We start from the raw sequence: 108,715 nt of genomic DNA on the forward strand, positions 1-108,715 counted from the left end.
CCACGCTCACCACCAGGCGCAGGTTGGCCGCCACCATCCGCTCCTTGGCCCGCTGACCACTGCGCAGGCGCTTCTTGAGCTGCTGGGGGGTGATGCCTGCAGCTTCAGCCAGTTGATCGTCGCTGGGGTCCTCACCGCCGGCGCGCAGGCGCAGCTCTTCGCGCTGCTCTTCGATCGCCATCAGCTCCTGCACCTGGCGGCCCAGGGTGATCTCCTGCTCATGGCTCAGCAACGGCACGCGGCCGATGTCCCGCAGATAGGAGCGCACCAAATCGGTACCGCCGGCGAGGGCAGCGGCATCGCGCTCGGAACGGATCACCGGAAGCGAGGGCATGCAGCGAAGGGTTTACGAAACTCAGGTGTTTCGTAAACCTATCACCTTTTTCCTGGCCAGAATGCGAATCAGCAAGGCCCTAGCGATGCCCGAAGAGCGGCTGCAGAAGCTGATCGCCGCTGCCGGACTGGGTTCCCGCCGCCACGCCGAAACCCTGTTGCGTGCCGGCCGGGTGAGCGTGAACGGGCGCACCGCGCAATTGGGAGAGCGAGCGGATCCGGAGCGTGATGCCATCTGCCTCGATGGCCGCCCCTTGGCCAAGGCTCAGCCGCCGCTGGTGCTGCTGCTCAACAAACCAGCTGGGGTGATGTGCAGCTGCCATGACCCCGAGGGCAGGCCGATCGTGCTCGATCTGCTGCCGCCCGATCTGGCCAGCGGCCAGGGGCTTCACCCGGTAGGGCGCCTCGACTTCCACAGCCGCGGTGCCCTGCTGCTCAGCAACAACGGAGCCCTGACCCTGCAGCTCACCCACCCGCGCTTCCAGCACAGCAAGACCTATCGCATCTGGGTGCGCGGCCAGCCCAGCCAGGCGCTGCTCGATCAATGGGCCCGAGGCGTTCCCCTCGATGGCCAGCCCAGCCAGCCTGTGACCCTGCGACGCCTCGATCAACAGCGCGATGCCACTGCGCTCGAACTGGTGATGCATGAGGGTCGCAACCGCCAGATCCGGCGCACCGCGGAGCTCCTGGGCCATCCGGTGCTCGATCTGCAACGGGTGGCGATTGGATCGATCGCACTGGGTGAGCTGCCGGAGGGTCGCTGGCGGCGCCTGGATCCCCAAGAATGGCCAGACCCACACCACCGGCCTTAATGCCCAGGCTTGCCCCGCGCCTGTCCAGCCTTGGCCGCTTGTTCCGGCGTGGCGGCGGCCAGCGGGCCGGAGATCAGAGCGACGGGCTTCCCCAGGAAGATCCACTGCTGGCTGTGGGCCGGCGGCTGCGCCAGGAGCGGGAGGCCCGGGGGCTCAATCTGCGTCAACTCGCGCTGGAAACGCGCATCAGCACCCCCGTGCTGGAAGCCCTGGAGCGGGGCTGGCGTGATCGGCTGCCGGAAGGGGCCTACCTGCGCACAATGCTGCCCCTGATCGAGCAGCACCTGACCCTGCCCCCTGGCAGCCTCGATGTGGCGCTGCCGCCGCAGAGCCAACAGCACGGCCCCCGCGGCCAGAACGGTGGCCTACTCAAACGCTTCACGCCCGGCTCAATCGATGTGTTCAGCACCTGGCAGGGGGGGCTGCTCTACGGCGGGATCTGCCTGGGGTTGATCTACGCGCTGAACCTGCAGCAACGCCAACTGGCCGCGACGAATCTGCTGAGCCTCAGGCCCATCGCCCCGCTGCCGGCCGCCGAACAACGCAAACCCGCGGCCCCTGGCACCACCCTGCTGGGCGCCTTTCCAGAGCTGCGGCCGCTGCAGCAGGCCAGCCGCGGGGTGGGGCGCGACGCCCTGAACCAACTCCAGCAAGCTGGAACCTCCCAACCGAGGCTGGGTGTGCTGGAGCTGAACCTCAGCCAGGCCAGCACCATCAACCTGCGCAGCGACAGCGGCCAGCGCTCCCAGCTCAACGGCGCCAAGGGCCTGTTGGTGTGGCAGCTCGAACCGCCGCTGGAGCTCAGCGTCTACCCCACCCCGAAGGCGGCTGAGGTGCTCTGGAACGGCACCGCCCTACCGGCTGTGGACAAACAGCCCGGGCAGTACCGCCTGCCGCTCCCGCAGCGGGAGATCAACGCTGGTGGCGCTGCGCCAACTCCCCAAACCCCTTGAGCGGGCCTCGGATGGCCTCCAGCCCACCACTGAACCGCCACTGCCAGTTGCCCTCGCTGGTGCCCGGGGTGTTGAAACGCGCCTCATCGCCGAGCTCCAACAGATCCTGCAGCGGCACCACAGCCCAATCGGCCTGACTGGCCAAGGCCAACTCCAGCAATTGCCAACCCGGTGCCTGCACCGGGCCGAGCTGTTGCTCCACCTGATGACGCTGGTCACCACTGAGCTGACGCCACCAGCCGATGCAGGTGGCGTTGTCGTGGGTGCCGGTGTACACGCACCAGTTGCGGCCCTTGTAATTGGCCGGCAGGTAGGGATTCTCAGGATCGCCATCAAAGGCGAACTGAAGGATCTTCATGCCCGGCAGGCCATAGCGATCGCGCAGCGCTTCCACGGCGGGGGTGATCACACCCAGATCTTCCGCAATCAGCGGCAGGTGCTGGCCGCGGTAGCGGCGGCTCAAGCGGCGCAGCAGGCTGCCGCCCGGGGACGGACGCCAGCTTCCGTGCTCCGCCGTGCGATCCCCGCCCGGCACACACCAGGCGGCTTCCAAGGCCCGGAAGTGATCAAGGCGCAGCAGATCCACCAGAGTCAGCTGACGCTCCAGGCGTCTGAGCCACCAGCGAAAGCGCGTGAGCCGATGCAGCGGCCAGCGATAGACCGGGGTTCCCCACAGCTGGCCTGTGGCGGAAAAGTAGTCGGGCGGAACACCGCTCTGCTGGCTCAAGCTGCCGTCGGCAGCGGCGGAGAACAGCCGCCGGTGGCTCCACACATCGGCACTGTCGTGGGCGACATAGAAGGGCACATCGCCGATCACCTGAATGCCCCGCCGGCGGGCGTGATCCAGCAGCCCCTGCCACTGCTCCTGGAGCTGCCATTGCACCAGCGCCTCCTGCAGGAGCATGGCCTGCTCCTCGCGATCCAAGGCCTGCAGGGCAGAGCGCTGGCGGCGCGCCAGCGGCCCCGGCCACTGCCACCAGGGCTGGGCGTTGAAGCGGCGGCGGAGCACCCAGAAGCGGCAGTGATCCACCAACCAGGCCCTCTGCTGGTCGCGCCAAGTGGCGAAACGCTCCTTGAGCTCGGCGGTCCAGTGGGGGTAACGCCGCAACAGGGCGGATGCCAGCAGATCTGCGCGCTGATCAGCGCCCGCCAGATCCAACACCCCTGGATCACCACCCTGGGGTAAGGCCTCGAGATCAGCAGGTTCCAGCAGCCCAGCCACCACCAGCTGCTCGCCATCGAGGAGCCAACCATTCAGCGCAAAGCTGCTGGGGGAGCTGTACGGCGATCCAAGGGAATCGGGCGGCGCCAGGGGAAGCAGCTGCCACACCTTGATGCCGTGATCCGCCAGCAGATCGAGCCACTGGTGCGCCGTTGCCCCCAAGGTGCCGCACACCGGTGAGCCCGGCAGGGCGGTGGGATGCAGCAGAACGCCGGCGCGTCGCATCAATCCGGGAGCCGGTAGCGGCTGATGATCCGGCGCGCGAAGGCCGGGATCTGCTCCTCCACCTTGTCAGGGTGATTGCGGCGAAGCCACAAGGCGTTGCGGGTGAAGTGGGAATCGATCGAGAAGCGGCCGTATTCCAGACCCTTCGGGCCGAAGCGCTCCACAAACACGCCGATCAGATTGGCCACCCAGATCGGCAACTTCACAGCTTTGTCGTAGGCCTCGATGCCCTGCTGCACAGCGGCCTGGCGCTGGCCGCTACTGCTCACAGGTGCCACATCCAGTTCCGTTTCCACCAAATCGAGCAGCTGCTGACCCTTCGGGTTGCGCACCGTGAGCCACTGGCGGCCGAAGCTGGCGCCCATGTAGCCCACCACCAGATCGGCGCCGGCATTGGTGTAGTCGAAGCAGCTCAGGCAGCTGGGGGCAAACACGTTTTTGAGCTTGGGGGTGTCGAGCCCGAAGAACGGCACCGTTTCTTCGCGGCCATCGCTGTGGCGGAAGTGGATGCGGAAATCCTGCATGAACTCGTAGTGCACCACCGTGTCCGGTGAGCTCACGGTGCTCTCGAGGAAGGTCTGGAGCCCCTGGCGGGAAACGTTGTCTACGCAGGGCAGACCCAGCACGAACAGCTCATCCAGGGGCAGGGTGGGCTGCACGGCCCGCAGGGCCTGGATCTGGCACCCCACACCAATCGCCAGCAAGCGCCTGATCCCGCTGCCGGGGAGCTGCTCCAGCACCTCAAGGTTGGGCGAGAGGGTGGGCTTGTTCACCCGAGCGCTGAGCACCTCCTCGGGGGTGCGGGCCAGGCGCGGCACCGGGGTGAAGCGATCGTCGTCGCTCTGGCCCACGCACAGCACGGCATCCACCAGGCCGGATTCCAGGGCGCGCACACCAATGCGGCTCACGATCCCGGTCCACTGGGCGCCGTCGATCGGCTGCTGCAGGCGGGCGGTGAGCATGCGCTGCTGCACACCGAAGTAGAGCTCGTCCTCATTGTCGAGATCGCGGCTGCGGCCGTGAGCGGCCGTTTCCATCGCCTCGAAGCGCTGATTGAGGAAAGCGCAGCTGTCCTTCACATAGGCCACCCAGCGGCTATCGCACAGCCCGCACTGACTGCAGAGATCTTTGGCGGGATACGTGCTGCCCTTCGCCAGGGGCTTGGCGCGCTCGTGCGGGGGGGTAGCGGCGGAAGTCAACGGAGCCGGCCGAAGCGTGGTGTCTGGCTGCACAACCTATCGAGCACGCCAGGGCGGCAGGGCAGCAAACCGGCGTAGCTCGGTCAAAGTGGAGCGATTGTTGATGGCTTGTCCGCTTTGGCTCCCGCCCAGCCACGCCCGCAGCGCCGCACACGCGAGCGGGCTGCCCTTCGCCTGCTGGCCGCCGGTCTGGGCCTGGCGAGCAGCCTGGCGCTGCTGGGGGTGATCTGGCCGGAAAGCGATCGCAGCGCGCGCGATCAGGGGCCGCCCAGCGCCGCTGATCTGGCCGAACCTCCCAGCCGTGCCATCAGCGTGCTGCTGATCGGATCCGACGCCGATCAGCTGGATGCAGGCACCGCCACCACACCCGCCAACAGCGATGCTCTGCTGCTGGTGCAGGTGAACCCGGAAGGGCCGCTGCAGCTGCTCAGCCTGCCGGTGGAAGCCGCCGTGCAGCTACCGGGCGACAAGCAGCCCGTGGCCTTGGGAAGCCTCTACAAACGGGGCGGGCCGGCACTGGTGGCCGGTGCTGCAGCGCAGCTGGTGGGGCTGCCCCAGGCACAACCGGATCGTTATGTGGTGCTGCCCAGGGCCGCGTTGCGCGACCTGGTGGATGGCATCGGGCGGGTGGAGCTCTCGCCCGACCGAAGCATGGGCTACACCGACAAGACCCAGAAGTACACGATTCGGCTGGAAGGCGGCCTGCAGGTGATGGATGGTCAGCAGGTGGAGCAGCTGCTGCGCTTCCGCGATGAGGCCGATGGAGAGGAGCGGCGACGCGACCGGCAACAGATGGCGGTGGAAAGCGTGTTGCGCCAGATGGCCCAACGCCAACAGCTGCAGCAGCTGCCCGATCTGCTCCAGCAGCTGCAGGGGCAGGTGGAAACCAACCTCACCCGCAGCGAGGCGTTGAGTCTGCTGGCCGTGGCCCTTCGCCCCGGCGAGCGGCTGGAGTTCCGCACCCTGCCCCTGCAGCCGCCGCTGCAGCCGAACAGGCCGCTCAGGGCGTTGGATGCGCGGGCTCAGCGGCCCTGGCCGAACTGAGTTGCCAACGGGCCAACACATGCAGGCGCAGCGCTTGAGCGGCCTCCTCCTCCAGGCTGCCGGCAAGCGGCATCTCAGCCGGTAACCAACCCAACCAGGGGAGGCCGTCCACGCGCCGCCGCTCTGGCGCCCAGGGCCCACCCTGCTGCACCAAACCCACTAGAGGCACCCCGGTTGCTGCCAGCAAGGCGGTGTAAGCACGCGCCAAACCAGATTCCGTTTGTACTGCCGGCAGCTGCAGCAACACGGGCTGACGCCAGGCCCCGAGAGCTTCACTCCAGCAGCCGGGCTGCGCCAGCTCAGCGCCGGGATCGAGACCCAAGGGCAGCAACCAGCCCTGGGATTCGGCGGCGAGCTGGGCCATGGCCTCTTGGGGATTGGCCTGCCGATCTGCAGCACAGGCGAGTGGCCGCAGGCCGAGCAAGGTCGCCAGGCGCGCCCCATCACCAGGGCTGACGCCTCCTGGAGCCAGCAGCACCAGGCCGGCGGAAGGCCATGGGGGCCGGCGGATCTCGGCGCTGATGGAGGGCTCTGTCATTGATCGGGCGCGGCCAGGGATCCGGGTGGCTTCTACGATCGGGGTTCCACCGTTCGCGCCAGCGGCCGCCGTGACCAGTTTCCTGACCGCAGAACGGGTCGATCAGGCGCACGTGGGCCACGACACACGGCGGCTGCGGTTATTCAGTGGGACGGCCAATCAGGCCCTGGCCCGGGAGATTGGGGCGTATCTCGGCGTGCCGGATGGCCCGCGCGTGATCAAGCGCTTCGCCGACGGTGAGCTCTATATCCAGATCCAGGAATCGATCCGCGGCTGCGACGTGTTCCTGATCCAGCCCACCTGCGCTCCGGTGAACGATCACCTGATGGAGCTGCTGGTGATGGTGGATGCTTGCAAGCGGGCCTCCGCCCGGCAGATCACCGCCGTGATCCCCTACTACGGGTACGCGCGCGCCGACCGCAAAACCGCCGGGCGTGAATCAATCACCGCCAAGCTCGTGGCCAACCTGCTCACCGTGTCGGGCGTCGACCGGGTGCTGGCGATGGATCTGCACTCCGCCCAGATCCAGGGCTACTTCGATATCCCCTGCGATCACATCTACGGCTCACCGGTGCTGGTGGATTACCTGGCCGGCCGCGACTTCGGTGATGTGGTGGTGGTCTCACCCGATGTGGGCGGGGTGGCCAGAGCCCGCGCTTTCGCCAAGCAAATGAAGGACGCCCCTCTGGCGATCATCGACAAACGCCGCTCCGGGCACAACGTGGCGGAAAGCCTCACCGTGATCGGCGATGTGGCCGGCAAGACGGCGATCCTGATCGACGACATGATCGACACCGGGGGCACCATCTGCGCCGGGGCTCGCCTGCTGCGCGAGAACGGCGCCACCCGCGTGCTGGCCTGCGCCACCCACCCGGTGTTCTCAGGGCCTGCAATCGAACGGCTCTCAGCGCCAGGACTGTTTGAGGAGGTGATCGTGACCAACTCGATCCCCCTCTCCGACGATCGCCGCTTCCCGCAGTTGCAGGTGCTCTCGGTGGCCAACATGCTGGGCGAAGCCATCTGGCGCATCCACGACGAAAGCTCCGTGAGCTCGATGTTCCGTTGAGCAAAGGGCGCCGCAGGCACTGGATCGCCGCTGCACTGCTCAGCCTGCTGCCGGCAACGGCCTGGGCGGACTCGCGCAGGGTGGGGGTGTGGCTCACCAACAGCCCCAGCCCCCTCTACTACCAGCCCCAGCGGATCGAGCGGGCCGTTGGGGAACTGGCCGAGGCCGGCTTCAACACGCTCTATCCCAACGTGTGGAGCCGCGGCACCACCTTTCACCGCAGCCGCTGGGCCCCAATCGAACCAGCGCTGGTGCAGTCGGGTGCCCGCCACGATCCCATCTGCCTGATGACGAGTGCCGCCCACCGCCGCGGCCTGCGGGTGATTCCCTGGTTTGAGTACGGCCTGATGGAACCCGCCGAGGCGGAGGTGGTGCGCCAACACCCCGAGTGGGTGCTGCAGAAACGCGATGGCAGCAGCGCCGTGAGCATGCACGGCAAACAGATGGTGTGGCTCAACCCCGCCCACCCCGGGGTGCGCGAGCGCTTCCTCGGCCTGATCGGCGAAATCGTGCAGCGCTGCAAGGTGGATGGCATCCAGCTCGACGATCACTTCGCCTGGCCTGTGGAGCTGGGCTACGACCCCTACACCCGCGCCCTGTATGCGCGGGAGAACGGCGTTCAGCCCCCCGACAACCACACCGACCGCACCTGGATGGTGTGGCGGCGCAAACAACTGAGCAGCCTGCTGCGGGAGCTGCGCGCCACGCTCAAGCGCAGCGGGCAGGGCAGCCCTTATGTGAGCCTTTCACCCGGCCCGTTTCGCTTTGCCTACAACCACTGGCTGCAGGATTGGGAGCTCTGGGCCCTGGGCGGCCTGATCGATGAGCTGGTGGTGCAGAACTACTCGTACTCCGTGAAGGGGTACGAACGCGATCTGCAGCAACCGGCGCTGGTGAAAGCGAGTAGCTGGGGCATCCCCGTTGAGATCGGCGTCCTCTCTGGCTTCGGTGGCCGCACCACACCACTGCCCACCTTGAGCGAAAAGGTGCGGCTGGCCGCCGAACGCGGCCACGGCGTGATCTATTTCTATTGGGAGGGCTTATGGGGCCAATACGCCGGCCCGGAAGGAGGCGAGGCCCGCAAGCAGGGCCTGGGCCGCCTGCATCAGAGCCTGTTCAGCGCACCGCTCTCCCCCCTGGGCAGCCGCCGTTAGGCCTGCCCCAGGCACTGGCCCACCACCTCACGGGTGTTGGTGGAGAGGGCAGCTGAAGCCAACTGCTCTAGCGCTTCACGCATTCGGGCGCTGCGCTCAGACCCATAGCTCTGCCAGCGGCTGAACAGCTTGGCCATGCGCGAGGCCGTGATCGGGTTGCGTTGATCGAGTTGCGCGATCTGCTCAGCCATGAAGCGATAGCCGCGGCCATCAGGGGCATGGAACTGCGCCACGTTGCCGGCGAAGCCGCCCAGCACAGCCCGAATCGAGTTGGGAGCGGCTGGATCGAAGCGCGGATGCTCCAGCAACGCCTGCACCCGTGCCACACCGTCGCCGAACGGGGCTGACGCCTCGAGCGCAAACCAAGCATCCAGGATCACGGGCTTGTCCTGCCAGCGCTCGTGAAAGGCCGCCATCGCCGCCGTGCGCTCGGGTGTGTCATGGCACTGCAGGGCCCGCAGCCCAGCCCGGGCCAACGTCATCGAGGGGCCGCCCACCGCCGCAGCCGCCTCCGCGCGCACGCCCACATCGCCGGCTGCCACCCGCCAGCTCCAGGCCGTGGCCGTGAGGTCGCGGTCGCCGACACCATCGGGCCAGGCCAGCAGCCACTGGGGCCGGCAGCGCTCGAGGGTGTGCTCCAGGGGCTCGGCGAGCTCAGTGCCGAAGCGCTGCTGCAGATCGAGCAGGGCCTGAAACAGCGCCGGCGGATTGGAGCAACCAGCCGATGCCACGGCCGCATCCTCCAGCTCGGGCAGGCCGGGCAGGGCCAGCAGCATGCTGCGGTTGGAATCGCACAGGCCCACCTCCGCCAGGATCCGATCAAAAGCGGCCACCAGGCCTTCCTCCAACTCATCGTTGGGAGATCCGGCAGCCCGCTCCAGCACCGCTTGGCGCAGCAGCACCTGGCCGGCATCCCAACGGGCGAAAGGATCGCTGTCGCAGGCGAGCAGGTGCAGCAGTTCGTTGGTGCCGCGCTGCAGCTCCAACTTCACCGGTGCCGAGAAGCCGCGCAGCAGCGACAGCGCCGGCGGATGGCTGTGGGGCTCCAGACCCTCCAGGCAGATCTGCTGCTCGGGCTGATCAATCACCAGCAGCCGGCTGCCATCGCCCCAGGCGTGGGTGAGTGACGACGCATGGGCCTGTGCCTCGCTTTCACCTTGCAAACGCACCGGCAGCGGTTCGCCCGCTTGGCCCACCAGCCCCAACACCAATGGGATCACCAGCGGCTGCTTCTCGGGCTGCCCCGGGGTGGGCGGCGTGCCCTGGCGCACCTGCAGGCGCAGGCTGCCCTGCTCGGCATTCCAATGGCGCTCGATCTGCAGCCATGGGGTGCCGGCCTGGCTGTACCAGTGGCGGAACTGAGCAAAATCAAAGTGAGGCAGCGCGGCGCCCTGCGCCCAGGCCTGCTCAGCCGCATCCTGCATGGCCTGCACGAAATCGTTGCAGGTGGCGGCGGTGCCGTCGTGACGGCTCACATAGAGCGCCATGCCGCGCATGAACGTCTCTTCACCGAGGAGGGTGTGGAGCACGCGGATCACTTCGGATCCCTTTTCGTAAATCGTGGTGGTGTAGAAGTTGTCGATTGCCTGGTAGTGATCAGGCTGTATCGGATGTGCGGTTGGACCGGCATCTTCGCGGAACTGCGTGTTGCGCAGGAGCGATACATCCTCGATCCGCTTCACCGCTGCCGAATGCAGATCGGAGGTGAAGCTGGCATCCCGAAACACCGTGAGCCCTTCCTTGAGCGAGAGCTGAAACCAATCGCGGCAGGTGATGCGGTTGCCGGTCCAGTTGTGAAAATACTCATGACCGATCACACTTTCGATGCGCTCGAGCTCGGCATCGGTGGCGGTAGCCGCATCGGCTAGCACCAGCTTGGAGTTGAAGATATTGAGACTCTTGTTCTCCATCGCGCCCATGTTGAAATGGCGCACCGCCACGATGTTGAATTCATCGAGGTCGTATTCGAGGCCGTAGCGCTGCTCATCCCAGAGCATCGAGCGCTTCAGGGAGGCCATCGCATGGGCGGTGAAGGGCGCATCGCCAGGCTCCACATGCAGGCGCAGCTGCACCGTTCGGCCGCTGCGGGTGGTGAACTGATCACGCACCTCCTCCAGCTGCCCCGCCACCAGGGCGAACAGATAGGAGGGCTTGGGGAAGGGGTCATCCCACACCGCGTAATGGCGCCCTTCCGGCAAATCACCGGTTTCGAGGCAGTTGCCGTTGGAGAGCAGCACGGGGCAGCTGGCCTGATCCGCCTCGATGCGCACCCGAAAGCGGCTGAGCAGATCGGGGCGATCGGGATGGAAGGTGATGCGGCGGAAGCCCACCGCCTCGCACTGGGTGGTGAACATGCCACCACTCACGTAGAGCCCCTCCAGGCTGGTGTTGCGCTCGGGGTGAATGCGCACACGGCTGCGCAAGCAAAATGGCCCGGCCGGGGGCTGATGCAACACCAGGCGCGTGGGCTCCAGCGTGTAGGCCTCCGCAGCCAGCGGAGCGCCATTCAGCGCGAGCTCGAGCAGCTCCAGCTCCACGCCCTGCAACTCGAGGGGGCCGGGCTCCGCAGCGGGATTGGGCTCGAACTGAAACTCGGCCTCCACCAGAGCCTGATCGGCAAACAGCTCAACCCGAAGGCTGGTGTGGGCGATCAGACAGGGAGCTGGCCGGTAGTCGGCGAGGCGAACAGTGGCCATGGGAGCAGCGTTGGTCTCAGAACTACTTCTTGGCGGGTGCCGGCTTGGCGGCAGGGGAGGTACTGCGGTTCTTCAGCACCTCCTCCACCTTCTTGCGCACATCGGCAGGCACCTCATCCGGACAGACTTCCACCGCTCCCAGCACAGCGGAGTTGATGGCGCCTTTGCGCAACTCATCAATAGTGAGGGGCTTGGGGCCCACCTGGGCGATAGCACCCTCGTGCTGGCCCTGGATCACCTGGGCGATGGTTTCGCCGGCTACGGCCACAGCCTTATCGAACTCGATACCTGCGGCCCGGGCGATGCACACATTCAGGGCGCCGATGCGAGTGTAGAGGCTCATGTCGGCCTCAGATGCCGGCGCCGCGACGGCCGCCATCGGGGCCAGCGTGAGGACCAGGGGAAGCAGGACGAGAGCGAGGCGACTGGCGGAGGAGCGCACGCGGGATGAGCAATGTGGCCTAATCCTGCTGCAGAAACCGCCGATCGCCATCAGGCATCGGCTGGCAGGGGAGGCCCTGGCGGCTCGAGCCGTATCTCGTGATGCATCTCCGCCAGCTCGAGATTGCCGTCGCGCCAGGAATAAATGGAACGAGCACGGAAGCGATCCTGATCCACCAGGCGGATGTGCTCGAGGATGTCCCACTCCTGATAATGCGACTCGAACACCAGTTCGTGCTCATCAGCCTGGCGGATCTGGCTCTTGGTGGGGGAGCCGCAGAGGTAGCCGCGGCTGCGGCGCAGCTGATGGCCGCACAGTGAGGCATCCATCACCCCTTCGCGCACGTAGCGGGGTTTGATCTCAAAGAAGTCGTATTCCTTCTCGGGCCACCAGGTGAAGCGATAGCGAGGTTCCGATTCCGCCTGATCTTCGAAGGTCTGCACCCGCAGCAGCATATCGACGCGCAACACCTCGTCGTCGGGGAAGAAATACTGACGCCGCGAACGCCACAACCCGAGATTGCGGTTGAACCAGCGCCGCAGGGTGGTGTCCAATTGAATGCGGCTACCGCGAACGGCCGGTGGCTGGGATGCCACGGGATGCACACGTGTCACGAGTTCACGTGGATGCGCCACGGCATTCCTCAGGGCAACGTCTCATCACAGTCGTCATAGCGGGGCTGGCATGCCCTGCCAAACCTCATAAGGTGAAACCACAATTTCTGCAGATTCAGCGCGCAGGTGCCCGCCGCAGGGGACAAGACCCCCGACGAGCTTCAACCCAGCCGCTTCCCCGTCAGCGCCACGTCCCAGCCGCAGCAGCGTGGGGACGTCCGCAGGGGAGCAGGCCTTGCCCTGCAATCCCATTTCGATGCAGATGGCCCGCAACGGCGCCATCTGAAACTGCTGCTGGTGGCCGCACCGCACCACCGGGCCACCCCCGACCTGCGGGGCCTGGTTGCCTTCCTCGAAAACCAGGATTTCGGCTTCGACGTCACCCTGGAGATCGCCGATCCCGCCGAACGGCCTGAGCTGCTCGAGCTGCATCGGCTGGTGGCGACCCCGGCTCTGATCAAGCTCGATCCGACCCCCAAGCAGGTGTTCGCCGGCAACACCCTGCTGCAACAACTGCGCAACTGGCTGCCGCGCTGGCAGCAGTTGGAGGTGGTGAGCGGGCTGGGCATCAGCCTGCGGCCCGCGGAAAGCGATGGCAGCCGCACGCAGCGAGAGCTGCAGCTGGAGGACCAACTGCTGGTACTGCGCCAGGAGAACGAAACGCTGATCGAGCGACTGGGGGTGCAGGAGCGGCTGCTGCGGATGGTGGCGCACGAGCTGCGCACACCGCTTACGGCCTCAAAGCTGGCGTTGCAGAGCCTCAACCTCGGCCAGATCGATCAAACCCGCTTCCGCGATGTGCTCGGCCGGCGCCTCGACGACATCGAACAGCTCTCCAAAGACCTGCTGGAGGTGGGCACCACCCGCTGGGAAGCGCTGTTCAACCCCCAGCGCCTGGCCCTGGGCCCCGTGGCGGCCGAAGCGATCCTGGAACTGGAAAAGCTGTGGGTGGGCCGCGGCCTCGAGCTGATCACCGACATCCCCACCGATCTGCCGGATGTGTACGCCGATCAGCGGCGCATGCGCCAAGTGCTGCTCAACCTGCTGGAGAACGCCTTCAAGTTCACCCCCGATGGCGGCCAGGTGAACCTCACGATCCTGCACCGCACCAGCCAGTGGCTGCAGGTGAGCGTGTGCGACTCGGGGCCCGGCATCCCACGCGATGAGCAGGAGCGCATCTTTCTCGAACGGGTGCGGCTGCCGCAGACCTCCTCCAACACCTCAGGCTTCGGCGTGGGCCTCTCGGTGTGCCGGCGCATCACCGAAGTGCACGGGGGCCGGATCTGGGTGGTGTCGGAGCCCGACGAGGGTGCCTGCTTCCACTTCACGGTGCCGGTTTGGGACGGCCAAAGCGCCAGCTGATTGACGAAGGGCACCTCTGACCCGTAACTTCATCCCATCGGAAGCGCGGCTGAAAAGCCAGGCAGCGCAAGGGCATCACCCAAACGTTGATCCCAGCACCGAGTCCTAGCCCCCATCGTCTAGAGGCCTAGGACACCTCCCTTTCACGGAGGCGACAGGGGTTCGAATCCCCTTGGGGGTATCCAAGCAAAAACGGCCGCAAGGCCGTTTTTTTGTGCCTTCAAGAGCGGCGCAACCGGAAAGCCGGCAGGGGCGCTTCAGGTTGGTCGAATCCGGTCAGACCGCAGCGTCCAGGGTGGCAGCACGACGCTGGGCTTCCCGCTGCACGGCCCGCAGGTTGGCAGCCAGGTCTTCGCGCAGGCGTTGTTCGATCAGCCCGATGGGCATGCCCACACAGCCCTGCACCGTGAGTTCGTAGAGCAGGGTGGTGGCGCCAGCTTCAGCACCGATCTGCCAGGTGCCCTCGAAGCGGCGGAAATCACCTTTAGCCATCACAAAGGAAAGGCGCCGCTCCTCCGCGTGTTCGGTGAGCTCGAGTTGAACCCGAGCCTTGAAGCGCATCCCCATGAAGGTTTGGGCACCCTCCTGCTCCAGGCCGACCACGTTGGCCCGGCGCCAGAGCAGCCGAGAGGTCTCCAGGTTGGGGATGAAGCGGCTGAGGCTGTCGTAATCGGTGAGCACCGCCCAGATCCACTGGGGGTCGAGATCCAGCCGCAGGCGAACAGCCAATCGACGCGTTCCCCCAGGGAGGCGCTCCATCTCCTGCTGGATGGTGTCGAGCGCGCAGACCTCTGCAAAGGCCTCGGCCCGCGACGGGTCTGCGTCTGTGGAGGGAGCCGTGAGCTGCGACGAGAGCAAACCGGCTAGATCATGCTTTTGGCGCCATAACTTAACGCCTTCGAGCGGATGCAGGCAGATTCCCTATGATCTCGCGCGACATCAGGGCTCAAGAGATTCATGCGTGTCTCGACCGCAACATCCAGCTGCAGCGACTCGCGCGTGTTCACCGTGGTGGTGCAGGGTTACGGACTGACCCAGCAGCGCAACGCTGAGCGCACCATCACGGTGCCTTTCTCACGGCTTCAGGCCCTGATGCAGTCGATCAGCAAGCTGGGAGGCAAGGTGATCTCGGTCACCGCCGCATCCGAAGCGCCTGCCACCGCAGCTCCCGCAGCCAGCCCTGACCCTGCTGCCGCCAAGAAGGCCACCCCGGCCAAAGCCCCCGCCAAACCCGCTGCTGCTGCCGTGCATCACGCCGACGTTCCCGTCAATCTCTACAAGCCGAAGAACCCCTTCATCGGCACCGTCACCGAGAACTACAGCCTCCTGGCTGAAGGAGCCATCGGCCGGGTGAACCACATCACCTTCGACCTCAGCGGTGGCGACCCCCACCTCAACTACGTGGAAGGCCAGTCGATCGGCATCATTCCCGACGGAGAGGATGCCAACGGCAAGCCCCACAAGCTGCGCCTCTATTCGATCGCCAGCACCCGCCACGGCGACAACATGGCCGGCAACACCGTGTCGCTCTGCGTGCGCCAGCTGCAGTACGACAAGGAGGGCGAGACCATCAACGGCGTGTGCTCCACCTTCCTCTGCGACATCGAACCCGGCGCCAAGGTGAAGATCACCGGCCCCGTTGGCAAGGAGATGCTCCTTCCTGCCGACGAGGACGCCAACGTGATCATGCTGGCCACCGGAACCGGCATTGCGCCGATGCGCACCTACCTGCGCCGCATGTTCGAGCCGGCTGAGCGCGAGAAGAACGGCTGGCACTTCAAGGGCAAGGCCTGGCTGTTCATGGGTGCTCCCACCACCGCCAACCTGCTCTACGACGCCGACTTCGAGCACTACCAGAGCCAGTTCCCCGAGAACTTCCGCTACACCAAGGCGATCAGCCGCGAGCAGCAGAACGCCAAGGGCGGCCGGATGTACATCCAGGACCGCGTCAGCGAGAACGCCGAGGAGATCTTCTCCTGGATCGAAAACCCCAAGACCCACGTGTACATGTGCGGTCTGCGTGGCATGGAGCCCGGCATCGACGAAGCGATGACTGCCGCTGCCGCCGCCAAAGGCCTGGATTGGTCCGAGCTGCGCCCCCAACTCAAGAAGGCCGAGCGCTGGCACGTGGAAACCTATTGAGCTCCCGGTCCGCTCAGGTCTCCAGCCCGCCGCAAGGCGGGCTTTTTTGTTGCCATCCCATGCGGCAACGCTCTGGCCTCGTTAAACCTGGATCACGCACACGTTGCCCATGGCCGCCACCCAGACCAATCCCCTGCGCGTTGGCCTGCGCCAGGAGCGGGTGATCTCCCCGCAGTGCCTGGTGATCTTCGGAGCCAGCGGCGACCTCACCCACCGGAAGCTGATCCCGGCGCTGTTTGAGCTGTTCCGGCAGCGACGGCTACCCACCGAGTTTTCGGTGCTGGGCTGCGCGCGCCGTCCCTGGAGCGACGACGACTTCCGGAACCGCATGGCCGAAGCCATGGCCGATGAGGTGAAGCAGCACCAAAGCGCCTGGCAGCAGTTCGCTGCCTGCCTGTTCTACGAACCGGTCGACCTCCAGCAGGACGATGACGTGGTGCGCCTCGGCACGCGCCTGGAGGCCCTCGACCGGCAGCGCGCCACCCGCGGCAATCGCACCTTTTATCTCTCGGTGTCACCGGCGTTCTATGGCAGCGGCTGCCGCGCCCTGGCCAACGCTGGGCTTCTCAAGGATCCCGCCCGCAGCCGCGTGGTGATCGAGAAGCCCTTCGGCACCGACTACAGCAGCGCCCAATCGCTCAACAGGGTGGTGCAGAGCTGCGGCCAGGAGTCGCAGATCTTCCGCATCGACCACTACCTGGGCAAAGAGACGGTGCAGAACATCCTGGTGCTGCGCTTCGCCAACGCCATTTTCGAGCCGATCTGGAACCGCAACTACATCGCCAACGTGCAGATCACGGCGGCGGAAACCGTGGGGGTGGAAGAGCGAGCCGGCTACTACGAAACCAGTGGCGCCCTGCGGGACATGGTGCAGAACCACCTCACGCAGATGCTGGCGCTCACGGCGATGGAGACCCCGGGCCATTTCGATCCGGAATCGATCCGCAGCGAGAAGGCCAAGGTGCTGCAGGCCGCCCGCCTGGCCAACGAGGACGAACCCTGGAAGTGCTGCGTGCGCGGCCAGTACAGCCGCGGCGGTAACCCGGCGAATCCGATGGCGGGCTATCGGGAGGAGCCGGGGGTGAATCCCGAGAGCACCACCGAAACCTATGTAGCGATGAAGCTGTTCATCGACAACTGGCGCTGGCAGGGGGTGCCCTTCTACCTGCGCACCGGCAAGCGCCTGCCCAAGCGCCTCTCCGAAGTGGTGCTCACCTTCCGCAAGGCGCCGGTACAGCTGTTCGATGCCGCGGGCGGTACACCCACCGCCAATCAGCTGGTGCTGCGCATCCAGCCCGATGAAGGTGCCGGGTTCGTGTTCGACGTGAAAGCCCCCGGCTCCGGCATGCGCAGCCGGCCGGTGGACATGCACTTCAGCTACGACGAAAGCTTCGGCGAACCCTCGGATGAGGGCTATGTGCGCCTGCTGGCCGACGCGATGCTCGGCGATCCCACCCTGTTCACCCGCAGCGATGAAGTGGAAGCGGCTTGGCGGCTCTACACCCCACTACTGGAGCTGATCGAGGACGCGCCGCAGCAACTGCCGGTGTACCCCTACGAGGCCCGTACCTGGGGTCCCGGCGCCGCCGACAACCTGCTGGCCGAGGACGGCCTGATGTGGCGTCGCCCCTAATCGCTCCCTGACCGTTTCCCAACCGCCTTCGCTGCCGCAATCGCCATGGCTCCCCAGCTCACCCTGCAGGCCCCGCTCCAGCTCCCCCCCAATGAGGTGCCGGCCTATCTCAACCGACTCTGGAGCGACCACCTCAGGGAGTCCAGCGGCGCTGCCACCTTCACGCTGGTGGTGTGGGAACCCTCCTGGCTACAGCAACAGCTGATTCGAACCGGCCGCATCGATGGGCCCATCACGGGCCTGCTCAACGACCAGCTGCTGGATGCCGCACGCCAGGCGATTGGGGCACTGGGGCTCGCGGCCAGCACGGCACCCACAGCACCCGAACTGGCGTGGGCCCTAGGGCAGCAGCCAGGCAGCCATGAGGCTGAAGACCTGCGCGGCCAATTTGTGGATCGCGCCATCAGCGCCCACCAGCCCCGCCGGCTGATCACGCTGGCGCCCACCCTCGCCGGCGATCAGCATCTGGAATCCACGGTGGCGGCCTACTGCCCGCTGCCGGAAGAGCGCGGCATCAATGCCGACGCCTGCGGTGATGTGGTGGTGCTGCGGGGTGGCATGGGAGCCATGCAGCAGGGCTTGGCGATGCTGCAGGAGCTGATCCCAGACGATCTGCCCTGCTGGGTGTGGTGGAACGGCACGATGGACGAATCCCCGGAGCTGCTGGAAGCGCTGGCGGTGCCACCGCGGCGGTTGGTGGTGGACAGCTCCATCGGCGAACCGCGCCGCTGCCTGGATCTGCTGGTGCAGCGGATCGAGCGGGGCCAGGCGGTGAACGACCTCAACTGGCTGCGGCTGCGCACCTGGCGTGAATCGCTGGCGATGGTGTTCGACCCCCCCAGCCGCCAAAGCGCCCTCGAGCAGGTGGTGCAGCTCGACATCGACGTGGAGGGTCAACACCCGGTGAAGGGCCTGATGCTGGCGGCCTGGATCGCCGATCGGCTCGGCTGGCACCTGCTGAACAGCTACTGGATTGATGGCGGAGCCGGCGAGGGGCGCGGCATCGGCGCTGAGTTTCAGCGCAAAGACGGCCAAAGCGTGCAGTTCCGCTTGATGCCTGTGCCGGTGGGGGTGAGCAAGATGCACCCCGGTGCCCTCGTGGGCTTGCGGCTGATCTGCGCTCCGCCGCAGCGTTCGCCGCTCTGCGTGATCCTCTGCTCCGAATCGGGAGGTTGCATGCGCCTGGAGGCTGGCGGTGTGGCATCGATGGAGCTGGCCGAGGAGGTGGTGCCCCTGCCCAACGAAAGCGAAGAGATGGAGATGGCCCGGCTGCTCGGGGGCGGGCACGACAGCACCAACCCACTGCTGGCCACCGCCGCGGCCCTGGCTGCCAAGCTGCTGCCCAACTAACGGCCACCATGCCCTGCCTGATCGCCGCCCCGGCCAGCGGCAGCGGCAAAACCCTGGTGAGCCTGGCGCTCACTGCGCTGGCCCGGCGCCGCGGCCACAGCATCCAAACCTTCAAGGTGGGGCCCGACTACCTCGATCCCCAGCTGCTCACGGCGGCCAGCTGCCGGCCCTGCCGCAACCTTGATCCACTGCTCTGCGGTGAGGCCTGGGTGCAGGGCAGCTTCCAGCAGCACGGCAGCGCCGCCGAGCTGAGCCTGGTGGAAGGTGTGATGGGCCTGTTCGATGGCCGCGGCGCCAGCAGTGAGGGCAGCTCAGCCCATGTGGCCCAACTGCTTGAACTGCCCGTGGTGCTGGTGGTGGAAGCGAGCCGCCAGGCGGGATCGGTGGCCGCGCTGGTGCGGGGCTTTCGCGACCACCAGCGCGGCCTGCAGCTGGCCGGGGTTGTACTCAATGGTGTGGGCAGCGAGCGCCACCACGCTCTGCTGGCTGAAGCGCTGAGCTCCATTGCCATGCCGCTGCTCGGGGCCCTGCCCCGCCACGACAGCCTTGATCTGCCATCGCGGCACCTGGGCCTGCTGCCGGCCCACGAGCTGGCCGATCTGGAACAACGGCTTGGAGCCTGGGCGGATCTGGCCGAACGGCACCTGAAGCTGGATCAGCTCTGGCCGCTGCTGCAGGCCCCCAAGCCCAAGCCAGGCCAAGGCTCCCAACCCAACACCGCCGAGCCAGCCAGCGCCGCCCGCGGCCCGGTGCGCATCGCCATCGCCAGCGATGCCGCCTTCCACTTCCGCTATCCCGAAGCGAGTGAACTGCTGGCGCAGCAAGGGGTGGAGGTGCAGCACTGGTCGCCCCTGGCGGATCAAGCGCTGCCCGAGGGCTGTCAGGCGCTGGTGTTACCGGGTGGATACCCGGAGCTGCATGCGGCACAACTGGCCGCCAGCCAGCGCAGCCTGCAGGAATTGCGGCGGGCCCAGCAGCAGGGCCTACCGATCTACGCCGAATGCGGCGGACTGCTGCTGCTCGGCCAGGAGCTCACCGACCAGCAGGGCAACGCCCACGCCATGGCTGGCCTGCTGCCGTTCCGGGCCGAGCGGGGGCAGCTCAGCCTCGGCTACCGCTGCGCCACCGCCTTGCGCAGCGGCCTGGTGCTGCAATGCGGCGAACAGGTGAGCGGCCATGAATTTCACCGCTGGCAGCTGAACACCAGCCCTGACAAAGCCGATCAGCTGTGGCAGCTTGAGGGCTGGGGCTGCCCGCCACGCCCCGAGGGCTGGAGCACCGCCACCCTCCATGCCAGTTGGCTGCACCTGCACTGGGGCGGCTGCGGCTTCATCCCGCAGCGGCTGGCCGCAGCAGCCCAGCGAACGGCTCCCCTGCTGCCCCATTGATCGCCCGCCCTGATGGCCAACCCCGAACTCTGGCTGCTGCGGCATGGGGCCACCGAATGGGCCCTCAACGGCCGCCACACCGGCCGCACGGATGTTCCGCTGCTGCCCCAAGGCGAAGCCGAAGCCAGGGCCCTTGCCCCCCTGCTGGCGCAGCACGCGTTTGACGCGGTGTATTGCAGCCCCCTGCAACGGGCCCGGCGCACCTGCGAGCTGGCTGGTCTGGGCGGCCAGGCGCAGCTCGAACCCGATCTGCGCGAGTGGGACTACGGCCGCTATGAAGGCATCACCACCGCCGAGATCCGCCAGAGCGTTCCCGGCTGGACGGTCTTCAGCCATCCCTGCCCAGAGGGCGAGAGCCTTGCGCAGGTGCAGACGCGCTGCGAAGCCCTGATCGCGCGCCTGGTGCAGCAGCACCCGGGCGGCCGCGTGGCGCTGTTCGCCCATGGCCACATCCTGCGCAGCCTGGCGGGGTGCTGGCTGGGGCTCGGGGCGGCCGGCGGTGCCCTGTTGGTGCTGGGCACCGGCAGCTTTTGCGTGCTGGGCAGCGAGCGGGAGCAACGGGCCCTGCTGCGCTGGAACGCTCCGGTTCCGCACCCATAGCCAGAGGGCCGATGCCGTGCCAGCTTGTGAACAAGCTGTAGGGCAATGGCAGCAGTGAGCAAAAACAAGGAATCGGCGGCCAAGCGCAGCACGCCTCGCCAGGTGGAATCGCGGGCACCGGGCTGGCTGATCGCGGATGCCTACACACCGGGCCGCAGTGGCCGCAGCGTGCGCCAGCGCGAGTGGCTGGAGGTGGAACGGCCCGATCCCTCAGCGCAGCACCGCCTGGAGCGCTGGCAGCTGATCGTGCGCGGCCGGGTGCAGGGCGTGGGCTATCGCGCCGCCTGCTGCCAGAAGGCGCGTGAGCTGGATGTGAACGGCTGGGTGCGCAACCGGCCCGATGGTTCGGTGGAGGTGCAGGCGGAGGGGGCGCTGCACCAACTCACCGAGCTGCGCCTCTGGTGCGAACGGGGGCCCCAGGGAGCCGGCGTGCACAGCGTGAGCCATAGCCAACTGGCCCCAAGCAGGGAAGACTGGTTCGAAATTCGACGCTGAACCAGCCGCGATGACGAACGGGACCCTGTGGGCCGAACTGCTGGCCTACGGCAGTGGCATTGCCATCAGTCCGATCCATATCGGCTTGCTGCTGCTGCTCCTCCTGGGCCCCCAGCCGCTCCGCCGCGGTGGGTTGTTCGTGCTCAGTTGGGTGGGCACCGTGACCCTGATGGTGGTGCTGCTGCTCACCGTGGGGCATGGCCTGCTGCTCACCATGGAAAAAGGCAGCAGCCACCGCACCGGACTGGATCTGCTGGCCGCTGGCGCACTGCTGGCGCTGGGCCTCAAGGAACTGTTGGAGCGCAAGGAGGAGGGGCAGGATCCCCCCGCCTGGACCCGCCAACTGGATCGCTTCTGCGCCATGCCCCTACCGCTGCTGCTCGGAGCCAGCTGCGCGATTGAGGTGATCAGCCCGGATGATCTGTTTCTGTTCGCCAAGGCGGCTTCAGCGCTGTTGGCCTCAGGCCTGAGCCGTGTTCAGGAGGTGCTTTACACCGCCGGATTCACCATCGCGGCCAGCCTGGCGCTGCTGCTGCCCTTCGGGGCGGTGCTGGTGGGGCGCGATCGGGTGGTGCCGCTGCTCGAGAAGGGCAAGCAGGTGCTGTTCGCCCGGGGCGATCTGCTGGTGGGGGGGCTCAGCCTGGTGCTGGCGGGCTACCTCGGCTGGCAGGGCATTGAGGGGCTGCAGCTCAGCTGAGCTCAACGGCCCTGCTCGAGCCATTCGCGCCAGCGCTGCTGCTCCTCGACGGCAGCGCTGCCAAGACGACCATCCGCCACCAGCCAAACCGCCTGACTGGCCCGGCTCACGGCCACATACACCAGCTGGCGGCGCAGCACCACATCGCTGGGCCAGAACACATCCCCCGCCACAAACACCTCGCCAAAGGTGCTCCCCTGGCTGCGGTGCACCGTGAGCACGGCGGCTGGCCCAAGAGAAGCGAAGGCATCGCGCACCAGGAAATAGCGGCGCCAGAGAGCACGCCCAGCCTGTTTACCGGCATCGCGGGCCTGCTGACGCAGCTGACGCATCAGGGCGTCCAGCTCCGCGCGAGCGTTGCTGCCGGCCGGCGGCAACAGCCGCAAGGTGAGCCGGGCTTCGCCTGCCTCCACCTCGGCGCTGAGGGTGTCGATCACAGGAACGGTGAAGCCATCAGCGCTGCTGATGCCGAAATCCGCCAGATCGCAGCGCTCTGGCGTTACATCACGCACCACCAGCTCGCGGTTGGAACCCAAGAGCATGTCGGGCTCTTCCGCCGCCTCTTCACCGGCGCGGCAGGCCGGCGCCATCACCGCCGCCCGGGTGATCAGCACCTCACCCGGCAACACCGGCAACTGATCGGCCATCTCGCCATGGATCGCCCGGCGGGCGATCGGCACCAGCTGCTCCAGGGCGCGGTTGGTGTAGCAGAGGATGCGGGCGTGATCGGGATTGTCGAGCTCGGCGCCACGGCGCAGGGCGGCCTGGGCAGCAGCGAGCCAATCGCTGCGCGCGAGGGCCGCCACCTGGCCGTGGTCGTCGCACACCGGCGCCAGAGGCGGGGGCTGGCGGCAGGGGAGCTGCCCGTTGCGCAAGCCCGTGGCCAGCTGGAGCACAGGACCCTGATGGCGCACTACCTCCGTGAGCTCAGCGGCCGCCGATCGGCCCATGCCAAACACGGGGCTGGTGGGTTCACCCACCGGCGGCAGTTGGGCCGGATCACCCACGAACACCAGGCGGGTGCGGAAGGGATGGGCGCAGCGCAGGGCGATCTCCAGCAGGGTGCTGTCGACCATCGAGGCCTCATCCACCAGCACCAGGCCGAGGTTCTCCAGCGACGCAGCCGTTTGCTCGGTTTCCTCGCAGCGCTCCAGATCCCCCTGGCGCTTGAGCTTCAGCCGGAGCAGCCTGTGAATCGTGCTCGGATACCAGGTGGGCTGCAGGCCGGCCCAAGCCAACTGCTGCCGCAACACGCCCACGGCCTTGTGGGTGGGGGCCACCACGGTCCAACACAACCCCAACGCCTCCACCTGCTGAAGCAGATGGCGCGAGAGGTAGGTCTTGCCGGTGCCGGCATAGCCGCTGAGCACAAACGGCGTGCCGTCGTAGGGAGCCTTCAGCCAGGCCGCGAACGCCGCGGCAGCCGCAGCCTGGCCAGCCGTGAGGGCCTCAGTCAATCGCCAACCAGCCCCAGTGCTGCGCCAGCACCAGCGGCGATCCCACCCACACCAGGCCAGGCAAGGCCACCAGCGGCCCGATCAAGCTGCCCACCAACACCTCCAAGCGGGTGTGGCCGAGGTTTTCCTTCAGGGGCTTGAGCTCCGGCGCCTCATCTGGATGCAATTCCCAGAGGCCATCGGGCAGACCATTCACCCGCTGGGCCGTGATCCCGGCCGCCCTGCGCACACCGGCAGCGTCGTAGAGCACCACAAAACACATCGTGGCCGCCAGGGCAAAGACGGGGGAATCAAACCCCTGCTGCCAGCCGAGGGCGGCGGCGGTGCCGGTGAGCAAAGCCGAATGGCTCGAGGGCATGCCCCCGGTTTCCACCAGCACCTTGGGATTCCAGCGGCGGTGCACCACCAGCTCGATCAACAGCTTGGAGAGCTGAGCGCTGCCGCACGCCGCCAGGCCCCACCAGAGCGCGCCATTGTCGAGGATCCCGAGCATGGGCGCGCTCATCGGTCGCGGCTCGTGATGTAGTCGGCCAGAGCCAGCAGCGGTGCGGCCTTGCCGCCGGCGCTCCAGGGCTCGAGGGCCGCCTTGGCCTCCGCCACCAGAGCATCGGCCCGCTGGCGCGATTCCTCCAAGCCCAGCAGCTTTGGATAGGTGGTTTTGTCGGCCGTGAGGTCCTTGCCGGCGGTCTTGCCGAGCACCTCACTGCTGGCGGTCACATCGAGGATGTCGTCGATGATCTGGAAGGCCAGGCCGATGCCGCGGGCGTAGGTGCGCAGCGCCTCCAGCAGAGCATCCTGTGCACCGGCGATCAGGGCACCGGTGAGCACGCAAGCCCGCAGCAGGGCACCGGTCTTGTGCAGGTGGATGTACTCGAGCGTTTCGAGGTCCACGTCTTTGCCCTCGCACTCCAGATCCACCACCTGACCACCGACCAGGCCGGGGGCACCGGAGGCCAGGCTGAGTTCACCCACCACCTTGAGCAGCTGCTCGGCCGGCACGCCGGGGCTGCGCAGGGCCACCATCTCGAAGGCCCGGGTCAGCAGAGCATCACCCGCAAGGATGGCGTTGGCCTCGCCGTACACCTTGTGGTTGGTGGGCCTGCCGCGGCGCAGATCGTCGTTGTCCATGGCGGGGAGATCGTCATGGATCAGCGACATGGTGTGGATCATCTCCAGTGCCACCGCCGTGGGCATGGCCAGGGCGCTATCACCACCGGCCAACTCGCAGGCCGCCAGGCAGAGGATCGGCCGCAGCCGTTTGCCGCCGGCGAGCAGGGAGTAGCGCATCGACTCCCGCAGGCTCTCGGGCCGTTCCGGGCCCAGGGACCCATCCAGGGCGGCTTCCACCTGCAGCCGCGCCGTTTCCAGGTAGGCAGCAAAGTCGAAGCCGGCGGCCTCGGCGGCAGAACTGTTGCCGGTGCTGGTGACGGCCGCGGTCATGGGGGCTGGGCCTGGGGCCATCGCTGCCGCGGATTCTCTCAGGCCAGGGCCGAAGACGCTTGAGCCGAGCCGCTTATGGCAACAGATCGGCCAACGGTTGATCGAGGCTGCAGCGTTGGCACCAGCTGGCCACGGTGTTCACCAGCAGGAGGGTTACGGTCATCGGGCCCACACCGCCGGGCACGGGGCTGATGGCACTGGCGATCGGCTCAACCTCCTCAAAGCGCACATCGCCGCAGAGGCGCGCCTTCCCGCTCGCCTCACCATCAAGGCGGTGGATGCCCACATCCACCACCACCGCACCGGGCTTCACATGTTCGGCGCCGATCATCCGCGGCTTGCCGGCCGCCACCACCAGCACATCCGCCTGCCGGGTGAGCTCCGCCAGATCGTGGGTGCGCGAGTGGCCGATGCTCACGGTGGCGTTGGCGGACTGAAGCATCAGCGCCATCGGCTGGCCCACCAGGATGCTGCGGCCCACCACCACGGCCCGCTTACCGGCCAGGTCCACACCGGCAGCCGCCAGCAGCGCCATCACCCCGGCGGGGGTGCAGCTGCGGGGGCCAGGCTCACCCTTGAGCAAACGCCCCAGATTGAGGGTGTGCAGACCATCGGCATCCTTCTCTGGATCGATGGCTGCCAGAAGTGGCCGCTCATCCAGCCCAGCCGGCAGGGGGAGCTGCAGGAGGATGCCGTCGACGGCAGGATCGGCGTTGAGGCGCTGGATCGTGCTCAGCACTTCGGCGGCCGGGGTGTTGGCCGGCAGGTGGGCGCCGAGGTTGGTGATGCCGATGCGGCTGCAGGCCTTTTCTTTGTTGGCCACGTACACGCCACTGGCGGGGTCATCACCCACCCGCAGCACGGCCAGACCCGGCGGGCGCCCGGCGCGCTCGAGGCGTTCGGCCACCACGGCCTGCAACCGCTCTTCGATCGTTGCCGCCAACTGGCGGCCATCCAGACGCGTGGCCATGGACCGTGAGCACCTGACACTGCCATCAGCATGCAACGGCATCGCTAGCGTGGACACTTCAATGCCTCTTCAGTGAGCGGCACGGGTCCCGGCCATCGCCCCTGGCGAACCCTGATGCGGCTCCGGCGCGGGCTGTTGCGGCTGGAGCTGCCGCGACAGGCGCTCACGCCCTGGCGCCGCCGCGATGGCCTGGTGGTGCTGATCATTGCCCTGCTCGTGGCCCTGCTCTCCAGCTGGCCGTGGCTGGTGGAGCCCAGCCTGCGGCCGGGGGTCCCCGCCCCCTTCACTGTGCGCGCCCCCAAGGCAGCCACCGTGGTGGATTCCGATGCGCTGGAGCAACGGCGCTCCCAGCTCGGGCCACGCACCCATGTGCAGGTGGTGGATCCGCGCATCAACCGCGAACTGGAGCAGCGCCTGGAGCGGCAACTTCAGGCGATCCAGCGCCTGGCGAGCACCAACCAGGAACAGGTGGCTCCCCTTGATCTGAGCCCCGAGGAGCGCGACTGGCTGGCGGCCCAATCGCCAGCGGTGCTGAGGGCCTGGGAGGACGATCTGCGCCAGGCCCAGCGGCGGATGCTGCAGCAGGGTCTGGTGAGCAGCGTGGCCCACCGCCAACTGGAGCAAGCAGCCCAGCTGCAACTCGAAAACCTCAGCGAACCGGGGCGCAGCCTGGGCGGCCGGGTGGTGGCGAGCTCGCTGCAAGGCCGCAGCAACCTGCGCATCGATGCCACCCTCAGCCAACGGCTGATCGAAGACCTGCTCACCCAACAGGGCATCCCCACGATCAAGGTGCGCGAAGGCGAGCTGATCACCCGCCAAGGCGAACCCATCAGCAATCAGTCGTATGCGGTGCTCGATTACTTCGGGCTGGTGAACCGCCGGCCGTTGATCGGCGCCTGGCTGCTGCATGCCTGCGAAGCGCTGGCGGCCTGCGCTGTGTTGGTGCTGGTACTGCGCCAGAACCGCGCCAGCCTGGAGCCACGCCAAGCGCTCCTGGCCTTGGGGCTCTTGCTGCTCGTGCAGGGCTTCAAACTCTGGCTGGGGTCTGCCGCGAGCCCCCTGGCGCTGCTGGTGCCAGCCACCTTGCTACTGGCCCAGGGGCTGGGCACCACGGCAGGACTGGCCTGGGTGGCCATCGCCTCACTGCTCTGGCCGCTGCCCCTGGCCCCCTTCAACGACCAGCGCATCCTGGTGGCAGCGGGCGTTGCTGCCGCCACAGCGGTGTTGGCCGGACGGCAGCGCAGCCGTGCGCAGCTGCTGCAGTTGGCTCTGTTGATTCCCGTGGGGGCGCTGGTGGCCGAATGGCTGCTGCTGCAACTGGCAGTGGCCAGCGGCGAGGGGGATGGGCGACTGCCCGTGGGTGCTGATCTCCCCGGTGAGGCGGTGCTGCTGGGCGGGCTGTTGCTGGGGGTGCTGTTGATCAGCCCCTTGGTGGAGAGCTTCTTTGATCTGCTCACCCGGGCACGGCTGCTGGAGCTGGCCGATCTGGAGCGGCCGCTGCTGCGCAGGCTGTCCTGCGAAGCCCCCGGCACGTTTGAGCACACCTTGATGATCTGCGGCCTGGCGGAGGAGGGGGGCCGGGCGATCCAGGCCGACACCGATCTCATCCGCACCGGGGCGCTGTATCACGACGTGGGCAAACTGCACGGCCCGCAATGGTTCATCGAAAACCAGATGGGCACGGATAACCCCCACGACAAGCTCGATGACCCGCAACTGAGCGCCGGCATCCTCCAGGCCCACGTGGATGAGGGGCTCAAACTCGCCCGCCGCTATCGCCTGCCCCGCCCCCTGGCCGACTTCATCCCCGAGCATCAGGGCACGCTGAAGATGGGTTATTTCCTCCACGAGGCCCGCCGGCGCGACCCGAACATCCGCGAAGCCGATTACCGCTACCGCGGACCGATCCCTCGCAGCCGCGAAACGGCGGTGCTGATGCTGGCCGATGGCTGTGAAGCCGCGCTGCGCTCGCTGCCGCCCGACACCAGCGAACAGGAGGCCCGCTCCATGGTGCGGCGCATCGTGGAGGCCCGCTGGCGTGATGGCCAGCTGCTCGACAGCGGCCTGAGCCTGGCCGAACTGGAGCTGCTGGTGCGGGCCTTCGTGCGGGTGTGGCGCCGGATGCGCCATCGTCGAATCCCTTATCCGATTCCAGCCCGGAAGGGTTACAGCGCCTGATGCCCGCCAGCTCACACCAGACCAACCGCTGGCAGCACGCCTGGTACCCCGTGGCCTTCCTGAGGGATCTCGATCCCACCCGGCCCACGCCGTTCACCCTGATGGGTCACGACCTGGTGCTCTGGTTCGAGCGCAGCAGCGGCGAATGGCGGGCCCTGGCCGATGTTTGCCCCCACCGATTGGTGCCACTCTCCGATGGCCGCCTCAACGCAGCCGGTGAGCTGGAGTGCCCTTATCACGGCTGGACGTTCAACGGCGAGGGGCGCTGCACAGCCATCCCCCAGGCCGCAGACGGCAGCAGCCTTGGCGCCCGCAGCCACTGCCGCAACTACGCCACCGCCACAGGCCAGGGGCTGCTGTTTGTGTTCAGTGGTGATCCAGCGGAAGCCCCATCCCAGCCCCTGCCGCTGGTGCCCTTGATCGAGGAGCCCGGCTGGGTGGTGCAGGACACCTTCCGCGACCTGCCGATGGATGCGCTCACCCTGCTGGAGAACGTGCTGGATGTGAGCCATGTGCCATTCACCCACCACGCCACGGTTGGGCGGCGTGAGAACGCCGGGCCGGTGGAGCTGGAGCTCACCAGCTTCGGCCCAGAAGGCTTCACTGGCCTGTGGCAGGAGGGCCCGAGGCGGGGAAAACTCGGCAGCCAGTTCACCACCTACGCCGCCCCATCACTGATGTGGCACGACCTCACCGCCAAAGGCTTCGCGCGCATCCTCACCGTGGTGTACGCCACTCCGATCCGCCGGGGTGAATGCCGCCTGTTCGCCCGTTTCCCCTTCCAGTTCAACTCCCCCTGGCCGGCGCGCCTACTGGGCCTGCGGCCCCAGTGGCTGCAGCATCTGGGCAACCACGTGGTGCTGGAAGACGACCAACTGTTTCTGCACTGGCAGGAGCGGGTGCTGGAGCAGCGCGGCGGCAGCGAGGAGGCGATTCGCAGCTTTCACCTCCCCACCAGCGCCGATCTCTACGTCCGCGCCCTGCACGACTGGGTGAATCGCTACGGATCTGAGCCGTTCCCAGGCGAACACCTACCGCCTCGCCAGACACGGCACGCCTTGATGGAGCGCTACGAAGCCCACACGCTCCACTGCCGGAGCTGCCGCGGGGCCGATCGTCGCCTGCGGCAACTGCAGCCGCTCTGCTGGGCTGCGGCAGCCATCGCCGCCGTGGCCAGCGCCTGGCTCGGGCCTGGGCTCTGGGGTGTGGTTGCACTGCTGATGGCTGTGGCCGCCGCCGCCGCCGGGCTGCGCATCGCCACCTGGCTGAAACTGCTGCGTTACGGCAGCGGCCTACCGCCACGCAACCGCTGATCCGCCTGGCGCTCAGCCCACCAGGCGCGCCACTTGCGATCGAGGATCAAGCCTGCCGCCACCAGCGTGATGGCATTGGCAACGATCAAGGGCCCGTCGCCGGTGAGCAAGCCGTACACGCCCCACAGGGCAATGCCGGCGGTGAACAGGGCATAAAGGCGCAACGAGATGCCCCGGGTATCGCCGGTGCGCAGGGTTTTGATCGCCTGCGGGATGAAGCTGAGCGTGGTGAGGCTGGCAGCCACATAGCCCAGGGCGGCGATGGCTGGTGGATGGGCGCTCATGGGCTGGGGAGCTCAAAGGGTGTGGGAGCCGTGAACTGAAGGGGCTGGCCGCTGCTGGGGTGCGCAAAGCCAAGGCGGCTTGCATGCAGATGCAGCCGCTGGATCGGTGCCGCCAGCGAAGCCTTGGCATCCGGCCCGTACAACGGGTCTCCCAGGATCGGATGGCGGATGGCCTGCAGGTGCACCCGCAGCTGATGGGAGCGCCCCGTGAGCGGCTCGAGCTCCAGCCGGCTGCAACCGCTACTTTGGTCCAGCAACCGCCAGCGCGTGGCGCAGCCTTTACCGGCAGGATCCACCCCGTAGAGCGGAGGGCGGTGCTGGCGTTTCGCGATCGGCAGCTCGATCAGCCCTTCGGCCTGCTCGGGCACCCCATCCACATCAGCCACATAGCGCTTGTGCACCCGGCGTTCCGCGAACAAGCGACTGAGAGCGCGATGCAGCTCTGGGGTGAAGGCCACCAGGATCAACCCGGAGGTATCGCGATCGAGGCGATGCACCAGCTGGCCTGAGGGCCACTGGCGCTGCACGCGGCTGATCAGGGAGTCGGCAAGCTCCGGCCCCAAACCCGGCTGGCAGAGCAAGCCGTGGGGCTTGTTGAGCACCAGCAGATCGGGGCTGTGGTGCACGATCCAGGCCGGATCCAGCCCATCCGTCATCACCGGCAGCGCTGCATTGGCCGTGGCGACCTGATACCGCCACACTGACAGCAATCGCCCCGGCCCGATGGCTCTGGATCGCTTCAAGCAGGCCCTGGCCGCGCTCCTGGATCAGGCCCCCAGCGATCCACTGGAGCGGGACGAATACTTCGAGCTTCACACCCTGCCCACTGGCGGCGGCAGCGGCTTTGAGGTGGTGATCTGCGATGAAGAGAACGAGATCTTCGCTGTGATCTACACCGATCGCCTGTTCGATGAAGGGGAAGCCGGCCAGGACGAGGTGGAGGCTCTGGTGCCCACCTTCCTGGAGGAGGCCTTCGGCCTCAAGCCCGATGAATGGGAAGCCACAGAACCCTTTGATCTGGGTTGGCGCAGCCGCGAATACCTGTGGTTTATGGAGTTCCGCGTGCCGGGGCTCACACCCACCTGCACGTTCGACTAACGCTCCAGCTGCAGCACCTGCAGCTCCTGGCGAGGGCAACTGATCAGCAACAGCGCGCCTGGGCCCTCCGGCCAGGGCAAACCGGTGGCACGGCGCAGGGCTCCGCGCTCGATCAAGGCCATGCCGCAGGTTTCCACCAGCACCACCGGCAGGCTGCTGTCACTGCCGCGCATCGCTTGCAAATCGAGGGCCTGTTGCACCGCTCGAGTGCTGCGCTCAAGACCGAGCCGCTCCACCAGCTCTCCCCAGAGGTGATTCACGGGGGTGCAACCCGCCAGATCCAGATCGCGCACGTCCATCACTGCCCCTGCCGCAGCACCCCAGCTTGCCCTCTCAATCGCGATGCACCTGCACGAAATGGGGCGCAAACAACAGCACCCGCTCCCCCAGGCGCTCCTGTTGCGCATCAAGGGCAAAGGCACCACCAGCCATGAAATCAGCAGCGCGCTGCATCTGATCCGCCGGCAGGCTGGAGAGATTGAGCAACACCGTGGCGTGATCCCGCAGGGCCATCACCGCCTCCTGCACCCCCTCCAGGCTGGTGGGCTGGATCAGCATCACCTCCGCTCCCCAGACCTGGGGGTTCGGTGCAGCGTCTGGGAAGAAGGGATCCATCCCCGCAGCGTGGCGGCTCCACCGCTGAAGCGCCAGAGGCGCCGGGCCACTCAGGGCTGATCAGGCGCAAACCGCTCGAGCATGTCTTGGGTGGGATGGATCGTTTCGAGCTCGTCTTCGTTGTCGAGAAAGGCTTCGAAGGAGGTGTAGCGGCGAATGCAGGGCGGCGCCTGATCGGCATCCGCAAACACCTGCTCCCAGCTCAGCTCCTTGGGCTTGATCTCCTGAAAATTGAGCAACGCTTCCTCCAGATCGCCGGCATCGCCAACGCCCTCGCCCTGCCAGATCAATTCATAGAAGGTCATCACCAACGGTGCGCTTCACACCAGCTGAGCATGACGCAGCTGTGAAGTAACAACGCATCACAGCCACCAGACAGGTTCAACCCTCTCCCTAGCGTTCGTGCAGCGCAACGGCTTTGCACATGAGCATCGGCGAAGTGTTCCTGGAGAGCCTCTCCACCGGCGTGATCACTAACGAAGAAATCGCCTGGGTCACCAGCATGCAAGCCCAGTTCAATCGGGCTGAAGCGGCGGTCGCACTGAAACTGGGACGGCTGCTTGACAACGGCGCCATCCAGATCGGCTGCCGCCTGCTGCAGGCCTGAACCCGCAACAGGCCTCAGATCAACTCGGGATGGGCTGGATCACCCTTAAACGGCCCCTGAACCGCTGGGGTGATCCAACCGCCGTAAAAACCACCGGGCTGCGGCTCCACCCGTTCACCATCCACCCAGCAACCATCCATCAGGCCTGGATAGAGCGCATACCAACCCGCCAGCGGTGCAAAAGCCGCGGTGGGGTTGGCGTAGCTCCACACCGCCCGCTCCAGCCGCCGATCGCCCACCACCACGGTGAAGTAGTTGGCCACACCTTTCCACTCGCAGAAACTGCGGCCGGCTGCCGGTTCCAGCAGCTCAAGCTGCATGGCCTCCGGTGGCAGGTAGTAGGTGGGTGGGTGAAAGGTTTCCAGCACCCTCAGGCTGCGGCGGGTCTGGGCCAGCAGCTCCCCCAGAGCTCGCACCTCGATCAGCTGCTCACTCGCCACCAGGGCCGGGGGGCGCGGATAGTCCGCCACCCGTTCAGGCATCAGGGCCATGGGATCAACCGGGAATGAAGCTGCGCAGGCGGCGCGCCTCCTCACCGGCTCGGCGCTGCAGCTCCGCATCGCTGAGATGCTCCTCTTCCCGCAGCTGCGCCTCGATCACGTCGTGCTCGCTCACAGCGAAGCCTTCGGCCTGGGCAATCTGCAGAAGCTCCTCCAGATCCAGGGGCTGCTGCAGACGCTCCGCCAGATGGGGCTGCTCGCGTGCGTGGGTGAGGAAAGCGTCGAGCTGTTCGAGCGACACAGAAAGGCCTGAACTGAAGCTGGTCTAGCCAAAAGCCTCGCCAAGGGAGGCGGCGCATTCCAAACTTGACGAATCCGAAGCCGGTCCATGAGCCCCAGCGCCAGCTCCAGCAGCCCGCAAGCCCCCTTACCCACCTGGATGCGCCGCACCGGTGCCGGCCTCACCGCCTTGGTGGCCGTGCTGTTCGTGGTGCTGCTGCTGCAGGTGCGGCAACAGGGTGAACGCATCCAGACCCTGCAAGACAAGCTGCAGACCCTGGAGAACGACAAGGATCTCGATCGCACCAATGCCCTGGAGGAGCAGGTGCGCTCCACCGCTGAGCGCCTGCAAAACCTCGAAGGTCTGGAGCAGACCGTGCAGAGCCTGAGGAGTGAACAGGCCAGCCTGCGAGCCCAGCTGCGCAGCCAGGAGCGCGAGCCCCAGTTCCCCCTCGACAACGGCGTGGATCTCAATGGCCGCACCAGCAAACCCAAGCCGGGCCGCCTGCCCGCCTTGCCGCCGCTGCCCAGCGGTCAGGAATGAAACAACCTGCAGCCGCCCGCCGGCTGGAGCAGGTGCAGCAGCCGGTGATTCCTGTGATGGGGGAACTGATTCGTCAGACCCCCGGCACGCTTTCGCTGGGCCAGGGAATGGTGAGCTGGGGGCCACCAGAGCAGGTGCACCAGGCCGTGGCTGCGGCGCTGCAGCAGCACGATCCAGGCCTCGATCGCTACGGCCCTGTGGCCGGATCCGAGGCGCTGCGTGAAGCACTGGGGTTGTGGCTGCAGCGCGAACAGGGCTTGGACCTGTGCCAGAGCGCGGTGCTGATCACCGCCGGCAGCAATATGGCGTTCAACGCTGTGGTGCAGGTGCTCTGCGACCCCGGCGATGAGCTGATCCTGCCGGTTCCTTACTACTTCAACCACGAGATGGCGATCCGCCTGGCGGGCGCTACGCCCGTTGCGGTGGAGGCCGGCGTGGTGCCGGATTCGGAACGCCTTGCGGCGGCGATCACGCCGCGCACCCGCGCCATCGTGACCATCTCCCCCAACAACCCCAGTGGCGCCGTGTTCCCGCGGGATGTGCTGGCGGCGATCAACCGCCTCTGCGCCGAGCGCGGACTGCTGCACATCAGCGATGAGGCCTACGCGCTGTTCAGCTACGGGGGTGAATCGGTGTGGAGCCCTGGCCGTGGGGCAGGCAGCGGCAGCCACACGATCACGCTTGGATCACTGTCGAAAAGCCATGGCATGGCGGGCTGGCGCATCGGCTGGGCGGTGGTGCCGCAGAGCCTGATGGCCGAACTGGCCAAGGTGCAGGACACAATCCTGATCCACCCACCACAACTCAACCAGCAAGCCGCCCTCGGAGCGCTGGCCGCCGGCGCTGATTGGTGCCGCGGCCAGATTCACGGCCTCGCCGGACGGCGCCAACAGGTTCTCGATGCCCTCAGCCAGCCGGCTGCCCCGTGGCGCCTCCTGGCCCAGCCCGATGGCGCCTTCTATGCCTTGCTGCAGCTTGAGAGCTCCCTCAGCAGCGATCAGGCGATGGAGCAGCTGATCCGCCAGCACCGGGTGGCGCTGGTGAGCGGCAGCAGCTTCGGGCTGAGCGGCTGCTGCCTGCGGCTCAGCTACGGAATGCTCGGGTCTGCAGAGCTCAGCGAAGCCCTGAAGCGCCTGGTGGCAGGCCTGTGGAGCCTGAGCGGAAGCTGAGCTCTGGGCGTTGAGGTGTGCGGTGCTCCGGCTTCAGCCGAAGCCGCCTGGTTTCTCGCGCCCCAATGACAGCGACACGTTGCCGCGCATAGCGGCGGGAGCTGGAGGGGCACCAGGTTGTTGGGGCACCGCCACCACGTTGAACGCCAGCGACCAGCGCTCCCCCTCGCCGCGGAAAGGCGCCACTGAGTGGGGCTGCCAAGCCGGAAAAACATAGAACTCACCAGGCACCGGCAGCACGTATTTGGCCATGCCGGTGCGGAAGCTCTGGATGTGCCACTCCTCCGGGCCGTGGAAACAGAGCTGCCCATCGAAGCTGTCGTTCACGATCTGGGGCGGCACCTGCAGGAAGATCACCCCCGAGAAACTGCCGCCATGGGTGTGGGTGGGGTTGTAGTCGCCGGCGCGCTGCACGTTGAGCCACACATCGATCATCTGCAGCCGGTAACGGCCGGGGGTCCAGGGGCCACGGCCATTGGGTGGCTGTTGATCGATCACATGGCGAATCCAGCGCTCGCAAGCGGGGATCAGCACCGAGGCACACAGCTCGGCCACCGCCGGATACTGGGGCCCCAGCTCCCGCTGCAGCGCCAGCTGCCCGGCCAATTTGGCGGCGGCATCGGGGGTGGAGCCGGGGTCGGCCAACACCTGCTGAGCCAACTGCTGCAGCGCCTCGAGCAAGCGCGGCTCCAGGGTTCCCTTCAGCAGATAGCGAGGAAAGAGGCTGAGCACCTCCATGCTGGTGGAGGCATTGGCGTCATTCGGCTGGGCCATGCGCGATGGAGCGGGCGGTGGCGGCAGCTTCAGCCTTTCACGGCATCGCCGCTGGCGCTGGGCAGGATGTACCGCTGCAAGCCGATGAACAAGGCCAGCACCGGCAGGATTGACACCACTGCGCCGGCGGCAACGAGGCGCCAATCGAGCGAGAAACTGCTGGCCAGTTGCTGCAAGCCCAGGGGCAGGGTGTAGAGATTCGGGTCGTCGAGGATCACCAGCGGCCAGAGGAAATCACTCCAGGTGCCGATGAACACGAACATCGCCAGGGTGATCAGATCGGCTCGGGCCGCCGGGATCATCACGTTCCACCATTCCCCCAGGGGGGTGCAGCCATCGATGCGCGCCGCCTCTTCCAGCTCCACCGGCACGCCGGCAAAGCTCTGGCGCAGCAGAAAGATGCCGAAGGCGGTGGCGGCCTGGGGAATGATCAGCGCCCAGAGGGTGTTGCGCAGCCCCAGCTGCACCATCAGCAGATAGAGCGGGATCATCACCACCTGGAAGGGGATCAGGATCGTGGCCACCACCAGAGCCAGCACCAGGCCGCGCCCGGCGAAGCGCATCCGCGCCAGCGGGTAGGCCGCCAGCGAGCAGAACAGCAGGTTGGCCAGCACCGCCAGGCCGCTCACGATGGCGCTGTTGCGGATGTAGCCGAGCATCGGGTTGTCGGCGAACAACCGTTGATAGGCCTCGAGGCTGGGCTGGCTGGGCAGCAGCGCCGGCGGCGTGGTGAAGATGTTTTCGGCCGGGCCCTTGAGGGAGGTGCTCACCAGCCAGAACAGGGGCACCAGCATCGCTACGGCGATGAGCAGCAGCAGTGCCAACTGCAGCCCACTGGCCAGCAGGCTGCGGGGGCGACCACTCGCGGGTTGAGCCATCAGAGGCGCGGACGCTCCGCCGGGGCGAGATCACCTACCGGCAGAGGAGCCTTCTGGGGGTGCAACGGCGAGCGTTGGGTGCCAGCCACCAAGCGATTCAGCGCATTCACAAACGCCTGCGCCGCGGCCACCACGATGTCGGTGTCGGCGGCATGGCCGGAATACAGAACGCCATCAGCCCGCAGGCGGATCGTCACCTCACCCATGGCATCGATGCCCTCAGTAACCGACTTCACCGAAAACTCCACCAGCTCATTCGGCACCCGTGCCAGCTGATTGAGGGCCTGGCACACCGCATCCACAGGGCCAGTGCCGATGGCGGCTTCGGTGAGCTCAGCACCATCACCGTTCACCAAGGTGACCGTGGCGGTGGGCTGCAGGTTGGTGCCGGTGCTCACCTGCACCAGCTTGAGGCTGTAGCGCGCTTCATCCTGCTGCTGCACCTGCTCGCTCACGATCGCTTCGAGATCGCGATCACTGATCTCACGCTTGCGATCGGCCAGCTCCTTGAAGCGGGCGAAGGCGTCGTCGAGGTCGTCGCGCTCGAGGGTGTAGCCGAGTTCCTCGAGGCGAGCGCGGAAGGCGCTGCGGCCGCTTAGCTTGCCGAGGGAAATGCGGTTATCGGCCAGGCCGATGGTGCGCGCATCGATGATTTCGTAGGTGAGGCGGTTCTTCAGCACGCCGTCCTGGTGGATGCCGCTCTCATGGGCGAAGGCATTCGCGCCCACGATCGCCTTGTTCGGCTGCACCGCCATGCCGGTGAGATTGCTCACCAGGCGTGAGGTTTTGTAGATCTCCTCGGTGCGCACCCCCGTCAGGGGCTCGGTGCTGTCTGCAGGGCGACCCAGGAAGGGGTTGTAGTAGCTGCGGCGCACGTGCAGCGCCATCACCAGCTCCTCGAGGGAGGCGTTACCGGCGCGTTCGCCGATGCCATTGATCGTGCACTCGAGCTGGCGGGCGCCGTTCTTCACCGCCTCGAGGAAGTTGGCGACAGCCAGGCCCAGATCGTTATGGCCGTGCACGGAGATCACGGCCTGATCGATGTTGGGCACATGGCGGTTGATGCCATCGATCAGGGCACCAAATTCCGTTGGGGTGGCATAACCCACCGTGTCGGGAATGTTGATCGTGGTGGCGCCAGCGGCAATGGCGGCCTCGATCACCTGATACATGAACTCCGGATCGGAGCGGCCGGCGTCCTCGCAGGAGAACTCCACGTCGTCGACGAGGGAGCGGGCATAGGCCACCATCTCGCCGGCGATCTGCAGCACCTCGGCGCGGCTCTTGCGCAGCTTGTGCTCCAGATGGATGTCGCTGGTGGCGATGAAGGTGTGGATGCGCTTGTTCACCGCCGGAGCGACGGCCTCGGCGCAGGCCTTGATGTCGCCCTTGGCCGCCCTGGCCAAACCGCAGATCACCGGACCATCAGCCGTGCCCACCGTGGCGGCAATGCGCTGCACGGCATTGAAATCGCCAGGGCTGGCAAAGGGGAAACCGGCCTCGATGATGTCGACGCCCAGGCGAGCCAGCTGCTGCGCGATCGCCAGCTTTTCCTCCAGGTTGAGGCTGGCGCCAGGGGACTGCTCCCCATCGCGCAGGGTGGTATCGAAAATCAATACCCGGCCGGGATCGCGGGCCATGACGGCTACAAGTCGGAATGGTTATGAGTTAGCCCCATCCTAGGGGTGCGGCCTCAGCTGCGACCAACGCTGGCCAGCGGTGCCTCGTTTTTCTCCAGCTGCGGCCTCAGCTCGGCCAGATCCACAAAACGATCCGCCGCATTGCGCAGTTCACGGGGCACCATGCCGTCGGTGCTGATCAGCACCACCTTCACCCCCTTGATCCGCAGCACCTCCACCAGCCGCTCCAGATCGCGGCTGCCGCTGAGCAGCCACACTTCATCAATGCGATGGGCCACCGACAACAAATCGATGGCGATCTCGACATCGAGATTGGCGCGAGCGAACTGGCGCTGATCGGCATCCCCGCCAAATTCCCGCAGGGGCTTGGTCCGCACCGTGAACCCCAGGCTGGTGAGCGCATCGCGGAAGGGGCGTTGATCGGTGGGGTCCTTCAGGCCCGTGTACCAGAAGGCCGAGCCAATCTCCACACCCGCCGTGGCTGTGGCATGGGCCAGCAGCCGGCGGGGGTCGAAAAACCAGCCCAGCTTCTGCTGCACGTAGAACATGCTGTGGCCGTCGACCGCCAGAGCCAGCTGCATCGCTGCCGAATCACTGGCTTGAGCCTAAAAGCAGCGCGTAAAGTCGCCCCACTCTGAGCTGGGACCTTGGCCACCGGCGCACTGGCCACGGAGACCACCACCCACGGCGAACTCGCCCTGGTGTTGCACGCTCATCTGCCCTACGTGCACTCCAGCGAACCGGGTTCGCTGGAGGAAGACTGGTATTTCCAGGCGCTGCTGGAGTGCTATCTGCCCCTGCTGGACGTGCTGGAAACGGCCGCCGCCGATCCAGCCCAGCACCCCCGGCTGAGCATGGGCCTCTCGCCCACGCTGCTCTCATTGCTGAGCAGCCGCACCCTGAGCGAGCGGTTCGGCCCCTGGCTGGCGGTGCGCCAGGAACTGCTGCTCCAGGCCCCGGCCGGCTTTGAAGCCGCCGCCGCCGATCTCGCCCAGCAACTGAGCAGCGCCTCAGCCGCATGGCACCGCTGCAACGGCAACCTGCTGCCGCGCTTCCAGCGGTTGCAGCAGGCGGGGGTGCTGGATCTCCTCACCTGCGCCGCCACCCACGGCTACCTGCCGCTGTTGCGGGATTCCCCCGAAGCGGTGCGAGCGCAACTGCTCACGGCCGTGCGCGAACACCAACGGCTGCTGGGAGTGCGGCCCCAGGGCATCTGGCTGCCGGAATGCGCCTACTACGAAGGCCTCGATCGCCTACTGGTGAGCTGCGGCCTGCGCTACGCCATCCTCGACGCCCACGGCCTGCTGCACGGCCAGCCCAGGCCTCGCTACGGGGTGTATGCCCCCATCTGCACTCCAGCGGGGATGGCCTTCTTCGGGCGTGATAGCGAATCCACCCTGCCGGTGTGGAGCGCCCGTGATGGTTACCCCGGCGATGCCAGCTACCGGGAATTCCACCGCGATCTGGGCTGGGATCTCCCCGAGGTCGAACTCGAACAGCGCGGCATTGGCTGCCGCCGGCCGCTTGGTCTGAAGCTGCACCGGGTGAGCAGCCGCGACTGCGGCCTCGATGCCAAGCAGGCCTATGAGCCAGCCGCCGCCCATGCCAGTGCTCAGCGCGATGCAGCTCACTTCCTGCAAGGTCGCGCCCGGCACCTGCAGCAGCTGCAGACCGCCATGGAGCGTCCGCCCCTGCTGGTGGCCCCCTTCGATGCCGAACTGTTCGGGCATTGGTGGTTTGAAGGCCCGCGCTTTCTGGCGGAGCTGTTCCGCCAGGCACCCGCCAGCGGCGTGGGGCTCACCACCCTCCGCGACACCCTCAGCCGCGGCGACAGCCTGCAGCTCTGCCAGCCCTCCCCCTCGAGCTGGGGCCAGGGCGGCTACCACAACTACTGGCTCAACGACAGCAACGCCTGGGTGATTCCGGAGTGGAACCGAGCCTCGCGGGCCATGGTGGCCCGGGTGAGCCGCGGCGTGGGCAGCGAACAGGCGCGGGAGCTGCTCAACCAGGCGGGCCGCGAACTGCTGCTGGCCCAGAGCTCCGACTGGAGCTTCATCCTGCGGGCGGGCACCACCACCGAACTGGCGCGCGAGCGGATCGAGCGGCATCTGGGCCGCTTCTGGCGGCTACTGGGGGCCATCGATGGCGAGGTGGAACTACCCGATGGCTGGCTGGAAGCCGTCCGCGCCGAAGATGCGCTCTTCCCGCTGATCAACGCCGCAGACTGGGCGCAGATCCCAGCTGCTGCACCCTGACCTCCACCGCCGCGCTCGGCCCTCACCAGCAACTGGAGCTACTGGCTCGGGCTCTGCCCGCTGAGCAGCAATTCGAAGCGAGCCTGCAACAGCGCCAACTCAGCGCGCCCCGCCGCAGCGCCCTGCGGGTGTTGCAACTCAACCTGGGCAAGCTCTGCAACATGCGCTGCAGCCACTGCCACGTGGATGCGGGCCCCCATCAGGGGCAGACCCTGATGCCTGATGGCGTAGTGGAGGAGTGCATCGCGGCCATGGCGCGGCTGCGGCCGGCGGTGGTGGATCTCACCGGCGGTGCACCGGAACTGCATCCGCGCTTCAAGGAGCTGGTGCTGGCGGCCCGGGCTCAGGGCTGTCATGTGATTGATCGCTGCAACCTCACGGTGCTGCTGCTGCCAGCGCTGCGGGATCTAGCGGCCTTCCTCGCAGAGCAGCAGGTGGAGATCGTGGCGAGCCTGCCCCAACCCGAAGCCGAGAGCACCGATGCCCAGCGCGGCGATGGCACCTGGGAAGCCTCGATCGAAGCGCTGCGGCGGCTCAACCAGCTGGGCTACGGCCAGGGTGATCCCCGGCGGCAGCTCACGCTGATGAGCAACCCTTCCGGCACCCGCCTGCAGCAGCTCACCCCGTGCGACTCGGCCCAGTGGAAACGCCGTCTGCAGGAGCTGGCGGGAGTGCAGTTCGATCAGTTGATCGGCCTCAACAACATGCCGATCGCCCGCTTCTTGGAGCAACTGCAGCGCGATGGCCATGTGAATTGCTACTTGAAGCTGCTCCACGACGCCTTCAACCCCGAGGCACTCAACGGCCTGATGTGCCGCGACACGCTCTCGGTGGCAGCAGATGGTCAGCTGTTCGACTGCGACTTCAACCAGATGCTCGAGCTACCGCTCGGCAGCACCCCGACCACGATCGCGAGGATTAGGCGCGAACAGCTCGAGCAACGCGCCATTCACTGGGGCAATCACTGCTTCGGCTGCACCGCCGGCCAGGGCAGCTCCTGCGCCGGGGCTACGGCCTGAGCATCCGCAGACCCAACGGCAACTCCCGGCCCTGCATCAGCATCAGCCCGGCCTTCACGCTCCAGGGCGCCAGCACAAACAAGCGCACCATCGCTGCAATCAAGGCAGGCAGGCTGAGGGTGTTGGTGAGAAAGCCAAACCACTGCTCGCGCGGCAAGGAGAAGAAAGTGGTGAAGTGAGCCCGCAGCTGCAGCTCGGAAAACCGCATCAACTTCTCCAGGCCAAAGCGATAAAGCGCATGCCGGCGCTGCAGCTCCAGGGGCCAGAGCGCCTGCCAGGCCTGAACCGCCAGCTGCTGGCCGCGGGCTTGGGGATCCTGCAGGCCAGCGGCGATCGCCTCGGCCAGGGCCGGTGCCCGCCGCAACAGCGATCCCACCATGTACCCCGAGGCCGGATGCACCATCGAAGCCGAGCCGCCGAAACCAACCACCCGTTGTCGCAGATCCGGCAGGGGCAGGTTCATCGGGAATAGGCACAACTCCTCATGCTGGACCTCCTCCACGCTGATGCCGCGCAGAGCCAAACGCCGCATCAACCGGTCCTTGAGCAGCTCGTAAGGCACCGGGGGCGCCAAGGCGAGCGACGTCTCCTCCACGAAGAACACCCCCTCGCCGCAATCCATCGCATAGAGAAAGGTGGGCGGGCCGCAGCGCCGCTCCGCTTCGCTGAGGTGATCACAGCGGTAATCCATCAGCACGAACTGGCCGGGATCCACCGGCGGCGCTGAAAAGCGCCCAACGATGCCGTAAGCGGCCTGACCCGCCACCGGACCTTCATCGGGGCGCTGCACAAAGGGTGAGTGATGGCCGCTGGCATCGATCACCAACCGCGTCTGCAGGCGCTCACCAGCCTCGGTGATCACCACCGAGCCATTGGCATCGTGCTCGATGGCAACAGCCCGGCCCCGATGCCAGCTGGCACCAGCGTCCTGACAGGGCGTCCACCAATGCTGCTGCAGAGCCGTCTTGTCGAACAGGCCGTAGTCGATGCCATGGGCCATGGCGGGAGTGGCGAGTCGATCACCGAAATAGCTGCGGGTGTCGTGCCAGCGATGGCCCAACAACGGCTGCAGGCCGAGCTCGTCCACCTCCGGGCCCCAGATGCCGTAGGTGTTGGGCCAGGGGGCCGTTGGATCCTCCGGCGCCAAACCCTGCACGGCCACGCCCCGTTCGCAGAGGGCGGCCGCGATGCAAAGGGCTGCCGGTCCGGCACCAAGAACCAGGACGTCGATCGGAGCGGACTGCCCCATCAGAGCTGAACCTCCAACACCGCTCGGTTATTGGCCTGAAGCGCCTCGCTATCCAGAATCTGTCGCTCGGGATCGGCGATCACCTCGATGCGATGGCCCCCTGGGCGCAGATCCAGCGGCACGCTGAACTGCTCACTCGCTCCTGCGGCCAGCCAAGGCAGGCGCAGATAGCGATGGCCGGAGTAGCGATCGTTCACCACCACGGCGACCCCCACATCGCTCACATCCATCGCTCCGAGATTCACCACGCTGAAGCAGGCAGCCCCCGCCTCGAAGCGCAGCTGCTCCACAGCCAGATCACTCACCAGCGCGTGCAGCTGCTGCAGCGGATAGAGCGCGAGGCGCCGCACCGCCCGCAGCGCCGTGCCGGGGTGCTCATGATGCAGATGGCCGCCATAGCGCAGATCCACGCTGCAGCCATGCAGATGCAGATGAGCGCCCTCCGCGGGGATGGTCCCGCGTCCGGTGGCGGGATCGGTGTCAAAAAAACCGCAGCACTCCCATTGGAGTGAACGGCCTAGGTAGCGAATGGGATCGGCGGGATCGCCAGGGTCCTGCTCAGCCAGGCGGTAGTGCTGCAGCAGTTGATAGATGCTGCGGCTGGCGGTGCCCTCACTGGCCGCGCTGCTGGCGATGGCGGTGTTGCGGCGCTGCTGGCCCATGCACAGTTTGGAGGCCACCGTGATCACCAGCGAGCGCCAATCGAGCTCGGCCCTCAACCCATAGATCGGCGCCTCATCCAAGCGGCCTTGGCGTCGCACCTGCGCAATCGCCTGACCCACCAGCTCCTGCAACGGCACCCCCTCCACATCTCCAAGCTCGGCCGGATCCACCAGCACCTTGAGGGCCGCAGCATCACCGCTGAAGCACACATAGGGGAAGTGAGCGCTGCCATCGCCGCTCTGCAATGCACGGATGACGCCATCACTGGCCTGGCATTTCCAGATGGTGGTGTTGCCGGTGGCATTCGGCAGAAAGGTGAGCTCGCCGTTATCGATGCTGGTGGTGGTGCCTAAACCGAGCACATCGCCATTGAGCGGAATGGCCTCGAGGGGGAGGTGTTCATGCACATCCCCCTGGATCAGATCGCTCACCGTGTTAGCGATCCAGAGATCGCCGCGGTGATCAGGCATCGGCAGCGGTGTCCACCGGGGCCGCCTCGCCGGCAGCCACCGAATCCGCGGCTTCCTCCTCAGCCGCAGGCGGCACCAGCACCACCTCCGAAAGGCGATCACCGCTATCGAGGCGCTGCAGGCGCACGCCGGTGGCCGCCCGCGACTGCTGCGGCACGGCATCAGCCTGCATGCGCACAATCACACCCTTCTCGCTCACGAGCAGCAGCTCCTCACCCGCGCCGAGCACCTTCAGCCCCACCAACACATCACCATCGCGGCGGAACTTCATGCAGCGCAGGCCCATACCGGCCCGCTTCTGCAGGCGGAACTGATCCACCGGCACCCGCTTGCCCAAGCCGCTGGCCGAAGCCACCAGCACCCAGGGGCCCTCACTGGGGGCCACCTCTTCGGTGTCTTCTTCATCGGCGGCAGCGCTGCTGCTTTCCACCCGATCGGCGAGCTCAACCGGCAGCACATCCATGCTCACGAGCTGATCGCCGGGGCGCAGATTCATCGCCCTCACGCCGCGAGCGGTGCGACCTAGGGGCCGCAGCTCCTCATCGCTGAGGCGGAAGTGGATGGTCATCCCGTTGCGGGAGCCGATCAGCAGGCTGTCGCAGGGCTGGGCGAGACGGACCCAGGTGAGGGCATCGCCTTCCTCCAACGAGATCGCAATCAGACCATTGGAGCGAATGTTGGCGAAGGCCGAAAGACGGGTGCGCTTGATATAGCCGCCGCTGGTGAGCATCACCAGAACCGCGTCTTCAGCAAATTCACTCACCGCCAGCAGTGAGGTGATCTGCTCTTCGCGCGGGATCGGCAGCAGCTGCACGATCGGCGTGCCCTTGGCGGTGCGGCTGCACTGCGGCACCCGGTAGGCCGGCACGGTGTACACCACACCGCGATCGGAGAACAGCAGCAGCGAATCGTGGTCGTTGCAGCTGATAAACAACCGCACCGCCTCTTCGCCCTGGCTGCGAGTGCCGGCCTTGCCGCGTGTACCGCGACTGGTGGCTTCGAATTCGCTCACCGGCATCCGCTTGAGGTAGCCGTTCTCGGTGAGCAGCACCACCGAGCGCTCGTTGGCGATCAGATCGATGTCTTCGAGGCCACCCTCCACATCGAGGATCTCGGTGCGGCGAGGCGAGTCGTAGCGGGAGCGCAGCACTCCGAGCTCCTCGGTGATCAGCGCCAGCACCCGCTCCTTGCGGGCCAGGATGTCTTTGTAGTCGGTGATCTTGGCGAGCAGATCCTCGTGCTCAAGCCGGATCTTGTCGGCCTCCAGGGCCGTGAGCCGCCGCAGCTGCATTTGCAGGATGGCGTCGGCCTGGATGTCGCTGAGGCCGAAGCGATCCATCAGCTCCGCCCGAGCCGTGGCGGTGTCGGCGGCGGCGCGGATCAGGGCAATGATCGCGTCGAGATTGTCGAGGGCGATCAGCAAACCCAAGAGGATGTGATCGCGCTCCTCGGCTTTACGCAGGAGGTAGCGGGTGCGGCGCTCGATCGTCTCGACGCGGAAGTCGAGGAACACCTCGAGCATCTTGCGCAGGGTGAGCAGCACCGGCTCAGCCTTCACCAGCGCCAGCATGTAGGCACTGAAGTTGCTCTGCAGCGGCGTGAGCTTGAACAGGTTGTTGAGCACCACCTGCGGGTAGGCATCACGGCGCAGCTCGATCACGATGCGCATGCCATCGCGATCGGATTCATCGCGGATGTCGGCGATGCCTTCGAGCTTTTTGTCGTTCACCAGCTCGGCGATGCGCTCGATGAGCGCTGCCTTGTTGGTTTGATACGGAAGCTCCGTGATGATCACCGCATCGCGGTCGGGCCGGCCCTTCGCTTCGATCATTTCAATCGAGGCCACGCCGCGCATCGTCACCGAACCACGGCCGGTGGTGTACATCTCGCGGATGCCACTGCGGCCGAGGATCTGGCCGCCGGTGGGGAAATCGGGGCCGGGGATCAGCCGCATCAGCTCGCGATCTTCGAGCTCCGGGTTCTCGATCAGCGCCAGCAGGCCATCGATCAGCTCCGTGAGGTTGTGGGGAGGGATGTTGGTGGCCATCCCCACGGCGATGCCGGTGGAGCCGTTGAGCAGCAGCTGCGGGATGCGCGAGGGCATCACCGTGGGTTCCTGCTGCGAGCCGTCGAAGTTGTCGATGAAATCGACGGTTTCGCACTCGATGTCTTCGAGCAGGCTGTCGGTGGTGAGCGCCTGCAGCCGCGATTCGGTGTATCGCATGGCGGCGGGCGGATCGTTATCCACCGAACCGAAGTTGCCGTGGCCGTCGATCAACGGCATGCGCATGGAGAAATCCTGCGCCATCCGCACCAGGGCGTCGTACACCGCGGTGTCGCCATGGGGGTGGTACTTACCGAGCACCTCACCCACCACACGGGCGCACTTTCTGTAGGGCCGGTCGCTGGTGAGGCCCAGCTCATACATCGCGTAGAGGATGCGGCGATGCACCGGCTTGAGGCCGTCGCGGGCATCGGGCAAAGCCCGGCCCACGATCACGCTCATCGCGTACTCCAAGTAGGAGCGCGACATCTCGTTGCGCAGATCGGCCTGGATGATGCGGCCGTCTGAATCGCCTGGTCCGCCTGGACCGGTTGGGTCTTCCCCGTCCCCGGGTGTCATCGCGCCGGGTTCGGTTGGATCCGCCATTCGACAGGACTTTGATTAGAACGCATTTTATCGGTTGTTGCGCCTGTGTCTGCCGCCCGCGGGAGTGCGCCCGCCCGAAGCGAGCCCGAGCTGATTGCCCTGCAGCAGCGCGGCGATCTGCAGGTGTGCACAGCCGGGCAATTTCGCGATCGCGTGGCGGAGTTGGGGCTGGAGGAGGCCTTCCGCCAAACCCATGTGGTGGTCGCCAGCGAGGCCGGCTTCACCGCCCAGGCATCGCTGGTGCTGCATCTCGGCCCGAGCGATCCACCGATCCGGATCGAACGCTTCCGGCTGGGGGCCGCCGAAGCCGGAGGCGGCCATGGCAACACGGATCTCGTGCTGCCGATGCAGGGCGGTGGTGCCGCCGCCCTCGAAGCACTGCTGCAGGGGAGGTCGCTTCCCTTCAGCGCCAGCGGCCAGGCCAGCCCGCAACAGCCGCGCCAAGAGCTGGAAACTCAGCTATCGCTGCAGCAGATCGGAGCCGGCCAACTGCTCCTCCACCGCGCCATCGCCGAAAACGGTGTGGTGGCGGTAAGCAGCCGCGATGGACTCACACCCACTCCCTGGGGGCCGGTGCTGGGCCCCATGGGTAGTGCCCTATTCAGCTGCGCCGGAGCCGGCAGCATTGGCATGACGATGCCCGGCCTGCAGGCGCTCGGCCCCGGTTCACCCGTGCTGGTGGCCGGCGCTCTGGGCTGGGTGAGCGGCGCCGGCGCTGGCCACAATCCCCAGGCACGCCGCCAGGCCAGTGGCCATGCCCTCAGCCCAGGGGCCAGCTGCGCCGTGAGCGTGGATCTGCACGGCCTGGAGCGGCGCTGGATTCGCTCCTGCGAGCACAGGCAGGAGGGCAGTGGCCTGCTGGTGGCCCTGGCGGCACCGGTGCCGCTGCTTGATCTCGCTGCGGCCCGCCAGGCTGCCTGCGGCAACGAGCAACTCCAGGCACCGGTGCTCGATTACGGCATCCCGCGCCGAGTGCGCCCCAGCCTTGGGAGTGTCAGCTACGCCCAGCTGCTCAGCGGCAGGCTCACCCTCGGCGAGCAGCGCATCCGCTGCGCACCGGCCCACAGCCCCCGCCTTGCCGAGGAGATCGGTGCGGAGCTCTGCGAGCGGCTGCGATCCGGCCGATTCCCCATCCGCCTTCCCCTGGTGGGCCTGCCGCAACGCCCTGCACTCCTGCCGCTGGAGTGATTTCTGTAGGAATTCAGCCGTAAGCTCCCTGGCTGAAGCAATCGCCACCGACCATGTCCGACGCTGCTGACCCCAAGCCGGACACCGAGCAGCAGGTCGAGCCCGTGGTGCTGGGCACTGAAACAACACCGGAGCAGGAGCCGATGGGAGAGGCCGCTGCCGTGAGCAGCGAAGAGCCCCTCAACCAAACGCCGCCCACCGAAACACCGGCCACCGAGGCAGTGGCAGCGCCGGTCGAGGCCACAGCCGAGCCCGCCAACCCAGAACCCACAGCCGAGCCTCCTGCCCCCACCGATATCCCCACCGTGGCCAGCACCCTGGAGGTGCCCGCCAGCCCGCAGCTGGCAACCCCGGCAGCCGATCAGGACGGCGGCGAATGGGAGCTGCTGGTGGAGAAGGTTCGAAACTGGATCAGCAGCGGACAACTGCAGGAGCAGTGGCAGAGCGCCCGCACTCCGCTCAGCCTGCTGGCCGGCTTGATCGCTGTGCTGCTGGTGCTGCGGGTGTATTCCGCCGTTCTGGGGGTGCTCGACAGCATTCCGCTGCTGCCAGGGCTGCTCGAGCTGGCCGGCCTAGTGGCCGTGGTGCAATTCAGCCTCACCCGCCTGGTGCGCAGCAACGATCGCCGCGAGGTGATCGAGGGTCTCAAGCAGCGCTGGCAGAGCTTCCGGGGCCGCGGCTGATCCCACCTCCCTGCAAGGACGCCATCGGGCCGGTTGATAGCTTGGCTCGATTGCGTCATGGATTTCGGTGGAGATTCAGCTCGGTCGTTCCCGCACTGTTCGCCGCGCCTACGGCATCGATGAAATCGCTCTCGTGCCAGGCGGTCGCACCGTGGATCCTGCGGTCACCGACAGCAGCTGGACCCTCGGGGGTGTAACCCGCGAAATCCCGATCATCGCCAGCGCCATGGATGGCGTGGTGGATGTGGGCATGTGCGTGGAGCTCACCAAACAGGGCGCCCTCGGCGTGCTGAATCTCGAGGGTGTGCAGTGCCGCTACGACGACCCCAACCCCGCCCTCGATCGCATCGCTGCGGTGGGCAAGGAGGAGTTCGTGCCGCTGATGCAGGAGCTCTACAGCCAGCCGGTGCGTGAAGACCTGATCCGCAAGCGCATCGCTGAAATCAGGGAGCGCGGCGGCATCGCCGCCGTGAGCGCAACTCCCGTTGCTGCTTTGAAGTTCGGCAAGGCCATCGCCGAAGCCGGCGCTGATCTGTTCTTCGTGCAAGCCACGGTGGTGAGCACCGAGCACGTGGGTCCTGAGGGTCAGGAAAGCCTCGATCTCGAAGCCCTCTGCCGCGACTTCGGCGTGCCGGTGATCATCGGCAACTGTGTCACCTATGAGGTGGCCCTCAAGCTGATGCGCGCCGGTGCCGCCGGCGTGATGGTGGGCATCGGCCCCGGTGCCGCCTGCACCAGCCGCGGCGTGCTTGGCATCGGCATCCCCCAGGCCACCTCAGTGGCCGATTGCGCCGCCGCCCGCGACGACTACATGAAGGAGAGCGGCCGCTACGTGCCGATCGTGGCCGACGGCGGCATCGTCACCGGCGGTGACATCTGCAAGTGCCTGGCCTGCGGTGCCGATGCCGTGATGATCGGCTCCCCGATCGCCCGCGCCGCCGAGGCTCCCGGCCGCGGTTTCCACTGGGGCATGGCCACCCCGAGCCCGGTGCTGCCCCGCGGCACCCGCATCAAGGTGGGCACCACCGGCAGCCTCGAGAAGATCCTGCGCGGCCCCGCCTCCCTCGACGACGGCACCCAGAACCTGCTGGGTTGCATCCGCACCTCCATGGGCACCCTGGGCGCCCGCACCCTCAAGGAGATGCAGCAGGTGGAAGTGGTCGTGGCCCCTTCGCTGCTCACCGAGGGCAAGGTGTATCAGAAAGCCCAGCAGCTGGGCATGGGCAAATAGCCCGTCATCACTGACGCGGAAGACAGCGGCGTTACCCTCATGTCGTGCGGGCTCCGGCCCACACACTCCTCACACCCCCCGGCCCGGCGCGTCCGGGCCTTCTGTCTTCTTTACGAGTTCCGGCAGGGCCAAAGCCTTCCCGGAAACCATTGCTAGATTCCCAAAACACTGACCCAAACTCGGATGTCCAGCGCCGCAGCCGTCACCGACGCATCCTTCGAGCAAGACGTGCTCAAGAGCGATGTGCCTGTGCTTGTGGATTTCTGGGCCCCCTGGTGTGGCCCTTGCCGCATGGTCGCCCCGATCGTTGACGAGATCGCCAAGGAATTCGAGGGCAAGATCAAGGTGTTCAAACTGAACACCGACGAGAACCCCAACGTGGCGAGCCAGTACGGCATCCGCAGCATCCCCACCCTGATGGTGTTCAAGGACGGCCAGAAGGTGGACACCGTGGTAGGTGCCGTGCCCAAGACCACCCTCTCCGGCACCATCGCCAAGTACCTCTGATCAGGCGGGGGTGGGATCAACGCCCAGATAGCCTCAAAGCCCGGCCTAGAGCCGGGCTTTTTCATGCCACTTCATGCGACAGATCCACACCAATCCCCCCGATCACCCCTTCGGCTGATGGAGCAGAGCCCCCTTCAGGCCCTCGATCAGGCGCTGCAAAACCACCCGCAGCGCCGCGCGATCGAGCGCAGCATCGTGAGCCTGCTGGAGATTGCCAAGGGCAGCACCGATGTCGATGAATGGCGGCTGATCAACGGAGCCCTCGCCGACATCCGCGATGGTCTCAGCGTGTTCGCCCCGCACCGGCGGACCCGGAAGGTCACCGTGTTCGGCTCAGCCCGAACCAGCCCGGAAGAGCCCGCCTACAAGCTGGCCCAGGAGCTGGCGGTGGAAGCCGTGGCACGCGGCTTCGAGGTGATGACGGGTGCCGGCGGCGGAATCATGGAGGCCGCCAACAGTGGGGCCGGCTGTGAGAACAGCATCGGCCTCAATGTGGATCTGCCGTTTGAGCAGCACGCCAACCGCTTCGTGAATGCCTGCGATGGCCGCCTGCTCCACTTCCGTTACTTCTTCACCCGCAAACTCTTTTTCCTGCGCGAGAGCGATGCCCTGGTGGTGATGCCGGGGGGATTCGGCACCTTTGATGAGCTGTTTGAATCGCTCACCTTGATCCAAACAGGCCGCACACCACCCATCCCGCTGGTGATGCTGGCGCCGAGCGGCGATCGCTTCTGGCCCGACTGGCTGCAGGACATCCAAAGTGATCTAGCCAGCCGCGCTCTGATCTCCCCGGAGGACACCAGCCTGCTCAAGCAGGCCAGCACCGCCGCCGAAGCGATGCAGCACATCTGTCATTTCTATCGGGTGTTCCACACGGCGCAGTTCGCCGAAGACCGGATGGAGCTGCTGCTGCACAGTGAGCTCCCCGCAGACACCGTGGCCGAGCTCAACCGGGAGTTCGACGATCTGGTGGATGAGGGCAGCCTCAGCCAAGGCGAAAGCTGCGATAGCAACGGCATCCTGCGGCCCTGCTTGCGCTTCCACCTCGATCGCCGCCGGGTGGGGCTGCTCTATCAGCTGATCGACCGGCTCAATGATCTGCCTCTGGAGGTGGCACCGGCGATCGAGCAACCTGGAGAAAGGATCCGCTCTGCCCTCTCCTGTTCATGAGCACCATCGGCCTGATCGATTACGGCATGGGCAATCTGCATTCGGTGCAGCGGGCTTTTGAACGCCTGGGCTGCCGGATCCAGGCCGTCACCGCGACCGATCAGATGCAGGGCTGCGATGCCCTCGTTCTGCCTGGGGTAGGAGCCTTCGATCCCGCCATGCAGCGCCTGGAGCAGTCAGGGCTGGCCGACGGCCTGCAGCAGTGGTGCCGTTCTGGTGGAGCTTTGCTGGGCATCTGCCTGGGCCTGCAACTGCTGTTCGAGGGCAGCGATGAAGGGGAGCGGTGTGGGCTTGGCCTGCTGAAGGGCCACGTCGCCGCCCTGCCGAAACAGCCGGGCCACCCGGTGCCCCACATGGGTTGGGAGCCCCTGCAGCCACACACCCCCAGCCCCCTGCTGCCGCCCGATGGCCAGCCCGCCTGGATGTATTTCGTGCACTCCTATGCGGCCGTACCGAGCGAACCCAGTTGCACCACAGCGGCGGTGACGTTCGGAGAGCACAGCATCACCGCAGCCGTCTGGCAGGGGCGCATCGGTGCCTGCCAGTTCCACCCGGAGAAATCCAGCCTCAGTGGTGAAGCCATGCTCCGCCGCTGGCTCGCCTGGGTGGACCAACCGGGATGAGCCTGCGTCTCAGTGGTGGCCGGCGCCTGCAGAGCCCGCCGGGGAACACCGCTCGCCCCACCCCCTCGCGGGTGCGGCTGGCGGTGATGAACATGTTGGCCGCCGAGCTGCCCGGCAGCCGCTGGCTGGATCTGTTCTGCGGCAGTGGCGTGATGGGCTGTGAAGCGCTGCAGCGGGGCGCTGCTGCTGTGGTGGCCGTGGATCAGCAACGGGCGATGGCGAACACCAGCCGCGCCAATCTCGAACTCACCGCCTCTGGGCTGACGCCCACGCCCCAGCTGCAGGTGGAGTGCCAGGAGGTGGTGCGCTGGCTCGAGGCCGGTCGCCCGGCTGCCCTGCCGCCGTTCGATCTGATTTACGCGGATCCGCCCTACGCGGCCGGGCTCTATGGACCCGTCGCCGCAGCGGTGCTGCAGGGCGATTGGCTGAGCAGCCAAGGGTTGTTGCTGGTGGAATGCAGCTCTTCAGCCCTGCCCACCCACTCAGGTGGCGCGTTTGAGGGGTGGGAACTGCTTAAGCAAAAACGGTATGGCAGCAGCTCAGTCCTAATGCTGGCTGCTGCCTGTTGAGGAACCGAAAACTGGGGGCTTCAGCCGCCCAGGGCGCTACCGCGGCGGTACTGGTTCCAGGCAGCCACGAACAGGCCGGCGAGCGTCACGGGAATCAGACCGAGCACGATGCCGCAGAGCAGGGGTTCGATCATGGGGTGACACACCAGCGTTGGTTGCACAATTCTTTCACGCGCTCGTGCCCAGCGCGAATCCCCCACACCATCTGTGACTGCATCGTCCACCCCTGAGAGCACCAAGCCCGCTGGCGCCAGCCGGGGCTTGATTCCCGCCCTGGTGCTGCTGGCCGCTGCCTGCATTGCAGCGCTCGCACTGGTGGTTCTGCCGGCTGCCCGCAGCGATCCCTACACCCGCAGCACCCTGCAACTGAGCGGCGCAGCCGATCGGGGCGAACAGCTGTTTCTGATCAACTGCGCCGGTTGCCATGGCATCGCCGCCCAAGGGCTGGTGGGCCCGGATCTGCATGGGGTGGACAGCCGTAAGAACAACCGTCAGCTGATTCAGCAGGTGGTGAGCGGCCGCACCCCGCCAATGCCGCGGTTCCAACCCGACCCCCAGGCCATGGCGGACTTGCTGGCCTACCTGCACACGCTCACATGAGCCTGGCGGTGGTGCTGGTGGAGCCCGCAGGCCCGCTCAACGTGGGCAGCGTGGCTCGGCTCTGCGCCAACTTCGCCATCGAGCAGCTGCGGCTGGTGGCACCGCGCTGCGATCACCGCGGCCCCGAAGCGCGGCAGATGGCCGTGCACGGTGAGGCACTGCTGGAGCAGGCCACGCTCTATCCCGATCTGGCCGCCGCCATTGCCGACTGCCAGCGGGTGGTGGCCACCAGCGGCCGGATTGAAACCGAAAGCCTGCCGCTCAGCGAGCCGGGTCAGGCCTTCCGCTGGCTCTGCCAGGACAGCAGCATTCAAGAAGGCGGCTCGAGAGACAGCCATCACCGGATGGCGGCCCTGGTGTTTGGGCGCGAAGACAGGGGGCTGAGCAATGCCGAACTGCTTCAGGCCGGACGGGTGGTACGCCTGGCCACCAGCGAGGCCTATGCCTCCCTCAACCTCTCCCACGCGGTTGCGATCTGCCTGCACGAGCTGCAGGCCTGCCGCACGCAGCCTCTGCCCGTGGCCACCAGCCCAGGCATCACGAACGACGGCGACCTTTGCAACCGTGGGGCCCTCGAAGCCGCCTTAGCCGATGTCGAGGCACTGCTGCTGGAGGTGGGCTTCCTGTATCCCCACACGGCGGCGGCACGGATGGCCAAGCTGCGGGCGCTGTTGCAACGCGCGCAGGTGCAGCAGCCAGAGGTGGCACTGCTACGCGGCATGGTGCGTCAACTGCGCTGGGCAGCCCGGCGAGAGACCCCTTAACGTCCGGTCCGACCGCCAGCAGGCAGCACCCGTGAGCGCGAGCCGCCCCAACCGCTCCAGCAGCACCCCGGGATGGGGAGGGCCGCTGCGCCTGGTGCTGCGGCTGGCCGTGATGGGCATCGGCCTGGGGGTGATCACCGGCACCACCTTGAAGCTGCTGGCACCGCAGCTCGCCGGCGGCTCCAACGCTGCCGGCGCCAGCAAAGCGCCCCAGCCGCTGCTCCCTACAGCCCAACCCCTGCCCCGCGGCATGGCCCTGGGGCGGTTTGAACCCAAAACCGAGCTCACGGCTGTGAGCCAGAAATGGGCCCAACTGGCCGCGCGCCACAAAGACCTGCAGGCCAGCGGCTATCTGCTGGTTCTCGACGACGGCCGCTATGCCCAGCTGCAACCGGACCGGGCCTTGCCAGCGGCCAGCTCGATCAAAACGCCGATCCTGCTGGCAGGGCTGGAAGAACTGGATGCCGGCAAGCTGCGCTGGAACGAGCCCCTCGCGCTCACCAAAGAGGTGATCGGAGGCGGCGCCGGCTGGATGGCGAACAAACCGGTGGGAACGCGTTTCCCGTTCTGGGAGGCGGCCACCGAAATGATCCGGGTGAGCGATAACAGCGCCACCAACCTGTTGATCAAGCGCCTGGGAGGGAAGGTCGCCCTCAACGCCCGCTTCCAGGCCATGGGCCTCACCGCCACGGTGGTGAACAACTGGTTGCCTGATCTCGACGGCACCAACACCACCAGTTCCCTGGATCTGGCCCGTTCAATCGCCCTGGTGGATACCGGCGAGATGCTCAGCCCACGCGCGCGCGATCTGTTCCGTGGCGTGATGGGCACCTCTCGCACCAACACCCTGCTGCCCCTGGGCCTACTCATGGGTCTGGGCGGCGATTCCGCCGACCCCGACAGCGCTCTGCTGGCTCACGGCGTGACCGTGCTCAACAAAACCGGCGACATCGGCATCGCATACGCCGACGGAGGCCTGATCGAGCTGCCCAACGGCCAGCGGGCTGTGGCCGCTTTCATGGTGAAAGGTCCGTTCAACGACCCCCGCTCCACCGACCTGATCCGCGCCATGGCCGCCGAGGTGGCCCGGGCCCTGATCGGCAAGCCGGGCGGTACCGCACCCGCTGCATCCCGATGATCCTGCCCCTGCTGCTGGCGGCCGCACCGGCTGCCACCACCCCAGCAGCCCCAGCGCCGCCGGCTCAGGTCCTGAGGCCCCAGACCGTGGCGCCGCTACCTGGTGGCCTCGATCCGGTGCTGGTGGTGAACGACAACAACCCCGAACTGATCTCGGGGCCGGGGATCCTGCTCTCCACCTTCCCCCGTGCCGGCCGGCCCAAGCCCGATGCCCACCTGGATGTAGCCCTGAACGGTCGCTTTGATCTGTTCAGTCACCATGTGTATGCCGGCAAACCGGACAGCCTGGATTCCACCCTGTGGCTGGCGGTGGTTGCGGAACCCCGCGGCGCTCAACCGGTGACGCTGCAACTGCTGGGAGGCTCAACGGCGCTGTCTCAGGCCACCGATCAGGAGCAACCGGAGGCTCCCTTCCTGCCCCTACCGGCACTGATGACCCAGGACGGGCACGTGTACAGCGGTCCTGGCAGCCGCGTGGCCACCGAACTGCTGGCCCGCCAGCGCAATGCGCTGATGCCGGATCGCTGGACCCTGGCGCCTGGGCAACTGAGCACGCTGCTTGTGCTGCCGATCCCGGTGAAGGGGCTCGATCCGCTGCTCAATGGCCGCAACCTGCAGGTGCGTCTCCAGAGCTCAGGCCCTGTGAGCCTGGCCACCCTGGCGGCCTACGGCCAAGGGGATCAACCTCCGGCAACAGGCAGCTGGGCGGAGCTGCTGAACGGCGGCCTCAGCCCGAAGGAGCACCAGCCCACCCCGCGCGGTGCCAGCGGCCGGATCGTGTATTCCCGCGTCAGCGGGGTGCAGATCGGCAGCACTTGGAACGGCACGATCACCGACCCCGGCAAGCCTTACCTCTCCGCCAGCCGCGCCCCGATCTCCTGGCCGATCGCTTCCTTGGATCGGGGCAGCCTCGGCACCGGCCAAGTGCAAACAGCCGAGCTCAAAGCCTTCTACCCCGACACCGCCTGGGCGGCTCACGGCAACTACGGCGTGGAATACAACCTGGCAATTCCGCTGCGCAACACCGGCAGCAAACCGGTGCAGCTGGAGCTGGCCTTCGAATCACCGCTGAAGAGCGATCAGGCCCAGGGGGGCCTGCGCTTCAATCCCGAACCCGGCAAATCGGTGATGTTCCGCGGCACCGTTGAGGCCAGCGGCCTCGATGGTGAAGGCGGCAGCGCCGGCGGACGGCGCAGCTTCCACCTGGTGCAACGGGTGGGGCAGCAGGGGCCGGCCCTGGGCACGGTGAGCCTGGCGCCGGGGGCAAGCCGGCAGCTGCGGGTGCGGCTGATCTATCCAGCCGATGCCACGCCGCCACAGGTGCTGAGCCTGCTGCCTGTGAAACAATCCCCAGACCAGCCAGCCGCCTCCCACTGATGCAAGCCCGCAAGCGCAGGGTCTTCCCCTTCACCGCCATCGTGGGTCAGGAGGAGATGAAGCTCGCCCTGCTGCTCAACGTGATCGATCCGCGCATTGGCGGCGTGATGATCATGGGCGACCGCGGCACCGGCAAGAGCACCACGATCCGCGCCCTCGCCGATCTGCTCCCAGAGATCGACGTGGTGGCCGGCGACCCCTACAACAGCTCGCCAGCCGATCCCGACCTGCAGAGCGCTGAGGTGCGCCAGCGCGCGGAGCACGGCGAACAGCTGCCGATCGAGAAGCGCCAGGTGCCGATGGTGGACCTGCCCCTGGGCGCCACCGAAGACCGCCTCTGCGGCACCATCGACATCGAAAAAGCCCTGAGCGAAGGCGTGCGGGCGTTTGAGCCCGGCCTGCTGGCCAAGGCCAACCGCGGCCTGCTCTACGTGGATGAGGTGAACCTGCTGGACGACCACCTGGTGGACGTGCTGCTGGATTCGGCCGCCTCCGGCTGGAACACGGTGGAGCGAGAAGGCGTGAGCGTGCGCCACCCGGCCCGCTTCGTGCTGATCGGCTCCGGCAACCCCGAGGAAGGCGAACTGCGCCCGCAGCTGCTCGATCGTTTCGGCATGAGCGTGGAAGTGCGCACGGTGCGTGATCCCGAGCTGCGCGTGCAGGTGGTGGATCAGCGCACCGCTTTTGACAACGACCCCGACGGCTTCAACAACGCCGTGCAAACCACCCAGGACGCGCTGCAGGCCCGCGTGGTGGAGGCCCAGAACCGCCTGCCCCACGTGCAGATCGACGACGACCTGCGCATCCGCATCTCCGCCATCTGCGGTGAGCTGGATGTGGACGGCCTACGCGGCGACATCGTGACCAACCGTGCCGCCCGCGCCCTTGCCGCCTTCGAGGGCCGCACCGAGGTGACCGAAGACGACGTGGCCCGCGTGGCCGCCTGCTGCCTGCGTCACCGCCTGCGCAAGGACCCGCTGGAGCAGATCGACTCCGGCGACCGCGTGGTGAAGGTGTTCTGCAAGGTGTTCGAGCGCCCCGAATCCTCAGATCGCGGCGCCTTCGAACTGGCGCTGGCAGCCTGAGACGCTCTGTACAACCTCCATACACTGGGCCCAGCTGGCAGCTGAGCCTGATGACCACCAGCATTGACCTGCCGGAAGCCGACTACGCCCTGCTCGACTCGGCCTGCCGGCAACGGGGGATTTCACCAACCGAAGGCCTGAAACAGGCTCTGCGGTGCTGGTTAGCACAACCTGAGCACGGATCCCATGCGGCGGTCTTCGGGCTTTGGCGCGACCGCGATCAAAGCTCGCTGGAGATCGAGCAGGATCTGCGCGGAACGTGGTGATCCTCGGCATCGACCCCGGCCTGGCCCGGGTGGGTTACGGGCTGATTGAGGTGGACGGCACGCCCGGCCGCGGCCTCCAGCAGCTGCTCGATTGCGGGATCATCCGCACCGACCCTGGCCGCAGCGAAGGGGAAAGGATGGTGGAGATCGCCCGCGACCTGCGCCAGCTAATCCGCGCCTGGCAGCCCCAGCTGGCGGTGGTGGAGAAGTTTTTCTTCTATCGCTCGAGCACCACGATTTCGGTGGTTCAGGCGCGCGGGGTGCTGATGATGACCCTGGCGCGCTTCCAGATCCCGGTGGTGGAATTTCCGCCAATGCAGATCAAGCTGGCCCTGGCGGGCCACGGCCACGCCGAGAAAGACGACGTGCTGGCCGCCGTGATGCGCGAGCTCAACCTCGACACCCCGCCCCGGCCGGACGATGCGGCCGATGCCCTGGCGGCAGCGCTCACCGGCTGGTTTCAGCGATGAAGCCCGCCGCCACCGGCAGCACCAAAACCGAACTGCGCCGGTTGTATCGCGAGCGGCGGCTGCAGCATTGGGCCGCAGCCGAAGCTGGCATGCAAGCAGCGGCCCTGGCTTTGAGCGAGCAGCTGGAGGGCGAGCAACAGCTGGGGCTTTACTGGCCACTCAAGGGTGAGGCCGACCTCAGGCTGCTGGCAGAACAGCCCGGGCTGCGCAATCGCCTGGCCCTGCCGCGGGTGGCAGGCGGGCTACTGCGCTACCGGCACTGGCCAGCAGCCTCGGCCCTCAGCCCTGACGACACGGGCATTCCCGCCCCAGAGCACGGCCCAGACCTCGAAGCCAGCGCCCTGGGGCTGCTGCTGGCCCCTGCCCTGGCCTTCGACCAGCAGGGGTTCCGCCTGGGGTACGGCGGTGGCTGGTTTGATCGCTTACGCAGCGATCCCCACTGGAGAGCCATCCCCGCGCTGGCCGTGCTGCCAGCCGCTTGCCTGACAACAGCCCTACCTGGTGATCCCTGGGATGTGCCCTTCCAGGGCTGGCTCGATGAGCAGGGCATCCATTGGTTGCAAGCTGTTTAAACCTCACCTGCACCCACGCGCCACTGATCAGGCTTTGGCAGGATCACTGCAGGCAAAGACCTCACCTGTGGATCTCCAGGCCAACGACGCGTTCCAATCCGCCAGCAATGCCAACCGGCGGACGCCTGGCATCCGCGTGAACCGAGGCACCGCAGCCGAGCAGGTGCTGGCCGCTGAGCTGAGCGGACGCCAGGAGAACGGCGATGCCCTGGCAATGATGGTGAGCTCGATGGTGCACATGGTGCAGGCCGGCAAAACCCGCAGCGCCGGCAACCGCTGGTCGGCCTGAATCCCAGGCGCTTAGCTGTCAGCAGCTTCCCCTCGGCATCGCGATGACGCAGCCCGTTCCCACCGCTCTGCGAGCCCTGGCGCTGGCACTGCTGCTCAGCCCTGCAGCGGCCCAGGCTCACGGCATTGAGAGCAGCCTCACCCGGCTGGAATCCCTCACGGACAGCCTGGTGCTGGAGAGCCATTTCTCCAATGGCGAACCCACCAGCGATGCGGTGGTGCGCCTGGTGGCACCGGATGGTGAATCCCTCGAGCTGGGCCGCACCAATGCGAACGGTCAACTGAGCTTCGCGCTGCCCAAACAGGCCAATGGCGAGTGGGAGCTGCAGGTGGATGGGGGGCCGGGCCACCGCGACTACCTGGAGATGCCCGTGCAGCAGGGGCAGGCCCAGCTCGACAAAATCAGCCAGCATTCCCACGGCTCAACGCCCCTGGGCTGGCTCGGTGCCCTGGGTGCAACTGCCATGCTGCTGGGACTCCAGCGCATTCGTCGTCACCGTTGATGGCCACCGGCAGCGAGAAGCTCGATCAGATCGTTGAACGCCTCAAAAGCACCGCCGACCCGAAGCGGCGCTACGAATACGTGCTCTGGCTGGCCAAGAAGCTGGAGCCGCTGCCAGAGGACTTCCGCAACGACGCCTTCAAGGTGAAGGGCTGCGTGTCGCAGGTGTACGTGGTGGGGCAGCTGGTGGATGGAAAGCTCCACTGGCAAGGCGATTCCGACGCAGCCATCACCAAGGGGCTGCTGGCGCTGCTGATCGAGGGGCTCGAAGGGCTCGAGCCCACCGCTGCGGCTGGCATCGATCCGGGCTTCCTCAGCGAAACGGGCTTGCAGGCGAGCCTCACACCCTCACGGGCCAATGGCTTCCTCAACATTCTCAAGATGATGCAGGCTCAGGCCAGCGCCCTGGCGGCGAGCTGAAGGCTCCGGCGAACCGGTCGATTTCTAGGATCTGCCCTTTCACGGATTGGGCGGCATGACCATCGGCATCGGCTTGCTCGGGCTTGGCACGGTGGGAGCAGGCGTTGCCGAGATCCTGCTCAACCCAGAAGGCCGCCATCCGCTGGTGGGGCAGCTGGCACTCAAACGGGTGGCGGTGCGCGATCTGAGCCGGCCAAGGCCGGTGGATCTTCCCGCCGAGGTCCTCTGCACCGATCCGCAGCAGGTGGTGAATGATCCCGCTGTCGACATCGTGGTGGAGGTGATGGGCGGTCTGGAGCCGGCCCGCAGCCTGATCCTGGCGGCCATCGCCGCGGGCAAGCCGGTGGTGACGGCCAACAAGGCGGTGATCGCCCGCTACGGCGAAGAGATCGCCGCCGCCGCTGCCGAGCGGGGTGTGTATGTGCTGATCGAGGCCGCCGTGGGCGGCGGCATCCCGATCATCGAACCGCTCAAACAGTCCCTGGGCGGCAACCGCATCCAGCGGGTGAGCGGCATCATCAACGGCACCACCAACTACATCCTCAGCCGCATGGCGGATGAGGGGGCTGCCTACGGCGATGTACTGGCGGATGCCCAGCGCCTGGGCTACGCCGAAGCCGATCCCGCCGCCGATGTGGAAGGCGGCGATGCCGCCGACAAGATCGCCATCCTCTCGGGCCTGGCCTACGGCGGCTCGATCGAGCGCAGCGCCATCCCCACCGAGGGCATCAACCGCCTCGATGCCCGCGATGTGAACTACGCCGCCCAACTCGGTTACGTGGTGAAGCTGGTGGCCACCGCTCAATGCCTCGGTACCGACGCCGACGGAACCGTGCAGCTGGATGTACGCGTCAACCCCACCCTGCTGCCCAAGGAGCATCCCCTGGCGGGAGTGCACGGGGTGAACAACGCCATCCTGGTGGAGGGTGATCCTGTAGGCCGGGTGATGTTCTACGGACCCGGCGCCGGCGCGGGCCCCACCGCCTCTGCCGTGGTGGCCGACATCCTCAACATTGCCGGCATCCGCGAGGCCACGGGTCAGGGCGGCGGCCTCGACCCATTGCTGGCGGCCAGCCGCTGGCGCGCCTGCCGCCTGGTGGATCCTGGTCAGACGCAGCACCGCAACTACCTGCGCCTGCAGACCGGCGATCAGGCCGGGGTGATCGGCCGGATTGGCAGCTGCTTCGGGGATGAGGGCGTCTCGATCCGCTCAATCGTGCAGTTCGAAACCAGCGGTGCCTGCGCCGATGCCGAAATCGTGGTGATCACCCATGAAGTGCAGGAGGCCAATTTCCGCCGTGCCCTCGCCGCGATCACGGCGCTACCGGATGTGAAGGCTGTGGCGGCGTGCCTGCGCACGCTCTGAGCCGGCGTTGAGGCAGATTGGACACAAAGCGAGAACCACCCCGCGCCACAGCGCCATCCGAATCCGCTGACGCAGCGCTTGCTTTGTAGCGACGAGAACCTTTGATCAGCCAATCGCCGAGAAGGCTGTTGCTCGGATCCTCTTTTCTCTCAGCGCCACCTCCGCTCTGTTTCACACCAGACCCATGACCCTGCATCAGGGTGATTGCATCACCCTCACCAGCGACGAAAACCTGTATCAGGTGATCGGCGTGGACGATCGCCACAACCGCTGCTGGGTGCGGCGCTGGCCCCTGGCCCGCCACGGCTCACCCGTGTTTGAAATTTCTCTGCAGCAGGTGGCCAGTCACAGCCACCACCACCCCCCTCGCCTTGTGCATGGGGCTTGAATAAGCGGGCTTGCCCGCAACCTTGACCAGCCGCCCCCTGTTCCACTCAGCCCTGGCGGCTTCGCTACCGGCCGTCGCTTTGCTGTCCGGCTGCCAGCCCCCTCATCCCACCGGCCAGCTGGTGGTAGCCAGCAAAAGCAGCCTGGCGTCGGTGGATCCTGTGGATGTGACCACCCACGCCGGTCTGCAGCTGCTCAGCGCCGTGGGTGATTCGCTGTACACCGCAGCCGCCGATGGCCAACTGAAGCCGCACCTGGCCACGGCTTTACCCCAGATCAGCCCAGATGGTCGCAGCGCTCGCATCCCCCTGCGGCGGGATGTGCTGTTCCATGACGGCAGCCGGTTTGATGCCGCCGCCATGGTGTTCAGCCTGGAGCGCTTCCGCAGCCTGGCCAAGATGGGCTACCTGCTCGATGACCGCATCAGCGGCGTGCGCGCCAGCGGGCCCTATGAGCTGGAGCTGCAGCTGAAGCGCCCCTACAGCGCCCTGCCGGCATTGCTGAGCTCGATCAGCCTCGCGCCGCTCTCTCCCAAGGCCTACCGGCAGCACCAGAGCAAACCCCTGGCGGATCGCTTCGTGGGCACCGGCCCATACCGGCTGGTGAGCAGCACCCCCCAGAAACAAACCCTGCTGCCCTTCGAGCGCTACTGGGGTCCGCCGCCCCGAAACCGCGGCCTGCATTTGGTGACGCTCAGCAACTCCACCGCCCTGTTCGGCGCGCTGGTGAGCGGAGAAGTGGATGTACTCACCTCATCCGGCATGGACAGCGACCAGCAACGCGCCCTGGCGCAGCGCGCCCAGCAGGGGCGACTGGTGGAGGGGATCGGCCCAGCCGGGGAAATCGGCTATCTCACACTGCTCAGTGATCGCCCACCCCTCAATCAACCGCTGCTGCGCCGGGCTGTGGCCCTGAGCCTGGATCGTGAGCTGATCAGTCAGCGGGTGAGCTACGGCATCCGGGCTCCGCTGCGTTCGCTCGTGCCGCCGCCGCTGGCTGGTTCAGAGCCGCCGGCCTGGCCGGCCTACAACCCCACAGAAGCGCGCCAGCTGTACCAACAAGCCGGCTACTGCCAGGGGCGACGTTTCACCCTGCCGCTCACCTTCCGCTCCAATGTGCCGGCCGACAAGTTGTTTGCCCTCACCTGGAAAGCACAGCTGCAACGCGACCTGAGCGACTGCGTGGCGTTGGAGATCACAGGCGTGGAATCCACCACGGCCTACCGCCAGCTGGCGGATGGCGCCTTCCCGATGATCCTGTTCGACTGGAGCGCCGATTACCCCGATCCCGACATCTACCTGGCGCCGATGCTTGCCTGCAGCAAACCGAAGGGCCAGCAGTGCCTGGAGGGCAATGCCGCCGCCGCCGGCAGCTTCTGGAGCGCACCGGGTCTGCAGGCAGAGCTGGAGGTCAGTGAACGCCTCTCGGGCCCCACGCGCCTGCCCCTGCTGCGCAAGCTGCAGCAGCGCACGGCGGCCGCAGCGGCCTACATCCCGGTGTGGCAGGTGGCGCCGCGGGCCTGGGCACAGCCACGGCTGCGCCGACCCGTGTTTGATGGCAGCGGCCGCCTGGTGCTGCAGGCCCTGAGTGTTCGATGAGTCGCCGTCGCCATCTGCTGCGTTACCTGGCCAGCCGGCTGGCGCTGGTGCCGGTGATGCTGTGGCTGATCGCCAGCCTGGTGTTCCTGCTGCTGCGCGTCGCTCCCGGGGATCCGATCGATGCCCTGCTGGGTTTGCGCGCACCGCCGGAGGCCCGGGCACTGCTACGCCAGCAGCTGGGCCTCGACCAGCCCTTGCTGGTGCAATACGGCCGCTACCTCGTTGATCTGCTGCACGGCCAGCTGGGCGATTCGCTCACCAACAACGAACCAGTGACCGCCGTGATCGGCCACAGCCTGCCCGCCAGCCTGGAGCTGGGCGTGGTGGCGCTGTTGATCGCGGCGGTGTTGGGGATCGCGGTGGGGTTCAGCGGCATCGCCAGGCCGGAGGGTAAAACCGATCTGGCTGGGCGGCTCTATGGCATCGGCACCTATGCCCTGCCTCCCTTCTGGGCGGCGATGGTGGTGCAGTTGGTGTTGGCCGTGTGGCTGGGTTGGCTGCCGGTGGGAGGCCGGTTCCCTGCCACCTTGGTGCCGCCCACGGGCAGTGGCTTTTATCTGCTCGACAGCCTGCTGGCGGGGAACACTCAGCAGTTCTGGGGAGCGCTGCGTCATCTGGTGCTCCCCGCCGCAACCCTGGGTTTGCTGCTCAGCGGTGTGTTTGCCAATGCCCTGCGGCTCAACCTGCGCCGCGCCCTGGATTCCGATTACGTGGAGGCGGCCCGCAGCCGCGGCCTGAGCGAACGGCGGGTGGTGCTACGCCACGCCCTACCCAATGCCCTGCTGCCGGTGCTCACGATCGCGGGCATCACCGTGGCCTCCCTGATCGGCGGGGCGCTGCTGATCGAAGTCACTTATTCCTGGCCCGGTGTGGCGTTCCGGCTGCAGGAGGCCATTGGCCAGCGGGATTACCCCGTGGTGCAGGGGATCGTGGTGGTCGTGGCGGCGCTGGTGGTGGCCGTGAGTGTGCTGGTGGATCTGCTGGTGGCGTTGCTGGATCCGCGGGTCAGTTTTTGAGGGCGTCGCTCCAGCTCTCCGCCTGGCGGCGGTTGAGCACATAGGCGGTCACGCCCCCGAGCTGGCGGCGCTGGGGTGCGATCCCCTGCGGCAGGGTGCTGAGGAAATCGGCAGTGAGCCCCAGGGTGAGGGCCTGCACCCGCTGGGGCTCGACCCCCACAAATTCCTCCCCCAGCTGGAACAGGGCCTGCTCCTGGCGATCAATGCGCACCGGCGAGAAGTGGCTTCCGCCCTCCAGCAGCACCAGGCGGCTCTGATGCTGTCCCTCGCGCAGGAACAACTGCAGCTGCTCCCCCAACGGTGGGGTAATCAGATCAAGACTGCCGCCCACCAGCAACACCGGCGCGGGCAGGGCGCGCAGACCGCGATGGGGCCAGAGCAGGCTGCCAAACCCATTGAGGCTCACCACCGCCTGCAGAGGTTGGGCCAGGGCTTGGACCGGCGGCAGCGACACATCCAGCAGCTGGCACTGCAGCAGCCGCGACAAGTTGGTGAGCGGGATGCCATCGAGGGCGCGATCGCAGCGGCGGGCCAGCCCCGATTCCGGCCGTAAGCCTGCCGCCAGCAGGCTGCTGAGCCCCCCCAGGGAATGGCCCATCAGCACCACCCGCTCCCCCAGCCGCGGCAACGGGCCCTGGTCCACCGCACGCACCACGGCCTGCAGATCCAGCACCCGATCACTGAGGGTTTCTGCCCCGGGCGGGGGACGCCGCCCCTCCAGCAGCTCCCGCACCGCCCGCTCATCACTGCCGGGATGATCCAGCAGCAGCACAGGCCACCCGCGCTGCTGCAACCCCGCCGCCAACCACTCCAGCTGGGCGGCACTGCCTCCCAGGCCAGGGCTGAGCAACACCCAGGCCTGGCGAGATCCCGGCCAGATCTGCAGCTCGAGCGGCTGGCGGCGATGGGCCACCGGCAACAGCAACCGTTCTGCGCTGGGCGCAGGGCCTGAGTCTGAGGCGACAGCCGGCCACAACTGGGACACCTGCCGCAGACGGAGCTGCTGCAGCGCTTGCAGCGCCGTGCTCTGCGCCACGATCTGCTGGCGCCACTGGGCCGCCAACTGCAGGCCGCCATCGAGATTCAGCACCAGGTTCTGGCTGGGCACCGCACGCAGCAGCTCAATCGTGGTCACCTGGCTCCGGCGGGCGAGCAGCTCCTGCAGGGTTTGAAAGAGAAGCGGACCGGCGCTGCCGCCCTGGTCGGTGCTGATCAGCTGATCGAGCTCCTCCAGCACCCGCTGGCCGGCCCAGCTGGCCAAAAACTGCTGGGCGAACGAGCGGTCCTGCACCAGGGGAGCGCGCAGGATGCGCCGGAGCTGCTCCCGGCCACGGGGATCGAGTAGATCCAGCCAGGCGCGCAGATCCCCACTCGCATCGCCCGGCGAACGGCTCCAGGCCTCCAGCGCCACCAGATCAATCGGCAGGCGCAGGCCATCGAGCCGCACCTCAAGTTGCTCGGCCGCCTGGGCAGGGGTCAGCCACAGCAGGCCAGCCAGCAGACTGCGCAGCACCGCACGCAACGGTCGACGGGTTGGCACGAGCACAGATGCTGTCAACGGGCCGGCAGTGGTGGCACCAGTTTCCCGCGCCGCTGCGGGAGCTGGCCACTGTGCGGTTGGTGGCGAGTTTCGGCGCCGGGGGAGTGCTCTATCTCACCCCGATGGTGTTCCACCAGGCGGACTTCTCCGCCTCACAGGTGGGAAGCGGCCTTGCCGTGGCAGCACTGGCGGGCACGCTGGGGCGCTTTGCCAGCGGCTGGCTGCTGGATCTGGGCCTGACCTGCGGCCTGCCGGTGCTCCTGGCCGGCCTGTGTGGCTTCCTCGGCGACACGCTGCTCCTGGGAGCGCACCACCAGCAGGGGTATGTGGCCGGCCAGGTGCTGCTCGGCCTGGCCGGTGGGCTCTATTGGCCCGCGGTGGAGCTGGCCGTGCCCCTCTGCTCAGCACCGATGGCCTCAGCGCGGGGCTATGCGCTCTCGCGCACGGCGGATGCAGGCGGGGTGGCCGCTGGCACCCTGGCCGGCGCCCTGCTGGCGCAACTGGGCCATCTGCGCGGGGTGTATCTGGTGGATATGACGGCGATCGTGGCCCTCGCCGCTCTGCTGCTCTGGCGGCCGCTGCCGCGGGCCCTCCAGGCCGGCCGCGCCGGCGTGCCGCCCGTGGCCTGGGGCGACTGGTTGCCGGCCCTGCTGCCGATGCTGCTGCTTTCGGTGGTGGCCACGGCGATTCCGGCCTTGATGCAGAGCGCCTTGCCGCTGGATCTGGTGCGGGGCGGGCTGGAGCGCGATGCCCAGCCGGAAGCGATCAGCGCCCTGCTGATCGGGCTGCCCCTGGCCCTGCTGCTGCTGATTCAGTGGCCCGTGGGTCAGGCCCTGGCACGCCGCTCGGTGGCGGTGGGGCTTGGGCTGAGCATGGTGTGCTTCAGCGGTGGCACGGCCTTGCTCGCCCTGTCGGCCCTGAGCGATCAGGGCATCGTGATGGTGGTTCTGGCCCTGATGCTGCTGGCCTTCGGGCAAGCGGCCTTCCTGCCCACGTCCACCGAAGCGGTGGTGGAGCTGAGCCCCGAAGGCCATGGCGGCCTGGCCATGGCGCTGTTCTCCCAATGCTTTGCCCTCAGCGCCTTCGGAGCACCGCTCCTGGCCGGCCTGCTGCTGGATGGCCAGGGCCACGGGCTGGTGCTCTGGTTGCTGATGGCGCTGGTGTGCGGGCTGTGCCTGCTGCTGATCGGGCCCATCCGCCGCCGGGCTCACGTGAAGGGCTGAAACCGAGGCAGGCCGAGGCAGGCCAAGCCCGACACATGCCGGCAGCCGCGGCAGACCGCACAATCAAGGCAGTGCTGCCAGGCCCATGGCTGTTCACGATCACGGTCGCCGTCACCCGCAGCAGCACATCGGCCGTGCCGGCCTGGCCTCCGCCTTCCGTTGGAGCATCCTGCTGAACACGGCGCTCTCATTGGCGCAGATCGTGATCGGCATCGGCTTCGGCTCACTGGCGCTGATCGGCGATGCCTTGCACAACCTGGGCGATGTGGCCGGGCTGGCCCTGGGCTGGGGCGCAGAACGCCTCAGCACCCGGCCGCCGAGTGAACGCTTCACCTACGGCTTCGGACGCAGCACCCAGCTCGCGGCCCTGAGCAATGGCGTGCTGGTGGCGATGGCCTCAGCGGTGGTGGTGGTGGAAGCGATCCAGCGGCTGCATAACCCGCAACCGCTGGTGAGCGGGCCGGTGGCCTGGGCCGCCGCGGCGGGCATCGCGGTGAATCTGGGATCCGCGCGCCTCTTCGGCCATGGCGGGCACAACGGTCATTCCCACGACCTCAATCGCCGCGCTGCGGTGGTGCATCTGATCAGCGATGCCTTGGTCTCGCTGGCGGTTCTCCTGAGCGCCTTGCTGGTGGGCCTCACCGGCTGGCATTGGCTGGACCCACTCACCGCCATTGGGGTGGGCATCGCCGTGGGCTACACGGGGGTGGTGCTGATCCGTGATGCGCTGGTGGTGCTGCTCGATGGCATCCCCAGCCACATCCAACCCGAACAAGTGCGCGCCACCCTGTTGGCCCTACCTGGGGTGGTGGACGTGCACCACGTGCACATTTGGAGCCTGAGCACGAGCCAGGTGGCCCTCACCGCTCACCTGTGCCGCCGCGACAGCGGCATGGGCGATCTGGAACTGCTGCATTGCGCCAAGGACGCCCTGGCCGCCATCGGGGTTGAGCACAGCACGCTGCAGCTGGAGCCGGCCTGAAGACAGAGGGGCTCAGCCCTTGCTCACCTTGGCGGTCCAAGCCTCATGGGGGAGGGGCTCGGTGCCGTACTCCCAGTCGTCGTAGTCGGGGTCGTTGCGGATCTGCTGGTGCACCTGCTTCTGCACGTCAAAGTCGTGCTGCTGAGTGGCGTCCTGCTGGGTGGGGTCGCCGGCCTGCTGCTGCTCCGTCATGGGGCTCAGTGGGGTCCACCCATTGTGAGGCAAACCAGCACGGGCGGCTCGCTGGGAGCCGCCCGGGGGCTCACCGGAACCCCATGGCGATCACCAGAGGCCGCGCACAGGAGCAGGAGCGGGAGTCGCTTCCGAGACCTGGGTGTAGGCGGCGATGCAGGCCGGTGTATTCACATACCAACTCAGCAGCGAAGTCTTGCGCTGGGTGTTGGAAGGATCCACGTTGCACACATCCATCGCGCCCTGCAGCCGCTCATCCACAGGCAGCAGGTTCATCATGCCGAAACCGGAGAGATTGCCATCCACGGAATCGAGAATGATGGCGCTGCGCACAGCCTGAAGGCTGTTCTGCTGGCTGTAATAAGGGGTGTAGTTGTTCTGGCCGATGCTGTTCTGCAGGAACTGCACGCCCTTATCGCTGTACAGGAAATCAGCCACAGCAACCACATCAACGGCATAGGCCTTCGATAGCCCCTGCTGGAGTTCGTCCTGGCTGTAGCCGGAGCGAGAGATCAGGCCGTTGGGCACCGGTGTGTCGTTGGTGCCCTCCAGGGGATTGAGCACATCGGAGCGGGGACCAACGCAATTCACACACACAGTGCGGGCCGTGAGGGGAATGGCCTGGGCTGCGCTGCCGAACACAACGGCAGCACCGGCAAGACCGGCAAGAACCTTGATCATGGAATCGCGAAGGGGATACATGCCATTGCTAGCGATCGTTCGCTGAAGCGGCATCCATCTGTAAGCCTTCGTGGGAAGAGCGCAGCACATACGCCACAACCCCCATCTCGAGGATTGACTATTGCTGCTAGAGCCTGGCTGCAACTAGGCCCTACACATTGAACAGAAACTCCATCACATCGCCCTCATCCACCACGTACTCCTTGCCTTCAGCCCGTAGCCAACCCTTGTTACGCGCCTCGGCCAGGGAACCGGCCTCGAGCAGCTGCTGGTAGCCAATGGTCTGGGCGCGGATGAAGCCGCGTTCGAAGTCGGTGTGGATCACGCCGGCCGCCTGGGGGGCGGTCATGCCGGCCTTGATCGTCCAGGCGCGGGTTTCCTTCTCACCGGTGGTGAAGTAGGTGCGAAGGCCCAGCAGGCTGTAGGTGGCGCGGATCAGGCTTTGCAGACCACCTTCCTCAACCCCGAGACCCGCCAGAAATTCAGCACGTTCTTCCTCCGGCAGTTCGATCAGCTCAGCTTCCACCTGGGCACTGATGCGCACGGTGCCGGCACCTTCCTGCTTGGCCAGGGTGGCCACTTCCTCGCAGTAGGCGTTGCCTGAGGCCAGATCGTCTTCGCTCACATTGGTGGCGTAGATGATCGGCTTGGCGGTGAGCAGCCCCAGGGGCTTCACCATCGCCGCCTCCTCATCCGTGAGATCAACGCTGCGGGCCGCGCCGCCCTGCTCCAACACCGCCTGGATGCGCTCAAGGGCCGCATCCTCCACCTGGGCTTCCTTGCTGGTGCGCACCTGCTTCTTCAAGCGCTCACGCCGCTTCTCCACCTGGCTCAGATCCGCCAGACCAAGCTCCAGATTGATCACTTCGGCGTCGCGGGCCGGGCCCACCGAGCCGCTCACGTGGATCACGTCGTCGTTTTCGAAGCAGCGCACCACGTGCACGATCGCGTCGACTTCGCGGATGTTGGCCAGGAACTTGTTGCCCAGGCCCTCGCCCTGGCTGGCGCCCTTCACCAAGCCAGCGATATCCACAAACTCCACCCGCGTGGGAATGATCTCCTTGCTGCGACTGAGATCAGACAGCTGCTGCAGCCGCGGATCCGGAACCGCCACCACGCCCGAATTGGGCTCGATGGTGCAGAAGGGATAGTTGGCCGCCTCGGCCTGGGCATTGGCCACAAGGGCGTTGAACAGGGTCGACTTGCCCACATTGGGCAGCCCCACGATTCCGGCTTTAAGCATGCGGGGAATCTACGAACCGCCCTCCGAGCACTCCGGCGGTGATCCACCCCACAGCTCAGGGGTGCGACCAGGAAGACTGGAACGAGCGCCAGCGCAGGACCATTCCCTCCTCAATGCTCCACTCCCCTCCCACGCGCGAGGGCAAGCCGCTGCCAGCCGCCGCACGTTTCAACCAGCGCTGGCTCAAACGCAAGCGACTCTGGGCTGGGCTGCTGGCCGGCGCGCTGGTGATCGGAGGGGGCAGCGCCCTGCTCAGCCAACGGCGCAGCAGCGGTCAGCAGCGCAGCCTGTCCACCTACACCGTGCTGGCCCGCCAAGGGAGCCTGCCGGGCGTAATTACCGCCAGCGGAGAGCTGGAGGCCTTCCGCAAGGTGAATGTGAGCCCCAAGCGCCAAGGGGTGCTGGAGAAGCTGTTTGTGGAGGAAGGCGACAGCGTGCGGGCGGGCCAGGCCCTGGCCCTGATGGATAGCGGCGACCTCACCGACCGCCTCGATGAACTGCGGGCCCAGGTGCGCTCCGCCAAGGCTCAGCTCAGCCGCAGCCAGAGCGAACTGCAACGCCGCGAAGCGCTGATCCGCCAAGGCGGCATCAGCATGGACGACTACAACAGCGCACGGTCGAGCTACTTCGTCGACAAGGCCGCGGTGGAGGCAGCCCAGCAACGGCTGGATGCCCGGCTGATCGAGCGCGGTGATCTCACCGTTCGAGCGCCCTTCACCGGCGTGGTGACCGCCCGCTTCGCGGATCCAGGCGCCTTCGTCACGCCCACCACCTCAGCGTCGGCATCGGCCGGCGCCAGCAGCTCCTCGATCGTGGAACTGGCCCAGGGGCTGGAAGCCGTGGCCAAGGTGCCCGAGAGCGACATCGGCCGCATCCAGGTGGGCCAGAGCGCCTCGGTGCGGGTGGATTCCTTCCCCGATCGTCGCTTCCCGGCCCGGGTGCGCCAGATCGCACCCCGCGCCGAAAAGCTCAACAACGTCACCTCCTTCGAAGTGAAACTGCAGCTGATCGATCCACCACCGGAACTGCGCATCGGCATGACCGCCGACATCGACTTCAGCACCGGCACCCTGGCCGCCCGCACCGTGATCCCCACCGTGGCGGTGGTGACCGAACAGGGCAAACCCGGTGTGCTGCTGGTGGGCCCAGGCAATCAGCCCACCTTCCAGGCCGTGACGCTGGGAGCCAGCAGTGGCAAGGACACCCAGATCCTCGAAGGCCTCAAACCAGGCACCCGGGTGTTCATCGACCTGCCGCCCTGGGCCAAGAAAAAGCGCGAGTGATGCTGCGCCGCTCAGCGAGCAGCCTGAGCGAGGAAGCGACGGCTCACCTCCACAATCCGTTCGCTGGCTTTGCCATCGCCAAATGGGTTGTGGGCGCGGGCCATGGCCTCGTAGGCGCCTGAGTCCTCCAGCAAAAGCGAGGCCTCGCGCAGGATGTCGGCGCTGGCGGTGCCGATCAATTTCGCCGTTCCGGCATCCACAGCCTCCGGCCGCTCCGTGGTGCGGCGCAGCACCAGAACAGGCTTGCCCAGGGCCGGAGCCTCCTCCTGCAAACCGCCGGAATCGCTCAGCAGCAGCGTGCAGCCGCGCATGGCCGCCACCAGTTGGTCGTAATCGAGCGGCTCGGTGAGGAAGGCGCGCGGGTGATCACCCAGCAGCGCCTGCAGCGGTTCGCGCACGGTGGGGTTGCGGTGCAGCGGCAGCAGCAGGGCGGTATCGGGGAAACGCTCGAGCACCTGCAGGAAGCCCTGGCCGATCTCCTGCAGCCGCTCACCCCAGTTTTCGCGGCGATGCACCGTGGCCAGGATCACCCGCTGCTGGTTGAAATCCAGGCCAGGCAACACAAACGGCGGCGCCTTCTCAGCCATCAACAGCAGCGCATCGATCACGGTGTTGCCGGTGATGCACACCTCACCCACCACGCCCGAAGCTCGGCAGTTGGCCGCCGACACCTCGGTGGGTGCGAAGTGCAGCTGGGCCAGCTGGGAGATCAGGCGCCGGTTCGCTTCCTCTGGATAGGGATCCATGATGTTGTCGGTGCGCAGGCCCGCCTCCACATGGCCCACGGGCACCTGGGCATAGAAGGCCGCCAGGGCTGAGGCAAAGGCCGTGGTGGTGTCGCCCTGCACCAGCACCAGATCCGGCTTGTGCTGCTCAAACTCCGCCTGCAAGCCCTGCAGGGCTCCACAGGTGATATGGGTAAGCGTTTGCTTGGGGGCCATCAAGGCCAGGTCGTGATCGGCCTGCAGGCCGAACAGCTCCATCACCTGAGCCACCATCTCCCGGTGCTGCCCGGTGAGCACCACCCGGGTGCGGAAATCAGCTGCCGACTGGAAGGCCTGAATCACCGGCGCCAGCTTGATGGCCTCAGGGCGCGTGCCCAACACGATGCAGACGTTGTGGGGGGTACTCACAGGGGCCGGCCATGTAGCCGGATCCTAAAGATGGCGGGCGAATTCCCTGGGCATCCGCTGCATCCGCCGCGAAGCTGGGCCCAGCGATCCAAGCCGTGGTGAGTGCCAGCTCTCCGTTTCCCCCCAGCCTGTTTCCCTCGCTGGCGGGAAACGCCCCTGCCCCCACGCCGGAGCAGGCTCCACCAATCCAGAGCAGCCACACCCCTGGAGCCCTGAATGGCCCCCAGCCCAGCAGCCTGGAGGGCATCGTGAAGATTGCTGATGCCAACGGGTTTTCCGATGTGCATCTCGGCGTTGGCGAGGAGCCCAGGTATCGGGCTCGGGGCGAGATGCTGCGCACCGGTTGGCCGATCACCGATGCCGCCACCTTCCACGGCTGGCTGCGGGAGATGCTCAGCCCGGCTCAGATCGATGGCTTCGAGCGCGAGAAGGAATTCGATGGCTCCCACGCCTTTCCCTTTGTGCGGGTGCGCATCAACCTGATGGATTCGCTGCGGGGCCCGGCGATGGTGCTGCGGCTGATCCCCCAGCAGATCGCCAGCCTGGAGGATCTGAATCTGCCGCCCGTGCTGCAGGATCTGGCGTCGCGGCCCAAGGGGCTGGTGCTGATCACCGGGCCCACCGGATCAGGCAAGAGCACCACCCTCGCCGCGATGATCGATTGGATTAATCGCAACCGCAGCTGCCACATCCTCACCATTGAGGATCCGGTGGAGTTTGTGCATGAAAGCCGGCAGTCGCTGATTCGCCACCGGGAGGTGGGGCAGCACACCCGCCAATTTCACAACGCCCTACGCGCCGCCCTGCGGGAAGACCCCGATGTGATTTTGATCGGCGAAATCCGCGACGGTGAAACCCTGGCCACGGCGATCGAGGCCTCGCAGACGGGCCATCTGGTGTTTGGCACGCTGCACACCAATTCAGCGGTGAAAACCGTGGAACGGGTGCTGGGGATGGTGCCGCCCAACGAGCAGGAGAGCATTCGCAGAGCCGTTTCGGAGAGCCTGCTCGGGGTGATTGCCCAGGGGCTCCTGAAAACCACCGACGGCAAACGCGCCGCCTTTCACGACATCCTGATCAACACTGACGCCTGCAAGGACTACATCCAGCGCGGCGAACTGGCGGAGATCGAAGAGATCATGGCCCGCAGCGGCTTCGACGGCATGCAGACCGCTAATCAGGCCCTGCAGCAGCTGGTGGAGCGGGGCCGGGTGGTGGCCGATGACGCGCTGGCCCAGAGCCTCAGGCCGAACGAGTTGGCCCAGGCCTTGCGGGGCAAGAGCTAAGCCCTGCCGGTGAGGCGCGCGATCAGCAGCACGCTCAGACCTACCGAGAGCCCGAGCATCGCCATCCGGCCGTTCCAGATCTCAGCCTGGGGGGTGAAACCGCGCTTCCATTGGTTGAGCTCTTCAGGAGCTGCTTCCACCACGTCTTGAGCCAGGTCGGAGGGCTCGGGTGCTGATTGAGCCGAGGCCATGGCTGATGCCGATGAGTCTCAAGAGCCTAGAGAAGTTAGAAGGCGGCCTGCGGTTCATACAGAACCGGTGCCGCTTCAAGGGCCAGCCGAGGCGCCACCGCCAGATCGATCGGGCTGCAAGCTCCGGCACTGAAGCGTTGCTCGGCTGCCACCGCGATCATCGCGGCGTTGTCGGTGCAGTAGGCGAGCGGGGCCAGTCGCCATTGGATGCCGAGCTCGCCGCAACGCTGCTCCAACCGGGCGCGCAGCCGCCGGTTGGCCGCCACACCACCCACAAGCACCAGGGTTTGCAGGCCCTGATCGCGCACGCAACGGGTGGTGCGTTCCACCAACACATCCGCCACCACCTGCTCAAAACTGGCCGCCACATCCGCCAACGGGAACGGCTCGCCGCCGCTTTCAGCCTCCGCCTTGAGCTGATTCACCAGACGCAGCACCGCTGTTTTCAAACCGCTGAAGCTGAAGTCGTAGGGATGGAAGCCCCCCTCGGGCAGCGACACACGCCCTTTGGGCAGAGGAAAGCGCCGCGGATCACCTTGCTCAGCGGCGGCCTGGATTGCCGGACCTCCGGGGTAGCCCAGATCAAGCAAGCGGGCCACCTTGTCGAAGGCTTCGCCGGCGGCGTCATCACGGCTGCGGGCCAGACGCTGATAGAGACCCGGGCCATCCACGCGAATCATTTCGGTGTGCCCGCCGCTCACCAGCAACACGAGGTAAGGCCCTGCCGGCAGCGGATCCCCCAACTGCACCGAGCAGAGATGCCCCTCAAGGTGATGCACGGCCACAAAAGGTTTGTTGTGGAGCCGCGCCAAGCTCCGCCCTGTCACCGAGCCAACGAGCAAGGCACCCACCAGCCCCGGAGCCGCGGTGGCCGCAATCGCATCGAGCTCACGGAAAGCCAGCCCGCTCTCAGCCATCACCTGCTCGATCAATCCCGGCAGAGCCTCCACATGACGGCGAGAGGCGATCTCCGGCACCACCCCACCCCAGCGCGCGTGCTCCTCCACTTGCGACGCCACAGCGCTCGCCAGCACCCGCTGATCGCGCACCACAGCGGCCGCTGACTCGTCACAACTTGTTTCGAGGGCCAGCAGGGTTGGCATCAGCTTTGAACGACCCTCGTACTGTCCGTAAGTGACATCCTGCCGTGCAGCAGCTGGACCCGATGCGCCCCCTCTTTGCTGTTCTGATTTCCGCCCTGCTGATCTTCGGCTTCGCCCCCGTGGCCAAAGCCGATGTGGCCGGTCTGACCCCCTGCGCTGAGAGCGCTCGCTTCCAGCAGCGTGCTGCTGCTGCCACCACCGACCAGGCCAAGGCTCGTTTCGCGATGTACAGCCAGGCCTCCTGCGGTGCTGATGGCCTGCCCCACCTGATCGTGGATGGGCGCCTTAGCCACGCCGGTGACTTCATCATTCCCGGCATCGCCTTCCTCTACATCGCTGGTTGCATCGGCTGGGCCGGTCGCAACTATCTGATGGCGATCCGCGGCGACAAGGATGCCGCCATGAAGGAAATCCAGATCGACCTCTCCCTGGCCTTCAAGAGCACCCTGGCTGCTGCCACCTGGCCGATCGCTGCCTTCGGCGCTCTCACCAGCGGCAAGCTCACTGAGTCCGACGACAAGATCACGGTCTCCCCTCGCTGATCAGGCTCAGGCCTGAAACCCTCCTTTCTCTTCTATTCACCCTCCAGCGATGAAGAAGTTCCTCACCACTGCTCCGGTGTTTGCCGCCATCTGGTTCACCGTGACCGCCGGAATCCTGATCGAATTCAACCGCTTCTATCCCGACCTGCTGTTCCACCCGATGTGAGCAGCCTCGGCTGAATCCACTGAGCGGCTCAAACGAGCCGCTTTTTTCATGCCTTCAAGCCAAACCCATCAACTGCTCGAGCTGGGCCAACGCGCGATCCAGGTCGTCGTTCACCAGCACGGCGTCAAATTCAGCCTCGGCGGCCAACTCCACCCGGGCCCGCTCCAGGCGGCGGCTGATCGCCTCCTCGCTATCGGTGCCGCGGCCACGGATCCGGCGCTCCAGCTCTGCAAATGACGGAGGCTTGATGAAGATCTGGAAGCCGCTGGGAAAGCTCTGGCGCACCTGGCGGGCTCCCTCCAGCTCGATCTCGAGCAGCACAGGGCGGCCGGCAGCCAGGTATTGCTCCACCGGCTCCCGAGGCGTGCCGTAGCAGTTGCCAGCGAACTCGGCCCACTCCAAGAGGCCTGATTGGGCCACCTTGGCCTCGAACGCGGCGCGATCCAGAAAGAAGTAGTGCTGGCCCTCCTGCTCGCCGCTCCGCGGCGAGCGGGTGGTCGCCGACACCGAGAGCCAGATCTGGGGATGCCGCTGCAACAGCGCCGACACCAGGGTGCCCTTGCCAACCCCGCTCGGACCTGTGATCAGAAACAGCCGGCCGGCAGCGGAGGCCTCAGCAGCCATGAACGATCGATCGCGGCCCTGCAGAGTAGGTGTGCCGCCGCAGCCCGATCGCCCTCGCCCATGGCACCTGCCGCGCTCCAGGCCATGGACCTCACCAGCCTGCGGGCTGTGCTGAGCGAGCTGCAGCCACGGCTGGTTCCAAGCCGCTTCGAGAAGGCCCAGCAAGCCGACAGCCACACCTTGCAACTGGGCTTTCGCACGCTGCAGCAGCGCCTCTGGCTGGAGCTGAGCTGGTTGGCGGAAGCGCCGCGTTGTTTCGCGATCGAGCCACCCCCGCGGCAAGGCGATGGCAGCACCCTGGCCCAACAACTGCAGCACGGCCTGGGGGGCTTGGCCCTGGTGAGCCTGGAGCAACCTGGCTGGGAGCGGGTGGTGGAGCTGGGCTTTGCCGCACGACCCGGTGAAGCGATTCAGCGCTGGTTGGTGCTGGAGCTGATGGGGCGCCACAGCAATCTGTTTCTGCTGGATGAACAACGGCGCGTGGTGGCGGCCGCACGCCAGGTGCGCCAACAGCAATCGCGGCTGCGGCCGATCGGCACGGGGGATGCCTACAGCCCTCCGCCGCCGCTGAGCGGGCAGCCGCCCAACCCCGATGAACCGTTTGAGCAGTGGCAAGCGCAGCTGAGCCTTCTGCCTCTGCCCCTGCTCAAGGCCCTGCAAAGCGCGTACCAGGGCATCAGCCCGGCCTTGGCCCTGCAGCTCACCGGCGACACACCGGAGCGCAGCGAAGCCTGGCTAGCCCAACCGGTGGGCGAGCTCAGCAGCGCGCAGTGGCAGGAGCTCTGGCAACGCTGGCAAGCCTGGCTCAAGGCTCTGCACGAGGAACGGTTCGGCTTCAGCACAGGCCGCTGCTGCTCCTACCGCTGCTGGCAGGAGAGCGCCTCGCAATCAGAGGAAGCTCCCAAGTCAGCCGAGTCGCTGGCCATCAACCAGGCCCTGGCCACCTATCACCAGGATCGCCTGGGAAGCAGGCAAGTGCTGCAGCGGCAGCATCAGCTGCGGCAGCGGCTGGAGCAGCAGCTGAACCGCGAACGCCATCAGATGGAGCACCAGCAGCAGCTGCTGGATCAAGTGGAGAACAGCGATCAGCTGCAGCAGCAGGCCGATGCGCTGCTGTGTTTGCCGCAGCCGAGCCGTGATCAGGTGGCTGAAGCCCAGGCGCTCTACAAACGTGCGCGCAAGCTGCGGCGCTCCGTGGCCGCGATCACACCGCGGATGGAGCAGCACAGCCAGCGAATCGAGCAGCTGGAAACCAGCCTGACCTTCCTGGAGCAAGGGCCCAGCCACAGCCATGCAGCCGCCCTCGAGCATCTCCAGACCCTGGAGGAGGAGTGCGCCAACCTGCAGGAGCAGGGTCGGCCCAGCCGCACGCAACGCCGCCAGCAAGCCAGCACCACACCCAGCCCGCTGGAGCTGGCCAGCCCCAGCGGGCTGCGCCTGCAGGTGGGCCGCAACCACCGCCAGAACGAATGGATCAGTCTGCGGCAGGCGCGCCGCGGTGACCTCTGGTTTCATGCCCAGGAGTGTCCGGGCAGCCATGTGGTGCTGAAGGGTTCGGAAGGCCTCAGCGCTGAAGGGGATCTGCAGGCTGCTGCCGATGTAGCCGCCCACTTCAGCCGTGCACGCGGCAACAGCCGTGTGGCGGTGGTGATGGTGCCCTGCGAAGAGCTCCAACGCATTCCCGGCGCTGCACCGGGCACCGTGCGGCATCGCGGTGGAGCTGTGATCTGGGCCGAACCGGGCCGAGCGGCCTCTCTGCTGGCCGCCGGGGCCCGTAGCCTCTGAAGTCATGAGCGAGCGCGACACCAGGCCTGAGGGCAACACCGTGCTGCCCGCCCCAGCTCCCATCCGCATCCAACCGCCCGAGGACGCTGACACTCCTGTCGCGCCCGACGAGGAGTTCCCGGGTGAGGTGGAGATGACCCTGGTCGACCACCTCGAGGAATTGCGGCGCCGCATCCTGCGCAGCCTGCTGGCGGTGGTGATCGGGGCCGGGGGCTGCTTGCTGCTGGTCAAACCGCTGGTGCGGCTGCTGGAGGTGCCGGCCAAGGGCATTCATTTTCTGCAGCTGGCACCGGGTGAGTTCCTGTTTGTGTCGATCAAGGTGGCCGGCTACACCGGCCTGATCCTGGCGCTGCCTTACGTGCTCTACGAGGGTCTGGCCTTCGTGCTGCCAGGGCTCACGCGCCGGGAGCAGCGTCTGGTGGCGCCGGCGGTGGGCGGCTCCGCCGTGCTGTTCATGGCCGGCCTGGCCTTCGCCTGGTGGGCCCTGGTGCCCGCCGCGCTCAATTTCCTGGTGAGCTACGGCGCTGATGTGGTGGAGCCGCTCTGGTCGATCGAGCGCTACCTGGATTTCGTGCTGCTGCTGATGGTGGCCACCGCCCTGGCGTTCCAATTGCCGGTGCTGCAGATGCTGTTGGCGGCCCTCGGCGTGGTGCGGGCTCAGACGATGCTGGCGGCCTGGCGCTTTGTGGTGGTGGCCTCCGCCCTCGCCGGAGCCGTGCTCACGCCCTCCACCGATCCGGTCACGATGCTGCTATTGAGCGGTGCGATCACAGCCCTCTATCTGGTGGGTGTAGGCCTGGCACGGGTGGTGCAACGCGGCTGAGCGCTAGATCAGAAATTCACTGGCGCGGCCTTCCGGCAGGTCGAGCGCCAGGTTCATCGCTTTGCCCAGCCGCGGTTTATCCGTGGTGGTGAGCAGCCAGCCACGCACCTGAGCGGCGACCCCGAGGCCATTGAGCGTGGCCACCAAATCCTCGAGCTGGGCTTCATATTGCTCGGCCGTCATCGGAAACGATTGCTGCTCGAGATACCCCCACATCACCTGGAGATACAGGCGTCCACGGCGCACGATCAACTGCAGGTCGTAAGAGGCCTGCCAGCGCTGGCGCAGGATCTCGAGCACCTCAGCGCTGCTGAGCGGAGCGTCGGGCGGCAGGGTCACGGAAGCAGGGGCGCGCAACAGCATGTTGCAGGCTGCCGGCACAAGGCCAGTCCGGCCAGCGGGAGCTGGAGGGGCAACGTCCATAATGGGCGCCACGTTGCAGTGGCCTCCACGCCGCCCCGTATGACCCAGATCCCAGCAAGCGCCTCGAGTGGTGACGTGCCCGGAATGGGTCGTCGTCAATTCATGAATCTGCTGACCTTCGGGTCGGTGACCGGCGTAGCCCTGGGTGCTCTCTACCCGGTGGTGAACTACTTCATCCCCCCCAAGGCCGCAGGCTCCGGTGGTGGCACCGCTGCCAAGGATGAGCTCGGCAACGCTGTGACCGCTACTGGTTGGCTGAGCAACCACCGCGAAGGCGATCGCAACCTGGTGCAGGGCCTCAAGGGTGACCCCACCTACCTGATTGTTGAGGGCAGCGATGCCATCGGCAGCTACGGCATCAACGCCATCTGCACCCACCTGGGGTGCGTGGTGCCCTGGAACGCGGCCGCCAACAAGTTCATGTGCCCGTGCCACGGCTCCCAGTACGACGCCACCGGAAAGGTGGTGCGCGGCCCTGCACCCCTCTCCCTGGCCCTGGCCCACGTGTCGGTTGACAACGACAACGTGTTCCTGAGCCAGTGGACCGAAACCGATTTCCGCACCGGCGAGAAGCCCTGGTGGGTCTGATCTCCTCTCCAGCCGTCCCCCCCTCGCCCTTCCGCCCCATGCGTCGCCCCTTTTCCCTGCTGCTGAGCTCGCTGCTGGCCCTCGGCGCTCTGCTGTTCGCTCCCCAGGCCAGCTGGGCCTACCCGTTCTGGGCTCAACAGAACTACGACTACCCGCGTGAAGCCACCGGCAAGCTGGCCTGCGCCAACTGCCACCTGGCCAAAAAGCCCACCCACGTGGAACTGCCCCAGGCCGTGTTCCCCGATGAGGTGTTCAAGGTGGAAGTGGAGATCCCCTACGACACCTCGGTGCAGCAGGTGGCGGGAGATGGCAGCCGCACGGGCCTGAATGTGGGTGCCGTGGTGATGCTTCCCGATGGCTTCACCCTCGCTCCGGCTGATCGCCTCACCGACGAGCTCAAGGAAGAGACCGCCGGCGTCTATGTGACCACCTGGAACGACGAGAACCCCAACATCCTGCTGGTGGGTCCTCTCCCCGGCGATGACCACCAGAAGATCGTGTTCCCGATCCTCTCGCCTGATCCCGCTGCCGACAGCAACATTCACTTCGGCAAGTACCAGCTTCACGTGGGTGGCAACCGCGGCCGCGGCCAGGTGTATCCCACCGGTGAGAAGAGCAACAACAGCGTCTACACCGCATCCGCTGCTGGAACCGTGCAGGCGATCAATGCTGGCGACAACGGTGCCACTGATGTGGTGATCCAAACCGCTGACGGCAACACCGTGACCGACACGATTCCGGCTGGCCCCAGCCTCACCGCTGCCGTGGGCGATGTGGTGGCCGCCGGCGCTGCTCTCACCAACGACCCCAACGTGGGTGGCTTCGGTCAGCTGGATGCCGAAGTGGTGCTTCAGAACCCCAACCGCATCTACGGCCTACTGGCCTTCTTCGCCGCTGTGGCCCTGGCTCAGATCATGCTGGTGCTGAAGAAGAAGCAGGTAGAAAAGGTTCAGGCCGCCGAAGGCATCTGATGCCCCTCGCTCTGTTCACATCTCCGGGGCCCTTGCTGTTTCAGCTGGGGCCCTTTTCTCTGCGCTGGTATGGCCTGCTGATTGCCATCGCGGTGCTGCTCGGACTGCTGCTGGCCACCCGCCTCGGCAAGCAGCGGGGCATCGACCCAGCCCTGATTGCCGATCTGCTGCCCATCCTGGTGTTGGCCGCTGTGCTCGGCGCTCGGCTCTACTACGTGACCTTTGAATGGCGGCAATACCAGCTCAACTGGCTGGACGCGCTGGCCATCTGGCGCGGCGGCATCGCCATCCACGGTGCGCTGATCGGCGGAACCCTGGCGGTGATCCTCTACAGCCGCTGGCGCCGGATCGCCTTCTGGAATCTCCTCGATGTGCTGCTGCCTTCGGTGGCGCTCGGCCAGGCCATTGGCCGCTGGGGCAACTTCTTCAACTCCGAAGCGTTCGGCCTGCCCACCGATCTGCCCTGGAAGCTCACGATTCCCTACGCCAACCGGCCGGTGGAATTTCTCGATCAGAGCACCTTTCATCCCACCTTCCTCTACGAATCGCTCTGGAACCTCGGCGTGCTGGCTCTGCTGCTGGTGCTGTTCGAACGCGGAATCCGCGGCAAAATCAACCTGCCGGTGGGCGCGATCAGCTGCCTCTACCTGGTGGCCTACAGCTGCGGGCGCCTCTGGATCGAAGGCCTGCGCATTGATCCGCTCTGCCTGATGGGCACCCCTCCCTACTGCGACGGTGGGCTGCGGATGGCGCAATTGGTCAGCCTTGCGCTGATCGCCCTGGGTGCATTCGGCCTTTACTGGCTCTACGGCCGGCGACAACCGCTGCCGGATCCGAGCGGAGTGCAGGCATGAGCGGCAAGGTTTGGATTGTGGGAGCAGGACCGGGAGCCCCCGATCTGCTCACCCTCCGGGCTGCACGGGCGATCGAACAGGCCGAGGTGCTGATCTGGACGGATTCCCTGGTGAATCCGCAACTGGCCGCCATGGCCCCGGCCAACTGCGAACGCATTCGCACGAGCACGCTCACCCTCGAGGACGTGATGGCGGTGATGCTCGATCGTGTCGCCGCCGGCCAACGGGTGGTGCGCCTGCACGACGGCGACACCTGCCTCTACAGCGCCCTGCACGAGCAGCTTTGCCGTCTGCTCGATGCTGACGTGGAGGTGGAGGTGGTGCCTGGATTAAGCGCTTACCAGGCCACGGCGGCAGCCCTGCAGGCGGAGCTCACCATTCCGGGGCTCGTGCAAACCATCATCCTCAGCCGAGCCGGAGGACGCACGGGCGTGCCGGAGCGCGAAGAGCTGCAGCATCTGGCCTCCTTGCAGGCCTCGCTGTGCCTCTACCTGAGCGCCCGGCATGTGGAGGAGGTGCAAGCCGAGCTGCTGCGCCACTACCCCGCCGAAACCCCCGTTGCCATCGGCTATCGGGTGAGCTGGCCCGACCAATGGATCCAGGTGGTGCCGCTATCGGAGATCGCACGCGTCAGCCAGGAACGGGATCTGATCCGCACCACGCTGTATGTGGTCAGTCCTGCTCTGGCCGCGCCTGGAGCAGCCCGCTCTCGCCTCTATTCCGCCAGTCATCACCACCTGTTCCGTGGTGGCGCCTGAAGGGCAGAAGCCAGACCGGCGATGTTCTAAAGTCTGAAGGCGCGAGCGATCGGCGCAAGCGGGCGATTAGCACAGTGGTAGCGCACTTCCTTCACACGGAAGGGGTCACTGGTTCGAATCCAGTATCGCCCATCTTGAAACAGCAAAGATTCACGAAAGCCGTAGGTCTTTCTGTTGAGTGATCATGACTATCTGAGCCGAATTTTCTCTGGGTTCAGGATTGAGAGTACCGGGGCTTTTTTAGCAACAACCCCAGTTTTCAGCATCAACCTGGATCACCGCTGTTTTCGCGGCACAATATCGGCAACGACCCAGCCGACTCACCGTGAACGCCAGTGAGGCCAACCGTTCCAGCGCTGGGAACGACAGCACAGCGGCGGGAGACACCACCGCCTCCAACGATCCCCTCACGCTGTTGGGGCAGACCCTGCGACAAGCACGGGAACAGCAGGGGCTGAGCACGGGAGCCCTGGCAAGCCAGTTGCACATGGGCGAAGAACAGCTGCACGCCCTGGAATCCGGAGACCCTGAACGGCTTCCGGAGCTGGTGTTTGTGATTGCCCAGGCCCGCCGCGTCGCTGCGGCGCTGGGCATCGACGCCACGCCTCTGGTGGCGCCGATCAAGCAACTGAGCAGCCAGATCAAACCAGCACCCGCCCCGCTGAGTGCCGCTGAACCCGCCGGCGGCCAACGCCCCCGCGCCAGGCTGAGCGCTCAGAGCTACACCCAGCAACCGCGGCCGCGCGCGAACCACTCCGCAGCCGTGCTCCGCTGGCTGGGGAGCCTGGCTCTGCTAGCCGGCGTCGGGGCCGCTGGGATGTGGGGATGGCAGCGAGCGCCACAAATGATCGGCCGCCTGAAGCCACAACCACCGAGCCAGGTCAAGCCCGCCAAAGCCGTTGCCAAGCCAGTGCTGGTTGCACCCAAGCCCGCACCACCATCTCCCGCCACCGAACTGACCCTCAGCGCCGCCCAGCCCAGCTGGCTCAGCGTGCGCACCGCCAAAGGCAAGGTGTTGTTTGAGGGAACGTTCAAAGGCACCCGGCAGTTCTCGCTCGAAGCAGGCCTCGAACTGCTGGCCGGGCGACCCGATCTGGTGGTGGTGAGCCAAGGCGGAGCCAAGGGCAAACCCCTGGGCAGGATCGATCAGATCCGTTGGGTGAGCTTCAGCGCTCCTCCACGCTGAGACGCACCCCCATCGCCTCCTCCACCGCAGGGGCGCAGGCCGCCAGGCTCCAGCGCTCCAGGCTGAGGTCCTGCCCGGCCTGCATCGGCTCCAGCCGGATTGAGCAGAGGGTATCGCCATCGCGCCGCAACTGAAGGCCAGCCAGCACAGGCTCAGGCCGGCGATCCAGCGCCACGGCCAAGCGCAGCAGCAACGCCATCGAGGCCACCGTGCGGCGTTGCTCGCGCCCCTCGATCAGCTGCCACGACTCATGCCGCTTTTTGGGCAGTGAGCGGCGGTGATAGCGAGCGATCGCCGCCACCATGAGGTGTTCGCTGTCGGAGTAGCCGAGCAACTCGCCGTGGCGGATCAGATACCAGCTGTGCTTGTGATAAGCCCCGGTATTGATGTGCTGGCCGCAGCTATGGAGCATGGCGGCTGCCCAGAGCAGTTGGCGACCGCTGCCGTCGTCGCTGTGCAGCAGCCCCTGGCTCTGGCTGTAGAGGCTCTGGGCGTAGGCCGCCACCCGCTCTGCCCTCGGCACATCCACCTTGTAGCGCTGCGCTAGGTGCAGCACCGTGCGCTGCCGGATGCTGCTCTGGAAGGCAAAGCGATCCACGATCAGATCGTTGCGCAGCATCCAATCGACGATCAGCCCTTCCCGCAGGGCCCGCTCGCAGATCACCAGCTCCTGGGCGCCGAGCATCTCCATCGCTGTCTGCAGGATCAACGCCCCAGGCACGATGATCTCGGCGCGACGCTCATTCAGTGCGGGCAGCGCGCGGCGCTGGGCCGGCGTGAGCGTGAGCAGGCGATCCACCAGTTGATCGAGCCGCTGCCGGCTCACCCGGTATCCCTGCATGCGCAGGGGCGGCCGTGGATCGTCCGCTGCGGCCAGGGCCGCAATCGCCATAGCGGTGCCGCTGGTGGCCACCATCACGGGCTGTTCTCCGGCGTGGAGCTGCTGCCGCACCTGGAGCACCGCCGGCTCAAGGGAACCCTGGATAAAGGCCCTGAGGAACTCAACCCGCTTGGCGGGCAGCGGCTCCTCCCTCACAAAATCCCGCTGCAGCCGCACAGCGCCCACACGTGTGCTGGTGAGCACGCGGGCATCCCGGCCATCAGCGAGCACCAGCTCGGTGGAACCGCCACCGATATCGAGGATCAGATGGGGCTGATCGCCGAAGGCCATCCCGGAGAGCACCCCCAGGTAGATCAGGCGGGCCTCCTCCGGGCCACTCACCAGATCCACCTCCAGGCCCAGCTGCTCCTGGATGGATTGCAGAAAGTCGCGGCCGTTGGGGGCCTCGCGAACGGCACTGGTGGCCGCGGTCACCACATCGCCGGGCTCCACGCCATGACTGGCCGCAAGCTCACGGCAGTGGCGCAGGGTGGTGAAAGCCCGCTCGATCGCATCGGGGGAGAGATCGCCGGTTTCCGGGTCGCGCTCCCCCAGCCGGGTGGTGGATTTCTCCGTGAGGATCACCGAAAAGGTGCGCAGCTCGGTGTCCACCGCTGCCACCAGCAGGTGAATCGAATTGGTACCGATATCAATCCCCGCCACGGGGCGAATGGAGCTCCCGATGGAGCCGCTGGGTGCCTCGCTCACGCGGCCATCGCCTCTCGCGCTGCGCCACTTTCGCACTGCTGCTCACCGCCCCGGCAGGCCTAGGGTTTGCGCCACGTTGTTTCCTGGCTGCTTGGCACCGCTGCAGACCTGGTTGGCGCTGCTGCGCTGGGATAAGCCGAGCGGCCGTTTGATCCTGCTGATCCCGGCTGGATGGAGCCTCTGGCTCTTGCCAGAGGCTCCGCCCCCGGCGGTGCTGGTGGGTTGGATCGTGCTCGGTGGCCTGGCGGTGAGCGGGGCGGGCTGCGTGGCCAATGATCTCTGGGATCGGCGGATCGATCCGCAGGTGGAACGCACCCGCGAACGCCCCCTCGCCAGTGGCCGGATCAGCGTTGGCGCCGCGGTGGTGTTGCTGGCGCTCTGTCTGCTGGCGGCCCTGGCAGTGGTGCTCTGGGGGTTACCGGCATCCAGCCGCGGCCTCTGCCTGGGCTTGGCGATCGCAGCTCTGCCTCCAGTCCTGCTCTACCCCTCCGCCAAACGCTGGTTTGGCTATCCGCAGGCGGTACTCGCGATCTGCTGGGGCTTCGCCGTGCTGATTCCCTGGGCAGCCGGCAGCGGAGCACTGCTGGGCGGATGGCCGCTGGCCGCCGTTTGGCTGGCCACCTGTTTGTGGACCTTCGGCTTCGACACCGTCTACGCGATGGCCGACCGCGACGATGACGCGCGGCTCGGGGTACGCAGCTCAGCCCTAAGCCTGGGGGCGCAGGCCCCCGTGGTGGTGGGCTGCTGCTATGGCGCAGCGGCAGTGCTGCTGGCCTGGGCCGCAGCGCTGCAAGGGGTGAATGGGGCGTTCTGGCTAATCTGGCTGGTGGCCGCAGGCGGCTGGTGGCGCGAGGCGCAGCTGCTGCAACACCCGCAGTTGCCGCGCTCCGCCTTTGGCCTGCACTTCCGCCATCAGGTGCTGCTTGGCGCGCTGGTGCTGCTGGCTCTGGTGGTGGGTCGCAGCGGAGGACTGCCCGCATGAACGCCTGGCCGGCACCTCTACGCCGCGGTGATCGCGTGCAGCTGGCTGCCGCCAGTTCCGCCCTGCAGCCCGATGCTCTCGAGCGGCTGCAGGGCGGCATCGCCGTGCTGGAAGGGTGGGGGCTGCAGGTGGATCCCCACCCTGAACCGCTGCGGCAGTGGGGCCACCTGGCCGGTACCGATCAGCAACGCCTGGCCGACCTGCAGAGCCCAGCCCCCCTGGTGGCTTGCCTGCGGGGCGGCTGGGGCTCCGCTCGACTGCTGGAGCAGCAGGAGCTGTTGCCACGCTCCAACCCCAGCCAGTGGCTGCTGGGCTTCTCCGATGTGACCTCCCTGCTCTGGAGCCGCCAGGCCGCGGGCATCCCAGGCGGAATCCATGGACCGATGCTCACCAGCCTGGCCGGCGAACCAGCGTGGAGCCAGGAGCGCCTGCGCCAGCTGCTGTTTGGTGAGCCCCTAGCGGCCCTGACGGGCACGTCCTGGCAGGACGGCGTCGCCGAGGGCCCCCTGCTGGTGGGCAACCTCACAGTGGCCACTCATCTGCTCGGAACCCCGCACCTCCCGGATCTCCGTGGAGCGGTGCTGGTGCTGGAAGACGTGGGCGAAGCCCCCTACCGCCTCGATCGCATGCTCACCCACTGGCGGCTCTGCGGCGCGCTGCAGCAGCTGGCGGGCATCGGCTTCGGCCGCTTCAGCGGCTGCGATGACGATGAGGAACCCATCGCCCCAGACCAAGGCTGGCGAACGGTGCTGCAGGAGCGCACCGCGGACCTAGGAATTCCGGTGATCGCCGATCTACCGGTCGGTCATGAACCGGGCAATGCCGCCCTGGCCATCGGCCAGCGGGTGCGATTGGACGCAAGCCGAGGTGAGCTGGTGGTGCTTCAGGCCTGACGCGCCGACAACACGGCCTCGGCGATGGTGAGATCGAAGGGGGTGGTGATCTTGATGTTTGCCGGCGACGACTCCATCACCGTCACCGCCCAGCCGAGCCGCTCAAACAGCGAGGCGTCATCGGTGACGCTCCAGCCCTCGGCGCGCGCCCGCCCGTGGGCCTGGCGCAACTGCTCCACCGGGAAGCCCTGCGGGGTCTGGGCGCCCCAGAGATGGGAGCGATCGGGGGTGTCTTGAATCACCCCCTGGGCATCCACGCGCTTGATCGTGTCGGTGACGGGGGCGGCGGCGATCACAGCCGCGCCAGCCTCCACCGCAGCTGCGCACCGATCGATCAAGCTCGGCTCCACCAGGCAACGGGCGCCGTCGTGAATCAGCACGCTGCTGGCGCCGGCGGGAAGAGCAGCGAGGCCGTTGCACACCGAATCCTGGCGGGTGTCTCCCCCCTGAATCCACGCCACCGGCTTCTGGGGATTAGCGGCCTCCACCATGGCCAGGATGTCGGCCTGATCGATGGGTTGACCCACGATCCCGATCCAACGGATCGAGGCGGAGGCCAGGGCCGCCTCCAGCGTCCAGGCCAGCACCGGCCGGCCAGCCACCTCCAGCAGCAGCTTGTTGCGCTCAGCCCCCATACGGCGGCCGCTGCCGGCACAGGCGATTAGCAAATGCATGGCGGCTCCTGGGCTGAGTAATCCCACCTACATACAATCAGTCGACGCTCCGCCTGCGGCCATGCGCGTTCTGTTTCTGGTTCCAGGCGGCATTGAAGCTCAGCTCCACTGCCTGCCGGCGGCAGCGCAGGTTGCCGAAGCACTCGGGGCCCAGATTCAGGTGGCCTGTGCGCCAACGGCGGCCAGTGCTTGGAGCCTGCTCCCGGCGGTGGAGAAGCTCATCCCGTTCGATTTCAACAGCAGTCCAACCCTGGCGGACTGGGCCAACCTGCTGGGCAACGTGCGCGAGCCGGATTTCCAAGCCTGCATCAACCTGGCCAGCGGGCGCCAGGTGGATCTGATGCTTTCCATGAGCCACATCCCAACCCGGGTGGCAGCAGGTGGGTTTTCAGCCACCAACACCGTGGCCATCGGCAGCGGCTGGCCGGCGCAGGCCATGGCGGCTTACCTCAAACCCCTGGGGCTGACGCTGAACGCCGATGGGTTCCGCCTGGCCCTACCCAAGCCGGCTCTGGACAAAGCAAAATCAGCCTTACCGGCCGGGCAGGGTCCGGCCCTCTTGCTGGCCCCGGCCGGCGGCACAGGCGACTGGCCCAGCAGCTGCTGGCACCAGCTGCCTGATCAGGTCCGCAGCAAGCTGCCGGATCTGCGCGTGGTGCAGGCCAGCAGCAAAGCCAAGCTGCTGGAGCGGGCCGCCCAGGTGGCCAGCTGCGATGTGGTGCTCAGCAGCGATCCGATCACCACCGAACTGGCACTGCTGGCGGGCATGCCTCTGGTGGCCTTGGGCCGCAGCTCAACCAGCCTGCCCAGCCGCCAGGGTGTTCAGGCTGTCGGGCAGGCAGGCCATTTGGACCAACTGGAGCCCGCAGCGGTACTCACTGCCCTCGGCCTGGGATGAAACGCCAACGCCGGGCCGTACAACACCGGCGGGGCCTGCGCGGAGTACTGGCGCGACAACCCTGGGCAGGACCCTTGCTGGCACTGGCCCTGGTGGTGAACGGCGGCGCCCTCGGCTACCGCATCACCGAGGGGTGGGACTGGGGCGACTGCTACTGGATGGTGCTGATCACCCTCAGCACCCTCGGCTTCAGCGATGAGCACACACCGCTGATCCACACCGGCGGCCGGATCGTGACGGCCCTGCTGCTGGTTGGCGGGCTGGTGGTGGTGCAGCAGACCATCCAGAAACTGCTGGAATTGACCAACTCCGGCTACTTCCGGCGGCTGCGCGAACGGCGCTACCGCCAACAGCTCAAGCGCACGATGAATCAGCACGTGATCCTCTGCGGCTACGGCCGGATCGGGCGGGAGATCGCCGAACAGCTCAGCGGTGAAGGCGTGCAGCTGCTGGTGGTGGAGAACGATCCCGACCGCATTGCCGAAGCTCAGCAACGGGGGCTCACCGTGCTCCAGGGCGATGCCACCCTCGATGAAACCCTCGAGGAGGCCGGCATCCATCACTGCCGCGCCTTGGTGGCAGCCCTTCCCAACAATGCCGCCAATCTCTATGTGATCCTCAGCGCGCGAGGCCTGGCACCGCGCACCCGCTTGATCGCCCGGGCCGACAGCGAGGAAGCCGAGGGCAAGCTGCGCCTGGCCGGTGCCGATCAGGTGGTGAGCCCCTACGTGGCCGGCGGCCGCACCATGGCCGCCACGGCCCTGCGCCCCCTGGCCGTCACCTTCATGGAACTGCTCGCCGGCAGCGACTGTGAGGTGGAGGAGTTCCAGCTCAGCGACGACCCCAGCCGTCTCGGTGAACTCAATGGCGCCAGCCTGGCTGAGCTGCAACTGGGCCGCCGCAGTGGCGCCCTGGTGCTGGCAATCCGTAATCCCGAGGCCAGCCAGATCAGCAGCGGTGCGCCGGAACCGCTGCTGGCCAACCCCGGCGGCAATGTGCGTTTAGCCCCGGGCCAATTGCTGGTGGTGATGGGCAGCAAACAACAGTTGCAGCGCTTCGGCGATCTGCTCGGCAGCGCCCTCGCTGGCGTGGAAAGCATGCCGGCCTGAACCCAGCCAGGGCGCAGATCTACGCTCGCTCGACCCGAGCCTTACCCCGAGCCATGGCAGACGCCACCCCCCTCACCGGCCAAGTTGCCCTGGTGACCGGCGCCAGCCGCGGCATCGGTGCTTCCATCGCCAAAGAACTGGCCGCGGCTGGCGCCACAGTGGTGGTGAACTACGCCAGCTCACCGGCCGCGGCTGAGGCGGTGGTGGCGGAGATCACAGCTGCGGGCGGCAAGGCCTGGGCTCAGCAGGCGAACGTGGCCGATGAAGAGCAAGTGGAAGGCCTGGTCAAAGCGGTGCTGGAAAAGGAAGGGCGCCTCGATGTGCTGGTGAACAACGCCGGCATCACGCGCGACGGCCTGCTGATGCGCATGAAGAGCGCCGACTGGCAGAGCGTGATCGACCTCAACCTCACCGGCGTCTTCCTCTGCACCCGCGCCGTGAGCCGCTCGATGCTCAAGGCCCGCAGCGGCCGGATCATCAACATCACCTCAGTGGTGGGCCTGATGGGCAACCCTGGCCAGGCCAACTACAGCGCCGCCAAGGCCGGTGTGATCGGCCTCACCCGGAGCAGCGCCGCCGAGTTCGCCAGCCGTGGCGTCACCGTGAACGCGGTGGCCCCCGGCTTCATCGAGAGCGACATGACCGCGGAACTCGACAAGGAGCCGATCCTGAAGGCCATCCCCCTCGGCCGCATGGGGCAACCCGCTGAAGTGGCCAGCGCCGTGCGCTTCCTAGCCGGCGATCCCGCCGCGGCCTACATGACCGGCCAAGTGCTGCAGGTAGATGGCGGCATGGTGATGCGCTGATCGATCAGGTGCCCGGCTGTACCGGCTGGGCCAACTCTTCTCGTAGCCGCCGGATCCGCTGCAGCAAGCGCAACCGGCGGCTACGGGTGGTGATCGTGAGAAAGAGCCGCAGGGGCACATAGATCAGGGCCATCCCTAGGCCCAGCCCGACCACCACCAGAAACGCAATCACATTGCTGCCGGTGCTCGGGTCCGCCAGCACATCAGTGAGCGGGCCATTGAGGCTCTCCACTAAGGCGTCGCTGAAGCTCTCCTCCATGGGGCGAACCCTATCGGCCATGGGGCTGGAACGCATCGCTAGAGCCGCGCCGATTCGGCTTTCCCCACAAGCCAGCCGCTACCCCGGCATGGGAGCCTTTGGCCATTGCCTGCTCGTAGCCCGCGATGGCCAAGCTGCTCTCCTTCTCCGATGCCTCCCGCGCCGCCCTGGAGCGGGGCGTGAATGCCCTCGCCGATGCGGTGAAGGTCACCATCGGTCCCAAGGGCCGCAATGTGGTTCTGGAGAAGAAATTCGGTGCTCCCGATGTGGTGAACGACGGCGTCACCATCGCCAAGGAGATCGAACTGGAGGATCCGTTCGAAAACATCGGCGCCAAGCTGCTGCTGCAGGTGGCCACCAAAACCAAAGACAAAGCCGGTGATGGCACCACCACCGCAACGGTGCTGGCCCAGGCCATGGCACGCGAAGGCCTGCGCAACGTGGCCGCCGGCGCCAGCCCCGTGAACCTGCGCCGCGGCATGGAGAAGGCCGTTGCTCAAGTGGTGAATGGCATCGAAACCCGCTCCAGTGCCGTGGCCGGCGACGCCATCCGTCAGGTGGCCACCGTGAGCTCCGGTGGCGATGAAGAGGTGGGCCGCATGGTGAGCGAGGCCATGGACAAGGTGAGCGCCGATGGCGTAATCACCGTGGAGGAGAGCAAGAGCCTGGCCACCGAGCTGGAGATCACCGAAGGCATGGCCTTCGACCGCGGCTACAGCTCCCCTTATTTCGTCACCGACGGCGACCGCCGCGTGTGCGAATTCGAGGGTGCCCTGCTGCTGGTGACCGATCGCAAAATCAGCGCCATCAACGATCTCGTGCCGGTGCTCGAGGCCGTGTCGCGCGCCGGTAAGCCGCTGGTAATCCTGGCGGAGGAAGTGGATGGCGAAGCCCTCGCCACCCTGGTGGTGAACAAGAACCGCGGTGTACTGCAGGTGGCCGCGGTGCGTGCTCCCGGCTTCGGCGATCGCCGTAAGGCGATGCTCCAAGACATCGCCATCCTCACCGGCGCCACCCTGGTGAGCGAAGACCGGGCCATGACCCTCGACAAGGTGACCCTTGAGGATCTGGGCAGCGTGCGCCGGATCACCATCAGCAAGGACGAGACCACGATCGTGGCCACCGGTGATCACCAGGCCTCTGTGCGTGACCGCGTTGCCGCCATCAAGCGCGAACTCGACAACACCGAGTCGGAGTACGACCGCGAAAAGCTCAGCGAGCGCGTGGCCAAGCTGGCTGGCGGCGTGGCGGTAATCAAGGTGGGCGCTCCCACCGAAACCGAGCTGCGCAACCGCAAGCTGCGCATTGAGGATGCACTCAACGCCACCCGCGCAGCTGTGGAGGAAGGCATCGTGGCCGGCGGCGGCAGCACCCTGGTGCAACTGGCCTCCGAACTCGACGCCCTGGCCGCTGGCCTGAGCGGCGATGAGCGCACCGGCGTGGAAATCGTGCAGCGCGCTTTGGCTGCCCCCCTGCATCAGATCGCAGCGAACGCCGGCTTCGATGCCAACGTGGTGGCCGATGAAGTGCGCCGCAGCGGCAAGGGATTCAACGCCGCCACCGGCATCTACGAAGACCTGCTGGCCGCTGGCATCCTCGATGCCGCCAAGGTGGTGCGCCTGGCGCTGCAGGATGCCGTGTCGATCGCCGGCCTGCTGCTCACCACCGAAGCCGTGATCGCCGATAAGCCCGAGCCTCCCGCTCCGGCTGGCCCCGGCGGCGACATGGGTGGTATGGGAGGAATGGGTGGCATGGGCGGCATGGGAATGCCCGGGATGATGTGATCCCGCCGCCGCCTGCCTAAAGCGCCCGCACCAAGCGGGCGTGAATCCGGCAGACCGCGAGCGCTTCACGGGGCGGATCCGAACAGAGCCGCCCCAGTTCACGATTCAGGGCCTGCAGATCCCCCATAGGCAGACCCGCCACCGGCGCCACCATCAGCAGCCCACCGAGCGCCAGGGGCAGCATTGCGTGCGTGCAAAGGGAGGCCATCAGCACCTCCTTCAAGACGCTTGAGACTCACCCAGTGTGAAAGCTGAGGAGGGGCACGCCCCCCAAACTTCAAAAAGCTTCCAAAGCCCGCCGGTAAGCAGCCACCTGCAGGTCGACACCGGTAATGGCGGTGCCTACCACCACGGCATCCGCGCCCAGGCTGCGGGATTGCAACGCCTGCTCCGCGCTGGCAATGCCGCCTTCACAGATCAGCAGCGTGTCTGGCGGAAGCTCACGGCGAAGCTCGGGAATCAACGCCCAGGCAGGAGGCCGTAAGGCCGCCGTGCCCTCGGTGTAGCCGTAGAGCGTGGTGCCCACCCACTGGCAGCCCAGAGCAGCAGCTTGCAGACCATTGGCCAGGCTGTCGACATCCGCCATCAGCACGGCACCCAGATCGGTGCGTGCACGCTGCACCAGCTCGGCCAGCACGGCGCCCTCTGGCCGCAGGCGCTCGGTGGCATCGAGAGCGATCACATCCGCGCCTGCCGCCCAAACCGCCTGGATCTCCTCCCAACCCGGCGTGATGTACACGGGACTATCGGGGTAGGTGCGCTTCCATAGCCCCACAATCAGAGCCTCCGGACAGCGGCGCCGGACCGCACCGATGTGCTCGGGGCTCTCCAAGCGCACACCCACGGCACCGTTGTTGAGGCTGGCTTCCGCCATGGCGGCAATCACCTCGTTCTGGCGCATCGGTGATCCCTCCGGGGCCTGCACCGACACGATCAGTCCTCCCTGCAGCTCGGCGCGTTCAGGCAGCACGGCGAGTCTCCTGATCGGGCAGCCAGGCCCGCAGTTGCACCACCGCGGGATGGCTGGGGGCCGGCGCCGGCCGGGTAGCTCTTGGCAGCTGGGGCTCGAGGCGCGGCAAGGGCACCAGGGGCTCGGCGGCAACGAGCATCGAGTCCTCCAACACCGGCTCCGGAGCAGGGCTTTGCAGCGTCTGCCACCACGCCCAAGCCTCAGGATTGGCAGCATCCAGCTCCTGGCTGAGAGCTGTCAGAGCGCTCACGCCCTGGCGGTGCACCCACTGGCCCAGCAGGCGTTCGATCAAGGGAACATCACGAGCCACCAGAGCAGCCTGCAAGGCCAGGATTTGCGCCTGCCGGCGGGCCTGGGGTGAAGGAGAAGCGAGAGGTCGAACAGCCACAGGCAACGGATCAGGCGAGCTTGCGATCCAGCAGCGGGCGGATCAACAGGAACAGACCCAGCGCCAAAGCAGCCAGCACTCCCAGACAGGCCGCCGCGCTCAGCTCCCCGTAGGGAGCCACCAGCACCACAGCTGACAGCGAGAACTGGCCGGCGTAGGCGGCGCGAATCGGTTCAATCGCGAAGGTAAGAGGATTCAGGGCGGCAAGCCAGCCCAACCAGGTGGGCATGAACGAAATCGGCGCCAAGGCGGTGCTCGCAAACAGCAGCGGCAGGTTGGCCACGAAAATCACCGCGATCAACTCGATGTGGCCCGGCAGGGCAAAGGCCAGCCCCAGGCTGAGCCCGGTGACCGCAAACACCAACAGCAGCAGCGTGATCAGCACCAGCAGCAAACCGGCACCGCCCGGCCAGCCGTAACCCAACGCCCAAGCGGTGACCATGATCGCCACGCTCTGCACCAGGCTCAAGGCCGTGATGTAGAGGACGGAAGCCAGCACGATCGAGCTACGGGATCGCAATGGCGCCACCAGGAGGCGATTGAGAAAGCCGAATTCGCGATCGAACATCACCGGCAAGCCTGCGTTGAGAGCAGCGCTGAAAGCGGTGAACACGATCACGCCGGCACCGAGAAAGCGGCCATAGCTCATGCCATCGGGCAGCAGCCCCTCGGGCGCGTTGGCGAACAGGGCACCAAACAGCACCAGCCAGATCAGCGGTTGCAGCACACCGGCCACCAGGGTGGAGGGTCGGCGGGCCAGCTGCAGGAACAGCCGACGGGTGAGCGCCAGGGTTTCCTGCACGAGTTCCGCGGTGGCGGAACGCTGGGGAGGCGTTGCAGCCGCAGCGTTGATCAGAGAGGGAGCGGCGCTGGTCATCGCGGCTGAAGAAGAAACAACGACGGAAGAGAGAAAGAAACGCGATCAGCGCATCGATTGCTTGCGCTCAGCCTTGGGATCGCGGCTGCCCGCCACGGCCAGCTCCGCATCCATCAGGGTGCGGCCGGTGGCCTGGAGGTACACATCATCGAGGCTGGGGCGGCTCTGGGCCAGGGCAAACACCGGCAACTGGGCTTCCGCCAGCTGGCGGCGAAGCTGCTCCACCACCCCGTCGTGCTCCACCACCAGGTTGAGCGAATAGCCCTGGGCGCGGTTCACCACCACCTGGCGCACCCCGGGGCAGCGCTGCAGGAGCTGCTGCACCTGCAACGCCTCGGGTTCATCGCTGAATTCGCGCACCCGCAGGGTGACCCGATCACCACCTAAAGCCGCCTTCAACTCAGAAGGCTGACCAGCGGCGATCACCCGACCGCCCTCAATGATCGCGAGCTGATCGGCCAGAGCATCCACCTCCTCGAGGTAGTGGCTGCTGAGCAGCACCGTGGTGCCTTGATCGCGCAGTTGGCGCAGCACCTGCCAAATGGCAGCACGGCTCTCGATATCAAGACCAACTGTGGGCTCATCCAGCACCAACACCTGGGGCCGATGCAGCAGGCCCGAAGCGAGATCCAAACGGCGACGCATCCCTCCGGAATAGGTGCCGCTGCGACGATCAATCCAGTCATCCATGGCCAGAAGCGCGATCAGCTCGGCGATGCGCTGATCGCGATCGGCGCGGCTCAGGTGATAGAGGTCGCCTTGAAGCTGCAGCAATTCGCGGCCGCTGAGGATTTTGTCGAGGGCCACTTCCTGGGCCACATAACCGAGGCGCTCACGCACGCCGCGGGGATCGCGCAGGGCATCCACACCTGCAACACGCACGCTGCCGCTACAGGGTGCCAGGAGGGTGGCGAGGATGCGCAGGGTGGTGGTTTTCCCAGCGCCGTTGGGGCCGAGCAAACCGAACAGGCTGCCCGCCGGCACGCTCAAGTTGAGGCCATCGAGTGCCACGACAGCCCGATCGCCCTTGCCGTAGCGCTTGCTCACATCCCGGAGCTCGATCACCCCTTCCGGCATCCCATCCGCCAAGCGTTCAGGCTCCCTGTGACCAGTGGAAAAGCCAATCTAGAAAGCTCAAGCTGCCAAGGCTGCGGCCAGGGTGAAACCTGCCTTGCCGGACCCGGCCAGAGCCAACAGATCCCAACCCTGGGAGCTCAGCACGTCGCCGGCAGGCAACCGAGCCAGGAGCAGCAGCAGGCAGATCCCGAACAGATAGAGGATCGACCAGCGAAACAGCCCCCGGGCGCGCTGCACATCATCGGGGTCCTGATGGAGCCGCCAGGCCATCTGAATCAAGCGCGCATCAAAAGGCAGCAGCAGCAGGCCATACAGCAGACCACCGCTCGGCAAAGCCCAAACCCCCAGCAGGCTGAGCACGACGGTGAGGGCGGCATACACGCTGATGCCCCGTGCCGTGGCAGCGGTGCCCTTCACCACCGGCAGCATCGGGATGCCGACGGCGCGGTAGTCCTCGCGCAGCAAGAGCGCCAGGGCCCAGAAGTGGGCCGGGGTCCACACCATCACCAGAGCAAACAGCCACCAGCTGCCCAGCCCCAGGTGGCCCGTGGCCGCAGCAGCCCCCACCAGGGGAGGAATAGCGCCGGCCACTCCACCGATCACGATGTTTTGTGACGTGCGCGGCTTGAGCAGCACGGTGTACAGCAACACGTAGCTACAGAGGCCCAGCAGGGCCAGGCTGGCGGCCAGGCAATTCACACCACCCACCAGCAAGGTGGATGCCGTGAGCGCCAGGGCCACCGCGATGGCAAAGGCCGTGCCCATCGATAGGCGCCCGGAAGGGAGGGCCCGGGAGCTGGTGCGCTGCATACGGCCATCGAGCTCCTGCTCCCAGAGGCAGTTGAGAACACCGGCTGCGGCAGCGGCCAGCGCTCCACCGCCGAGCGTGCAGGCCAGGCGCAGGGGAGGCAGCGGCCAACCCTCGGAGAGGGCCATGCCCCCCAGGGTGGTGGCCAGCAGCAGCGGAATCAGCCGCGGCTTGGCGATCTCCAACCAAGGCGGCAGCTTCACCTTCGCCCGGGAAGGAACAGCCTGTTCGCGGCTCAGGCCCGTTGAAACAGCAGGAGCACTAACCACGCGACACCTCCAAACGAACGGGCTCAAGCAGGCTGCGGCTGAACCAGGCGGCGAGCACCGCCACGAGGAACGCCGCCATCAGTTGGTGCGCCACGGTGACCGCGGGCACCGCCAGGGTGAGGCGCAGGCTCATCACACCCAGGGCCACCTGGGCGATCACCGCCAGAGCCGCGAGGGCAGCCAGCACACGCTCGGCCTGCCATCGCCACAGGCCCCAAGCGGCGGTCACCAACACCGCAGCCGCCACCGGCCTGGCGCCGAGGCGATGGGCGAACAGCCAACCGCAGCCCTCGCCGGAGCTCAGGCAACGGCCGGCGGCCCATTGGGTGGCCATCAAGCCGCCGAGCAGGCACTGGCCGAGGGCCAGCAGAGCCACCACTCCAACCAGCCCGGGCCAGAGCCGATCCAGTGAGAAACGGCTCGCTTGAGGAGGCTTGGCCGATGTGGATGGCTCCAGCAGAACCTGCGTACAGGCACTGAGCAACGCCACCAGTAGCAACGCTGTAACCAGGTGAGCCGTCACCACTGAAAACGGCAACAGCAGCGTCACCGTGAGGGCGCCAAGGCCGCCCTGCACAGCCACCAGCAGCAGGGCGAGGCCAGAGAGCCAGGGCACCGCGCGGGGCAGCTCACGCCGCCACCACGTACTCAGTGCCGCCTGTACCAACAGGCCCATCCCCACCACGAAGGCATCCAGCCGGTGGAACCACTCCAGGAACACCTGCAGATTCATCTGCCGTCCCGGCAGGAGGGATCCATAACAGAGGGGCCAATCCGGACAGGCCAGCCCGGCTTCCATCACCCGAGTGGCTCCACCGATGCCCACCAGGGCGATAAGGGCCACCAAGAGGTGGGCGCTGAGCGCAGCGAGCGCGGCACGGCGACCGATCGGCGGCGTGAGAGTGATGGCCGTCATCGGGCTATAACAACCGCGGTTGGGCTGAAACTAACCAGGGCAACAGGCGGCCACACGATTGCATCAGTCCACGTTGCAATCGGTGTTCAATCCCTCACCGGAGCCGGCTCGATTGCTGCAAAGGTCAACAGCGGCAGACCATCCCCGGAGAACGTCCATAGGGTTGGGCGTTAGAAGCCCGCAGCTATGCGGATCCCTCCCGCCATCCTCACGCTGCTAGCCGGCATGGCCCTCGTGCTCTTCGGGCTGTGGGTGGGTCAGAACGTGAATCTTTTGCCCGTGGATGCCAGCGCCAACGCGCCGGTGTACGACGAGCTCTTCCGCGTGCTGTTCAGCATCGGTTCGATCCTGTTCATCGGGATCGTGGGACTGATCCTCTACAGCCTGGTTCGTTTTCGTCGCCGCGTCGGCGAAACCGGCGATGGAGCTGCGATCGAAGGCAATCTGCCTCTGGAGATTCTCTGGACAGCGATCCCGGCCGTTGTGGTTCTGTTTGTGGGGATTTACAGCTACGACATCTACGACCGCATGGGCGGCATGACCCCGCTCAACGACCACGGCATGCATGGCATGCAGCACAGCGAGGAGCGCACCTGGGGCGGCATCAGCCCCGTGGCTCTTGAGGCCGATGGGGCCATCGCACCCCTACCGGTGGATGTGACGGCCATGCAATTTGCCTTCATCTTCCATTACCCCGATTCCGACATCACCAGCGGCGAACTGCATGTTCCTTTAGGACAACCGGTGGCCCTTCAGATGAAAGCCCTCGATGTGATCCATGCCTTCTGGGTGCCGCAATTTCGTCTCAAACAAGATGTGATCCCCGGTCAACCCACCCTGCTGAGCTTCACCCCCACCCGAGCGGGCCAATACCCGATCGTGTGCGCAGAGCTCTGCGGGCCTTATCACGGCGGCATGCGCTCCACGGTGATCGTGGAGGAGCCTGAAAGCTTCGCGGCCTGGGTCGCCAAGAACAGCCCCAATCCCCCTGCTGAGTCCCCCACCGCGGTGCAGTCATGACCCTCAGCCTCAACCCCTCAGAATCACTGCAGCCACAGGGCTGGCTGCGCTACCTCAGCTTCAGCACTGATCACAAAGTGATCGGCCTGCAATACCTAGTGTGTGGCTTCCTCTTCTATCTGATCGGTGGGGCCCTCGCCGGAGCAATCCGCACCGAGCTGGTCACACCGATTTCCGATTTCCTCCCCAGGGAGACCTACAACGAAGTGCTCACCCTGCACGGCACGGTGATGATCTTCCTCTGGATCGTACCGGTGGTGAATGGGGCCTTCGGGAACTATCTGATCCCGTTCTATGTGGGAGCCCGCGACATGGCCTTCCCGCGGCTGAACGCCGTGGCCTTCTGGCTGATTCCACCTGCCGGCCTCCTGCTGATCAGCAGCTATTTCGTGACCGGTGCGGCGCAATCGGGCTGGACCGCTTACCCACCCCTGAGCATCACCACCCCCGCCACTGGCCAGATCATCTGGATTTTGAGTGTTCTGCTCCTGGGAGGCAGCTCGATCTTCGGCGGCATCAATTTCATCGCCACGATCCTGAAGCTGCGCCGCCCTGGGCTCGGCTTAATGCAACTACCGATGTATTGCTGGGCGATGCTTGGCACCAGCATCCTGGTGGTGCTCTCTACCCCTGTGCTTGCCGGCACCTTGGTGCTGCTCAGCTTCGACATCATCGCCCACACCGGTTTCTTCAATCCGGCCCTCGGCGGCAATGCCGTTGTGTATCAACACCTGTTCTGGTTTTACTCACACCCGGCGGTGTACATCATGGTGCTGCCGGCTTTTGGCCTGGTGAGTGAAATCCTTCCGGTGCATGCACGCAAGCCCCTCTTCGGCTACACCACCATGGTGTATTCGATCATGGCGATTGTGTTTCTGGGTCTGATTGTGTGGGCCCACCACATGTTCACCAGTGGCACACCGCCCTGGATGCGCCTGTTCTTCACCATCGCCACGGCCTTCATCGCCGTTCCAACAGGGATCAAATTTTTCAACTGGCTGGCCACCCTCTGGGGCGGCAAGATCAGCCTGAACACGGCGATGCTGTTCTGCTGCGGCTTCATCGTGAACTTCGTGTTCGGCGGCATCACCGGCGTGGCCCTGGCCCAGGTGCCGTTCGATATCCACGTGCACGACACCTACTTCGTTGTCGGCCATTTCCACTACATCGTCTACGGCGGCACGGTGTTTGTGATCTTTGCCTCCATCTACCACTGGTATCCGAAGGTGACAGGCCGTCTGCTCAACGAACCGCTTGGGCAGCTGCACTTCTGGCTCACCTTCGTGGGTTTCAACCTCTGCTTTGCGCCGCAGCACTGGCTTGGCCTGAACGGCATGCCGCGCCGCGTGGCCGAATACGACCCCCAATTCACGCTGATCAACCAGTTCAGCAGTGCCGGTGCCCTGCTGATGGCGATCAGCACGTTTCCATTCCTGATCAACGTGGTGATGAGCGCCTCCAACGGCGCCCCCGCCGGTGACAACCCCTGGAACGCCCTCACCCCCGAATGGCTCACCAGTTCACCGCCACCCGTGGAGAACTGGCATGGCGAGCCGCCATTGGTGCACGAGCCCTATGGCTATGGCGTGACACCCGGCGAGCTGAGCCTTGAGGCCAGCAGTGGCCGCGACCTGTGGAACCTCGGCCAGGGAGATCAACGATGACCAGCCTTCAGAGCGAGAGCCTCTCCCAGCACGCCGGCGAGGCCGCCCATGCCGAGGGCCATGGCGACCACCGCATCTTTGGCCTGGCCACCTTCCTGGTGGCGGATGGGATGACCTTCGCCGGCTTCTTCGCTGCCTACCTCACCTTCCGGGCGGTGAACCCACTGCCCTCAGGCCACAACTACGAACTGGAGCTGCTGCTGCCCACGCTGAACACGCTGCTGCTACTGGTGAGCAGCTTCACCTTTCACCGCGCAGGAGCCGCCCTGCGGCGCGGCAACCACCCGCTCTGTCAGCGCTGGCTGCTGCTGACAGCCGCTCTGGGCTTCAGCTTCCTGGCAGGCCAGATGAAGGAGTACTTCTCCCTGCCCTTCGGCCTCACCGACAACCTGTTCGCCAGCACCTTCTATGCCATCACCGGCTTCCACGGCCTGCACGTGACACTCGGCGGGCTGATGATCCTGATCGTGTGGTGGCAGAGCCGCGAAGGTGGTCGGATCAGCATCGACAATCAGTTCCCACTGGAGGCGGCTGAGCTCTACTGGCACTTTGTAGATGGGATCTGGGTGATCCTCTACGGGCTGCTTTATCTGCTTTGAACAGTTTCTCTGCTTTTGCCCTTGCGGGTGATTGCAGTTGATCGGCACAATCGGGCTACCAGTTCTCAGCCCCGCCGGTGTTCGTTGAAGAGAAAGTGAGCACGCCCGTGCAGATGCTGGAAGGCAAGGCGCTGCTCGATAAGGCACGCGCGCTGAGCAATCGCCCGGAGGATCAGATCGCACGGGCCTGCGGCTATGTGGGACCGAGCGGCAGGCTGCTGAAGAAGAGTTTCTACCGGGCTCTGGTGGAGGCCAAGGGCTACAAACTCCCCAGCCACACGAGCAATGGCAGCGGTGGTGGTGGCGGCACACGTGGCCGCCAGGCCGAGTTCCGCACACGGGTGCACGGCAATGGCAACCTGCTGATCGGCCATGCCTACACCCGACGCATGGGGCTGGAGCCGGGGCAGGAATTCAAGATTGAAATCCACCAGGAAACCGGCTCCATCTGGCTGCTGCCCCTCGAGGAAGGCAACGAGGGCAGCAGCATTGGCGAGAGCAGCGCAGCCGATCAGGCCGGCTGAGCAGGTCCGCCCCGATCGTCGGGGCCGTGGAAGGCGGCGCTGAACACCAGCAGATCAATGCCGCTGAACAGAAAGCTGATTCCCACCAGGATTCCCAGCACGCTCAGCAGACCGCCGGCCTTCATCGAAACAATGATCAGGCCGAGGATGAAGGTGACGATGCCGTTGGCCAGGCCCCAACCCCAACCGGACATGTTGCGGTGCGAGAGAGCCACGATCGCGGCCACCACCCCCTCCACCAGGAAGACGATGCCGATGGCAAAGGCCAAAGCAGCCACCTGGGCGGCCGCCGGCACGATGCCGGCACTGAATTGCTGAATGATCCAGGCGCCGGTGACCAGGAACAACGTGGACACCACCAGGCGCCAGAAGCAATGCCAGCGGCTCAGGCGACGTGAGCGGTTGAGGCTGTTGATCCAGCCGAAGATGCCCCCCACCAGAAAGGCCAGCGCCACGATCACCGTGACCCAGGCGGAGGCGATCACGGGGAACAGCAAGGCCAACACGCCAAGCACCAGCAGCAGGATGCCTTCGGCGATGGTGAAGCTGCGCAGGGAACTCAGATCGAGCTCCGGTCTGTCGGAAGCCATAGAGAACAATCGTCTACCGGACGGTAGACATGGCGCAGGAGAACGTCAGCTGCAAGCGTCAGCTCCAGCCATGTTCCGCCAGCCAGCCTGGGGTGATCAGGCCCTCGGAACGCCTTGAACCGGAAGCCTCCCCAGCCTGTCCGCGCCAGGCCAACAGCCGTTCGGTGTATTTGGCCAGCAGATCAGCCTCAAGGTTCACCGCATCGCCCAGCCGCAACTGCTGCAGGGTGGTGGTGTTCCAGGTGTGGGGGATCACAGCAATCCAGAACTCCGCCCCATCGGCGCTGCAGTCAGCCACGGTGAGGCTGATGCCATCCACCGCCACGCTGGCCTTCTCACACACGTAGCGGCCGTAGGCGGGGTTGGTCCAGCGCAGCACAAGCCGCCAGGAGGCCGGTTGCTGCTCCACCGCCACCACGGTGCCCTGGCCATCCACGTGCCCACTCACCAGATGGCCGCCCAAGCGATCGGCCAGGCGCAGGGCCGGCTCCAGATTCACCCAGCCGCGGCGATCGGCCTTGGCGGCGAGGGTGGTGCGGGCCAGCGTTTCTTCGCTCACATCAGCCTTGAAACCATGGGCCGAGCGCTGGGTCACCGTGAGGCACACCCCATCCACGGCCACACTGTCGCCGAGGGCCAGGGCGGCTGGATCGAGCCCGGCGTCAGCCGGCACCAGCAGTTCGACACCACCGCTGCAACGCTGCAACTGCCCGACGGCCTGCACCAGCCCGGTGAACATGCGGTGCCCCGATCAACCCTGGCCATAATCGGGCAAGGGCGTCTGCAGGCAAGCGATGGTTGAGATGCGCGTGGCCGGCATCGCCCTGGACGCCGCCAGCCGCAGCCCGATTGTGCTGCTGCGGGATCCTTCCGGGCGCCGGCAGGTGCCGATCTGGATCGACCAGGCCCAGGCCCAAAACATCATGGCGGGGCTGAAAGATCAGGCCCCAGCCCGCCCCCTCAGCCACGACCTGATGGCGAAGCTGCTGGAAGCGGGGGGGCTTGAACTGCAGCGCGTGATCATTCACACCATCGAAGACAGCACCTTCCGGGCCGTGCTCAAGCTCAGCGGCGCTGATGGCAGCAGCCACGAGCTCGATGCCCGCCCCAGCGATGCCATCGCCCTGGCGCTGCGCACCGGCAGCGGCATCTGGATGCTGGAAGAGGTGGTGTCCGATGCCTCGATCCCGGTGGATGCCGAGGCTGATGCGGAGGATGCCGCCGACTTCCGCCGCTTTCTCGATGGGATCAGCCCCGCCGAGCTGGTGCGCCACATCCGCCAGGCCCAGACCGACGGCAGCGAAAGCGAGGAGGACAGCGGCGATGACGACGATTCCAGCGGCGACACCACCCCCAGCTGAGCGCCGCCCCTTCGGACGCGGGCCGGCCGTTTCACCCTTCTGCCTAGGCACGATGCGCGCCACGGGCAGCGCGGACCAGATGGCATCCGTGCTCGCCGCGGCCATAGCCGCAGGCATCAACCATGTGGAAACGGCCCCGGCCTACGGCATGGCGGAGCGCCATCTGGGGGATGCGCTGCGCGCCCTGAGCGCTCGCGATCCAGCCACCCACGCCGATCTGGTGATCACCAGCAAGCTGCTGCCTGGGATCAGCCTGCAAGAGGGGCAGGATCAACTGCGGGCCCTGCTGGAGCGGCTGGGGCTGCCGCGGCTCCACAACCTGGCGGTGCATGGCCTGAACCGGCCTGAACACCTCAGCTGGGCCCTCGAGGGCGCCGGCGCCGACCTGCTCACCTGGGCGCTCGACACCAACCTGGTAGGCCAGGTGGGATTGTCCAGCCACGGCAGCAACGCCCTGATCGAGCAGGCACTGGCCAGCGGGCGCTTCAGCTTCTGCAGCCTGCATCTGCATCTGTTCGACCAAACCCGGCTTCCCATCGCCCGGGCGGCCCTGCAGGAGGGGATCGGTGTGCTGGCCATCTCCCCGGCTGACAAAGGCGGACGGCTTTATGCCCCCTCGCCGGAGCTCCTGGCGGACTGCGCCCCTTTCCATCCGCTGGAGCTGGCCTATCGCTTTCTGCTGGATGCCGGCATCTCCACCCTCACCCTCGGTGCCGAGCAGCCCTCCGATCTGGCTCTAGCCCAGCAGCTCCGCGGCGCTACACCCTGGCTGAGCGACGCGCACCGCGCCGCCCTCAGCCGCCTGCAGGCGGCAGGGCGAGAGCGGCTCGGCGCCGAGGCGTGCGGTCAATGCCGCGCCTGCCTGCCCTGCCCAAGCGCGGTGCCGATCCCGGAGCTGCTGCGCCTGCGCAATCTGGCCGTGGGCCACGGCATGAAGGCCTTCGCCCAGGAGCGCTACAACCTGATCGGCCGAGCCGGCCACTGGTGGGAGGAGCTCAATGCCAGCGCCTGCCAGCGCTGCGGCGACTGCCTGCCCCGTTGCCCGCACCAACTGCCGATTCCCGATCTGCTGGCCGACACCCACCAGCGGCTGGCGGCGGCACCACGGCGGCGCCTCTGGGGCTGATCCTTAGCCCGCCATCGCCTGGTCCCAGAGCTGCTGCAAGCCCTGGCGTTCTGCAGCGCTGAGTGGCTCCAGGTTGGTGCAACGCTCCAGCACCGCCGGCGGGGGCAACAGCAACGGCCGCAGCCGAGCCGGCCAGCGCTTCAGGGCTGGGGTCAGCTGGGCAGCGGGCAGCGGCGGCACCCAACCAGCCGCCAGCAGGCGATCGAGAAGCGGGAGGCTCAATCCATCACGCAGCCACTCCAGGGGCAGCGGCGAAGCGGTGGGGCCTGTGGGGCCTTGGCGCACCAGCAGTTGCCACCAGAGCGGTGACCCCGTAGATGGCAGAAAGGCCGTCAGGCGCGGATCGCGCTGCAACAGGGGCACGGCGCGCTGACTGGTCACCACCGCCGCATCCGCATCACCAGCCAAGAGGAAATTGATCCCCTGGCTTTCATCCAGGCTGAGGGCCTGGCGGTGCAGGCGGCGCACCTGATCCACCAATTCGGCGTGATCCGGGGAGGGAACGCCAGCGGAGGTGGGGCTGAGCTGGCGTTGCGCCAACGCGATCAGCAGCCTCGGGCTGGCCGGCAGCACCAATCGCTTGTACAGGCTGGGGTCGAGCACTAGCGCCCAGCCTTCGCTCTGGCGCCGCAGCAGATCCGGGCGATTGCGCAGCAGGATCACCCAGGTGCCGAAGGCCCAGGGAAAGGCTTTCGCCGCGGCCTCCGCTCCGGCAAACAGACGGCTGGGTGCCTGGGCGATCGGATCGAGCAGCTTTAGCAGGGCTGGAGCATGGATGGGCTGCAGGTCGGCCGGCGGCAGCTGCTGCAGCCATCCATCACCGAGGCTGATCAAGCGGCTCGCCGGGCTTGTAACGCGCAGCTGCTCCAGCAGCTCCGCCGAACTCTCCAACACCTGAGAGCGCCAGGTGGAAGGCAGCGCCTTCAGCCAAGCCGAAGGCAGCTGGCCGCGCACGCTGAGCAGCCGGCCTGCATCACCGCCCCTGGAGCAGCCCGCCAGGGCTCCGGCAGCCAGCACCGAGCCTCCCTGGCTGGCCAGCTGCAGCAGGTGGCGGCGCGAGAGCAGAGGGGCTTGGGCCATGGCCCGACCCTAAGGGGCAAACCTGCTCACACCAGCTGGCTGCAGGCCTGGTCACAGGCCGCCGCCAGCGCGGCCGAGCTGCGGCCACTCAGCTCCCACAGCGCCGCCAGGCCGCCAGCCCCCACGCCTTCCTTCACATAGCCCTGCTCGAACGCCAACAGCTGCGGGGAACGGCAACCGTGAAAGCGCAGCGAGGAGGCGAAGGCAACGGGCTCAGCACCCCAGCGTTGGCCGATCTGCACCAGCAGCTGGGCCAGATCGCTGCTGCCCTCTCCCGCCACCCAGGCCGTGGTGGCGATGGCGGTGCGGGCCACCAGCAGCGGTCGCAGGGAGGGATCGCACAGCGCCAAGGCCACGGCCAGCACGGCGGCCATCTGGCTTCCACCGGCCAACAGCACCGGCACCCCGGCCAGGGCCGCCTCCAACACCAGCCCAGCCGCCAGGGGCTGCATCGGATCACCCACGGCCGCCAGCACCTGAGCCGCTGGGGCAGGGCTTGTGAGCGCAGCCGCCGCCAACCCCTGCGCCACCAGCTTGGCCTTCAAGGCATGGGCCGGCTCCCGCAGGCTGCCGCTCACCAGCCCAGCGGCCGGCACCCCGAGGCCCTCCAGCACCGCTTGTGCGGTGCTGGTGCCACCGGGCACACATTCCGCCAGCAACAAAGGCCTCGGCTCGAGCCGCCCCAGCTGCTGGCCCCAGCGCCGACCTCGCTCGAGCAGCTGGTGCACCCGCTCCCGTTCGATGGCGGCCCCAGTGCTGAGGCAGCGGGCGGGGCTGTAGCCCAGCTGCAAATGCGGAACCGCCGGAGCCACAGCAGCGCCGGCATCCACCACCAGAGGCTCGAGGGCCAGCTGCTCCACCACCACACGCGCGATCAAAGCGGGGCTCACACCCGCTGGCAGGGGCGGCAGGGCATGGGGGCGCTGCTGCGCTGGGCCCAGCAGCAGCAACTCCGCATCAGCGGCGGCCGTAAGCCGCCGACTCTCAGGGGTGGCGCCAGCCGCCGAGATCCCTGGCACCGCAGCGGTGGCGGTGCCAGCCAGCAGCAACAACACCCGCGTGGCCTCAGCAGCGCCAGCCACCTGAACGCACCAACGCTCCGCCTGCCGAGGATCACCGCTGAGTCGCTGGAGCGTCAAAGGGGATCGAGGGCGAGCAGCGGCCGCAGCAGCGGAGGCGGCGGCGTGATCGGGCTGCGCAGGCGCGGAAAGATCCACAGGGCCACCGCATGCAAGGCCAGCACGTAGATCACGTTCTGCAGAAGCACAAGCCCCAGGGCCAGCAGCTGCACCTGCCAGAGATCAGGCCCGCCGCCGAGCTGCAACAGGCCACTGAGGCGCTCCAGCAACTGAGCCGCCGCGGTGGTGATCACCACCCAGAGGTTTTCACCCAGCAGCACCGACACCACGGCAACGCGCACCAGAAAGCCAGTCGCACCGATCAACACCCCCACCCCCCAGCTGATCCACCAGCTGAGCTGACGTGTCCAGCACCAGCCCAGCCACAGGGCCAGCAAGGTGTAGGGGAAGAGCACCAACGGCCCCCGCACCGGTCCCATCAGAGCCACCAGCAACAGGGCCGACACGGCAACGCCCTCCACCGCACAACGGCGGTTGTGGCGCAGCTGCAACAGAGCGAGGGGCAGCGGCAAGGCCAGACGGAACAGGGCACCGCCCACCGGCAGGTAGTAGAGCCCCACCCAGAGCAAGGCTGTCGAGGCCGCCAGATAGGCGGTGTCGGTGAGCTGATGGGCCTGACGCCGGCTGAGGCTCATCGCGCTGGGGGGGCCGGGGTGGTGCGCAGGGGCGCGGCTGTCTCAGCGCCGCCGGCCGGCACCCGCTCAATCGTTTCCACTTCAAACGCCACGCCGGCCTGGCGCAGGGCGTCGGTCACGGCCTCAGCCGGCGAGGAAGGATCTGCGGCGGGCAGCTTGATCGTGACCCGATAAGGGGCCGGGGTGAGCGGCGGCGCTGCTGGAGCTGGCTTGGCCGCGGGCTTGGCGGGTTCGCTCTTAGGCGTTTCCGCCTGGGGAGCGGGCTTGGCCGCAGGGGTGGCGGTGGTGGGTTTGGCGGCCGGCGCTACCGGGGTGGCGGGTGGCGGCGAGAAGCTGCGCGACAGCTGATCGCCGAAGGGCGTGCCGCTGCAGCCGCTCACCCCGGCAGCCAGCAGCAGAGGAACCAGCAACCGCCGCAGCTGCATCAGCTATCGGCGGCGCGGATCACCCGCACGGCACTGGCCCGCAGGCGGCCGGTTTTGGTGGTGGCGGGAGCCTTCTTGGCCGCCGGTTTCTTGGCCGCAGCAGGCTTCTTGGCAGCGGTTCCAGCAGCCTTGCGGCCCTTGCTCTTGCCGGCGGCGGCCTTGGCCGCCAGCAGCTCCACCGCCTGCTCCAGGGTGACCGTGTCAGCCGTGGTGCCCTCCGGCAGGGAGGCATTCACCTTGCCCTGCTTCACGTAGAGGCCGTAGGGACCATCGAACAGCTGGATCGCCTCATCGGCGCCCTCGGGCGTGCCGAGATCCTTCAGGGCCGTGCGGCCGCCGCGGCCGCGCTTGGGCTGAGCCAGAAGTTCCACTGCCCGTGACAGCCCCACCATCAGCACATCGTCTTCGACCTTGAGGGAGCGGTAGTCCTTCTCGCCTTTGCCCTTGTGGTGCACCACGTAGGGACCAAAGCGGCCCAACCCGGCCTCGATCTTGCCGCCGTCGGGGTGTTCGCCCAGGTGCCGCGGCAGCCTCAGCAGGCCGAGGGCGTCTTCAAGGGTGAGGTCTTCCGGTTTGGTGCCCTTCGGCAGGGAGGCGCGCTTGGGCTTGGGGTTCTCATCACTCACCTGGCCGCGCTGCACATAGGGGCCGTACTGGCCGAAGAGCAGATACACCAGATCGCCGGTTTCGGGATCTTCGCCCAGGGATTCAGGCCCATCGGCCTTCTGCTTGAGGATCAGCTCAGCTTTATCGGCATCCAGATCAGCTGGGGTGATCTCATTGGGCAGCGTGGCCTTGAGCAGCTCTTCGGTGCCGTCGTCGGCCACGCGCTTGGTTTCCAGATAGGCACCAAAGCGGCCGATGCGCACCACGCAGGGCAGGCCCTCGAGCTCGATCGTGC

General features: G+C 66.8%; 121 protein-coding genes and 2 tRNA genes (1 of these 123 cut by a window edge). 70 read left to right on the top strand and 53 right to left on the bottom strand.

Going from position 1 to position 108,715, the window contains the following annotated elements:
- On the bottom strand, nt 1-334 hold a 334-nt coding region (locus H9532_RS11425; protein ID WP_296368566.1), incomplete at its 3' end, for a sigma-70 factor domain-containing protein.
- A gap of 85 nt (nt 335-419) precedes the next feature.
- On the opposite strand from H9532_RS11425, the gene H9532_RS11430 reads away from it, so the two are divergent.
- Together H9532_RS11430 and H9532_RS11435 are read left to right on the top strand one after the other, a co-directional pair.
- Nucleotides 420-1,145: a pseudouridine synthase gene (locus H9532_RS11430; protein WP_296368568.1), complete on the top strand. Its 726-nt coding sequence runs from the start codon at nt 420-422 to the stop codon at nt 1,143-1,145.
- Nucleotides 1,145-2,098, top strand: a complete 954-nt coding sequence (locus tag H9532_RS11435; protein WP_296368570.1) for a helix-turn-helix transcriptional regulator — start codon at nt 1,145-1,147, stop codon at nt 2,096-2,098. The genes H9532_RS11430 and H9532_RS11435 overlap by 1 nt, the downstream gene beginning before the upstream one ends.
- Here H9532_RS11435 and malQ read toward each other — a convergent pair.
- Nucleotides 2,058-3,545 carry a 4-alpha-glucanotransferase gene (gene malQ / locus H9532_RS11440; protein ID WP_296368572.1) on the bottom strand — a complete coding sequence of 496 codons (1,488 nt, stop codon included), beginning with the start codon at nt 3,543-3,545 and terminating at the stop codon, nt 2,058-2,060. The genes H9532_RS11435 and malQ overlap by 41 nt on opposite strands.
- Nucleotides 3,545-4,744: a Coenzyme F420 hydrogenase/dehydrogenase, beta subunit C-terminal domain gene (locus H9532_RS11445; protein WP_296368574.1), complete on the bottom strand. Its 1,200-nt coding sequence runs from the start codon at nt 4,742-4,744 to the stop codon at nt 3,545-3,547. Before H9532_RS11445 ends, malQ begins: the two co-directional genes overlap by 1 nt.
- Nucleotides 4,745-4,852: 108 nt before the next feature.
- Between H9532_RS11445 and H9532_RS11450 the strand changes: the two genes are divergently transcribed.
- Complete coding sequence (locus H9532_RS11450) at nt 4,853-5,788, top strand: LCP family protein (RefSeq protein WP_296368577.1); 936 nt, start codon at nt 4,853-4,855, stop codon at nt 5,786-5,788.
- Here H9532_RS11450 and H9532_RS11455 read toward each other — a convergent pair.
- Nucleotides 5,745-6,326: a hypothetical protein gene (locus H9532_RS11455; RefSeq protein WP_296368579.1), complete on the bottom strand. Its 582-nt coding sequence runs from the start codon at nt 6,324-6,326 to the stop codon at nt 5,745-5,747. The genes H9532_RS11450 and H9532_RS11455 overlap by 44 nt on opposite strands.
- 70 nt (nt 6,327-6,396) lie before the next feature.
- Here H9532_RS11455 and H9532_RS11460 point away from each other — a divergent pair, with 70 nt between their 5' ends.
- Complete coding sequence (locus H9532_RS11460; protein ID WP_296368581.1) at nt 6,397-7,392, top strand: ribose-phosphate pyrophosphokinase; 996 nt, start codon at nt 6,397-6,399, stop codon at nt 7,390-7,392.
- 23 nt (nt 7,393-7,415) lie between these two features.
- Nucleotides 7,416-8,546, top strand: coding sequence for a family 10 glycosylhydrolase (locus tag H9532_RS11465; RefSeq protein WP_296369033.1), 1,131 nt, complete (start codon nt 7,416-7,418; stop codon nt 8,544-8,546).
- Here H9532_RS11465 and pepN read toward each other — a convergent pair.
- Genes pepN through H9532_RS11480 form a run of 3 tightly spaced genes read right to left on the bottom strand, consistent with a single transcriptional unit; the run spans nt 8,543 to nt 12,298 of the window.
- Complete coding sequence (gene pepN / locus H9532_RS11470) at nt 8,543-11,242, bottom strand: aminopeptidase N (RefSeq protein WP_296368583.1); 2,700 nt, start codon at nt 11,240-11,242, stop codon at nt 8,543-8,545. The genes H9532_RS11465 and pepN overlap by 4 nt on opposite strands.
- A 22-nt stretch (nt 11,243-11,264) precedes the next feature.
- Complete coding sequence (locus tag H9532_RS11475) at nt 11,265-11,684, bottom strand: cAMP phosphodiesterase (RefSeq protein WP_296368585.1); 420 nt, start codon at nt 11,682-11,684, stop codon at nt 11,265-11,267.
- A 50-nt stretch (nt 11,685-11,734) separates the two neighbouring features.
- Nucleotides 11,735-12,298, bottom strand: a complete 564-nt coding sequence (locus tag H9532_RS11480; RefSeq protein ID WP_296369035.1) for a hypothetical protein — start codon at nt 12,296-12,298, stop codon at nt 11,735-11,737.
- A 240-nt stretch (nt 12,299-12,538) separates the two neighbouring features.
- Between H9532_RS11480 and H9532_RS11485 the strand changes: the two genes are divergently transcribed.
- Together H9532_RS11485 and H9532_RS11490 are read left to right on the top strand one after the other, a co-directional pair.
- Nucleotides 12,539-13,660 (top strand): histidine kinase, encoded by a 1,122-nt coding sequence (locus H9532_RS11485; RefSeq protein ID WP_296369037.1) that lies wholly within the window; start codon nt 12,539-12,541, stop codon nt 13,658-13,660.
- Nucleotides 13,661-13,768: 108 nt separating this feature from the next.
- A tRNA-Glu gene (locus tag H9532_RS11490) sits at nt 13,769-13,841 on the top strand.
- Between the two features lie 95 nt (nt 13,842-13,936).
- Here H9532_RS11490 and H9532_RS11495 read toward each other — a convergent pair.
- Nucleotides 13,937-14,518: an SRPBCC family protein gene (locus H9532_RS11495; protein ID WP_296368588.1), complete on the bottom strand. Its 582-nt coding sequence runs from the start codon at nt 14,516-14,518 to the stop codon at nt 13,937-13,939.
- Between the two features lie 99 nt (nt 14,519-14,617).
- Here H9532_RS11495 and H9532_RS11500 point away from each other — a divergent pair, with 99 nt between their 5' ends.
- The 7 genes from H9532_RS11500 (at nt 14,618) to H9532_RS11530 (ending at nt 21,965) form a co-directional block, all read left to right on the top strand.
- Nucleotides 14,618-15,802 carry a phycobilisome linker polypeptide gene (locus H9532_RS11500; RefSeq protein WP_296368590.1) on the top strand — a complete coding sequence of 395 codons (1,185 nt, stop codon included), beginning with the start codon at nt 14,618-14,620 and terminating at the stop codon, nt 15,800-15,802.
- 109 nt (nt 15,803-15,911) lie between these two features.
- The gene (gene zwf, locus H9532_RS11505) at nt 15,912-17,435 is read left to right on the top strand and encodes a glucose-6-phosphate dehydrogenase (protein WP_296368592.1); all 1,524 of its coding nucleotides are present in this window, start codon (nt 15,912-15,914) and stop codon (nt 17,433-17,435) included.
- Between the two features lie 45 nt (nt 17,436-17,480).
- A complete protein-coding gene (locus H9532_RS11510; protein ID WP_296368594.1) occupies nt 17,481-18,785 on the top strand; it encodes a glucose-6-phosphate dehydrogenase assembly protein OpcA in 1,305 nt (434 codons plus the stop codon).
- An 8-nt stretch (nt 18,786-18,793) separates the two neighbouring features.
- Nucleotides 18,794-20,173, top strand: coding sequence for a cobyrinate a,c-diamide synthase (locus tag H9532_RS11515; protein WP_296368596.1), 1,380 nt, complete (start codon nt 18,794-18,796; stop codon nt 20,171-20,173).
- A 12-nt stretch (nt 20,174-20,185) separates the two neighbouring features.
- Nucleotides 20,186-20,773 (top strand): histidine phosphatase family protein, encoded by a 588-nt coding sequence (locus tag H9532_RS11520; RefSeq protein ID WP_296368598.1) that lies wholly within the window; start codon nt 20,186-20,188, stop codon nt 20,771-20,773.
- 45 nt (nt 20,774-20,818) lie between these two features.
- Nucleotides 20,819-21,268 (top strand): acylphosphatase, encoded by a 450-nt coding sequence (locus tag H9532_RS11525; RefSeq protein WP_296368600.1) that lies wholly within the window; start codon nt 20,819-20,821, stop codon nt 21,266-21,268.
- Nucleotides 21,269-21,278: 10 nt separating this feature from the next.
- Nucleotides 21,279-21,965, top strand: a complete 687-nt coding sequence (locus H9532_RS11530) for a GAP family protein (protein WP_296368602.1) — start codon at nt 21,279-21,281, stop codon at nt 21,963-21,965.
- Between the two features lie 2 nt (nt 21,966-21,967).
- Here H9532_RS11530 and H9532_RS11535 read toward each other — a convergent pair whose 3' ends face one another.
- The 4 genes from H9532_RS11535 to folD all read right to left on the bottom strand — a co-directional run bounded on the left by H9532_RS11535 (nt 21,968) and on the right by folD (nt 25,832).
- The gene (locus H9532_RS11535; RefSeq protein ID WP_296368604.1) at nt 21,968-23,422 is read right to left on the bottom strand and encodes an AAA family ATPase; all 1,455 of its coding nucleotides are present in this window, start codon (nt 23,420-23,422) and stop codon (nt 21,968-21,970) included.
- Complete coding sequence (locus H9532_RS11540; protein WP_296368607.1) at nt 23,415-23,927, bottom strand: divergent PAP2 family protein; 513 nt, start codon at nt 23,925-23,927, stop codon at nt 23,415-23,417. The genes H9532_RS11535 and H9532_RS11540 overlap by 8 nt, the downstream gene beginning before the upstream one ends.
- Nucleotides 23,924-24,862, bottom strand: a complete 939-nt coding sequence (gene crtE, locus H9532_RS11545) for a geranylgeranyl diphosphate synthase CrtE (RefSeq protein ID WP_296368609.1) — start codon at nt 24,860-24,862, stop codon at nt 23,924-23,926. The genes H9532_RS11540 and crtE overlap by 4 nt, the downstream gene beginning before the upstream one ends.
- 73 nt (nt 24,863-24,935) lie before the next feature.
- Nucleotides 24,936-25,832 carry a bifunctional methylenetetrahydrofolate dehydrogenase/methenyltetrahydrofolate cyclohydrolase FolD gene (folD, locus tag H9532_RS11550; RefSeq protein ID WP_296368611.1) on the bottom strand — a complete coding sequence of 299 codons (897 nt, stop codon included), beginning with the start codon at nt 25,830-25,832 and terminating at the stop codon, nt 24,936-24,938.
- Between the two features lie 114 nt (nt 25,833-25,946).
- On the opposite strand from folD, the gene H9532_RS11555 reads away from it, so the two are divergent.
- Complete coding sequence (locus tag H9532_RS11555) at nt 25,947-28,010, top strand: HDIG domain-containing metalloprotein (RefSeq protein WP_296369039.1); 2,064 nt, start codon at nt 25,947-25,949, stop codon at nt 28,008-28,010.
- On the top strand, nt 28,010-29,323 hold the full coding sequence (locus tag H9532_RS11560) for a Rieske 2Fe-2S domain-containing protein (protein WP_296368613.1): 1,314 nt from the start codon (nt 28,010-28,012) through the stop codon (nt 29,321-29,323). Before H9532_RS11555 ends, H9532_RS11560 begins: the two co-directional genes overlap by 1 nt.
- Here the strand turns inward: H9532_RS11560 and H9532_RS11565 are convergent.
- Together H9532_RS11565 and H9532_RS11570 are read right to left on the bottom strand one after the other, a co-directional pair.
- The gene (locus H9532_RS11565) at nt 29,290-29,607 is read right to left on the bottom strand and encodes a SemiSWEET transporter (protein WP_296368628.1); all 318 of its coding nucleotides are present in this window, start codon (nt 29,605-29,607) and stop codon (nt 29,290-29,292) included. The genes H9532_RS11560 and H9532_RS11565 overlap by 34 nt on opposite strands.
- Entirely contained in the window at nt 29,604-30,308 is a 705-nt protein-coding gene (locus H9532_RS11570) for an RluA family pseudouridine synthase (protein ID WP_296369041.1), read from the bottom strand. Before H9532_RS11570 ends, H9532_RS11565 begins: the two co-directional genes overlap by 4 nt.
- A gap of 22 nt (nt 30,309-30,330) precedes the next feature.
- On the opposite strand from H9532_RS11570, the gene H9532_RS11575 reads away from it, so the two are divergent.
- A complete protein-coding gene (locus H9532_RS11575) occupies nt 30,331-30,705 on the top strand; it encodes a hypothetical protein (protein WP_296368630.1) in 375 nt (124 codons plus the stop codon).
- Here H9532_RS11575 and H9532_RS11580 read toward each other — a convergent pair.
- Genes H9532_RS11580 through H9532_RS11590 form a run of 3 tightly spaced genes read right to left on the bottom strand, consistent with a single transcriptional unit; the run spans nt 30,702 to nt 31,625 of the window.
- The gene (locus tag H9532_RS11580) at nt 30,702-31,004 is read right to left on the bottom strand and encodes a hypothetical protein (protein WP_296368632.1); all 303 of its coding nucleotides are present in this window, start codon (nt 31,002-31,004) and stop codon (nt 30,702-30,704) included. The genes H9532_RS11575 and H9532_RS11580 overlap by 4 nt on opposite strands.
- Nucleotides 31,005-31,038: 34 nt before the next feature.
- Nucleotides 31,039-31,320, bottom strand: a complete 282-nt coding sequence (locus H9532_RS11585; RefSeq protein WP_296368634.1) for a cell division protein SepF — start codon at nt 31,318-31,320, stop codon at nt 31,039-31,041.
- A 50-nt stretch (nt 31,321-31,370) separates the two neighbouring features.
- A complete protein-coding gene (locus H9532_RS11590) occupies nt 31,371-31,625 on the bottom strand; it encodes a hypothetical protein (protein WP_296368636.1) in 255 nt (84 codons plus the stop codon).
- A gap of 119 nt (nt 31,626-31,744) precedes the next feature.
- Here H9532_RS11590 and H9532_RS11595 point away from each other — a divergent pair, with 119 nt between their 5' ends.
- Nucleotides 31,745-31,927, top strand: coding sequence for a hypothetical protein (locus tag H9532_RS11595; protein WP_296368638.1), 183 nt, complete (start codon nt 31,745-31,747; stop codon nt 31,925-31,927).
- A 14-nt stretch (nt 31,928-31,941) separates the two neighbouring features.
- Here the strand turns inward: H9532_RS11595 and H9532_RS11600 are convergent, their stop codons facing one another.
- Nucleotides 31,942-32,418, bottom strand: a complete 477-nt coding sequence (locus H9532_RS11600) for a DUF427 domain-containing protein (protein WP_296368641.1) — start codon at nt 32,416-32,418, stop codon at nt 31,942-31,944.
- Between the two features lie 4 nt (nt 32,419-32,422).
- Nucleotides 32,423-32,668: a Nif11-like leader peptide family RiPP precursor gene (locus H9532_RS11605; protein ID WP_296368643.1), complete on the bottom strand. Its 246-nt coding sequence runs from the start codon at nt 32,666-32,668 to the stop codon at nt 32,423-32,425.
- A gap of 87 nt (nt 32,669-32,755) precedes the next feature.
- Here H9532_RS11605 and H9532_RS11610 point away from each other — a divergent pair, with 87 nt between their 5' ends.
- Nucleotides 32,756-33,190 (top strand): hypothetical protein, encoded by a 435-nt coding sequence (locus H9532_RS11610; RefSeq protein ID WP_296368645.1) that lies wholly within the window; start codon nt 32,756-32,758, stop codon nt 33,188-33,190.
- Nucleotides 33,187-34,359, top strand: coding sequence for an aminotransferase class I/II-fold pyridoxal phosphate-dependent enzyme (locus H9532_RS11615; protein ID WP_296368647.1), 1,173 nt, complete (start codon nt 33,187-33,189; stop codon nt 34,357-34,359). The genes H9532_RS11610 and H9532_RS11615 overlap by 4 nt, the downstream gene beginning before the upstream one ends.
- Before the next feature lie 33 nt (nt 34,360-34,392).
- On the opposite strand, the gene H9532_RS11620 is transcribed toward H9532_RS11615, so the two are convergent.
- Genes H9532_RS11620 through H9532_RS11635 form a run of 4 tightly spaced genes read right to left on the bottom strand, consistent with a single transcriptional unit; the run spans nt 34,393 to nt 38,232 of the window.
- Complete coding sequence (locus tag H9532_RS11620) at nt 34,393-35,133, bottom strand: putative 2OG-Fe(II) oxygenase (RefSeq protein WP_296368649.1); 741 nt, start codon at nt 35,131-35,133, stop codon at nt 34,393-34,395.
- 29 nt (nt 35,134-35,162) lie between these two features.
- The gene (locus H9532_RS11625) at nt 35,163-36,011 is read right to left on the bottom strand and encodes a carbohydrate ABC transporter permease (RefSeq protein ID WP_296368651.1); all 849 of its coding nucleotides are present in this window, start codon (nt 36,009-36,011) and stop codon (nt 35,163-35,165) included.
- On the bottom strand, nt 36,011-37,651 hold the full coding sequence (locus tag H9532_RS11630) for a 2-isopropylmalate synthase (RefSeq protein ID WP_010303649.1): 1,641 nt from the start codon (nt 37,649-37,651) through the stop codon (nt 36,011-36,013). The genes H9532_RS11625 and H9532_RS11630 overlap by 1 nt, the downstream gene beginning before the upstream one ends.
- Before the next feature lie 53 nt (nt 37,652-37,704).
- A complete protein-coding gene (locus H9532_RS11635) occupies nt 37,705-38,232 on the bottom strand; it encodes an NYN domain-containing protein (RefSeq protein ID WP_296368655.1) in 528 nt (175 codons plus the stop codon).
- A gap of 66 nt (nt 38,233-38,298) precedes the next feature.
- Here H9532_RS11635 and H9532_RS11640 point away from each other — a divergent pair, with 66 nt between their 5' ends.
- Nucleotides 38,299-39,906 (top strand): 1,4-alpha-glucan branching protein domain-containing protein, encoded by a 1,608-nt coding sequence (locus H9532_RS11640; protein ID WP_296368656.1) that lies wholly within the window; start codon nt 38,299-38,301, stop codon nt 39,904-39,906.
- Between the two features lie 53 nt (nt 39,907-39,959).
- Nucleotides 39,960-40,925 carry an arsenosugar biosynthesis radical SAM (seleno)protein ArsS gene (gene arsS / locus H9532_RS11645; protein ID WP_296369043.1) on the top strand — a complete coding sequence of 322 codons (966 nt, stop codon included), beginning with the start codon at nt 39,960-39,962 and terminating at the stop codon, nt 40,923-40,925.
- On the opposite strand, the gene crtL is transcribed toward arsS, so the two are convergent.
- From crtL to gyrA, 3 genes are read right to left on the bottom strand one after another with little or no spacing between them, the layout of a single operon-like run.
- The gene (gene crtL, locus H9532_RS11650; protein WP_296368658.1) at nt 40,915-42,174 is read right to left on the bottom strand and encodes a lycopene beta cyclase; all 1,260 of its coding nucleotides are present in this window, start codon (nt 42,172-42,174) and stop codon (nt 40,915-40,917) included. The two genes, arsS and crtL, sit on opposite strands and share 11 nt — an antisense overlap.
- On the bottom strand, nt 42,174-43,307 hold the full coding sequence (locus H9532_RS11655; RefSeq protein ID WP_296368660.1) for a hypothetical protein: 1,134 nt from the start codon (nt 43,305-43,307) through the stop codon (nt 42,174-42,176). Before H9532_RS11655 ends, crtL begins: the two co-directional genes overlap by 1 nt.
- Complete coding sequence (gyrA, locus tag H9532_RS11660; protein WP_296369045.1) at nt 43,300-45,930, bottom strand: DNA gyrase subunit A; 2,631 nt, start codon at nt 45,928-45,930, stop codon at nt 43,300-43,302. Before gyrA ends, H9532_RS11655 begins: the two co-directional genes overlap by 8 nt.
- A gap of 72 nt (nt 45,931-46,002) precedes the next feature.
- Between gyrA and H9532_RS11665 the strand changes: the two genes are divergently transcribed.
- The 7 genes from H9532_RS11665 to rsmD all read left to right on the top strand — a co-directional run bounded on the left by H9532_RS11665 (nt 46,003) and on the right by rsmD (nt 51,928).
- Nucleotides 46,003-47,145, top strand: a complete 1,143-nt coding sequence (locus tag H9532_RS11665) for a homocysteine biosynthesis protein (protein ID WP_296368662.1) — start codon at nt 46,003-46,005, stop codon at nt 47,143-47,145.
- 53 nt (nt 47,146-47,198) lie between these two features.
- Nucleotides 47,199-47,828, top strand: a complete 630-nt coding sequence (locus tag H9532_RS11670) for a CAAD domain-containing protein (protein ID WP_296368664.1) — start codon at nt 47,199-47,201, stop codon at nt 47,826-47,828.
- A gap of 67 nt (nt 47,829-47,895) precedes the next feature.
- The gene (locus H9532_RS11675; RefSeq protein WP_296368667.1) at nt 47,896-49,059 is read left to right on the top strand and encodes a GuaB3 family IMP dehydrogenase-related protein; all 1,164 of its coding nucleotides are present in this window, start codon (nt 47,896-47,898) and stop codon (nt 49,057-49,059) included.
- A gap of 183 nt (nt 49,060-49,242) precedes the next feature.
- A complete protein-coding gene (trxA, locus tag H9532_RS11680) occupies nt 49,243-49,566 on the top strand; it encodes a thioredoxin (RefSeq protein ID WP_010303670.1) in 324 nt (107 codons plus the stop codon).
- A gap of 117 nt (nt 49,567-49,683) precedes the next feature.
- On the top strand, nt 49,684-50,736 hold the full coding sequence (locus tag H9532_RS11685) for a TIGR00730 family Rossman fold protein (RefSeq protein WP_296368670.1): 1,053 nt from the start codon (nt 49,684-49,686) through the stop codon (nt 50,734-50,736).
- The gene (gene hisH / locus H9532_RS11690) at nt 50,733-51,359 is read left to right on the top strand and encodes an imidazole glycerol phosphate synthase subunit HisH (protein WP_296368672.1); all 627 of its coding nucleotides are present in this window, start codon (nt 50,733-50,735) and stop codon (nt 51,357-51,359) included. Before H9532_RS11685 ends, hisH begins: the two co-directional genes overlap by 4 nt.
- Nucleotides 51,356-51,928, top strand: a complete 573-nt coding sequence (rsmD, locus tag H9532_RS11695) for a 16S rRNA (guanine(966)-N(2))-methyltransferase RsmD (RefSeq protein ID WP_296368675.1) — start codon at nt 51,356-51,358, stop codon at nt 51,926-51,928. The genes hisH and rsmD overlap by 4 nt, the downstream gene beginning before the upstream one ends.
- Before the next feature lie 20 nt (nt 51,929-51,948).
- Here rsmD and petG read toward each other — a convergent pair whose 3' ends face one another.
- Nucleotides 51,949-52,062: a cytochrome b6-f complex subunit V gene (petG, locus tag H9532_RS11700; protein WP_296368677.1), complete on the bottom strand. Its 114-nt coding sequence runs from the start codon at nt 52,060-52,062 to the stop codon at nt 51,949-51,951.
- 73 nt (nt 52,063-52,135) lie between these two features.
- On the opposite strand from petG, the gene H9532_RS11705 reads away from it, so the two are divergent.
- From H9532_RS11705 to H9532_RS11775, 15 genes are all read left to right on the top strand, one after another.
- Nucleotides 52,136-52,528: a cytochrome c gene (locus tag H9532_RS11705; RefSeq protein ID WP_296368679.1), complete on the top strand. Its 393-nt coding sequence runs from the start codon at nt 52,136-52,138 to the stop codon at nt 52,526-52,528.
- The gene (locus tag H9532_RS11710; RefSeq protein WP_296368681.1) at nt 52,525-53,292 is read left to right on the top strand and encodes an RNA methyltransferase; all 768 of its coding nucleotides are present in this window, start codon (nt 52,525-52,527) and stop codon (nt 53,290-53,292) included. Before H9532_RS11705 ends, H9532_RS11710 begins: the two co-directional genes overlap by 4 nt.
- Nucleotides 53,293-53,323: 31 nt before the next feature.
- Nucleotides 53,324-54,430: a serine hydrolase gene (locus tag H9532_RS11715; protein WP_296368683.1), complete on the top strand. Its 1,107-nt coding sequence runs from the start codon at nt 53,324-53,326 to the stop codon at nt 54,428-54,430.
- Complete coding sequence (locus H9532_RS11720) at nt 54,427-55,806, top strand: DUF3370 domain-containing protein (protein WP_296368686.1); 1,380 nt, start codon at nt 54,427-54,429, stop codon at nt 55,804-55,806. Before H9532_RS11715 ends, H9532_RS11720 begins: the two co-directional genes overlap by 4 nt.
- Entirely contained in the window at nt 55,803-56,891 is a 1,089-nt protein-coding gene (bchI, locus tag H9532_RS11725) for a magnesium chelatase ATPase subunit I (protein ID WP_296369048.1), read from the top strand. Before H9532_RS11720 ends, bchI begins: the two co-directional genes overlap by 4 nt.
- Before the next feature lie 50 nt (nt 56,892-56,941).
- Nucleotides 56,942-57,157 (top strand): CopG family transcriptional regulator, encoded by a 216-nt coding sequence (locus tag H9532_RS11730; RefSeq protein ID WP_296368688.1) that lies wholly within the window; start codon nt 56,942-56,944, stop codon nt 57,155-57,157.
- Nucleotides 57,151-57,627: a crossover junction endodeoxyribonuclease RuvC gene (ruvC, locus tag H9532_RS11735; RefSeq protein WP_296368690.1), complete on the top strand. Its 477-nt coding sequence runs from the start codon at nt 57,151-57,153 to the stop codon at nt 57,625-57,627. Before H9532_RS11730 ends, ruvC begins: the two co-directional genes overlap by 7 nt.
- Nucleotides 57,624-58,199, top strand: a complete 576-nt coding sequence (locus tag H9532_RS11740) for a 5-formyltetrahydrofolate cyclo-ligase (RefSeq protein WP_296368692.1) — start codon at nt 57,624-57,626, stop codon at nt 58,197-58,199. Before ruvC ends, H9532_RS11740 begins: the two co-directional genes overlap by 4 nt.
- Nucleotides 58,200-58,266: 67 nt before the next feature.
- Nucleotides 58,267-58,488, top strand: coding sequence for a hypothetical protein (locus tag H9532_RS11745; protein WP_296368695.1), 222 nt, complete (start codon nt 58,267-58,269; stop codon nt 58,486-58,488).
- A gap of 43 nt (nt 58,489-58,531) precedes the next feature.
- A complete protein-coding gene (locus H9532_RS11750; RefSeq protein ID WP_296368697.1) occupies nt 58,532-58,990 on the top strand; it encodes a hypothetical protein in 459 nt (152 codons plus the stop codon).
- Nucleotides 58,990-59,409 (top strand): SufE family protein, encoded by a 420-nt coding sequence (locus H9532_RS11755; protein ID WP_296368698.1) that lies wholly within the window; start codon nt 58,990-58,992, stop codon nt 59,407-59,409. The genes H9532_RS11750 and H9532_RS11755 overlap by 1 nt, the downstream gene beginning before the upstream one ends.
- A 55-nt stretch (nt 59,410-59,464) precedes the next feature.
- Nucleotides 59,465-60,775 carry a homoserine dehydrogenase gene (locus H9532_RS11760; protein WP_296368700.1) on the top strand — a complete coding sequence of 437 codons (1,311 nt, stop codon included), beginning with the start codon at nt 59,465-59,467 and terminating at the stop codon, nt 60,773-60,775.
- A gap of 184 nt (nt 60,776-60,959) precedes the next feature.
- A complete protein-coding gene (locus tag H9532_RS11765; RefSeq protein WP_296368702.1) occupies nt 60,960-61,163 on the top strand; it encodes a hypothetical protein in 204 nt (67 codons plus the stop codon).
- Nucleotides 61,164-61,185: 22 nt separating this feature from the next.
- A complete protein-coding gene (locus H9532_RS11770; protein WP_296368704.1) occupies nt 61,186-62,760 on the top strand; it encodes an ABC transporter substrate-binding protein in 1,575 nt (524 codons plus the stop codon).
- Nucleotides 62,757-63,776 carry an ABC transporter permease gene (locus tag H9532_RS11775; protein WP_296368706.1) on the top strand — a complete coding sequence of 340 codons (1,020 nt, stop codon included), beginning with the start codon at nt 62,757-62,759 and terminating at the stop codon, nt 63,774-63,776. The genes H9532_RS11770 and H9532_RS11775 overlap by 4 nt, the downstream gene beginning before the upstream one ends.
- Here H9532_RS11775 and H9532_RS11780 read toward each other — a convergent pair.
- The gene (locus tag H9532_RS11780; protein ID WP_296368709.1) at nt 63,766-65,334 is read right to left on the bottom strand and encodes an alpha/beta hydrolase; all 1,569 of its coding nucleotides are present in this window, start codon (nt 65,332-65,334) and stop codon (nt 63,766-63,768) included. The genes H9532_RS11775 and H9532_RS11780 overlap by 11 nt on opposite strands.
- Between H9532_RS11780 and H9532_RS11785 the strand changes: the two genes are divergently transcribed.
- Nucleotides 65,325-66,539, top strand: a complete 1,215-nt coding sequence (locus H9532_RS11785) for an MFS transporter (protein ID WP_296368711.1) — start codon at nt 65,325-65,327, stop codon at nt 66,537-66,539. The genes H9532_RS11780 and H9532_RS11785 overlap by 10 nt on opposite strands.
- An 85-nt stretch (nt 66,540-66,624) precedes the next feature.
- Nucleotides 66,625-67,521 carry a cation diffusion facilitator family transporter gene (locus H9532_RS11790; RefSeq protein WP_296368714.1) on the top strand — a complete coding sequence of 299 codons (897 nt, stop codon included), beginning with the start codon at nt 66,625-66,627 and terminating at the stop codon, nt 67,519-67,521.
- A gap of 12 nt (nt 67,522-67,533) precedes the next feature.
- On the opposite strand, the gene H9532_RS11795 is transcribed toward H9532_RS11790, so the two are convergent.
- The 3 genes from H9532_RS11795 to ychF all read right to left on the bottom strand — a co-directional run bounded on the left by H9532_RS11795 (nt 67,534) and on the right by ychF (nt 69,637).
- A complete protein-coding gene (locus tag H9532_RS11795) occupies nt 67,534-67,713 on the bottom strand; it encodes a hypothetical protein (RefSeq protein ID WP_296368716.1) in 180 nt (59 codons plus the stop codon).
- Nucleotides 67,714-67,803: 90 nt separating this feature from the next.
- Entirely contained in the window at nt 67,804-68,394 is a 591-nt protein-coding gene (locus H9532_RS11800) for an alpha/beta hydrolase (protein ID WP_296368718.1), read from the bottom strand.
- Between the two features lie 151 nt (nt 68,395-68,545).
- Nucleotides 68,546-69,637: a redox-regulated ATPase YchF gene (gene ychF, locus H9532_RS11805; protein WP_296368720.1), complete on the bottom strand. Its 1,092-nt coding sequence runs from the start codon at nt 69,635-69,637 to the stop codon at nt 68,546-68,548.
- 113 nt (nt 69,638-69,750) lie between these two features.
- Here ychF and H9532_RS11810 point away from each other — a divergent pair, with 113 nt between their 5' ends.
- Nucleotides 69,751-70,920 (top strand): efflux RND transporter periplasmic adaptor subunit, encoded by a 1,170-nt coding sequence (locus tag H9532_RS11810; RefSeq protein ID WP_296368723.1) that lies wholly within the window; start codon nt 69,751-69,753, stop codon nt 70,918-70,920.
- A gap of 11 nt (nt 70,921-70,931) precedes the next feature.
- On the opposite strand, the gene wecB is transcribed toward H9532_RS11810, so the two are convergent.
- Nucleotides 70,932-72,053 (bottom strand): UDP-N-acetylglucosamine 2-epimerase (non-hydrolyzing), encoded by a 1,122-nt coding sequence (gene wecB, locus H9532_RS11815; RefSeq protein ID WP_296368725.1) that lies wholly within the window; start codon nt 72,051-72,053, stop codon nt 70,932-70,934.
- A 185-nt stretch (nt 72,054-72,238) separates the two neighbouring features.
- On the opposite strand from wecB, the gene H9532_RS11820 reads away from it, so the two are divergent.
- A complete protein-coding gene (locus H9532_RS11820) occupies nt 72,239-73,339 on the top strand; it encodes a type IV pilus twitching motility protein PilT (RefSeq protein ID WP_296369050.1) in 1,101 nt (366 codons plus the stop codon).
- Here the strand turns inward: H9532_RS11820 and H9532_RS11825 are convergent.
- Together H9532_RS11825 and tsaD are read right to left on the bottom strand one after the other, a co-directional pair.
- On the bottom strand, nt 73,336-73,530 hold the full coding sequence (locus H9532_RS11825) for a high light inducible protein (protein WP_296368727.1): 195 nt from the start codon (nt 73,528-73,530) through the stop codon (nt 73,336-73,338). The genes H9532_RS11820 and H9532_RS11825 overlap by 4 nt on opposite strands.
- Nucleotides 73,531-73,565: 35 nt before the next feature.
- Nucleotides 73,566-74,633, bottom strand: coding sequence for a tRNA (adenosine(37)-N6)-threonylcarbamoyltransferase complex transferase subunit TsaD (gene tsaD, locus H9532_RS11830; RefSeq protein ID WP_296368729.1), 1,068 nt, complete (start codon nt 74,631-74,633; stop codon nt 73,566-73,568).
- 62 nt (nt 74,634-74,695) lie between these two features.
- On the opposite strand from tsaD, the gene H9532_RS11835 reads away from it, so the two are divergent.
- Complete coding sequence (locus H9532_RS11835; protein WP_296368731.1) at nt 74,696-75,175, top strand: Photosystem I reaction center subunit III; 480 nt, start codon at nt 74,696-74,698, stop codon at nt 75,173-75,175.
- A gap of 49 nt (nt 75,176-75,224) precedes the next feature.
- The gene (psaJ, locus tag H9532_RS11840; RefSeq protein WP_010303754.1) at nt 75,225-75,341 is read left to right on the top strand and encodes a photosystem I reaction center subunit IX; all 117 of its coding nucleotides are present in this window, start codon (nt 75,225-75,227) and stop codon (nt 75,339-75,341) included.
- Nucleotides 75,342-75,395: 54 nt separating this feature from the next.
- Here psaJ and gmk read toward each other — a convergent pair whose 3' ends face one another.
- Nucleotides 75,396-75,965: a guanylate kinase gene (gene gmk / locus H9532_RS11845; RefSeq protein WP_296368736.1), complete on the bottom strand. Its 570-nt coding sequence runs from the start codon at nt 75,963-75,965 to the stop codon at nt 75,396-75,398.
- A gap of 60 nt (nt 75,966-76,025) precedes the next feature.
- Here gmk and H9532_RS11850 point away from each other — a divergent pair, with 60 nt between their 5' ends.
- Together H9532_RS11850 and tatC are read left to right on the top strand one after the other, a co-directional pair.
- Nucleotides 76,026-77,750 (top strand): NFACT RNA binding domain-containing protein, encoded by a 1,725-nt coding sequence (locus H9532_RS11850; RefSeq protein WP_296368738.1) that lies wholly within the window; start codon nt 76,026-76,028, stop codon nt 77,748-77,750.
- A 4-nt stretch (nt 77,751-77,754) separates the two neighbouring features.
- On the top strand, nt 77,755-78,573 hold the full coding sequence (gene tatC, locus H9532_RS11855; protein ID WP_296368740.1) for a twin-arginine translocase subunit TatC: 819 nt from the start codon (nt 77,755-77,757) through the stop codon (nt 78,571-78,573).
- A 3-nt stretch (nt 78,574-78,576) separates the two neighbouring features.
- On the opposite strand, the gene H9532_RS11860 is transcribed toward tatC, so the two are convergent.
- Nucleotides 78,577-78,936: a DUF3067 family protein gene (locus H9532_RS11860; protein ID WP_296368742.1), complete on the bottom strand. Its 360-nt coding sequence runs from the start codon at nt 78,934-78,936 to the stop codon at nt 78,577-78,579.
- 99 nt (nt 78,937-79,035) lie between these two features.
- Here H9532_RS11860 and petC point away from each other — a divergent pair, with 99 nt between their 5' ends.
- The 6 genes from petC (at nt 79,036) to H9532_RS11890 (ending at nt 83,353) form a co-directional block, all read left to right on the top strand.
- Nucleotides 79,036-79,584, top strand: coding sequence for a cytochrome b6-f complex iron-sulfur subunit (gene petC, locus H9532_RS11865; protein ID WP_296368743.1), 549 nt, complete (start codon nt 79,036-79,038; stop codon nt 79,582-79,584).
- A 38-nt stretch (nt 79,585-79,622) separates the two neighbouring features.
- Nucleotides 79,623-80,555, top strand: coding sequence for a cytochrome f (gene petA / locus H9532_RS11870; RefSeq protein ID WP_296368745.1), 933 nt, complete (start codon nt 79,623-79,625; stop codon nt 80,553-80,555).
- The gene (gene lgt / locus H9532_RS11875; protein WP_296368747.1) at nt 80,555-81,409 is read left to right on the top strand and encodes a prolipoprotein diacylglyceryl transferase; all 855 of its coding nucleotides are present in this window, start codon (nt 80,555-80,557) and stop codon (nt 81,407-81,409) included. Before petA ends, lgt begins: the two co-directional genes overlap by 1 nt.
- On the top strand, nt 81,406-82,167 hold the full coding sequence (gene cobM, locus H9532_RS11880) for a precorrin-4 C(11)-methyltransferase (protein ID WP_296368749.1): 762 nt from the start codon (nt 81,406-81,408) through the stop codon (nt 82,165-82,167). The genes lgt and cobM overlap by 4 nt, the downstream gene beginning before the upstream one ends.
- A gap of 60 nt (nt 82,168-82,227) precedes the next feature.
- Nucleotides 82,228-82,299: transfer RNA gene (locus tag H9532_RS11885), tRNA-Val, on the top strand.
- A 193-nt stretch (nt 82,300-82,492) separates the two neighbouring features.
- Complete coding sequence (locus tag H9532_RS11890) at nt 82,493-83,353, top strand: helix-turn-helix domain-containing protein (RefSeq protein ID WP_296368750.1); 861 nt, start codon at nt 82,493-82,495, stop codon at nt 83,351-83,353.
- On the opposite strand, the gene H9532_RS11895 is transcribed toward H9532_RS11890, so the two are convergent.
- Entirely contained in the window at nt 83,334-84,941 is a 1,608-nt protein-coding gene (locus tag H9532_RS11895; RefSeq protein WP_296368752.1) for a Ppx/GppA phosphatase family protein, read from the bottom strand. The genes H9532_RS11890 and H9532_RS11895 overlap by 20 nt on opposite strands.
- A 91-nt stretch (nt 84,942-85,032) precedes the next feature.
- Here H9532_RS11895 and H9532_RS11900 point away from each other — a divergent pair, with 91 nt between their 5' ends.
- On the top strand, nt 85,033-85,923 hold the full coding sequence (locus H9532_RS11900) for a 4-hydroxybenzoate polyprenyltransferase (RefSeq protein WP_296368754.1): 891 nt from the start codon (nt 85,033-85,035) through the stop codon (nt 85,921-85,923).
- A complete protein-coding gene (locus H9532_RS11905; protein ID WP_296368756.1) occupies nt 85,920-86,816 on the top strand; it encodes an LD-carboxypeptidase in 897 nt (298 codons plus the stop codon). The genes H9532_RS11900 and H9532_RS11905 overlap by 4 nt, the downstream gene beginning before the upstream one ends.
- Here H9532_RS11905 and ispD read toward each other — a convergent pair.
- Nucleotides 86,807-87,490 carry a 2-C-methyl-D-erythritol 4-phosphate cytidylyltransferase gene (gene ispD / locus H9532_RS11910; protein WP_296368758.1) on the bottom strand — a complete coding sequence of 228 codons (684 nt, stop codon included), beginning with the start codon at nt 87,488-87,490 and terminating at the stop codon, nt 86,807-86,809. The genes H9532_RS11905 and ispD overlap by 10 nt on opposite strands.
- A 61-nt stretch (nt 87,491-87,551) precedes the next feature.
- Here ispD and H9532_RS11915 point away from each other — a divergent pair, with 61 nt between their 5' ends.
- The 3 genes from H9532_RS11915 to fabG are packed head-to-tail and all read left to right on the top strand — an operon-like array spanning nt 87,552 to nt 90,303.
- A complete protein-coding gene (locus H9532_RS11915) occupies nt 87,552-88,388 on the top strand; it encodes a lipopolysaccharide heptosyltransferase family protein (RefSeq protein WP_296368761.1) in 837 nt (278 codons plus the stop codon).
- Complete coding sequence (locus H9532_RS11920) at nt 88,385-89,497, top strand: TrkA family potassium uptake protein (RefSeq protein ID WP_296368763.1); 1,113 nt, start codon at nt 88,385-88,387, stop codon at nt 89,495-89,497. Before H9532_RS11915 ends, H9532_RS11920 begins: the two co-directional genes overlap by 4 nt.
- 53 nt (nt 89,498-89,550) lie before the next feature.
- Nucleotides 89,551-90,303, top strand: a complete 753-nt coding sequence (gene fabG, locus H9532_RS11925) for a 3-oxoacyl-[acyl-carrier-protein] reductase (RefSeq protein WP_296368764.1) — start codon at nt 89,551-89,553, stop codon at nt 90,301-90,303.
- Nucleotides 90,304-90,307: 4 nt separating this feature from the next.
- Here the strand turns inward: fabG and H9532_RS11930 are convergent, their stop codons facing one another.
- Nucleotides 90,308-90,598 carry a hypothetical protein gene (locus tag H9532_RS11930; protein WP_296369076.1) on the bottom strand — a complete coding sequence of 97 codons (291 nt, stop codon included), beginning with the start codon at nt 90,596-90,598 and terminating at the stop codon, nt 90,308-90,310.
- Between the two features lie 89 nt (nt 90,599-90,687).
- Between H9532_RS11930 and groL the strand changes: the two genes are divergently transcribed.
- Nucleotides 90,688-92,346 (top strand): chaperonin GroEL, encoded by a 1,659-nt coding sequence (gene groL / locus H9532_RS11935; RefSeq protein WP_296368766.1) that lies wholly within the window; start codon nt 90,688-90,690, stop codon nt 92,344-92,346.
- Nucleotides 92,347-92,362: 16 nt separating this feature from the next.
- Here groL and H9532_RS11940 read toward each other — a convergent pair whose 3' ends face one another.
- The 7 genes from H9532_RS11940 to H9532_RS11970 form a co-directional block, all read right to left on the bottom strand.
- Entirely contained in the window at nt 92,363-92,554 is a 192-nt protein-coding gene (locus tag H9532_RS11940; RefSeq protein ID WP_296368768.1) for a hypothetical protein, read from the bottom strand.
- 69 nt (nt 92,555-92,623) lie between these two features.
- Nucleotides 92,624-93,316, bottom strand: a complete 693-nt coding sequence (locus tag H9532_RS11945) for an N-acetylmannosamine-6-phosphate 2-epimerase (RefSeq protein WP_296368769.1) — start codon at nt 93,314-93,316, stop codon at nt 92,624-92,626.
- The gene (locus tag H9532_RS11950; protein ID WP_296368771.1) at nt 93,306-93,704 is read right to left on the bottom strand and encodes a hypothetical protein; all 399 of its coding nucleotides are present in this window, start codon (nt 93,702-93,704) and stop codon (nt 93,306-93,308) included. The genes H9532_RS11945 and H9532_RS11950 overlap by 11 nt, the downstream gene beginning before the upstream one ends.
- 10 nt (nt 93,705-93,714) lie before the next feature.
- Nucleotides 93,715-94,581 (bottom strand): ABC transporter permease, encoded by an 867-nt coding sequence (locus tag H9532_RS11955; protein ID WP_296368773.1) that lies wholly within the window; start codon nt 94,579-94,581, stop codon nt 93,715-93,717.
- 45 nt (nt 94,582-94,626) lie between these two features.
- Nucleotides 94,627-95,658 (bottom strand): ABC transporter ATP-binding protein, encoded by a 1,032-nt coding sequence (locus H9532_RS11960; RefSeq protein ID WP_296368775.1) that lies wholly within the window; start codon nt 95,656-95,658, stop codon nt 94,627-94,629.
- A gap of 57 nt (nt 95,659-95,715) precedes the next feature.
- Entirely contained in the window at nt 95,716-96,735 is a 1,020-nt protein-coding gene (locus H9532_RS11965; protein WP_296368777.1) for a heme o synthase, read from the bottom strand.
- Nucleotides 96,728-97,651 (bottom strand): COX15/CtaA family protein, encoded by a 924-nt coding sequence (locus H9532_RS11970; protein ID WP_296368779.1) that lies wholly within the window; start codon nt 97,649-97,651, stop codon nt 96,728-96,730. Before H9532_RS11970 ends, H9532_RS11965 begins: the two co-directional genes overlap by 8 nt.
- A gap of 186 nt (nt 97,652-97,837) precedes the next feature.
- Here H9532_RS11970 and H9532_RS11975 point away from each other — a divergent pair, with 186 nt between their 5' ends.
- The 4 genes from H9532_RS11975 to H9532_RS11990 all read left to right on the top strand — a co-directional run bounded on the left by H9532_RS11975 (nt 97,838) and on the right by H9532_RS11990 (nt 101,458).
- Nucleotides 97,838-98,671 carry a cytochrome c oxidase subunit II gene (locus H9532_RS11975; RefSeq protein ID WP_296368781.1) on the top strand — a complete coding sequence of 278 codons (834 nt, stop codon included), beginning with the start codon at nt 97,838-97,840 and terminating at the stop codon, nt 98,669-98,671.
- Nucleotides 98,668-100,335 (top strand): cytochrome c oxidase subunit I, encoded by a 1,668-nt coding sequence (ctaD, locus tag H9532_RS11980; protein ID WP_296368783.1) that lies wholly within the window; start codon nt 98,668-98,670, stop codon nt 100,333-100,335. Before H9532_RS11975 ends, ctaD begins: the two co-directional genes overlap by 4 nt.
- Complete coding sequence (locus tag H9532_RS11985; RefSeq protein ID WP_296368784.1) at nt 100,332-100,934, top strand: cytochrome c oxidase subunit 3; 603 nt, start codon at nt 100,332-100,334, stop codon at nt 100,932-100,934. Before ctaD ends, H9532_RS11985 begins: the two co-directional genes overlap by 4 nt.
- Nucleotides 100,935-101,047: 113 nt before the next feature.
- Nucleotides 101,048-101,458 (top strand): AbrB family transcriptional regulator, encoded by a 411-nt coding sequence (locus H9532_RS11990; RefSeq protein ID WP_296369052.1) that lies wholly within the window; start codon nt 101,048-101,050, stop codon nt 101,456-101,458.
- On the opposite strand, the gene H9532_RS11995 is transcribed toward H9532_RS11990, so the two are convergent.
- Nucleotides 101,446-102,048 carry a DUF308 domain-containing protein gene (locus H9532_RS11995; protein ID WP_296368786.1) on the bottom strand — a complete coding sequence of 201 codons (603 nt, stop codon included), beginning with the start codon at nt 102,046-102,048 and terminating at the stop codon, nt 101,446-101,448. The two genes, H9532_RS11990 and H9532_RS11995, sit on opposite strands and share 13 nt — an antisense overlap.
- A gap of 58 nt (nt 102,049-102,106) precedes the next feature.
- Nucleotides 102,107-102,787, bottom strand: coding sequence for a riboflavin synthase (locus H9532_RS12000; RefSeq protein ID WP_296368788.1), 681 nt, complete (start codon nt 102,785-102,787; stop codon nt 102,107-102,109).
- Nucleotides 102,788-102,842: 55 nt separating this feature from the next.
- Here H9532_RS12000 and H9532_RS12005 point away from each other — a divergent pair, with 55 nt between their 5' ends.
- Together H9532_RS12005 and H9532_RS12010 are read left to right on the top strand one after the other, a co-directional pair.
- The gene (locus tag H9532_RS12005) at nt 102,843-103,409 is read left to right on the top strand and encodes a bifunctional nuclease family protein (protein ID WP_296368790.1); all 567 of its coding nucleotides are present in this window, start codon (nt 102,843-102,845) and stop codon (nt 103,407-103,409) included.
- A gap of 52 nt (nt 103,410-103,461) precedes the next feature.
- On the top strand, nt 103,462-104,535 hold the full coding sequence (locus tag H9532_RS12010; protein WP_296369054.1) for an aldo/keto reductase: 1,074 nt from the start codon (nt 103,462-103,464) through the stop codon (nt 104,533-104,535).
- A 3-nt stretch (nt 104,536-104,538) separates the two neighbouring features.
- Here the strand turns inward: H9532_RS12010 and H9532_RS12015 are convergent, their stop codons facing one another.
- The 5 genes in view from H9532_RS12015 to topA are tightly spaced (at most 26 nt apart) and all read right to left on the bottom strand, a layout consistent with a single transcriptional unit that may run on beyond the window.
- Nucleotides 104,539-105,615, bottom strand: a complete 1,077-nt coding sequence (locus tag H9532_RS12015; RefSeq protein ID WP_296368792.1) for a hypothetical protein — start codon at nt 105,613-105,615, stop codon at nt 104,539-104,541.
- A 26-nt stretch (nt 105,616-105,641) separates the two neighbouring features.
- Nucleotides 105,642-106,754: a nicotinate mononucleotide-dependent phosphoribosyltransferase CobT gene (gene cobT, locus H9532_RS12020; RefSeq protein WP_296368794.1), complete on the bottom strand. Its 1,113-nt coding sequence runs from the start codon at nt 106,752-106,754 to the stop codon at nt 105,642-105,644.
- Entirely contained in the window at nt 106,751-107,389 is a 639-nt protein-coding gene (locus H9532_RS12025) for a DUF2232 domain-containing protein (RefSeq protein WP_296368796.1), read from the bottom strand. Before H9532_RS12025 ends, cobT begins: the two co-directional genes overlap by 4 nt.
- The gene (locus tag H9532_RS12030; protein WP_296368798.1) at nt 107,386-107,799 is read right to left on the bottom strand and encodes a hypothetical protein; all 414 of its coding nucleotides are present in this window, start codon (nt 107,797-107,799) and stop codon (nt 107,386-107,388) included. The genes H9532_RS12025 and H9532_RS12030 overlap by 4 nt, the downstream gene beginning before the upstream one ends.
- A gap of 14 nt (nt 107,800-107,813) precedes the next feature.
- Nucleotides 107,814-108,715: the 3' portion of a type I DNA topoisomerase gene (topA, locus tag H9532_RS12035; protein ID WP_296368800.1), read on the bottom strand. It continues 1,813 nt past the right edge of the window; 902 of the gene's 2,715 nt are visible here — the last part of the coding sequence; its start codon lies beyond the right edge, outside the window; it ends in the stop codon at nt 107,814-107,816.

The organism is Vulcanococcus sp. Clear-D1, from assembly GCF_014654725.1.
Classification (GTDB): domain Bacteria; phylum Cyanobacteriota; class Cyanobacteriia; order PCC-6307; family Cyanobiaceae; genus Vulcanococcus.

Coding starts and splice junctions, on each gene's coding strand:
- H9532_RS11430 (WP_296368568.1), top strand. CDS start 420: ATGCCCGAAGAGCGGCTGCAGAAGCTGATCGCCGCTGCCGGACTGGGT.
- H9532_RS11435 (WP_296368570.1), top strand. CDS start 1,145: ATGCCCAGGCTTGCCCCGCGCCTGTCCAGCCTTGGCCGCTTGTTCCGG.
- malQ (WP_296368572.1), bottom strand. CDS start 3,545: ATGCGACGCGCCGGCGTTCTGCTGCATCCCACCGCCCTGCCGGGCTCA.
- H9532_RS11455 (WP_296368579.1), bottom strand. CDS start 6,326: ATGACAGAGCCCTCCATCAGCGCCGAGATCCGCCGGCCCCCATGGCCT.
- pepN (WP_296368583.1), bottom strand. CDS start 11,242: ATGGCCACTGTTCGCCTCGCCGACTACCGGCCAGCTCCCTGTCTGATC.
- H9532_RS11500 (WP_296368590.1), top strand. CDS start 14,618: ATGCGTGTCTCGACCGCAACATCCAGCTGCAGCGACTCGCGCGTGTTC.
- zwf (WP_296368592.1), top strand. CDS start 15,912: ATGGCCGCCACCCAGACCAATCCCCTGCGCGTTGGCCTGCGCCAGGAG.
- H9532_RS11510 (WP_296368594.1), top strand. CDS start 17,481: ATGGCTCCCCAGCTCACCCTGCAGGCCCCGCTCCAGCTCCCCCCCAAT.
- H9532_RS11515 (WP_296368596.1), top strand. CDS start 18,794: ATGCCCTGCCTGATCGCCGCCCCGGCCAGCGGCAGCGGCAAAACCCTG.
- H9532_RS11520 (WP_296368598.1), top strand. CDS start 20,186: ATGGCCAACCCCGAACTCTGGCTGCTGCGGCATGGGGCCACCGAATGG.
- H9532_RS11525 (WP_296368600.1), top strand. CDS start 20,819: ATGGCAGCAGTGAGCAAAAACAAGGAATCGGCGGCCAAGCGCAGCACG.
- H9532_RS11530 (WP_296368602.1), top strand. CDS start 21,279: ATGACGAACGGGACCCTGTGGGCCGAACTGCTGGCCTACGGCAGTGGC.
- H9532_RS11540 (WP_296368607.1), bottom strand. CDS start 23,927: ATGAGCGCGCCCATGCTCGGGATCCTCGACAATGGCGCGCTCTGGTGG.
- crtE (WP_296368609.1), bottom strand. CDS start 24,862: ATGACCGCGGCCGTCACCAGCACCGGCAACAGTTCTGCCGCCGAGGCC.
- folD (WP_296368611.1), bottom strand. CDS start 25,832: ATGGCCACGCGTCTGGATGGCCGCCAGTTGGCGGCAACGATCGAAGAG.
- H9532_RS11555 (WP_296369039.1), top strand. CDS start 25,947: ATGCGGCTCCGGCGCGGGCTGTTGCGGCTGGAGCTGCCGCGACAGGCG.
- H9532_RS11560 (WP_296368613.1), top strand. CDS start 28,010: ATGCCCGCCAGCTCACACCAGACCAACCGCTGGCAGCACGCCTGGTAC.
- H9532_RS11565 (WP_296368628.1), bottom strand. CDS start 29,607: ATGAGCGCCCATCCACCAGCCATCGCCGCCCTGGGCTATGTGGCTGCC.
- H9532_RS11575 (WP_296368630.1), top strand. CDS start 30,331: ATGGCTCTGGATCGCTTCAAGCAGGCCCTGGCCGCGCTCCTGGATCAG.
- H9532_RS11580 (WP_296368632.1), bottom strand. CDS start 31,004: ATGGACGTGCGCGATCTGGATCTGGCGGGTTGCACCCCCGTGAATCAC.
- H9532_RS11585 (WP_296368634.1), bottom strand. CDS start 31,320: ATGGATCCCTTCTTCCCAGACGCTGCACCGAACCCCCAGGTCTGGGGA.
- H9532_RS11590 (WP_296368636.1), bottom strand. CDS start 31,625: ATGACCTTCTATGAATTGATCTGGCAGGGCGAGGGCGTTGGCGATGCC.
- H9532_RS11595 (WP_296368638.1), top strand. CDS start 31,745: ATGAGCATCGGCGAAGTGTTCCTGGAGAGCCTCTCCACCGGCGTGATC.
- H9532_RS11600 (WP_296368641.1), bottom strand. CDS start 32,418: ATGGCCCTGATGCCTGAACGGGTGGCGGACTATCCGCGCCCCCCGGCC.
- H9532_RS11610 (WP_296368645.1), top strand. CDS start 32,756: ATGAGCCCCAGCGCCAGCTCCAGCAGCCCGCAAGCCCCCTTACCCACC.
- H9532_RS11615 (WP_296368647.1), top strand. CDS start 33,187: ATGAAACAACCTGCAGCCGCCCGCCGGCTGGAGCAGGTGCAGCAGCCG.
- H9532_RS11620 (WP_296368649.1), bottom strand. CDS start 35,133: ATGGCCCAGCCGAATGACGCCAATGCCTCCACCAGCATGGAGGTGCTC.
- H9532_RS11625 (WP_296368651.1), bottom strand. CDS start 36,011: ATGGCTCAACCCGCGAGTGGTCGCCCCCGCAGCCTGCTGGCCAGTGGG.
- H9532_RS11630 (WP_010303649.1), bottom strand. CDS start 37,651: ATGGCCCGCGATCCCGGCCGGGTATTGATTTTCGATACCACCCTGCGC.
- H9532_RS11635 (WP_296368655.1), bottom strand. CDS start 38,232: ATGCAGCTGGCTCTGGCGGTCGACGGCCACAGCATGTTCTACGTGCAG.
- crtL (WP_296368658.1), bottom strand. CDS start 42,174: ATGGGGCAGTCCGCTCCGATCGACGTCCTGGTTCTTGGTGCCGGACCG.
- H9532_RS11655 (WP_296368660.1), bottom strand. CDS start 43,307: ATGCCTGATCACCGCGGCGATCTCTGGATCGCTAACACGGTGAGCGAT.
- gyrA (WP_296369045.1), bottom strand. CDS start 45,930: ATGACACCCGGGGACGGGGAAGACCCAACCGGTCCAGGCGGACCAGGC.
- H9532_RS11670 (WP_296368664.1), top strand. CDS start 47,199: ATGTCCGACGCTGCTGACCCCAAGCCGGACACCGAGCAGCAGGTCGAG.
- trxA (WP_010303670.1), top strand. CDS start 49,243: ATGTCCAGCGCCGCAGCCGTCACCGACGCATCCTTCGAGCAAGACGTG.
- H9532_RS11685 (WP_296368670.1), top strand. CDS start 49,684: ATGGAGCAGAGCCCCCTTCAGGCCCTCGATCAGGCGCTGCAAAACCAC.
- hisH (WP_296368672.1), top strand. CDS start 50,733: ATGAGCACCATCGGCCTGATCGATTACGGCATGGGCAATCTGCATTCG.
- rsmD (WP_296368675.1), top strand. CDS start 51,356: ATGAGCCTGCGTCTCAGTGGTGGCCGGCGCCTGCAGAGCCCGCCGGGG.
- petG (WP_296368677.1), bottom strand. CDS start 52,062: ATGATCGAACCCCTGCTCTGCGGCATCGTGCTCGGTCTGATTCCCGTG.
- H9532_RS11710 (WP_296368681.1), top strand. CDS start 52,525: ATGAGCCTGGCGGTGGTGCTGGTGGAGCCCGCAGGCCCGCTCAACGTG.
- H9532_RS11720 (WP_296368686.1), top strand. CDS start 54,427: ATGATCCTGCCCCTGCTGCTGGCGGCCGCACCGGCTGCCACCACCCCA.
- H9532_RS11730 (WP_296368688.1), top strand. CDS start 56,942: ATGACCACCAGCATTGACCTGCCGGAAGCCGACTACGCCCTGCTCGAC.
- H9532_RS11740 (WP_296368692.1), top strand. CDS start 57,624: ATGAAGCCCGCCGCCACCGGCAGCACCAAAACCGAACTGCGCCGGTTG.
- H9532_RS11750 (WP_296368697.1), top strand. CDS start 58,532: ATGACGCAGCCCGTTCCCACCGCTCTGCGAGCCCTGGCGCTGGCACTG.
- H9532_RS11755 (WP_296368698.1), top strand. CDS start 58,990: ATGGCCACCGGCAGCGAGAAGCTCGATCAGATCGTTGAACGCCTCAAA.
- H9532_RS11760 (WP_296368700.1), top strand. CDS start 59,465: ATGACCATCGGCATCGGCTTGCTCGGGCTTGGCACGGTGGGAGCAGGC.
- H9532_RS11765 (WP_296368702.1), top strand. CDS start 60,960: ATGACCCTGCATCAGGGTGATTGCATCACCCTCACCAGCGACGAAAAC.
- H9532_RS11775 (WP_296368706.1), top strand. CDS start 62,757: ATGAGTCGCCGTCGCCATCTGCTGCGTTACCTGGCCAGCCGGCTGGCG.
- H9532_RS11785 (WP_296368711.1), top strand. CDS start 65,325: ATGCTGTCAACGGGCCGGCAGTGGTGGCACCAGTTTCCCGCGCCGCTG.
- H9532_RS11790 (WP_296368714.1), top strand. CDS start 66,625: ATGGCTGTTCACGATCACGGTCGCCGTCACCCGCAGCAGCACATCGGC.
- H9532_RS11795 (WP_296368716.1), bottom strand. CDS start 67,713: ATGACGGAGCAGCAGCAGGCCGGCGACCCCACCCAGCAGGACGCCACT.
- H9532_RS11800 (WP_296368718.1), bottom strand. CDS start 68,394: ATGATCAAGGTTCTTGCCGGTCTTGCCGGTGCTGCCGTTGTGTTCGGC.
- ychF (WP_296368720.1), bottom strand. CDS start 69,637: ATGCTTAAAGCCGGAATCGTGGGGCTGCCCAATGTGGGCAAGTCGACC.
- H9532_RS11810 (WP_296368723.1), top strand. CDS start 69,751: ATGCTCCACTCCCCTCCCACGCGCGAGGGCAAGCCGCTGCCAGCCGCC.
- H9532_RS11825 (WP_296368727.1), bottom strand. CDS start 73,530: ATGGCCTCGGCTCAATCAGCACCCGAGCCCTCCGACCTGGCTCAAGAC.
- tsaD (WP_296368729.1), bottom strand. CDS start 74,633: ATGCCAACCCTGCTGGCCCTCGAAACAAGTTGTGACGAGTCAGCGGCC.
- H9532_RS11835 (WP_296368731.1), top strand. CDS start 74,696: ATGCGCCCCCTCTTTGCTGTTCTGATTTCCGCCCTGCTGATCTTCGGC.
- psaJ (WP_010303754.1), top strand. CDS start 75,225: ATGAAGAAGTTCCTCACCACTGCTCCGGTGTTTGCCGCCATCTGGTTC.
- gmk (WP_296368736.1), bottom strand. CDS start 75,965: ATGGCTGCTGAGGCCTCCGCTGCCGGCCGGCTGTTTCTGATCACAGGT.
- H9532_RS11850 (WP_296368738.1), top strand. CDS start 76,026: ATGGCACCTGCCGCGCTCCAGGCCATGGACCTCACCAGCCTGCGGGCT.
- tatC (WP_296368740.1), top strand. CDS start 77,755: ATGAGCGAGCGCGACACCAGGCCTGAGGGCAACACCGTGCTGCCCGCC.
- H9532_RS11860 (WP_296368742.1), bottom strand. CDS start 78,936: ATGCTGTTGCGCGCCCCTGCTTCCGTGACCCTGCCGCCCGACGCTCCG.
- petC (WP_296368743.1), top strand. CDS start 79,036: ATGACCCAGATCCCAGCAAGCGCCTCGAGTGGTGACGTGCCCGGAATG.
- petA (WP_296368745.1), top strand. CDS start 79,623: ATGCGTCGCCCCTTTTCCCTGCTGCTGAGCTCGCTGCTGGCCCTCGGC.
- lgt (WP_296368747.1), top strand. CDS start 80,555: ATGCCCCTCGCTCTGTTCACATCTCCGGGGCCCTTGCTGTTTCAGCTG.
- cobM (WP_296368749.1), top strand. CDS start 81,406: ATGAGCGGCAAGGTTTGGATTGTGGGAGCAGGACCGGGAGCCCCCGAT.
- H9532_RS11905 (WP_296368756.1), top strand. CDS start 85,920: ATGAACGCCTGGCCGGCACCTCTACGCCGCGGTGATCGCGTGCAGCTG.
- ispD (WP_296368758.1), bottom strand. CDS start 87,490: ATGCATTTGCTAATCGCCTGTGCCGGCAGCGGCCGCCGTATGGGGGCT.
- H9532_RS11915 (WP_296368761.1), top strand. CDS start 87,552: ATGCGCGTTCTGTTTCTGGTTCCAGGCGGCATTGAAGCTCAGCTCCAC.
- H9532_RS11920 (WP_296368763.1), top strand. CDS start 88,385: ATGAAACGCCAACGCCGGGCCGTACAACACCGGCGGGGCCTGCGCGGA.
- fabG (WP_296368764.1), top strand. CDS start 89,551: ATGGCAGACGCCACCCCCCTCACCGGCCAAGTTGCCCTGGTGACCGGC.
- H9532_RS11930 (WP_296369076.1), bottom strand. CDS start 90,598: ATGCGTTCCAGCCCCATGGCCGATAGGGTTCGCCCCATGGAGGAGAGC.
- groL (WP_296368766.1), top strand. CDS start 90,688: ATGGCCAAGCTGCTCTCCTTCTCCGATGCCTCCCGCGCCGCCCTGGAG.
- H9532_RS11940 (WP_296368768.1), bottom strand. CDS start 92,554: ATGGCCTCCCTTTGCACGCACGCAATGCTGCCCCTGGCGCTCGGTGGG.
- H9532_RS11955 (WP_296368773.1), bottom strand. CDS start 94,581: ATGACCAGCGCCGCTCCCTCTCTGATCAACGCTGCGGCTGCAACGCCT.
- H9532_RS11960 (WP_296368775.1), bottom strand. CDS start 95,658: ATGCCGGAAGGGGTGATCGAGCTCCGGGATGTGAGCAAGCGCTACGGC.
- H9532_RS11970 (WP_296368779.1), bottom strand. CDS start 97,651: ATGACGGCCATCACTCTCACGCCGCCGATCGGTCGCCGTGCCGCGCTC.
- H9532_RS11975 (WP_296368781.1), top strand. CDS start 97,838: ATGCGGATCCCTCCCGCCATCCTCACGCTGCTAGCCGGCATGGCCCTC.
- ctaD (WP_296368783.1), top strand. CDS start 98,668: ATGACCCTCAGCCTCAACCCCTCAGAATCACTGCAGCCACAGGGCTGG.
- H9532_RS11985 (WP_296368784.1), top strand. CDS start 100,332: ATGACCAGCCTTCAGAGCGAGAGCCTCTCCCAGCACGCCGGCGAGGCC.
- H9532_RS11990 (WP_296369052.1), top strand. CDS start 101,048: ATGCTGGAAGGCAAGGCGCTGCTCGATAAGGCACGCGCGCTGAGCAAT.
- H9532_RS11995 (WP_296368786.1), bottom strand. CDS start 102,048: ATGGCTTCCGACAGACCGGAGCTCGATCTGAGTTCCCTGCGCAGCTTC.
- H9532_RS12000 (WP_296368788.1), bottom strand. CDS start 102,787: ATGTTCACCGGGCTGGTGCAGGCCGTCGGGCAGTTGCAGCGTTGCAGC.
- H9532_RS12005 (WP_296368790.1), top strand. CDS start 102,843: ATGGTTGAGATGCGCGTGGCCGGCATCGCCCTGGACGCCGCCAGCCGC.
- H9532_RS12010 (WP_296369054.1), top strand. CDS start 103,462: ATGCGCGCCACGGGCAGCGCGGACCAGATGGCATCCGTGCTCGCCGCG.
- H9532_RS12015 (WP_296368792.1), bottom strand. CDS start 105,615: ATGGCCCAAGCCCCTCTGCTCTCGCGCCGCCACCTGCTGCAGCTGGCC.
- H9532_RS12025 (WP_296368796.1), bottom strand. CDS start 107,389: ATGAGCCTCAGCCGGCGTCAGGCCCATCAGCTCACCGACACCGCCTAT.